Source organism: Nocardia sp. NBC_00565 (genome assembly GCF_036345915.1).
Lineage (GTDB): Bacteria > Actinomycetota > Actinomycetes > Mycobacteriales > Mycobacteriaceae > Nocardia.
In genome coordinates, this window is sequence record NZ_CP107785.1 from 8,792,269 (window position 1) to 8,907,611 (window position 115,343).

General features: G+C 66.5%; 91 protein-coding genes and 2 pseudogenes (2 of these 93 only partly in view). 64 read left to right on the forward strand and 29 right to left on the reverse strand.

Features of this window, described 5'->3' with window-relative positions:
- Nucleotides 1–1,188, forward strand: partial view of a hypothetical protein gene (locus OG874_RS40245; protein WP_330252260.1) — the 3' portion only. It extends 450 nt beyond the left edge of the window; only the last 1,188 of its 1,638 coding nucleotides appear in the window; its start codon lies off the left edge, out of view; its stop codon occupies nt 1,186–1,188.
- A 3-nt stretch (nt 1,189–1,191) separates the two neighbouring features.
- On the opposite strand, the gene OG874_RS40250 is transcribed toward OG874_RS40245, so the two are convergent.
- Nucleotides 1,192–1,863, reverse strand: a complete 672-nt coding sequence (locus OG874_RS40250; RefSeq protein WP_330252261.1) for a response regulator transcription factor — start codon at nt 1,861–1,863, stop codon at nt 1,192–1,194.
- A 91-nt stretch (nt 1,864–1,954) separates the two neighbouring features.
- Entirely contained in the window at nt 1,955–3,271 is a 1,317-nt protein-coding gene (locus OG874_RS40255) for an MFS transporter (protein ID WP_330252262.1), read from the reverse strand.
- A 347-nt stretch (nt 3,272–3,618) separates the two neighbouring features.
- Between OG874_RS40255 and OG874_RS40260 the strand changes: the two genes are divergently transcribed.
- From OG874_RS40260 to OG874_RS40330, 15 genes are all read left to right on the forward strand, one after another.
- Nucleotides 3,619–4,878, forward strand: coding sequence for a hypothetical protein (locus OG874_RS40260; RefSeq protein ID WP_330252263.1), 1,260 nt, complete (start codon nt 3,619–3,621; stop codon nt 4,876–4,878).
- Between the two features lie 26 nt (nt 4,879–4,904).
- Complete coding sequence (locus OG874_RS40265) at nt 4,905–5,225, forward strand: hypothetical protein (protein ID WP_330252264.1); 321 nt, start codon at nt 4,905–4,907, stop codon at nt 5,223–5,225.
- A 62-nt stretch (nt 5,226–5,287) separates the two neighbouring features.
- Nucleotides 5,288–5,809 carry a YbaB/EbfC family nucleoid-associated protein gene (locus tag OG874_RS40270; RefSeq protein WP_330252265.1) on the forward strand — a complete coding sequence of 174 codons (522 nt, stop codon included), beginning with the start codon at nt 5,288–5,290 and terminating at the stop codon, nt 5,807–5,809.
- Nucleotides 5,810–5,841: 32 nt separating this feature from the next.
- Nucleotides 5,842–15,570: a sigma-70 family RNA polymerase sigma factor gene (locus tag OG874_RS40275; RefSeq protein ID WP_330252266.1), complete on the forward strand. Its 9,729-nt coding sequence runs from the start codon at nt 5,842–5,844 to the stop codon at nt 15,568–15,570.
- Nucleotides 15,571–15,690: 120 nt separating this feature from the next.
- The gene (locus OG874_RS40280; RefSeq protein WP_330252267.1) at nt 15,691–17,538 is read left to right on the forward strand and encodes a WXG100 family type VII secretion target; all 1,848 of its coding nucleotides are present in this window, start codon (nt 15,691–15,693) and stop codon (nt 17,536–17,538) included.
- Nucleotides 17,535–18,320 (forward strand): ESX secretion-associated protein EspG, encoded by a 786-nt coding sequence (locus tag OG874_RS40285; protein WP_330252268.1) that lies wholly within the window; start codon nt 17,535–17,537, stop codon nt 18,318–18,320. Before OG874_RS40280 ends, OG874_RS40285 begins: the two co-directional genes overlap by 4 nt.
- A 12-nt stretch (nt 18,321–18,332) precedes the next feature.
- The gene (locus OG874_RS40290) at nt 18,333–18,674 is read left to right on the forward strand and encodes a hypothetical protein (RefSeq protein WP_330252269.1); all 342 of its coding nucleotides are present in this window, start codon (nt 18,333–18,335) and stop codon (nt 18,672–18,674) included.
- A gap of 25 nt (nt 18,675–18,699) precedes the next feature.
- The gene (locus OG874_RS40295) at nt 18,700–18,999 is read left to right on the forward strand and encodes a YbaB/EbfC family nucleoid-associated protein (RefSeq protein ID WP_330252270.1); all 300 of its coding nucleotides are present in this window, start codon (nt 18,700–18,702) and stop codon (nt 18,997–18,999) included.
- A gap of 133 nt (nt 19,000–19,132) precedes the next feature.
- Nucleotides 19,133–19,438 carry a type VII secretion target gene (locus OG874_RS40300; protein ID WP_330252271.1) on the forward strand — a complete coding sequence of 102 codons (306 nt, stop codon included), beginning with the start codon at nt 19,133–19,135 and terminating at the stop codon, nt 19,436–19,438.
- A gap of 2 nt (nt 19,439–19,440) precedes the next feature.
- A complete protein-coding gene (locus OG874_RS40305) occupies nt 19,441–20,727 on the forward strand; it encodes a hypothetical protein (protein ID WP_330252272.1) in 1,287 nt (428 codons plus the stop codon).
- Nucleotides 20,728–20,758: 31 nt separating this feature from the next.
- Nucleotides 20,759–21,091: a PE family protein gene (locus OG874_RS40310; protein ID WP_330252273.1), complete on the forward strand. Its 333-nt coding sequence runs from the start codon at nt 20,759–20,761 to the stop codon at nt 21,089–21,091.
- Nucleotides 21,092–21,126: 35 nt separating this feature from the next.
- On the forward strand, nt 21,127–22,110 hold the full coding sequence (locus tag OG874_RS40315) for a PPE domain-containing protein (RefSeq protein ID WP_330252274.1): 984 nt from the start codon (nt 21,127–21,129) through the stop codon (nt 22,108–22,110).
- Nucleotides 22,107–22,913, forward strand: a complete 807-nt coding sequence (locus tag OG874_RS40320; protein ID WP_330252275.1) for an ESX secretion-associated protein EspG — start codon at nt 22,107–22,109, stop codon at nt 22,911–22,913. The genes OG874_RS40315 and OG874_RS40320 overlap by 4 nt, the downstream gene beginning before the upstream one ends.
- Before the next feature lie 68 nt (nt 22,914–22,981).
- Nucleotides 22,982–23,284 (forward strand): WXG100 family type VII secretion target, encoded by a 303-nt coding sequence (locus OG874_RS40325; protein WP_330252276.1) that lies wholly within the window; start codon nt 22,982–22,984, stop codon nt 23,282–23,284.
- Between the two features lie 48 nt (nt 23,285–23,332).
- Nucleotides 23,333–23,623: a WXG100 family type VII secretion target gene (locus OG874_RS40330; protein ID WP_330252277.1), complete on the forward strand. Its 291-nt coding sequence runs from the start codon at nt 23,333–23,335 to the stop codon at nt 23,621–23,623.
- A gap of 301 nt (nt 23,624–23,924) precedes the next feature.
- Here OG874_RS40330 and eccE (OG874_RS40335) read toward each other — a convergent pair whose 3' ends face one another.
- Nucleotides 23,925–25,655 (reverse strand): type VII secretion protein EccE, encoded by a 1,731-nt coding sequence (gene eccE / locus OG874_RS40335; RefSeq protein WP_330252278.1) that lies wholly within the window; start codon nt 25,653–25,655, stop codon nt 23,925–23,927.
- 258 nt (nt 25,656–25,913) lie between these two features.
- Here eccE (OG874_RS40335) and eccB (OG874_RS40340) point away from each other — a divergent pair, with 258 nt between their 5' ends.
- Complete coding sequence (eccB, locus tag OG874_RS40340) at nt 25,914–27,419, forward strand: type VII secretion protein EccB (RefSeq protein ID WP_330252279.1); 1,506 nt, start codon at nt 25,914–25,916, stop codon at nt 27,417–27,419.
- 6 nt (nt 27,420–27,425) lie between these two features.
- Here eccB (OG874_RS40340) and eccA read toward each other — a convergent pair whose 3' ends face one another.
- Complete coding sequence (eccA, locus tag OG874_RS40345; RefSeq protein ID WP_330252280.1) at nt 27,426–29,246, reverse strand: type VII secretion AAA-ATPase EccA; 1,821 nt, start codon at nt 29,244–29,246, stop codon at nt 27,426–27,428.
- Nucleotides 29,247–29,510: 264 nt separating this feature from the next.
- On the opposite strand from eccA, the gene eccD (OG874_RS40350) reads away from it, so the two are divergent.
- The 3 genes from eccD (OG874_RS40350) to eccCa (OG874_RS40360) are packed head-to-tail and all read left to right on the forward strand — an operon-like array spanning nt 29,511 to nt 36,474.
- The gene (gene eccD / locus OG874_RS40350) at nt 29,511–30,983 is read left to right on the forward strand and encodes a type VII secretion integral membrane protein EccD (protein WP_330252281.1); all 1,473 of its coding nucleotides are present in this window, start codon (nt 29,511–29,513) and stop codon (nt 30,981–30,983) included.
- On the forward strand, nt 30,980–32,413 hold the full coding sequence (gene mycP, locus OG874_RS40355) for a type VII secretion-associated serine protease mycosin (RefSeq protein WP_330252282.1): 1,434 nt from the start codon (nt 30,980–30,982) through the stop codon (nt 32,411–32,413). Before eccD (OG874_RS40350) ends, mycP (OG874_RS40355) begins: the two co-directional genes overlap by 4 nt.
- 8 nt (nt 32,414–32,421) lie before the next feature.
- Nucleotides 32,422–36,474: a type VII secretion protein EccCa gene (gene eccCa, locus OG874_RS40360; RefSeq protein WP_330252283.1), complete on the forward strand. Its 4,053-nt coding sequence runs from the start codon at nt 32,422–32,424 to the stop codon at nt 36,472–36,474.
- Nucleotide 36,475: 1 nt separating this feature from the next.
- On the opposite strand, the gene OG874_RS40365 is transcribed toward eccCa (OG874_RS40360), so the two are convergent.
- Both OG874_RS40365 and OG874_RS40370 read right to left on the reverse strand, forming a co-directional pair.
- The gene (locus tag OG874_RS40365) at nt 36,476–37,075 is read right to left on the reverse strand and encodes a GNAT family N-acetyltransferase (RefSeq protein WP_330252284.1); all 600 of its coding nucleotides are present in this window, start codon (nt 37,073–37,075) and stop codon (nt 36,476–36,478) included.
- 30 nt (nt 37,076–37,105) lie between these two features.
- Nucleotides 37,106–37,915 (reverse strand): GntR family transcriptional regulator, encoded by an 810-nt coding sequence (locus OG874_RS40370; RefSeq protein WP_330252285.1) that lies wholly within the window; start codon nt 37,913–37,915, stop codon nt 37,106–37,108.
- A 213-nt stretch (nt 37,916–38,128) separates the two neighbouring features.
- Here OG874_RS40370 and OG874_RS40375 point away from each other — a divergent pair, with 213 nt between their 5' ends.
- The gene (locus OG874_RS40375) at nt 38,129–38,590 is read left to right on the forward strand and encodes a DUF4254 domain-containing protein (protein WP_330252286.1); all 462 of its coding nucleotides are present in this window, start codon (nt 38,129–38,131) and stop codon (nt 38,588–38,590) included.
- 76 nt (nt 38,591–38,666) lie between these two features.
- On the opposite strand, the gene OG874_RS40380 is transcribed toward OG874_RS40375, so the two are convergent.
- Both OG874_RS40380 and OG874_RS40385 read right to left on the reverse strand, forming a co-directional pair.
- Nucleotides 38,667–39,143 carry a hypothetical protein gene (locus OG874_RS40380; protein WP_330252287.1) on the reverse strand — a complete coding sequence of 159 codons (477 nt, stop codon included), beginning with the start codon at nt 39,141–39,143 and terminating at the stop codon, nt 38,667–38,669.
- The gene (locus tag OG874_RS40385; RefSeq protein ID WP_330252288.1) at nt 39,140–39,571 is read right to left on the reverse strand and encodes a VOC family protein; all 432 of its coding nucleotides are present in this window, start codon (nt 39,569–39,571) and stop codon (nt 39,140–39,142) included. The genes OG874_RS40380 and OG874_RS40385 overlap by 4 nt, the downstream gene beginning before the upstream one ends.
- A gap of 103 nt (nt 39,572–39,674) precedes the next feature.
- On the opposite strand from OG874_RS40385, the gene OG874_RS40390 reads away from it, so the two are divergent.
- On the forward strand, nt 39,675–40,649 hold the full coding sequence (locus tag OG874_RS40390) for a GlxA family transcriptional regulator (protein WP_330252289.1): 975 nt from the start codon (nt 39,675–39,677) through the stop codon (nt 40,647–40,649).
- Nucleotides 40,650–40,653: 4 nt separating this feature from the next.
- On the opposite strand, the gene OG874_RS40395 is transcribed toward OG874_RS40390, so the two are convergent.
- Nucleotides 40,654–45,501: a nucleotide-binding protein gene (locus OG874_RS40395; RefSeq protein ID WP_330252290.1), complete on the reverse strand. Its 4,848-nt coding sequence runs from the start codon at nt 45,499–45,501 to the stop codon at nt 40,654–40,656.
- A gap of 146 nt (nt 45,502–45,647) precedes the next feature.
- On the opposite strand from OG874_RS40395, the gene OG874_RS40400 reads away from it, so the two are divergent.
- The 10 genes from OG874_RS40400 (at nt 45,648) to OG874_RS40445 (ending at nt 53,191) form a co-directional block, all read left to right on the forward strand.
- A complete protein-coding gene (locus OG874_RS40400) occupies nt 45,648–46,907 on the forward strand; it encodes an MFS transporter (RefSeq protein WP_330252291.1) in 1,260 nt (419 codons plus the stop codon).
- A gap of 176 nt (nt 46,908–47,083) precedes the next feature.
- Nucleotides 47,084–47,305, forward strand: coding sequence for a translation initiation factor IF-1 (infA, locus tag OG874_RS40405; RefSeq protein ID WP_003418601.1), 222 nt, complete (start codon nt 47,084–47,086; stop codon nt 47,303–47,305).
- Nucleotides 47,306–47,427: 122 nt separating this feature from the next.
- Nucleotides 47,428–47,541 (forward strand): 50S ribosomal protein L36, encoded by a 114-nt coding sequence (rpmJ, locus tag OG874_RS40410; protein WP_040686659.1) that lies wholly within the window; start codon nt 47,428–47,430, stop codon nt 47,539–47,541.
- Between the two features lie 219 nt (nt 47,542–47,760).
- Nucleotides 47,761–48,132, forward strand: coding sequence for a 30S ribosomal protein S13 (gene rpsM, locus OG874_RS40415; protein ID WP_330252292.1), 372 nt, complete (start codon nt 47,761–47,763; stop codon nt 48,130–48,132).
- A 10-nt stretch (nt 48,133–48,142) separates the two neighbouring features.
- The gene (gene rpsK, locus OG874_RS40420) at nt 48,143–48,556 is read left to right on the forward strand and encodes a 30S ribosomal protein S11 (RefSeq protein WP_014349147.1); all 414 of its coding nucleotides are present in this window, start codon (nt 48,143–48,145) and stop codon (nt 48,554–48,556) included.
- A gap of 20 nt (nt 48,557–48,576) precedes the next feature.
- Nucleotides 48,577–49,182, forward strand: a complete 606-nt coding sequence (rpsD, locus tag OG874_RS40425; RefSeq protein ID WP_330252293.1) for a 30S ribosomal protein S4 — start codon at nt 48,577–48,579, stop codon at nt 49,180–49,182.
- Nucleotides 49,183–49,319: 137 nt separating this feature from the next.
- Nucleotides 49,320–50,378 (forward strand): DNA-directed RNA polymerase subunit alpha, encoded by a 1,059-nt coding sequence (locus tag OG874_RS40430; RefSeq protein ID WP_067785162.1) that lies wholly within the window; start codon nt 49,320–49,322, stop codon nt 50,376–50,378.
- Between the two features lie 49 nt (nt 50,379–50,427).
- On the forward strand, nt 50,428–50,961 hold the full coding sequence (rplQ, locus tag OG874_RS40435; protein ID WP_330252294.1) for a 50S ribosomal protein L17: 534 nt from the start codon (nt 50,428–50,430) through the stop codon (nt 50,959–50,961).
- Between the two features lie 140 nt (nt 50,962–51,101).
- Entirely contained in the window at nt 51,102–52,049 is a 948-nt protein-coding gene (gene truA / locus OG874_RS40440; RefSeq protein WP_330252295.1) for a tRNA pseudouridine(38-40) synthase TruA, read from the forward strand.
- Between the two features lie 314 nt (nt 52,050–52,363).
- A complete protein-coding gene (locus tag OG874_RS40445; RefSeq protein ID WP_330252296.1) occupies nt 52,364–53,191 on the forward strand; it encodes a cupin-like domain-containing protein in 828 nt (275 codons plus the stop codon).
- Between the two features lie 65 nt (nt 53,192–53,256).
- Here the strand turns inward: OG874_RS40445 and OG874_RS40450 are convergent, their stop codons facing one another.
- Nucleotides 53,257–53,697 (reverse strand): Hsp20/alpha crystallin family protein, encoded by a 441-nt coding sequence (locus tag OG874_RS40450; RefSeq protein ID WP_330252297.1) that lies wholly within the window; start codon nt 53,695–53,697, stop codon nt 53,257–53,259.
- Nucleotides 53,698–53,887: 190 nt separating this feature from the next.
- Here OG874_RS40450 and OG874_RS40455 point away from each other — a divergent pair, with 190 nt between their 5' ends.
- The 5 genes from OG874_RS40455 (at nt 53,888) to OG874_RS40475 (ending at nt 59,455) form a co-directional block, all read left to right on the forward strand.
- Nucleotides 53,888–54,721 (forward strand): LLM class F420-dependent oxidoreductase, encoded by an 834-nt coding sequence (locus OG874_RS40455; protein WP_330252298.1) that lies wholly within the window; start codon nt 53,888–53,890, stop codon nt 54,719–54,721.
- A 181-nt stretch (nt 54,722–54,902) separates the two neighbouring features.
- Nucleotides 54,903–56,324 carry an MFS transporter gene (locus OG874_RS40460; RefSeq protein WP_330252299.1) on the forward strand — a complete coding sequence of 474 codons (1,422 nt, stop codon included), beginning with the start codon at nt 54,903–54,905 and terminating at the stop codon, nt 56,322–56,324.
- A gap of 46 nt (nt 56,325–56,370) precedes the next feature.
- Entirely contained in the window at nt 56,371–57,030 is a 660-nt protein-coding gene (locus tag OG874_RS40465; RefSeq protein ID WP_330252300.1) for a response regulator transcription factor, read from the forward strand.
- A 41-nt stretch (nt 57,031–57,071) separates the two neighbouring features.
- Nucleotides 57,072–58,496, forward strand: a complete 1,425-nt coding sequence (locus OG874_RS40470; protein WP_330252301.1) for a sensor histidine kinase — start codon at nt 57,072–57,074, stop codon at nt 58,494–58,496.
- Nucleotides 58,497–58,546: 50 nt separating this feature from the next.
- Complete coding sequence (locus OG874_RS40475; RefSeq protein ID WP_442943475.1) at nt 58,547–59,455, forward strand: TAXI family TRAP transporter solute-binding subunit; 909 nt, start codon at nt 58,547–58,549, stop codon at nt 59,453–59,455.
- A gap of 3 nt (nt 59,456–59,458) precedes the next feature.
- Here the strand turns inward: OG874_RS40475 and OG874_RS40480 are convergent, their stop codons facing one another.
- Entirely contained in the window at nt 59,459–59,818 is a 360-nt protein-coding gene (locus OG874_RS40480; protein WP_330252303.1) for a metal-sensitive transcriptional regulator, read from the reverse strand.
- Between the two features lie 233 nt (nt 59,819–60,051).
- Between OG874_RS40480 and OG874_RS40485 the strand changes: the two genes are divergently transcribed.
- Both OG874_RS40485 and OG874_RS40490 read left to right on the forward strand, forming a co-directional pair.
- Complete coding sequence (locus tag OG874_RS40485; RefSeq protein WP_330252304.1) at nt 60,052–60,861, forward strand: S-methyl-5'-thioadenosine phosphorylase; 810 nt, start codon at nt 60,052–60,054, stop codon at nt 60,859–60,861.
- Between the two features lie 5 nt (nt 60,862–60,866).
- Nucleotides 60,867–61,850: pseudogene (locus OG874_RS40490) on the forward strand (NAD-dependent epimerase/dehydratase family protein); the annotation flags it as partial.
- A gap of 542 nt (nt 61,851–62,392) precedes the next feature.
- On the opposite strand, the gene OG874_RS40495 reads toward OG874_RS40490, so the two are convergent.
- Nucleotides 62,393–63,232, reverse strand: a complete 840-nt coding sequence (locus OG874_RS40495) for an NAD(P)H-binding protein (RefSeq protein WP_330252305.1) — start codon at nt 63,230–63,232, stop codon at nt 62,393–62,395.
- Nucleotides 63,233–63,407: 175 nt separating this feature from the next.
- Between OG874_RS40495 and OG874_RS40500 the strand changes: the two genes are divergently transcribed.
- Nucleotides 63,408–63,968: an NADPH-dependent FMN reductase gene (locus OG874_RS40500; RefSeq protein WP_330252306.1), complete on the forward strand. Its 561-nt coding sequence runs from the start codon at nt 63,408–63,410 to the stop codon at nt 63,966–63,968.
- Between the two features lie 89 nt (nt 63,969–64,057).
- Here OG874_RS40500 and eccE (OG874_RS40505) read toward each other — a convergent pair whose 3' ends face one another.
- Complete coding sequence (gene eccE / locus OG874_RS40505) at nt 64,058–65,707, reverse strand: type VII secretion protein EccE (RefSeq protein ID WP_330252307.1); 1,650 nt, start codon at nt 65,705–65,707, stop codon at nt 64,058–64,060.
- A gap of 112 nt (nt 65,708–65,819) precedes the next feature.
- Here eccE (OG874_RS40505) and eccB (OG874_RS40510) point away from each other — a divergent pair, with 112 nt between their 5' ends.
- The gene (gene eccB, locus OG874_RS40510) at nt 65,820–67,307 is read left to right on the forward strand and encodes a type VII secretion protein EccB (protein WP_330252308.1); all 1,488 of its coding nucleotides are present in this window, start codon (nt 65,820–65,822) and stop codon (nt 67,305–67,307) included.
- A gap of 56 nt (nt 67,308–67,363) precedes the next feature.
- Here eccB (OG874_RS40510) and OG874_RS40515 read toward each other — a convergent pair whose 3' ends face one another.
- The 3 genes from OG874_RS40515 to eccD (OG874_RS40525) form a co-directional block, all read right to left on the reverse strand.
- A complete protein-coding gene (locus OG874_RS40515; protein WP_330252309.1) occupies nt 67,364–68,143 on the reverse strand; it encodes a potassium channel family protein in 780 nt (259 codons plus the stop codon).
- A gap of 63 nt (nt 68,144–68,206) precedes the next feature.
- The gene (gene mycP / locus OG874_RS40520; protein WP_330252310.1) at nt 68,207–69,571 is read right to left on the reverse strand and encodes a type VII secretion-associated serine protease mycosin; all 1,365 of its coding nucleotides are present in this window, start codon (nt 69,569–69,571) and stop codon (nt 68,207–68,209) included.
- Between the two features lie 41 nt (nt 69,572–69,612).
- Nucleotides 69,613–71,079, reverse strand: coding sequence for a type VII secretion integral membrane protein EccD (gene eccD, locus OG874_RS40525; RefSeq protein WP_330252311.1), 1,467 nt, complete (start codon nt 71,077–71,079; stop codon nt 69,613–69,615).
- A 174-nt stretch (nt 71,080–71,253) separates the two neighbouring features.
- Here eccD (OG874_RS40525) and eccCa (OG874_RS40530) point away from each other — a divergent pair, with 174 nt between their 5' ends.
- Entirely contained in the window at nt 71,254–75,294 is a 4,041-nt protein-coding gene (eccCa, locus tag OG874_RS40530; RefSeq protein ID WP_330252312.1) for a type VII secretion protein EccCa, read from the forward strand.
- Complete coding sequence (locus tag OG874_RS40535; protein WP_330252313.1) at nt 75,294–76,742, forward strand: type VII secretion-associated protein; 1,449 nt, start codon at nt 75,294–75,296, stop codon at nt 76,740–76,742. Before eccCa (OG874_RS40530) ends, OG874_RS40535 begins: the two co-directional genes overlap by 1 nt.
- 124 nt (nt 76,743–76,866) lie before the next feature.
- On the opposite strand, the gene OG874_RS40540 is transcribed toward OG874_RS40535, so the two are convergent.
- The 7 genes from OG874_RS40540 to OG874_RS40570 all read right to left on the reverse strand — a co-directional run bounded on the left by OG874_RS40540 (nt 76,867) and on the right by OG874_RS40570 (nt 84,640).
- Nucleotides 76,867–77,172 carry a WXG100 family type VII secretion target gene (locus tag OG874_RS40540; RefSeq protein WP_330252314.1) on the reverse strand — a complete coding sequence of 102 codons (306 nt, stop codon included), beginning with the start codon at nt 77,170–77,172 and terminating at the stop codon, nt 76,867–76,869.
- 34 nt (nt 77,173–77,206) lie between these two features.
- Nucleotides 77,207–77,530, reverse strand: a complete 324-nt coding sequence (locus tag OG874_RS40545) for a WXG100 family type VII secretion target (protein WP_330252315.1) — start codon at nt 77,528–77,530, stop codon at nt 77,207–77,209.
- Nucleotides 77,531–77,903: 373 nt separating this feature from the next.
- A complete protein-coding gene (locus OG874_RS40550; protein WP_330252316.1) occupies nt 77,904–79,490 on the reverse strand; it encodes a serine/threonine-protein kinase in 1,587 nt (528 codons plus the stop codon).
- 119 nt (nt 79,491–79,609) lie between these two features.
- A complete protein-coding gene (locus OG874_RS40555; protein ID WP_330252317.1) occupies nt 79,610–80,830 on the reverse strand; it encodes a DUF7373 family lipoprotein in 1,221 nt (406 codons plus the stop codon).
- 8 nt (nt 80,831–80,838) lie between these two features.
- The gene (locus tag OG874_RS40560) at nt 80,839–82,056 is read right to left on the reverse strand and encodes a DUF7373 family lipoprotein (RefSeq protein ID WP_330252318.1); all 1,218 of its coding nucleotides are present in this window, start codon (nt 82,054–82,056) and stop codon (nt 80,839–80,841) included.
- A gap of 10 nt (nt 82,057–82,066) precedes the next feature.
- Nucleotides 82,067–83,251, reverse strand: coding sequence for a DUF7373 family lipoprotein (locus OG874_RS40565; RefSeq protein ID WP_330252319.1), 1,185 nt, complete (start codon nt 83,249–83,251; stop codon nt 82,067–82,069).
- A gap of 183 nt (nt 83,252–83,434) precedes the next feature.
- Nucleotides 83,435–84,640, reverse strand: a complete 1,206-nt coding sequence (locus tag OG874_RS40570) for a DUF7373 family lipoprotein (RefSeq protein WP_330252320.1) — start codon at nt 84,638–84,640, stop codon at nt 83,435–83,437.
- A 141-nt stretch (nt 84,641–84,781) separates the two neighbouring features.
- Here OG874_RS40570 and OG874_RS40575 point away from each other — a divergent pair, with 141 nt between their 5' ends.
- Nucleotides 84,782–86,071, forward strand: coding sequence for an FHA domain-containing protein (locus tag OG874_RS40575; protein WP_330252321.1), 1,290 nt, complete (start codon nt 84,782–84,784; stop codon nt 86,069–86,071).
- Here the strand turns inward: OG874_RS40575 and OG874_RS40580 are convergent.
- The gene (locus OG874_RS40580; RefSeq protein WP_330252322.1) at nt 86,068–87,513 is read right to left on the reverse strand and encodes a metallopeptidase; all 1,446 of its coding nucleotides are present in this window, start codon (nt 87,511–87,513) and stop codon (nt 86,068–86,070) included. The two genes, OG874_RS40575 and OG874_RS40580, sit on opposite strands and share 4 nt — an antisense overlap.
- A gap of 107 nt (nt 87,514–87,620) precedes the next feature.
- Here OG874_RS40580 and OG874_RS40585 point away from each other — a divergent pair, with 107 nt between their 5' ends.
- The 6 genes from OG874_RS40585 (at nt 87,621) to OG874_RS40610 (ending at nt 95,364) form a co-directional block, all read left to right on the forward strand.
- On the forward strand, nt 87,621–90,176 hold the full coding sequence (locus OG874_RS40585; RefSeq protein ID WP_330252323.1) for an FHA domain-containing protein: 2,556 nt from the start codon (nt 87,621–87,623) through the stop codon (nt 90,174–90,176).
- A gap of 58 nt (nt 90,177–90,234) precedes the next feature.
- Nucleotides 90,235–92,052, forward strand: a complete 1,818-nt coding sequence (locus OG874_RS40590) for a hypothetical protein (RefSeq protein WP_330252324.1) — start codon at nt 90,235–90,237, stop codon at nt 92,050–92,052.
- A 145-nt stretch (nt 92,053–92,197) separates the two neighbouring features.
- Complete coding sequence (gene rplM, locus OG874_RS40595) at nt 92,198–92,641, forward strand: 50S ribosomal protein L13 (RefSeq protein ID WP_330252325.1); 444 nt, start codon at nt 92,198–92,200, stop codon at nt 92,639–92,641.
- Nucleotides 92,638–93,153, forward strand: coding sequence for a 30S ribosomal protein S9 (gene rpsI / locus OG874_RS40600; protein ID WP_330252326.1), 516 nt, complete (start codon nt 92,638–92,640; stop codon nt 93,151–93,153). Before rplM ends, rpsI begins: the two co-directional genes overlap by 4 nt.
- A gap of 142 nt (nt 93,154–93,295) precedes the next feature.
- Nucleotides 93,296–94,672, forward strand: coding sequence for a phosphoglucosamine mutase (glmM, locus tag OG874_RS40605; protein WP_330252327.1), 1,377 nt, complete (start codon nt 93,296–93,298; stop codon nt 94,670–94,672).
- Between the two features lie 128 nt (nt 94,673–94,800).
- Nucleotides 94,801–95,364, forward strand: a complete 564-nt coding sequence (locus OG874_RS40610) for a hypothetical protein (protein ID WP_330252328.1) — start codon at nt 94,801–94,803, stop codon at nt 95,362–95,364.
- Between the two features lie 257 nt (nt 95,365–95,621).
- On the opposite strand, the gene OG874_RS40615 is transcribed toward OG874_RS40610, so the two are convergent.
- Together OG874_RS40615 and OG874_RS40620 are read right to left on the reverse strand one after the other, a co-directional pair.
- Entirely contained in the window at nt 95,622–98,072 is a 2,451-nt protein-coding gene (locus OG874_RS40615; protein WP_330252329.1) for a hypothetical protein, read from the reverse strand.
- 370 nt (nt 98,073–98,442) lie between these two features.
- Nucleotides 98,443–100,095, reverse strand: coding sequence for an ABC-F family ATP-binding cassette domain-containing protein (locus tag OG874_RS40620; RefSeq protein ID WP_330252330.1), 1,653 nt, complete (start codon nt 100,093–100,095; stop codon nt 98,443–98,445).
- A 147-nt stretch (nt 100,096–100,242) separates the two neighbouring features.
- On the opposite strand from OG874_RS40620, the gene OG874_RS40625 reads away from it, so the two are divergent.
- The 7 genes from OG874_RS40625 (at nt 100,243) to OG874_RS40655 (ending at nt 105,356) form a co-directional block, all read left to right on the forward strand.
- Nucleotides 100,243–100,440 carry a PspC domain-containing protein gene (locus tag OG874_RS40625; protein ID WP_330252331.1) on the forward strand — a complete coding sequence of 66 codons (198 nt, stop codon included), beginning with the start codon at nt 100,243–100,245 and terminating at the stop codon, nt 100,438–100,440.
- 115 nt (nt 100,441–100,555) lie between these two features.
- Nucleotides 100,556–100,864 (forward strand): DUF6802 family protein, encoded by a 309-nt coding sequence (locus tag OG874_RS40630; RefSeq protein WP_330252332.1) that lies wholly within the window; start codon nt 100,556–100,558, stop codon nt 100,862–100,864.
- 511 nt (nt 100,865–101,375) lie between these two features.
- Nucleotides 101,376–101,690 (forward strand): hypothetical protein, encoded by a 315-nt coding sequence (locus OG874_RS40635; RefSeq protein ID WP_330252333.1) that lies wholly within the window; start codon nt 101,376–101,378, stop codon nt 101,688–101,690.
- Nucleotides 101,691–101,747: 57 nt separating this feature from the next.
- Nucleotides 101,748–103,388 (forward strand): hypothetical protein, encoded by a 1,641-nt coding sequence (locus OG874_RS40640; protein ID WP_330252334.1) that lies wholly within the window; start codon nt 101,748–101,750, stop codon nt 103,386–103,388.
- A gap of 52 nt (nt 103,389–103,440) precedes the next feature.
- Nucleotides 103,441–103,824, forward strand: coding sequence for a hypothetical protein (locus OG874_RS40645; RefSeq protein ID WP_330252335.1), 384 nt, complete (start codon nt 103,441–103,443; stop codon nt 103,822–103,824).
- Between the two features lie 461 nt (nt 103,825–104,285).
- The gene (locus tag OG874_RS40650; protein WP_330252336.1) at nt 104,286–104,756 is read left to right on the forward strand and encodes a DUF6640 family protein; all 471 of its coding nucleotides are present in this window, start codon (nt 104,286–104,288) and stop codon (nt 104,754–104,756) included.
- 30 nt (nt 104,757–104,786) lie between these two features.
- Complete coding sequence (locus OG874_RS40655) at nt 104,787–105,356, forward strand: TetR/AcrR family transcriptional regulator (RefSeq protein ID WP_330252337.1); 570 nt, start codon at nt 104,787–104,789, stop codon at nt 105,354–105,356.
- A gap of 22 nt (nt 105,357–105,378) precedes the next feature.
- On the opposite strand, the gene OG874_RS40660 is transcribed toward OG874_RS40655, so the two are convergent.
- Nucleotides 105,379–106,236 (reverse strand): dienelactone hydrolase family protein, encoded by an 858-nt coding sequence (locus tag OG874_RS40660; protein WP_330252338.1) that lies wholly within the window; start codon nt 106,234–106,236, stop codon nt 105,379–105,381.
- A gap of 36 nt (nt 106,237–106,272) precedes the next feature.
- Here OG874_RS40660 and glmS point away from each other — a divergent pair, with 36 nt between their 5' ends.
- Entirely contained in the window at nt 106,273–108,153 is a 1,881-nt protein-coding gene (glmS, locus tag OG874_RS40665) for a glutamine--fructose-6-phosphate transaminase (isomerizing) (RefSeq protein WP_330252339.1), read from the forward strand.
- A 186-nt stretch (nt 108,154–108,339) separates the two neighbouring features.
- Here glmS and OG874_RS40670 read toward each other — a convergent pair whose 3' ends face one another.
- Entirely contained in the window at nt 108,340–109,524 is a 1,185-nt protein-coding gene (locus tag OG874_RS40670) for an MFS transporter (protein ID WP_330252340.1), read from the reverse strand.
- Between the two features lie 139 nt (nt 109,525–109,663).
- Between OG874_RS40670 and OG874_RS40675 the strand changes: the two genes are divergently transcribed.
- Nucleotides 109,664–110,146, forward strand: a complete 483-nt coding sequence (locus OG874_RS40675; protein ID WP_330252341.1) for a MarR family winged helix-turn-helix transcriptional regulator — start codon at nt 109,664–109,666, stop codon at nt 110,144–110,146.
- Here OG874_RS40675 and OG874_RS40680 read toward each other — a convergent pair.
- Complete coding sequence (locus OG874_RS40680; RefSeq protein ID WP_330252342.1) at nt 110,133–110,534, reverse strand: cupredoxin domain-containing protein; 402 nt, start codon at nt 110,532–110,534, stop codon at nt 110,133–110,135. The genes OG874_RS40675 and OG874_RS40680 overlap by 14 nt on opposite strands.
- 232 nt (nt 110,535–110,766) lie before the next feature.
- Between OG874_RS40680 and OG874_RS45000 the strand changes: the two are divergent.
- The 5 genes and pseudogenes from OG874_RS45000 to tsaE form a co-directional block, all read left to right on the forward strand.
- Nucleotides 110,767–110,970 (forward strand): annotated as a pseudogene (locus OG874_RS45000) (NAD(P)H-hydrate epimerase); the annotation flags it as partial.
- A 144-nt stretch (nt 110,971–111,114) separates the two neighbouring features.
- Nucleotides 111,115–112,542 carry an NAD(P)H-hydrate dehydratase gene (locus tag OG874_RS40685; protein WP_442943476.1) on the forward strand — a complete coding sequence of 476 codons (1,428 nt, stop codon included), beginning with the start codon at nt 111,115–111,117 and terminating at the stop codon, nt 112,540–112,542.
- A gap of 299 nt (nt 112,543–112,841) precedes the next feature.
- Entirely contained in the window at nt 112,842–113,981 is a 1,140-nt protein-coding gene (gene alr, locus OG874_RS40690) for an alanine racemase (RefSeq protein ID WP_330252344.1), read from the forward strand.
- Complete coding sequence (locus OG874_RS40695) at nt 113,978–115,060, forward strand: alpha/beta fold hydrolase (protein ID WP_330252345.1); 1,083 nt, start codon at nt 113,978–113,980, stop codon at nt 115,058–115,060. The genes alr and OG874_RS40695 overlap by 4 nt, the downstream gene beginning before the upstream one ends.
- Nucleotides 115,053–115,343: the 5' portion of a tRNA (adenosine(37)-N6)-threonylcarbamoyltransferase complex ATPase subunit type 1 TsaE gene (gene tsaE, locus OG874_RS40700; protein WP_330252346.1), read on the forward strand. Its footprint extends 162 nt past the window's final position; only the first 291 of its 453 coding nucleotides appear in the window; it begins with the start codon at nt 115,053–115,055; its stop codon lies off the right edge, out of view. Before OG874_RS40695 ends, tsaE begins: the two co-directional genes overlap by 8 nt.

The following is a 115,343-nucleotide window of genomic DNA, read 5'->3' on the forward strand; positions in this document are numbered from 1 at the left end:
CTGTCGGCCCAGTTCAGCGACGGCCCATGGTGGCGGCTGTTGATCACCTTGGCGAGCACCGGTGAAATCGAGGTCGACTACGACTACGGTGACGAGCCGTTCCCGGACGATCACCTGTTCCCGCCCGAGGTCTATCTCGCTGACCTGCAGGCGTATCCGCGGCATGCGTTGCCGGTGTGGCTGGCGGCCTATCTCGGCCATGGCGATCGACAATCGCGACCCGCGATGATCGCGGCCGCCCAGGCCCGGGCCGATCGGGAAGCGGGCGTGCGGCCGGTGCTGTCCGAACGAGATTTTCCGGCCTTCCCGGTGATGTCGGCTCGGTGGGCGGTCATCGCGGCCGCGTTCGTGGCGGCCGGATCGCAGTGGGGGCCGCGGGTGCTGCCCGCCCTCGGCTGGTTCGAAGGGGCGAAACGCAGCGGGTCCACGCTGTACGCCTTGCCCGGCGGTCGGGCCGTGCTGTCCGGCGGCGTGTGGAATGCGCCGGAACTCGACGCCGTCTACAACAACGGGGCACCGCTGCCGCGGCTGTATGCGGGCGCACCGGGGTGGATCGCGAATCCGGTGCTGAATCCTCGTGCGGCCAGCGGGTTGCTGACGTTCTGCTACTGGTGGGAGGGTGGCCGCTGGTATCGCGGCCACTCGCCGACCGCGGATCGGCTCAGCGAGGCGGTGCCCGGCATCTGGACCTCCGAAACGGTGGCCGGTGTGGTCGCGGGGTTGGTCGCCGACGAGCCGACCGATGGGCAGCGGGCCGCGGTGGCCAATCTGGTGTCGGCCGCGGAAATCGGCGTGGTCACCCGCGATACGCTCGTCGAGGTCTTCGGCGACGACGGCACCTTCGATATCGACAGCGCCCTCTATCAGCTCACCCTGGCCGGTGCGACGATCACCCTGCCGGAGCCGATCTCCCAAGAGACCGCGATCGCCCAGGTCCGGCAGTTCATCCTGGACCAGGACATGGACACCACCGGCTATCCGCTGGAGAATTTGCGCGCGGACCGGATCAGCGTCGGCTGGATGGTGTACGTGCCGACCGCACCCGGTGAGATCTCGATCGGCCGCGCGATCTTCTATGTCGCCGATGACGGTGTGCTGGAACAGTCTTCGTCATCGGTGGCGCCCTCGGTCTATGCCGTCGAATTCGAGCAGCGCTTCCAGCAGCGCAACGGATCCGTCCAGGCCTGACCGTTACGCACCATTGTCATCGGTGCTCCACCGATAGCCGAAGCCGCGAATGGTGGTGATCAGACCGGGCCGGTCGAGTTTCGAGCGCAGTCCCGCCATGTGCACATCCAGTGCGCGCGATACCGAGGGCGATGAGTCGCCCCAGATGCGGTCCATCAGCTCCTGCCGGCTGACGGCGGTGTCCGGTCGTTCCGCCAGGATCCGGACCAGCTGGAATTCCTTGTGGGTCAGCATGATCGGCACTCCGGCCACCTCGACCTGCCGAGCCATCAGATCCACGCGCACATCCTGGGATACGACCGCTTCCATCGGCGAGGTGTGGATCACCACGCGCCGACTGACCGTTTCGAGCCGCGCGACCAGCTCGGCGATGCGCGGCGGTTTCACCAGGTAGTCGTCCGCGCCGGAGCGCAGTGCGAACACGATGGTGCGTTCACCGGCACGGGCGGTCAGGATCAGCACGGGCACCGAGCTGACTTCACGCAGTTGCCGCAATACCTCCAACCCGTCCATATCCGGCAGTCCGAGATCGAGGATCACCGCGTCGTAGTCGCGGTGTGTGCGTAGTAGGTCCGCGCCGCGCCGCATGCGGTCGACGAGATAGCCGCGGGCGGTGAGCGCGGCCTGCAGCGCGTCACCCACCCCGTCATCGTCTTCCACCAGCACAAGCCGCACGCGCCGATCCTCGCAAAGCGAAGGTTCGGCGCGCAGGCGTTTGCGTATTGCCATAGTCAGCTGGGCGTTTCGAGCGACCTGTCGGTGGTTGCTAGCGAGCGGCCACCTCGGCCGCGGCGTCCGCCTCGGCCTCGATCGCGGAGTTCTTCGAGGTCTCGCGCATGAAGTAGTAAATGGTCAGGGAAATCGCGATACAGGCCGCGACGTACCAGAAATACAGCGACTCGTGGTTCGCCTTCTTCAATGCCAGCGCGATGGTCTCCGCGGTGCCGCCGAAGATCGCGACCGTCAAGGCATACGGCAGACCGACGCCGAGCGCCCGAATCCGGGTCGGGAAGAGTTCGGCCTTCACGATGGCGTTGATCGAGGTGTAGCCGGTAATGATGACCAATGCGAGCATCATCAGCGCGAATGCGCCGATCGGATTTCGGGTGTGCGCTAGCACGGTCATGATCGGTACCGTCAGCAATGTTCCGGCGATGCCGAAGAAGATGAGCAGTGTGCGGCGGCCGATGCGATCGGAGAGTGCTCCGGCCAGTGGTTGCAGCACCACGAATACCAGCAGTGCGATGAAATTGATCCAGGCCGCGGTCGGCTTGGAGATATGTGCGGTATTGATCATGAATTTCTGCATGTAGGTCGTGTAGGTGTAGAACGCGACAGTGCCGCCGAGGGTGAGCCCGCAAACGATCAGGCATTCGCGTGGGTATTGCATCAGTACGCGCAGTGAGCCGCGAGACGATTGCCCGGATTCGGCCTGGAACTGCTCGGATTCATCCATGCCTCGCCGCAGCCACATGATCAACAGTGCGCCGCCCGCGCCGATCAGGAACGGAATGCGCCAGCCCCAGTTGTTCATTTGGGCATCGCTGAGAATGTGCTGCAGGACGATTTGCACGCCGAGTGCGACCAATTGGCCGGCAACCAGCGTGACGTACTGGAAGCTCGAGTAGAACCCGCGCCGACCCGGTGAGGCCACCTCGGACAGATACGTTGCGCTGGTGGCGTATTCGCCGCCGAGCGAGAGTCCCTGCAGCAGGCGCGCCAATACCAGCAGTACCGGGGCGGCCAGGCCGATCGTCTGATATCCGGGCGTGCACGCGATCAACAGCGAACCCGCGGCCATCACGGTTACCGATAGCGTCAATGCGGCGCGGCGTCCGAATCGGTCGGCGTAGCGGCCGAGCATCCAGCCGCCGATCGGGCGCATCAGGAAGCCGACCGCGAAGACGGCCGCAGAATTCAGTAGCTGTGCGGTGGAGTCGCCCTTGGGGAAGAAACTGTGCGCGAAGTACACGCTGAACGCGGCGTAGACGTACCAGTCGTACCACTCGGCCAGATTACCGAGCGAGCCACGAAGTACGTTGGCGATGACCCTGCGCTCGCCGCCGAGTTGTGTCGTAGTCATTGTGAATCTCCTTCTGGCGCCGCGCTTACCGGCCTATAAGGCGACTGTGAGTGCAATCACACTGCATTGCCAGGGGTGCGCCGATCTTCTAACCGTCCCTTAGGAAAGAGAGTCGGGTCGCGTTTCACGGTTCGATAATTCGCTAATCGAAGTAGTAGATGCCCTGGTCGGCGGCCGGATCGAATTCTTAACAGTCTCTTTAGCTACTCGCTCTCGGGAACCGGATACGGGTGCCGCCGTGCGTGTCACTATCGAAAATGACACCGATGGCGACCACCTGCCGGTCGCTCGAAAACAACAGCGAGCGATCCGAATCGGTTGTGTTGGAACAGGAACGAGAGCATGCGATGAGCGACGGACAGATCGGCGGTATGGACACCGCCGTCGCCGACCCGGCCGAGCGGGACGCCGATGCGTTGTTCGCTCGCATCGCACACGAGTTGGGCGAACTGGGACCCGCCGGGTGGCGGCGGCTGAACGCGGTCTTCGCCCTGACGGTGACCGTCGAGGCGGCGCGCGTCGAGTTCACCGGTGCCCATCGCGTGGCACGCTTGGAGATACCGGAGCCGGTGCTGGCCCTGGTCCGGCGACACCGTGCCGAAGTCGCCGCGTCCGGTACCGAACCGTGGTGGCGACTGCTGTTGCGGGCCAACGTATCCGGTGACATCGAGGTCGACTACGACTACGGCGACGAGCCGTTCCCCGCGGATCAACTCTTCCGGCCGGAGGCGTATCGCGCCGATGTGGCCGTCTATCGGCGTCCGCGACTGCCGGTGTGGCTGGCGGCCTATATGAGGCATGGCGACCGGCAGTGTCGCCGTCCGCGCCGGGCCGTGGCCGCCGTGCTCGCCGATGTGGCGTACGGGGTGACCGCGCGGCGGGTGGATGCGGAACTTCCGCCGTTTCCGCGGTTGTGGGCCCGATGGGCGACGATTTCGGCTGCGCACGTCGCGGTCTCGTCCGACCGCGGGCCGCGCATGGTGGTCTCCAATGGCTGGTTCGAGAGCGCGGGGACCGGCAGCAGTGGCTCGACACTGTATGTCGCGCCGGGTGGCCGCGCCGTGCTGTCGGGCGGTGTGTGGGACGCGCCGGCATTGAACGCGGCCTACAACGGTGGCGTCGATCTTCCGAAACTCTATGCCGGAGCACCGGATTGGGTGACGAATTCGGTGCTGAGTCCGCGTGCGGCGGTCGGCTTGCTCTCGTTCTGCTTCTGGTGGGACGGCCTGCGGTGGTATTGCGGCGAGTCACCCTCGGTGCAGCAGTGCGGGGCGGCGATGCCGGAGATCTGGCAGGCGCACACCGTGATCGAGACGGTGGCTCGGCTGCTGTCGGCGGATGCGGGCACCCAGACGCGAACCGCGGTGGCGCGTTTGCTGACTGCCGCCGAGCGCGGCGAGGTCACCCGGGAGTTGGTGGCGGACACTTTCGGTCGCGATCGCGATATCGATGCGGCCATGCGTCAGTTGGCCGCCGCCGGGACGGTCGCGTGGCGGTCGAACGGGGTCCGTGCCGCGAGTCGCCTGCCGGAATCGACGTCCACGGATTCGCCGATACATCAGCTCTGGGACGGCAGATATCCCTGCGTTGATCGAATTGCGTTATAGCCGAACGGCGCGGAGGAGGACGCCAGATGAGTGAAGGCTTCAGGGCAACCCCGTCGGGATTGAACAAACCGTCGGCGGACCTCGCCGAGGTCGCCGCGAAAATTCAGGCCATAGTGTCACGGCTGGACGCGGTGAATACCCAGAACTGGGGTAGTTGGGGAACGAACGGGCGCGGGCCGAATTTCGCCGGCGGCGACAATGGTTACGAGGCGTCCCATGACAATCTCCTCGCCGTTTTGAACACGCAAATCGAGACGCTGCAGAACTATTCGCAGGGTGTGACCGATGCGGGCGTGGCGCTCACCGGTACCGATCATGCGGGCCGGGACGACTTCGAGAGCATCTGACGCGTAGTCCGCGCCGGAGTGGTGGGGGTTCGGGGTTTCGGGGTGACCTAGGAGGGATTTCGATGGCGGACGACATTTCGATCGGGCAATTCACCGATCTCATGGAGACGATGCGGGCGGGCGTCGAATCCATTGCGCGGGCGCAGGAGAAGCAGGCCTTGCTCACGGCGACCGGTTATGCCGCGGGTAAACGCGTCGCCGTGATCGTCAACGCCAATAATGTGGTCATTCAGACCCGATTCACCGATGACGTATCGGATTTGAGCTATGCGGAACTGGCCGCCGCCATCACCGCCGCCGGGCAGGACGCCGCGGCCCAGATCCTGCGCCATACCCGGGCGATGATCGAGGACTTGCACGCCCAGACCGCGCGGCTGCCGAAGCTGTCGGAGTTCGTCCCCGGACTTCCCGATGTGCGCGAGGTGCTGCCCGCCCGGCCCGAAGTGTCCACCGCGCCGCCATCGGCACGCCCCAGCGCCGCGGCCGAGGATGCGGATCCGCCCATGGTCTTCACCGATGTCACGCCGTGGGACCACATCCGTTCCGCCGGGACACAGCCGGGCGTGTCCGAGTCGAGCTGGTGAGCCGGCCCGTCGATGCGATGAGGTGCCGCTAGATGTTCATCGACATCACCCCGCTGTGGAGCTGGATTCCGGGCTGGATTCTCAGTGCCCTCAATTTCGGTATGACATATCCCAACGGCCACGTGACCCCCATGAACGATCTCAGCGAGGTCTGGCAATGGGGCGCGGGGGAAATGCGGAAGCTCGAGGCCGAGCTGAAGGCGGCCACCGAGGCCGCGCTGAAGCACTACGAGGGCGGCGAGGGTTCCGCCGAGATGAAGAAGGAGTTCGACAAGCAGTTCACCGGCGACAACTCGGTAATGAATGTCGCTGCGGCACTGGACAATCTCGGTGACTACACCCATGACGGTATGAAGGGCCTCTACCAGGATCAGATGTGGTCGGCGCTGTTCGCCGGAATGACGACGTACTCGGTCATCGCGTTGATCGCCGAGTTCTGGCCCTTCGGCATGGGGGCGGCCTCGGTGGAGCTGGTGCTCGCCCGCGAAGCCCTGGCCATTGCCGAGCGGGAAGCGGCCCAACTGGCCGCGGAGGAGGCGGCCAAGGCGGGGCTGCGGAATCTGCTGAAGCCCTATCTCAAGAAGATCGGCCTGCAGATGGACAAGTGGGCCGGGGACTCGCTCGCTCGCAAAGCCGCCGTCGGCGGCGTGCGCCTCGGCGGGGCGGGGCTGAAGGCGGGTGCGCACGGCGCGATGGCCGATATCGGGATCCAGTTCATCTCCGATCCCGGCGGCGATATCGACTGGGGCCAGGTCGGCACCACGGCGTTGACCTGGGGCGCGGGCGGAATGGCCGGTCGCGCCGCGGGTCTCGGTGTGTCCAAGGGCCTCGGCAAGGCCGTGTCATCGGATCTGGGGCAGCGGCTGGCGACGAGCGCCAATCCGGTGGCCCGGGCGGCGGTCTCGCCGAGAACGATGGGGCTGGCCACCGGTTTGGTCAGCGGTGCGGCCGGTGCGGGCGGGATGTACGGCGCCATGGTCGCCGTCGACCCCAATGCGAAATTCTCCCCGCAGATGCTCGCGGCCGGTTTCGGTATGGGTGCCCTCGGCGGCGCGCGAATGGGCCATGCGGAGGCGAGCGGCCCGACGACGCACAGTGCGGGATCGAGCGCGGCCGACGGTCATGCGAGCAAGCCCGCGGTGGTGACCCCCGAGACCAGCGCGGAAGGTAAGAAGCTCTTTCGCCAGGTGAGCCTGGCAACCCATCCCGACAAGTACCCACCCGGTGCGCAACGGGACGCCGCCGAGGCCATCACCAAGGAAGCCACCCAGATCAAGGCGCAGGCGAATACCGGTGAGCGCGGTGACCAGTACAGCGACCAGCAGGTCGCCCGGCTGCGGGAACTGCACCAGCAGGGCGTCGAACTGGCCGGTAGTACTGCCACCACTGGTCACGGCGGCAGTACCAGCGCGACACCGGCCGAGAGTGCACCGCGCACGGCCGGTTCGGGAACGTCCTCGACCGGGGCCAACCCGACGGGCGGCTCGGAAACCGGTGTCCGACCGTCGGATTCGGGTGCGCGGGTGGCGAGTTCGGCCGGTGACGGGAGCAGCGCTCGACCGGTGCCGCCGGAAAGGCCTGCCGGGCAGGGACAGTCGCAACGCGGTGGGAGCGATGCCGGCAGCCCGCAGCAGTCCCGCGCCGGTGTCGCCGCCGAGAGTCCGGGCGGCGACACGAATCTCGCTGCCGGACAACAGGACAAACCCGCAGCGTCGGTTCAGGCCGGTAGTGCGGCGCAGTCCGAAGCCCGGGTTCCGGAGCAGCGTGCGCCCGAAACGGCCGACGAACCTCCGCGCGCGCGGCCGGCGGAAGTAGATACGCACGGTGCCAATGGCCAGGCCGAACCGCGCGTACCCGAGCAGCGCCGACCCGATATGCCGGTCGACAATTCGTCCGCGCGGCCGGTCGCTGCTCCGGAGCCGGGTGCGTCCGAGGCCGAGTCCGGCGCCTCGGAGCGCGGCGGCAGTAATGCGGCCGTTGCTGATTCGGGGCCGCGTCCGCCCGACGTCCCGGCCGAACGTCAACCACAGGTCCAACACCCCGACAGCGCCGATGTCGGATCAGCCGTCGCCGCAACCGAATCGGCCCGCGCGGACGGCACCCACTCCTATGCCGAAGATCGTCCCGCGCCGGCGCAATCGCATCCGGCACCGGTCGGCGGCACGGAGTTCCGTGTGCCCGAACAGCGCACCGAGCCATCGGTCAACAGCTGTGTGCCGGAAGCCTTCCGGTATCTCGAACAGGCGCAGGGTCGCCTCGTGGCCGAGGGGCCGACGCCACAGCCGCGAACGCTGGCCGGGGTGCCCCTGCACGAAGTGCAGCGTGCGATCCGCGGCAAGTTCGAGGGATTCGGGCCCGACCGGACCGCGTCGGGCCATGCGCAGATCGTCGAGGCCACCGTGCGGGCGGGCAAGGGGGCGAGCGCGCTGGTCGCGGAGCAGCGCGCCCAGGTCAACGCCGGAGGTGCGCAGGGGCACGTCTATACGCTCACCTATAACGGGGGCAACCACTTCGAGGTCAACGGCAAGTCGGCGGTCCATGTCGAAACCGATGCGCAGGGCCGGGAGTGGTTCGTCGCGGCCGACGAGAACGGCGTGCCGATGCCGGGGCAGCAGCCGAAGTCGTTGGCGGAGTTGGCCGGCGGCGCTACCCGGGCGGATGCGGTTGCCGCCGATGCCATCATCATGCGTGCCGGTGAGGTCGTCAGCGGCCTCGGCGATCCGAATGCGGCTCGCCCGTCCCGGGAGCTGATGATGGGCGCCACCCCCGAACCCCGGGCCCAGGTCCGTTCGCTGCATGCCGAGTATCGCCACGCGACCACCGAGGAAGCCCGCGCACGTGCCGAATCGACGCGGCTGCGGACGCAGGCGCAGCAGGCGCGCGAGGCCGGCCTACATGATCGAGCCGCTGAACTCGACGACCACGTGCGGCGGCTGGACGAACGCGCGGACGCCGCGGGCGCACAGGCAGAGTTGCTGCGCGCCAGGGTCGTCGAATCCGAACACCTCGAGCTGGCCGAGAAACTGGAGGCGGTGCGAACCGAGATCGGCGAACTGGAGCAGCGGTTGACCGATGCCATCGGCGACCCGGCCCAGATCCAGCAGTTCCGTACCGATCTCGGATCCGTCGAGCGCGGCGAGGTCGCCGCACAGGAGCGGGACCGGCTGGACAGCGCCGAGCGGGAACTGCGCGAGCGCATGCAGCCCATCGCGGAGCAGCTCGACACCGGGCGAACAGCCGTGCGGGAGTTGGCGGCCGAGGTCAGGGCCGCCCAAGAGCCGTCGACGGGAACGGCATTGACCGAATCCGAACGCGGCGAACTCGTCCGCGCGACCGGACCCGCCCTCGCCCGTGCCCGAACCAGCATCGATTGGCTGCAGGGGATATATGCCGGATTAGCGCAGCAGCAAGGGGAATTGGCCCAGCCGCATGCCGTGCTGACCGATGAGATCGCGGCGGCGACGCAGGCGCGTGATCGGCTGGCCGCCGCATTCGAGGTGGCCGATCCGCAACAGCTGCATCCGTCCTATCGCGGTGTGCCCTCGCCCGGCACGGAACTGGTGCATTCGTTGCGGGATACGCTCGACCGATTGGAGCGGGCCCAGGACGAGGCGGCACGGTTGACCGAACGTCAGATCGGTCTGCGGGCACTCGACGAGCTGCGGCTGCTGCCGGTTTCGGAACGAGTCGGTGTGTCGCCCGCGGCCGAACCGTCCACCGCCTTCCCGAATCAGCGGATCGTCGTGGTCGGCACCGATACTTCGCCCGCCGGCTACCGGCAGGCATTGCAGGCGACATTGCGACCGGGCACGGATGTGGAGTTGGTACTGCGCCTGGCACAGTCGGACAAGCTGCCGGTGCAGGTGGAGTTCGTGCGGATCGAGGTGACGGAACAGACCGCGACCGGGCATGCGCTGGCCTCGACCGAACCGGCGGCACCGCAGCGGTCGGGCGCGTGGCCGGATCCGAGCAAGCATGCGCGGCCCTGGGAGAAGACGAAGTGGACCGAGCCGCAGCCGCCATTCCTGTTCAAGGTGTCGATGGTTCCGGTATTCGACGAAATCATGTCGCCCTTCCATGATTTCGCGCCGGGGGAGGTGCCCGAGTTCATCTTTGCGCCGAACCTGCCGTTCGCGAAGACGGTCTTCGATGTGCCGGCGGGTGTCGATGCCTTCCAGTCCGATGTCGGCATGTACGCCTTCCACGCCCGCATCCTCAGCCTCGGCATCCTCGATCGGATTCCGAACCATCCGTGGGTCCGTTCGTTCGTGCAGAATCGCCCGTGGATCGGCAAGGTGATACTGGGTCTGACCAAGTGGCTACCCGCCAATACCGCGCACGGTCGGTCGGTGCACGTGCCGCTATCAGTGGATTTCGTGAACAAGCATCCACGGATCGCCTTCGCGCTCGGTGGTGTCGAGCAGTGGATCCCGAGTGTCCGCAATGGTCGCTGGATTCAGTTGGTTCCGATGATCCGTGGCACGCGCACGCATGCGTGGTTCGACGACGCGCGCCCCGATCCGGCGCCGCTGCACCGCGGTGACCTGGCCACGCCGTCGTTCAACCGAGAGGCGCAACATCTCGACGGTGACGTCATCCGTCCGTACACCGGGGAGAGTGTGGAGATCCCCGCGTCGTTGGCGGCCCGCTGGCATGCGAATGAGCAAGTGCGCGAGCGGATTCAGGAGTGGACCGAAGGCGAGTACGAGCGCTACGAGCGTGATCGGGTCCATGCGGGCGATGGCCTCGTACATCGAATCGCAGATCAGGCTGCCCAGCATCCCGATCGGTACTCCGGCGGTGATCCGAAGCGGTGGATACGCGGCAAGAACAACGAGTGGGTGCGGGATCCGGATGGATCGCTGTTACCGCGTCATCCGGATGGTTCGACCTGGTTGCGTGATGCCGAGGGCAATGTTCGGCCGCGCGCGGAGATCGTCGATAACTTGCAGCGGGCGCGCGACCATCTGATGCGGAATTCGGAGCTGAACCGGATTCCCGATGTCCCCGAGCTGTGGAATCGGTTGATCGACGGGAAACCGTTGCGCGCGGACGTGATCGGTGTCGAGGCGGCATTGGTCGAGGCGGACTATCTCGCGACGCATCGCGAAGGGACCGGACAGCAGGCGCATCAGGCGGCCAAGCAGGCGGGATACGACTGGGACAGCAACCGTCCAGAGCTGACCGGTGATCGTGCCGAGCGCAGTCTGCTCGGCAAACTGACCGGCCGCAGACCACTCAGCGTCGGGGCCACCACCGAACTGGACCCGTCTGCACCGGATCCGGTGCGCACCCGCCGGTTCGGCACGACGCTGTACTACGGCAGGCACTTCGGCGATTTCGGGCAGGTGCGCGGGCAACTCGGTGACATCATGCGCGGTTGGCCCGCGGCCAAGATCGCCCGGGCACAGGCCGCGGTGGTCGAGCTCACCCACGAGGCCACCCGGTCGCATCGCGGTGACCTCAATCTGGCACGGGGTGGCGTCCATGTATCCGGGCGGGTAACCGGCGAGCCCGGCCGACAGCGGTTGGTGGTCAAGGTCGAAAGCGACGGCGACGGCAGGCAAACCGGCGTCCGGCGCTACACACTCGAGGAGTCCGACGGCAGCAGCCAGCGAGCCCTGCCCGCGATGCCGACCGGCGCGATAGCCGCGGGCCCGATGGCCCGAGGCGGTGAGGCGCGGCCCGCCCTACCCGAACCGCCCCAGCGCCCGCCACCGTCGACGCGCCCCACTCCGACCGCCGAGTTGCCCGATTCGCCGCCGGCCGCCGGATTGCCGGAGTCGCGTTCGGCTACACAGCCCGAATTGCCTTCGGCAGCGGCACCGCCGAGTGTGCCCGGGGGCGGACGTTCCACAACTCCGACACCACCGGACTGGGCGCAGGGTGCGACCCGGGAACATGTGCCGACGAGCGCGGATGTCGCCCGGCGCCTCGTCGACTACGGCCGCGAAATCGCGGCCGCCGCGCGGGAAACCGCGACCACACTCGCTCAGGTCTGCGAGCCGCTGCGACAACTCGGGATACCCGATCCCGAACGCCTGACGCCCACGCAGATGACCGACGCCGCCCTGCAGGAGCGGTACCGCCGGTTCGCGGTGGCCGATGCCGCCGTGAACCGCAATCCGACCACGCCGCAGGAGATGATCGAGTACTTCGACGAACGCGACCGAGCCCAGCAGCAGGTGACCGAGGCGGGGACCCTGTCGGCCGAACTCGGCCGGCGGATGCCCGATTACGAACAAGCGCTCGACAACGAAGCGCGGGTCCGGCAGGAGGCCGCGACCGCCGCGGCACATGATGTGCTCGATGTCTTCGGTGGGGACCGGCACGGGGATGCCGTCGCGGTGGTCTACGGCAATCCGACCCGGGTAGTCGTGGCCTCGCCGTCCGTCGCGCCGGACCACATCGTCGGCGCCGATCTGCGCAGCCGGTGGGCCGCGCAGGGCATCGACGTCCAGTTCCAGCACGTCGCCGTCGACGAGTCCGGCCGCGCCTGGGTGACCGATCTGACTGCACCGGAAGCCCCAGCAGCGCAGCAGCATTCGTCGAATCCGGCATCGACGGTGAACAATTGCGTGCCCGAATCGCTGGGACAGGTCAACGCGGACCAGCGGACCACCGTGGTGGGTGTGCCCGATCCGCAGCCGGGCAACCTCAGCGGCCGATCGATCGATGAGATCCGCCCGCATCTGAACGGTGCGGAACTAGCGGGATTCCACTTCGACGCGGCGGCCACCGGACACGGACGCATCGCCGAAGGCCTGATCCATGCCCCGGCCGCCGGCCCCGGCTCGACGGCCTGGATCGTGGAACGACGCGCGACCGTCGACGCACACGGCGTCGGCGCGCACGCGTACACCCTGACCTACGTCCGCGACAACGGCAACGGCACTTGGACTTTCACACTCGACGGTGTCGAGACCACCTATCACGGGCTCGACGGACAAGGGCGGGAATGGTTCACCGGCCCCGACGGCCGCCGAGTGTCGCTACCGGAGCTGACCGGCGGTTCACGCGCGGAAGCGGTCGAAACGTGGGCCGCGGTATGGCGTGACGGTCAGCTCGTCGAGAATGTCGGCGACCGCACCGCGACACCCCCGCAGGGCCGACTGCGCGTCGGTCAGACGCCGAGTGCGGAATCCGGCCGCACCCCGGATCGACCAACGGCACACGATCCCCCCGACGCACCGGGACGGCGCTCGGAACTGGTCCTCCGCGCCGCGGGCGAGACCGTCCCCGATGCCGCCGAACGAGCGGAAGCCACTGCCGGATCATGGGATTGGCTGGGCGAGCAGCTCCCAGACTGGCCCGCCGACAAGATCGACGACGCGGGCCTGGAACTGGCCGACCTGGTCGAGCGGGAGTTGGCGCACCCGTACGGCGAAGTTCGCATTGTGCTGGAACAGGCCGGTATCCCGGGTGATCGCGTACTGCACGCGACGGTCGGTGACGCGGGCTTCACGCTGACCGAATCGAACCGCATGCCGGACTGGCTCGCCGCTGCGATCGAGCCGATACGCCATGTGCGCGTGCATGTTCCCGGCGAGCTGGCCATCGCCGTCGAGTCGCGCAAGATTCCGCAACTCGCCAGGGCACTCGCCGCCTTCGACCACCTGAGTTCGCCGCCCGAGGTGGCGCAGGACAATATCGACCACGGCCTGCGCCACCGCGCCCGGATCAACCGCGGGCGATTGCACAGCTTCCACACCGATATCGAGGGTGAATTCATCGAATGCCGGTTCGGCGACGAAAGGGTCGAACTCACCGTCTACCCGCTGTGGGATCAGGATTTCCGAACCGGTTGGCGCGAGTTGGCGCGACTCGAACAGCACGACAGGACCGTGCCGATCGACGAACTCGCCACTGTCATCGTCACCGACTTGCACGAACGGCACGCCAATTGGGTTGAGGCGCAACCGGATACCCTCGGCAACGAAGTATCGGCGCAGTGGCCGGGTGCCGCCCAGACCGCCGCGAGCACCGAGTTGACCGACGCCTTGACCCGAACGGCGTCGCCGGATCCGACGGTGGAACGTGTCGTGCTCGGGGAACCCGGCGAACGCCGCGAGCGGGTCGAGGTGACCGATCGGAGCCGGGATCTGCCGGTGCGGGATGAGCCGGGTACCCCGACCGAATCGGGCCGGGCCACCGAGTTGCTCGACGAGAAGGCCGGGACGTGGGGCTTCCGGCTGCACAGCGACGGGACGCGGACACGGTGGTTCGAACTCTTCGAGTCCGACGGATCGCAACCCCGATCGCGGCCCGATCCGCTGGTCGACCTGAATCTCCCACAGGGTGCCGTCGAACAGCGAGTGTCCGAGGCGCGCAGTGCGGTCGTCGATGTGCTGACCGCCGCCGATTGGCCGGAGGAGATGCGTGCGGACGTGCGGCTCGTGGTGTCGGAGTTGGTCACCAATGTGGCCAGGTATGCGCCGGAAGGCGGCGCGCGCGTACGTGTTTGGCTCGATGACGGGCGGCTGCGGGTGGCGGTCGACGATACGAGCCGCGGGCTGCCGAAGCGACAGGCGGAGAGCGAGTTCGACACCTTCGACGTCGACGCCCTGGAGATCGATCTGGATGCGTGGGAATCGGGCGCGCTGGAGATGGGCACGCACGGCCGCGGCCTCGGCCTGTTGGCGGAGGCGGCCGAGGTGTGGGGTGTCGACCTGCACCGGGACGGGAAGAGCGTCTGGTTCGAGGTCGAGAAGCCATCCGACGGCACGCCCACCGCAGCGGTCGAGGTCGCCGAGCCGGAAACCGTTGCGGAAATACCGGACCCGAACCTCTTCGATGGATCCCAAGGCGACACTGACGGTCGAAAAGTTCCCGCGCAGCGCGGACCGACACCGGAGTCACCGGACACCGCACCGGACCCGAATCGTGGCGAAACGCGAGCCGAGCGACCGGATGGCAGGGTTCCGGAACAATTCACCCGAGGTGACACGGAGATCGCCGAGCCCGGCGTCCGTAGCGACGCCGAACTCATCGCGGCCGTGCGCGCCGGCGAAACTGCTGCGTACGGTGAGCTTTTCGAGCGCCACGCGGATGCCGCGCGAAACCAGGCGCGCCGTCTGGTCCGTTCCCGGGATGACGCCGACGACGTGGTATCCGAATCCTTCACCAGCGTGCTGGACGTGATACGCAAGGGCGGCGGCCCCGATGAGTCGTTCCGCGCCTATCTGCTGACCACGGTGCGCAACATGGTGTACAGCGGTCCGACCCACGCCGACCGCCGTCTGGTGTTCACCGACGATATGACCCACATCGATCCGGGCGTGCCCTTCGTCGACACCGCGGTGGAACACCTGGAGGAGTCGATGGCGGCCCAGGCCTTCGACACCCTGTCCGAGCGTTGGCGAGACGCCCTGTGGCAGACCGAAATCGAGGGCCGGAAGGGGGTCGAGGTGGCGCCGTCGTTCGGTCTGTCACCGAATGGCTTCAACCAGCTGTCGGCTCGCGCTCGCGAGGCGCTGCGGCAGGCATATCTGCAGATGCACGTGCGGGCGGCCACCAGCGAACCCTGTCGGCCGACGGTCGAGCGGCTCGGCGCCTGGGCGCGTAGTGGTCTCGGCAAACGGGCCGACGCACAGGTCGAAACCCATCTCGACGATTGCGCGGCATGTCGCGATATCGCCACACAGGTTGTCGAAGCGAATCGCATGCTCGGCGGCCGCGGCCGGAGCGTACCGACCGGACCGGCCGGAGACGGTTCGACCGACCATCGAATCCCTGCGCAACCGGAGGATGATTCACGATGAGGACACTGAGCGTTCACGCACGTCATGGGATGATCGGAAGCGTGTGTGCGGGTGCGGGGCGACGCGATCCGGGTGAGTACCGCGCGTCGAAGCAGGGCCGAGCAGGACAGGAGTTGACCGATGGCCGGCGAAGCTAGCAATCCGTGGTCGGGCCTGAAGAATCAGGCGAAGAGCGGCGTGTTCAAGATCGATCCCAAGGTGGCCCCGGACGCGGCGCAATTTGTCGCCGACGCGATGAGCGTGTTCGATATCGCCGCCGGGGATACGAAAGGGCCCTACCAGGCCGGTGACACCCAAGGCTTGAACCAGTACAAGGACATGCAGACCGTCGACCATTTCGGCAATCTCGGCTCCGGCAAGATCATCTCGCACGCCTTCTCCGAAGCCGCGACCGAACTGCTCACCAAGAAACTGCCCGCGTACAAGAAATCGCTGCAGGATCTCGGCGAGGCCTTCGTCATCGCCGGACATATGGTGACCAAGGCCGAACAGACCTCGGAATCGGTCTTCAACGAGCTCAAAAGTAAGACCGCGCCCAAATACCACGACGCCGCCGACCAGATCATGATGCGCAAGGCGCCGAACGGGGCGGGCGGGCGCTATACCTGGGTCGATGTCGATCCCGAGATGCCAACGACCGACGGCAAACAATTCGACGGCAAAGCGCTCGAACAAAAAGGTCCGGCAACCCGAGTCGTCGATCCCCAACTGGAGCCCGCCGAGTCGCTGACCTACTACAAGGCGACCGCGATGTATTGGTCGCTGGTGGACAAGCCCAATGGACTGCTGTCGATGGGCGGCGACTGGACCAGAATGGCGGCCCGCCTGGAGATGGGTTTCGCCGACCTGGGCAGCAATATCGATCTGCTCGTCAAGGATCGGTGGCAGGGTGACGGTTCCAAGGCGGCGAAGAGTGCCGTGGACAAGTACGTCACTGCGAGTAGGCAATTGACGGGCGATATGCGCCAGATCGGAACGCTGCTCGTGGACGGGGCGACGTGGACGATCAATTTCCGCCAGACCCTGCCGCAGCCGGACGCCAAAACCGGTAAGTACGAGGCCATTACGCCCGAGCAGGAAAACGCGGCGACCAAAGCGGCACAGGCCGGATTCCGGGCCTGGTACCGACGGGGCATCCAGGCCAGCACCGTGCTGCCCGTGCTCCCGCCGCCCACCGGCATCCCGGGGATGGACCAGCGGACCACCGGCGGCGGCACCCCCGGCGGCGGCACCCCCGGTGGCGGCACCGGCGGGAGCACGGCGGCGAATAACGCGGCCGCTCAGCAGCGGGCTGCCCAGACGGCGGCCGAGCAGCGCAAGGCGATCGAGCAGGCGCAGGAGCAGGCAAAACAGCAGCAGGCAGAGCTCGAGAAGCAGCGACAGCAGGCCCAGCAGGAAGCCGCACAGCAACAAGCCCAGCAGGCGCAGGAAGCCGCACAGCAGCAAGCCCAGCAAGCCGCGCAACAGGCGGCCGCCCAGGCGCAGGATGCCTTGAAGCAGGGCCTCGACGGCGCGAAGTCGGCGGCCGAACAGGCCGCCCAGCAGGCATCAGCCGCGGCGGCCAAGGATATGCAGTCCGCGGGCCTTGCCGGACTGCCCTCCGCGCTGTCGGCGTTGGGCAAGGATGCGCTCAAGGCGGGTGGCAGCGCGGGTGCGGGCAAGGGCGGTGGTGGCGCGGGTGCGGGCGGCAGCGGTGCCGGCGCGGGCCTTTCGCCGAATAGCCTGAGCTCCAAGCTGTTCCCGCGCGCGGGGCTCGGTGACGCGGCCGCGGCCGCGACCGCCGCACGCGCGGGCCTGGCGACGGCAGGTCAGCCGGGCACGCCCGGCGGCATGGGGCCCGCGGGCCACGGTGCCGGCCAGGGGCAGAACAAGGAACACAAGCGGGCCGGGTATCTGGATTCGGTCGAGCACATCGAGGAGGCGCTCGGCGATGCCCCCGTCGTCGTCAAACCTGTTGTGGAGCAATGAATCGGACCTGGAAGTTCACCGACCTCGAGTTCTACGCGCAGTGGTTCGCGGAGATCGGTGAAGCGCTGCCGTGGCCGTTCTTCTTCACCACCGACGTGCCGACGGAGGAGCAGTTCGAGGCACTGAGGTTCGAGGCGTTGGAGCGGCTGCGGCGCACACTGCACGGGTCGTTCGACGATGCCATGGCCGCGATCGTGAACCCCGACGTCTTGATCGCGGTCAACGGCTGGGACGGGTGCGAGCCGCGTAAACCGGAGACTCTGCTGCGGGTGCTCGCCGTCCGGCGCGCGACCCGTGGCTATGTGGTAGCCCAGCTGCCGGGCAAAACCTATTGGCATGCAGGAGGTTTCACTGTCGTCGAATGCGATGCCGTCGCATTGGGCGATGCCGTGGTCGCGCTGCTGCCCGAGACCGAGCCGGGTAAGCAGGCCGATATCGTGCTGGCCACCGCGGACCGCGACGACGAACGGGACTATTCGTTCGGCAAGTCGGCGGTGCACGACTCCTTCGACGATTCGGTCGCCGAGCGGGCCGAACGTTTCCTCGAAGCGCCGACGCCGAGCATCGGAACCATCGATATCGTCCAGGGCCGTTCGCTATTCGGCCCGCGCGGGGTCACTCGGCATCGGCTGGAATGGCGGGATCTGGCCGAAGACGGCCGCTACGTGATCGATGACCAGAACCCGCCGCTGGCCGTGGCCGCCGACAAGAAGCGCCTGACCACGATGGTCAACACCAGGATCGCCGCCATCGTGCGCGCGATCAAGGACGAGCGAGTCTGAAAGGTGGCAGCGATGGACGATACGCGACCGGGCCTGCGGGAGTGGGCCGCGACCTCGCGTAGCGGCGCGATCTCGGTGCGGACCACGGAACAGGGCCTACCGCTGGGGATTTCGATCGAGGCCGCCGAATTGCGGCGGGATCCGCAGGGTTTGGCGGCCGAGGTGTTGCGGCTGTGCAAGCAGGCGGCCAATCGGGCCGGGATGGCGCGCAGAGCCGAACTGGCGGCGGCGGGGGTGCCCGCCGACATGCTGGCGCTGACCGGGCTGCCGACCGCGGAAGATGTAGCGAGCCAAGAGTTTGTCGAGGAGCAGGAGTACGAGACCGAGCCGGATAGCTGGCTGCGCGAGGTGTAGTCGGCCGCACGAGAGGAGCTGAATCATGTACGAGACCATGGATGAATTGATGGCCAGCGTGCAGCGGCGGCTGTATCGAATTCGGGATCTGACCGACGATATGGCGGGGGTACGTGGCCGGGAGACGGCACCGGACGGCTCCATCACCGTCGAGGTCGACGGCAACGGTACGTTGCTGGATCTGCAATTCTCCCAGGCCGTTTCGACGATGACGCCGGCCGAATTCGAGTCGACGCTGGTGGCGACGGCGGCCGCGGCGGCGCGGCGGGCATTCGACCGGCGTAGCGAACTGGTCACCGCGTTCAACGAGGAAGTCGCCGAGTAGACACCCGACGTTCATTCCGTCCCCGTAGTACTTGTCAAGAACCTTAAGTTTGTGCAAATTTGCTTCCGGGCGTTGCAACACAATTGATAGGTTCTATGTGTCGGTCAATTGCATTACTGGATCGGGGAATACGATGAGTGAAGTCGTAGCAACGCCTGATGCGATTCGCGCGTACGGGGACGCGGCGGTGGCGATGGCGACCGGGGTGGCCTCAGCGGGTGCGTTCGACCAGGTGGCGACGGTCGCGGCGGCCGCGCCGGTATTCGGCTTGATCGGCCAGGACTTTCTGATGGCCTTCGCCTACGCACAATCCAATCACGTGAGTTCGGTGTTCGAACTCGCCGGTGTGCACGCGGGTACCGCGTTGACCGCGCATGAGGGCGCCGCCGCCTATGAGGCGGCCGAGGCGGCATCGGGCACCGAATTCGGCGCTGTGTAGCAATGAATGCGCCGCTGGACCCGTCGATCGTAGATCTACTGCGCGGCAGTGCCCTTGCGCCGCTGGTCGATCGCCCGGTCAACGACATTCTGCGGGACATGGGCCTCGGGCCCCTGCCCAACCTTTCCGGGTTGTCACCGCTGCCCGAACTGCCGCCGCTGCCGGTGATCGATCTGGCCGCGCTGGCCCGCCCGCTCACGGATATGGCGAGCGGTTTCGGCACCGGAAACCTCGGCGCGACCGCGGGCGGCGGACCCGATCCGACCAAGGTGCTCGCCGATACCGCCCAGGCCGCGCAGACCGCGATCCAACTCGGTACCCAGGCGCTGCAGACGGTGATGTCGCTGTGGCAGGGCTTGGCCGCGATGCAGGCGGCGAACAAGGCCGGCCAGGCCGCGGACAACGGCGCGGAACTGGCCACCCAGAGCGCGCAGGAGAAGGCGACGCTGGCCGGCGGCGCGACCTCGGTGGCGACCGGCGGTGCGATGCTGGCGGCCGTCATCGCCAAGTACACGGCCACCGTGACCGCGGCGTCGCCGTGGTTGGTAACCGGTGCGGGACAAGCGTTTATCGCGGCAGCGACGGTGGAGGCGATCACCGAGGGCGTCGCGGTGGTCACCAAGACCCGGATCGAAATGACCGGGCACTCGGCGAATATGACCGCGGCGGGCAAGAAGGTCAAGGTCACCAACGCGCCCACGGGCGTCGACTCGATGCAGCAGGTGATGCAGTTGCTCACCCCGCTGCTGACGATGGCGCAGACCGGCGCGCAGACGCTCACCCAGGTCGCCACCCAGAACGCCACGCTGGCGCAGAAATTGCAGGCCGACACCATCGCGAAGGAACAGCAGGAGCGCGCGGACAAGGAAGAGGCCGAGCGCACCGGATCCGGTGCGGCGGCGGGTGGTGGCGGTGGCGGCGGTGCTGGTGTCGGCGGCATCGGCGCCGCGCCGATATCGACACCGCTGAGCCCGTGGACCGGTCCGCGCACGGCCGGACTCAGCGGTATGCCCGGCTTCGGCGCATCCGGAACCGGTTCCACGGCAGTGGAACCCGCTGCCGTGCGCGGGACAACGGGCGCACCGGGCAGTCCGGGGATGATGCCCTACGGTGCGGCCGGCGCCGGTGCGCGCGGGGCCGGGGACGCGGGCGGTGATCTGCCGGGCTTCCTGGTCAATGCCGATCACGGCGAAGAGGTGGTCGGTCCGATCGAAGGGGTCTCGCTGCCGGTGGTCGGCGCGGCCGAACAGATCTCGGAGCCACCACCCGATAGGGAACTCACCCTCTGACGGTTACAGGGGTTCGACTCAGGAGGTTGCCATGGCAAGCGGCGGTAGGGATTTCGATGGTGTGCTGTTCGACCCGGCGGCGGCCCGTGACGCCGCCGCCCGGCTCGACGGACTGGCGGCACGGCTGGAAGCGGAACTGCGGGAGGGCTCGCCCGCGCTGACGGTGCCGCCCTCGGGTGCCGACGAGGTGTCGGTGCGGGCGTCGCAGACGATGAACGATGTCGCGGCGTCCTACGGCGACAGCGCGGCGGCCGGAATCGTGGAACTGCGGAAGTTGGCGGCGACGCTGCGGTCGCAGGCCGCGCAGTTCGGTCGCGCCGAGCACGACAGCGTCGCCGACTTCGGCGTCCCCGGCGCGGCCTGAAGTACGACACCGAGCGAATACGACACGGAGCGACAATGATCGAACCACCGCAGCCCGGTTTCACCGGTGTGGTCTGGGGCGCGCGCGAGCCGGATCGGCTGGCGCGCGAACTGGCCACCGGTCCCGGCGCGGTACCGATGGCTGAGGCCGGTGCCGCGTGGACCCGGCTGGCTGCCGGCTTCGGTACGGCGGTTGCCGAATACGAACTGATCGTCGCGGCGCTGCGCGGCGCATGGCAGTCGAGCACCAGCGGACCGGTGCTGGACCGGGTCTCGATGTTGCGCGACTGGCTCGCCGATGCCGCGACGGCGGCGGGCAATAACGCGTCGCGCGCCGAAACTCAGGCCGCCGCTTATGAATTGGCTCGGCTGACCATGCCGCACACCGCCGAGATCGCGGCCATCCAGGCCGTGCAGCGGATGCTCGAATCGATCGGCGGCGCGATCGGCGCACCGCTGAAAGCCGTTGCGGCGCAGACCGATACCGACGCCGATCTGGCGAAGGCGGCGGCCTCGCGGGTGATGCAGACCTACGAGGCGGCCACCGAGCCGTTGGCGACACCCTGGATTCAGCAGGAGCCGCCGGTGATCGCGTCGCCGGCGGCGTTGGCGGTCGAAGAGGCGAGCGCGACGGTGTCCGGACCGTCCATGACCATGCCCGCGCTGCCGGGGATCACGCCGGGGATGTTCATGCCGGGCGGCCTCGCTGCGGTCGCGACGCCCGCGAAACTGCGGCCCTATCGGGCGCCGGTCGTCACCGAGGCGCCCCAGCCTGTGGAAATGGCGACACCGCAACCGGTTTCGACCTCGAGCGCGAGTGCCAGTGCGCTGCCGATGGTTCCCGGCGCGATGGCGCCGGGCGCGACGGGACAGGACGAGGAGTACGCGCCGCGCGCGGCGGCGGTGACCGGTGACGCCATCGGCGCCGATCTCGGTATCGCCGCCGCCCCGGCCGTCCTCGGCGCACCGGAAGCGCCCGCGGCGCCCACCGGCCAGACGGCATCCGGCGGTGCCACATGACCACCATGACCAACGATGGACTGCTCGCGGTCGCCGAACGGCTCGGCGTGCAGACCCTGCCACTGGTGCTTTCAATTGGGCCGCAACAGGATTCGTTCGACGAATGGTGTGCGGCCCAGCAGCGCGCGGTGACCGAATTGCGCGGCGCCGGCGTGCTCGACGCCGAGGGCGAGGTCGAATCCGAACTGGCCGAGGCCATGTGCACGCTGGCTCAGCCCGATCGCGAGCTGGTCGCCCGCAGCTATGCCAGCACCCCCGACGAGCAGCCGGTGGTGACCCGAATCTGCCTGGCCCGTCGCGGCGAAAGCCATGCCGTCGCGGTGCGCACCGGCGACACCTTCGACGTGCGCACCGTGTGGGCGGACGGCTCGGGTGCGGCGCTGGTGCGGCCGCTGCTGGATGCGCTCGGCCCGTCCGCGCCCGCGGAGGTCGTCAATTTCAGCGCCCTGTCGACCGAGCTGAGCGAGCGGCTCGCGACGGCGCGGACCTCCGAGGATTACGCGGACGCGGTCTACGCCCTCGGCGTCGCCGATCGCGATGCCACCGCCTACGGGCTGGCCTTCGCCTCCTGCCATACCTTCGCCGAGATCGTGGCCTATGCCCATCTCGACGGCACGAGCACCCGGCCGCCCGGCGCGGTCGCGGTCTATGACACCGGACGCGGTCGCATTGTGGCCGCGCCCGGGATTGCTGCGGATCAGCAGATCTGGTCCACGGTGACACCGGGCACCGATCACCGGATCGCGCAAGCGATTTCGACACTGATCGAATCTTTGCCTGGGGGAAGGTGGCTTCCGCAGTAGACCCTTCCGGCGATGTCACCCGACATCGTTGCCGGGCATTGGAATCACTACAGGAGAGGGTGTCCACGATGAGTGGTGAAGGTGTACACGTAGAAGAAGCGACCGCGAAGAAGGCCGAGGAGTACATGGCTTCCGCGGTCGACAACATGCAGCGGACGCTGAAGAAGATCGACGACGAGGTCGCCGCGGCGACCCACTGGGAAGGCGATGCGAAGGCGGCGTTCGTCGCGGCCTCGACCAACTGGGCCCAGCACTCGCAGGAGCTGCACAAGAAGCTCGATGCCATAACCCAGCAGGTCGGTCACGGTACCCAGGAATACATCAAGATGGAGCAGGAAAACCAAGAGGGCTTCCAGCACATCAGTCTGTAATCGTTCGGGTCCAGAACACAATCAGTCTTTGATGCAAGGGGAAATATCATGACGATGGCATACGCCAAGGGCCCGATGCAGGCCCTGTACAACGACTTGGTCACGCTGCACGGTGACCTGATCAAGTACGGCAGTGACATGGAAGACGCGGGCGGCGTGCTCAAGGTGGCGTGGGAGGGCAACGTGGCCCACGCCAGCTTCAAGACGGTCTACGACGCGTGGCACACCGAGTACGGCGACACGCTCACCTCGCTGAACAATGTCGCGGCGGCCGTGGAGAACTCGCTGCACCGCGCGCTCGGCACCGACGGCAAGATCGGCGACGGCTTCGGCGCCTGAGCACGCGCGACAAGGGCCCGTGCGGTCGCTTGCGGGTCGCTCGAAAGGGCCGTAGTGATCGCTTGCGGGTCGCTCGAAAGGGCCGTAGTGATCGCTTGCGGGTCGCTCGAAAGGGCCGTAGTGATCGCTTGCGGGTCGCTCGAAAGGGCCGTAGTGATCGCTTGCGGGTCGCTCGAAAGGGCCGTAGTGATCGCTTGCGGGTCGCTCGAAAGGGCCGTAGCGGTCGCTTGCGGGTCGCTCGAAAGGGTCAGCCATACGGCCGGTCCGGAGCGTTGTGCTCCCGGACCGGCCGTATGCGTTATTACCGTGCCGCGGCGAGGGATTCGCCGATGTAGCGCATCTCGTCGGGGGTGGTGACCATATTGACCGTCGCGCTCGCTGTCGAGGTCCGCACCGTGATCAGGTTGGGAGCCGAAACATCCTGCACCAGAATGATATCGGCATCGAACCGACCCTCCGGCTGTTCCGGCGCGCGGACGTGCACGATGGTCGCGCCGCCGGTCAGCGCGGTGGGCGCGATGCCATCGAAGACCACGACGGTCGCCGTCGGGATGGGCACGCCGGGCCGCGGCGGTGTCGGAGCGACATTATGACCAGCCCCCGCGAACCGTGGCGCGAGCGAGAGCGAGTGCGGCGCATCGACATTCGCGACCATGGACTGCCAGGCCTCGGGCCGGTCGGTGTGCACGACGGTATGCGCGCCGAGTGCGATTGCGCGCAGGATCACCTGCTGGGCCAGGTCCAGCCTGCCGATGACCTCGAGATGCCGGGTGCCATCGCCGATCAGCGGCACCGCGATGCCCTGGCCGGCGTTATCGGCGCCGATCAGCTGACCGCAACCGGCGGTGGGCACCGCGATGTCGTCGAGTGCGGCGAGCGGGCCGCGGTAGTTACCCGCACTGTCGCCGTCGCGGCGGGCGGTGCGGGCGGGCAGGCAGTCCAGCAGGGCGCGGAACTGTTCACCCGGCAGCGTGCGCAGTCCGGGCACGGGCGGCTCGACCGGTTCGGCCGTGGTGTCGAAACGGACCAGCGCACCCAGGGTGATCGGCGGGGAAGCGGGCTCGTCACCCGGGCGACCGGTACCCCGCCGCAGTCGCACGGTCACGGTGGTTGCCAGGCTCGGGGTCGCCCAGATATCGGCGAAGCCGCGCGATCCGATCAGCTCCGGGCCGATCTCGTAGCTGGTGAGGTGAATGCCCGCGTGTACCAGCGACTTCGGGGTTTCGACGAAACCGTCCAATGCGATGCCGCGGGTGAGTTGGCGCACCGCGCTGTTCATTTCGGTCGCAGTCAGCACCGAGACCGAGATGTCGCGGGCGGCGAGTCGATTGGCCACCCGGCGGGTCGCGATGATCGCGGTCCGCAGCGCGCCGGCGCCACCCCCGCCGCGGTTGTCCACCGCCTCGGCATTGGCCAGCGGATCCAGCCGCAGCACCAGCCACACCGTGCGATACGCGATGGCGGGCAGCGGGCCGAGGATGCGGTCGTAGAGCTGGGCCACCGGACCGCCGCCCGCGGTCCGCGCGCCGGTGCTGATCACATCGATCGAGGCCAGGTTGATATCGAACTGGCTGAGGCAGCGACCGATCTCGGTGAGTGGCAGCACCTGGTCGGTGGACAGCGAGCCGCGCCGCAACAGCGTCAGCGCATCCGGTGGCGGGTCGATGCGCAACATGGTGAGCAGCAGATCGCCGTCCCAGCGCACGCCGTAGCTGCCGCCCTCGGGCAGCGGCACATCGAAGGCGGCCTGGCCGGTATCGGCGGGGCCGGGCCGGGTCCGCCGCCAGCGAAAGGCGATCGCGCGCGCCAGGATGCCGACGATATTGCGGGGCTCGCGTCGGCGCACCGGCACCGCGCCGCCGATGAGTACGACCGCGCCGATGGCGATGACGGCGGCGGTCGGCGCACCGAGCGCGGTGGCGATCCAGGCCGCCGTCGCAGCGATCAGCGCGAGCGGGATCATCAGTCGCAAAGGGATTTGGCGCAGCAGCCAGAATTCCGGATCACGTAACGATGTATTCGTCGAGTTCACGGAGTTTTCGTTTCCGGTTTCTTTTCGACTGTTCGCCCCGGAGTCGGTATCGCGTTTGTTCACAGCCCCATCCACGATAATCGGACCAGTATTGCGATAACAGTACCGCGCCGCAACGCTGTTGCGGCTGATCTTTTCGAGCGACCTGCAAGCAGTCGCTACGGCCTTAATTGTTTGCCCGATTGTCGCTGGATTGACATGGCGCACCGAACGATACTGTAATTATCCTGTTCCTTCCCGTAGTTCGATGGAGACCATGTGCCCGCTCAGCTGACGACCAAGGCCCAGGTCAACGGGTACCGTTTTCTGCTGCGCCGGCTCGATCACGCGCTGGTCCGGCGTGATGTCCGGATGCTGCACGACCCCATGCGATCTCAGGTGCGTTCGATGCTGGTCGGGGCGGTCCTCGGCCTGCTGGTGGTGGCCGGAGCGGCCATCTTGGCGTTTCTGCGCCCGCAGGGTTCGATCGGCGACGCGAACATCGTGATCGGCAAGGATAGCGGCGCTCTGTATGTCGTGGTGGCCGAGTCCGCGCAGGACAAGGACGATAAGCGCCTGCATCCGGTGCTCAACCTGGCCTCGGCCCGGCTGATCAGCGGCAGCAGCGAATCGCCGAAGTCGGTGAAGGACGCCAAACTTTCGTCGCTGCCGCGCGGTCCGATGCTCGGCATCCCCGGCGCACCGGCGGCGCTGCCCGGTTCGAAGCAGGGCGGCCGCTCGGACTGGTCGTTGTGCGAAACGGTGCAGCTCTCGGTCACCGGCAGCGCGGCCTCGGCCACGGGTGTGCAGACCTCGATCTTCGCGGGCAAACCCCAACTGGACGAACGCATTCGGACCATGGGCGCTTCGGACGCGCTGCTGGTGCGGCGCGGCGATAAGACCTACCTGATCTACGACGGCAAACGCGCCGAGGTCGACCCGGGCAACTCGGTCATGGCCCGTTCGCTGAACCTGGCCGGATACAAGCCGCGACCGGTCGGCACCGGCATGCTGGATGCCGCCATCGCCGTGCCGCCGCTGGCCGTGCCGGACATCCCGCGCGCCGGACAGCCCGGCCCAGCAAAGCTTTCCGATGTGCCGGTCGGCGGTGTCATCACCGTCGGCGGTATGGGCCGCACCGATCAGTCCCAGCTGTACGTAGTGCTCGCCGACGGTGTGCAGCCCGTCACCGATTTCGCCGCGCAGGTCATCCGCACCGCGAATTCCCAAGGTATGCGCGAGATCAAAGCGGAGCCGCCGGACGTGCTGACCAATATGCCGGTGCTGCACACGCTGTCCCTCGACCACTTCCCGGCGAACACCCCGAAGATCCTGTCCGCCGAGGACGCCCCGGTCACCTGTCTGACCTGGGCGAAGGGATGTGAACCGGATAACGACGCGACCGAAAGCCCCACCGACCGTGCCACCCTCGGCCTGCTCGCAGGCAACCGGCTGCCACTGCCCGGCTCGGCCCAACCGGTGCGCCTGGCCACCTCCGACGGCACCGGCGATCGGGTCGACACCGCCTACATTCCGCCGTCATCGGGTGAGTTCGTGCAGGTAACCGGAACGGAGCCGGGCAGTTTGCGCCGCGGTGGCCTGTTCTATGTGGCGGACAACGGCATTCGCTACGGCATCCCGGACGTCGCCACCGCCAAGGTGCTCGGCCTGACCGACGACCCGCGGTTGGCCCCGTGGTCGATCATCGGCCAATTGGTGCCGGGGCCAACGTTGTCCAAGAACGATGCGCTGGTCGAGCGCGATATCCTGCCCGTCGGAAACTGACGGGCACTAACCGCCCAGCGAGGCGAGCACACCGGTGAGCGCCGCCTGCATATCCGGCGCCTCGATCCGCATCAGCACCACCTCGTCCACCGCACTCAGATCCAGCGAATCGTCATTTGCCAGGCGGAATTCGCGTTCCTCCTCGGCCGATTCGATGATGTTGCGCACGAATCGACCGTTGCCTGCGAGATCGATACCACGGCGCGGCTGTCCGCTCTGATCGACGCGTTCGCTCTCGTACAGCCGCCCACACGCCTCGATCAGCAGTTCCATTGCCCCCTCGGACAACTCGGAATCCCGCGACTCGGCGATCAGACTGCCGATCTGGCCGAGTTCGGTCGGGGTGTAGGACGGGAACTGCAAGCGCTTGGCGAATCGTGAGGACAGACCGTCGTTGGCGGCCAGCAGCCGGTCGATCTCGCCGTCGTAACCGGCGATGATCACGACCAGCCGGTCGCGGTCATTCTCCATCCTGGCCAGCAGAGTGTCGACCGCCTCACGCCCGAACGCGTCACCGCCCTGCAGACCGGTCTGGATCAACGTGTACGCCTCGTCGATGAACAGCACGCCGTCCATCGCGGTATCGATCAGCTTGTCGGTCTTGATCGCGGTGCCGCCGAGATTCTGGCTGACGAAGTCGACGCGCTTGGCCTCGACGACCTTATCGGTCTTGAGAAGTCCGACGCCGCAATAGATTTTGGCTACCACCCGGGCGATGGTGGTCTTACCGGTACCGGGCGGACCGGTGAACGCCAGGTGGTTGCCGCGGGCCATACTCGCCATGCCCTTCTCGGCGCGGATCTTGGCCAGCTGTGCGGTTGCCTGCAGCTTCGCCACCTGCGTCTTCACCGATTCGAGGCCGATCTGCCTGTCCAACTCGGCGCGCGCGTCGGCCAGAATCTTCTTGGCGCGGTCCTCGGCGTCGGCGGTCTGCATCGCCTCGACCGAGGGCGCCGAGACCGGATCCCAGCGGTCGGTGCGCGCGTCGATCGACTCCTTCGTGGTGACCGTGAGCCGGTAGGTGCGGTCGCGCATGGCGGCGGTGTTCGCGGCGAAATCCGGTGCCTGCGAATACACCTTCTCGAAAAGTGCCTGTGCCTCGGTCTCTTTGCCGGTCTCGCGCAGGCACAGGCCGCGGCAGAACATCGCGGTGGTCCGCGCCGCCGGGATCGGGCCCGCCTCGGCCTGTTCCATGCGCCGGATGGCCTCGCCGAACAGGCCGAGCTGGGCACAGGCCGAGCCGACCATCACGTGCGCGCCCGCCGCCAGATACGGGTCGTCCCATTCGGCGGATCCGGTGAGTACGGCCATCACATCGGGCCAGCGCTGGGTGTTGAAGTGCAGTACGCCACGGATATACGCGCAGATGCGGTCGTCGATCTCGCGGTCGGTATCCGACAGCATCGAGGCGCGGTGCGTCGCGAGATCGTCGAGCACCCGCTCGGCCTCGTCGTATTCCTTCTCCGAGATCAGCTGTGCCGCTTGCGCCAGCCAGATCTCGGTGTAGCCGGCCAGGGGGTAATCGATGTACAGCCCGGCCAGGAAGCGCCCGGCCAGTGCCCGCTGCGGTAGTCCGAGCCTGCGCTGTTCGCGGAAAAGCGTTGTCGCGCTGGTCTTGTACAGGTTGTAGAGCACCTCGGTGCTGGCCTCGCCCGCCGCGGCCCGGCCCAGCCAGGCGTCGCACATGGTCGGGTCCCATTCGGTGGCACGCTGAAACGCCAGTTTCGCGTACTCGAGATCTCGGGCCGATTCTTGTCCGTCGATGGTCAGGCCCAGCGACAGGATTCCGGCGTCGAAGGCCCGTTGTGCTTGGCGATTGCCGGTCATTGCTGTCAAACCCCGAAGTGTTGGTTGGAGCTATCTATTTTGTTGCGTGATTGGCCGCGTTCATCTTCCAACCAGCTTAGCGATCGCGTCGGCTCGGCTCGTCCGATACATTAGGTTTGCTACCGGTAGGTTGCAAAGTGTGCGACAACCACATGCGGCACGGGGAGCGTTCGTGCGAGAGTGGAACCGAGAGTTGGTTCGACAAGTAGGGGACTGGGCGCAAGTGTTCGGATCGTTCGGTAAAGAGCGGGGGTCGGCGCGCAATTGACCGAGCCGTTGAGCGGCACCCGCGCCGCCGAACCCGAACTGTGCCGAGTCTCCGTTATCGGCGGAAATACCCAGCTCGATGTGGGCCTCCCGGCGACAGTGCCGATCGCCACCTTTATCGGTGATCTCGTCACCCTGATCGAATCCCGCAATCCCGATGTGGTGGACAGCGACGACGGTGGCACGCCGCTGCAAACCGAACACTGGACGCTGGCCCGGTTGGGCCGCGATGCCATCGCACCGAGCCGCAGCCTCACCGAGGCCGAGGTGTTCGACGGCGAACTGCTGGTGCTGCGCTCGGTCACCGCGAAGGAATCACCCGCGCTCTTCGACGATGTCATCGACGCGGTATCGCGGCTCACCACCGCCGATTTCCGCGGCTGGTCGCCGAATGCGGCGCGTTGGACCGGTCTGGTCGCCGCGGTATCGGCGGTGGTGTCGGCGGTGCTGCTGCTGGCCGCGGGACGTGCGCACGGCGGTGGCCTGGCCGCGCCGTTCCTCGCGACCGGCGTCGCCATCCTGGCCACGGTCGCCGCCGCGATCGCGGCCCGCAAGTACGCGGACCCGTTGACGGCCACCTGGCTGTCGTTGTGCGCACTGCTGTTGTTCTTCGGCGGGGCAGCGCTGTTCGTGCCCGGTGCGCTCGGCAGTCCGCAGCTGCTGCTCGGCTGTTCGGTGACGCTGGTGGCCGCCGCGGTCATCTACCGCGCCACCGCGACCGGTGCCGCGTTGAGCGCGGCCGCGGTGACCGTCGCACTGTTCGGTGGTGTCGCCGCGCTGGTGCGCATGATCTGGGACTTCGATGTGCCGAAGATCGCCGCCGCGCTGCTCGTCGTGGCGATTTCGCTGATCTCCGTGGTGCCGCGGCTGGCGGCGGCGCTGGCCCGGCTGCCGATCCCGCCGGTGCCGACCGCGGGTGGTGCGATCGATCCGGCCGATCACGAACCGCGCCCGACCATCGAGGGTATCGGCGCGATCGGCGCTACCGCGCTGCCCTCGGCCGCCGGACTCGGCGAGCGGGCCAGGGCCGCCAACCAGTATCAGACCGGCATGCTCATCGCCTGCGCCATCGCGAGCGCGGTCGGTGCGCTCGGCGCCGCCGAACCGCTGGGATCGGCACGCTGGCAAGGGATTACGCTCGCCGTGATCGCCGCGGTGATCGTGAGCCTGCGCGGGCGTTCGTTCGCCGACCTGGTGCAGGCCGGTGTGCTGATCGCGGGCGGCAGCGTCATCGTCATCGGTCTGATCACGGGGCTGGCCCTGGGTAATTCGGATCTGCTGTTGCTGGCGGGTGTGCTGTTGCTGGCCTTCGCCGCGGCGGTGCTGGTGTTCGGTGTGATCGGTCCGCACCTCGAGGTGACGCCGGTGACGAGGCGGGCCATGGAGATCACCGAATATCTGCTGATCGTCGCGGTGATCCCGCTGGTGCTGTGGATCATGGGCGTGTATTCGATGGCACGGAACCTATGACTGCTCGGGCGAGCCTGCCCGGCTGGCGGCGCAGAACCGGAATCGGCTGCGCCGCCGCTGTTCTCGGTGCGTTCGTCGGCGGCTGGTCGGCCCCGGTGGTGGCGGTGCCGCCGCCCACCATCGACATGGGGGCCCTCGGGCCCGCCCAGGCGCTCAGCGGTCGTCCCGCCCCGTTGGAGCCGACCGAGCAGAAGGTCGTGTGCGCCGAGCTGTCGCTGATCGGCGGCGCTCCGGCGGAGCCGCCGCTGCCGCAGCGTGTGCTCGATCTGCCCGAGGCGTGGCAGTTCAGTCGCGGTGCGGGACAGAAGGTCGCGGTCATCGATACCGGCGTGAGCCGGCATCCGCGACTGCCCGCACTGCAAGCCGGTGGTGACTATGTCTCGGACTCCGATGGCACCGTCGACTGCGACGGTCACGGCACCCTGGTCGCGGGCATCATCGCGGCCCGGCCCAGTTCCGACGACGCCTTCGTCGGCGTCGCGCCCGATGCCGAGATCCTCAGCATCCGCCAGCTGAGCACGCACTACGAACGCAAGGATCGGGCGGGCGGCGATAAGCCGCCGGATGCCATGGTCAGCTCCGGTTATGGCAGTGTGCTCGCCTTGGCCGCGTCGGTGGTGCGTGCCGTCGATATGGGCGCGACCGTCATCAATATCTCCGAAGTCTCGTGCAGCGCAGTCGGAACCGATACCGCTGACGTCCCGCTGGGCGCGGCGGTGAAGTACGCCTACGACCGCAATGTGGTGGTGGTCGCGGCGGCGGGCAATGTGGAGAACGGCGGCGTGTGCGAGAAGCAGAACGATAATGCGGGCTGGGACAGCGTGCAGACCATCGCGAGCCCGGCCTGGTTCCGGCCCTACGTCCTGACGGTGGCCTCCATCGATCCGAACGGTTCGCCCTCGGCGCTATCGCTGCACGGGCCGTGGGTCGGCGCCGCCGCCGTCGGGCGCAATATCGTCTCCCTGGACAACAAGCCGGGCGGCACCGGACTGGTCAACGGCGCGATCACCCAGGAGGGCACCGGATCCATCCAGGGCACCAGCTTCGCCGCGCCCTATGTCGCCGGACTGGCCGCGCTGGTCCGGTCCCGTTTCCCGGAACTTACTGCCGGACAAGTGATCGAGCGGATCACCCGCACCGCGCACGCACCCGGATCGGGCCGCGACGATCGGGTCGGGCACGGCCTGATCGATCCGCTGGCCGCGCTCACCGCGCAACTGCCGGATAAGCCGATCGGTACCGGCGCCGACACCCCGCGCGTCATGGCGGCCCCGGTACATCCGGCCGGACCCGATCCACTGCCGCGTCGGATCGCGATCATCGGCTCGGTCACCTGCCTGATCGTGCTGGGACTCGGTGCGGCGGTGTCGATTCCGTTCCGGCGGGCCCGCGGCTGGGCCGACCTCGATTCCGAAGTATCAGAGCTGTAGAGGGACCCATGGTTACCGAAGGTTTCGTGCGTCGCCCCCGCATCGCCCCGCCGCGCGCGCCGGGCGGGGAGGTGGCGTTGAATTCGCCGCCGGAGATCCAGCGGGCCATGCCGGGGCCGCTGATCATGAAGCTGATGCCGGTGATCATGGTGGTCGCCGTCGTCGGCATGATCGCGATGATGGTGATGATGGGTCGTAACCTGCTCGCCAACCCGTTCATGATGATGTTCCCGATGATGATGCTCATGTCGATGGGCGGCATGATGCTCGGCATGCGGGGCAGCGGCCCCAAGGGGGCGGGCGAACTCAACGAGGAGCGCAAGGACTACTTCCGGTATCTGGACCAGATGCGCAAGGACGTTCGGCGCACCGGCACCAAGCAGTTGGAGTCGCTGGCCTGGAGTCATCCCGAACCGATCGATTTGCCCTCGGTGGTCGGCACCCGCCGGATGTGGGAACGCCGCCCCAACGATCCGGACTTCGGACATGTGCGGGTCGGGGTGGGCAGTCATCGGCTCGCGACCAAGCTGGCACGCCCGGAGACCGGACCGCTCGAGGATCTGGAGCCGGTCTCCACGGTGGCGTTACGTCGTTTCGTGCGAACGCATTCGGTGGTGCACCAGCTGCCCACCGCGGTATCGCTGCGGGCCTTCCCAGCCATCAATCTCGGTGGTGACACCGAGGAGGCCAGAATGCTGGCGCGCGCGATGCTGATGGAGCTCACCGCCTTTCACGGACCCGACCACGTCGCGGTCGCCATCGTCTGCGCCGATCCCGACGGTTCGGCCTGGGCATGGGCGAAATGGCTACCGCACCTGCAACATCCGACAGTGCGCGACGGTATGGGTTCGGCCAGGATGATGTACGGATCGCTGGCCGAATTCGAGACCGCGCTCGCTTCGGAACTGCTCGAGCGCGGGCGGTTCATGCGCAATCCGCAACCGACGCAGGGCCGTTTGCATCTGGTGGTCATCATCGACGACGGCTACGTCAACGGCACCGAGCGGCTGATCAGCGAATCGGGTCTGGACTCGGTCACGGTGCTCGATCTGACCGCACCCGAGAACGGTCTGGCCGCGCGGCGCGGTCTGCAGCTGGTGGCCGGTGACGGCGAGGTGAGCGCGAAAAGCGCTGCGGGTACCGAGAAATTCGCCACCGCCGATGTGGTGAGCGCGGCCGAATCGGAGGCCTTCGCCCGCAGCCTGGCCCGGTTCCGGATCGCGACGGCCGCGCAGATCGTCAGCCTCGGCGACGATACGCGGACCGATCCGGGATTGATGGCGCTACTGAAGATTCCGGACGCCGCGCAGATCGAACCGTCGAGGGTCTGGCGTCCACGTACCGCGCGCGAACGCCTGCGCGTGCCGATCGGCGTCACGCCGGACGGCACCCCGGTCGAGATCGATATAAAGGAATCGGCCGAGAGCGGTATGGGACCGCACGGATTGTGTATCGGCGCAACCGGATCCGGTAAATCCGAGTTCCTGCGCACACTGGTGCTCTCGATGGTGACCACGCACTCACCGGACGCGTTGAACCTGGTGCTCGTCGACTTCAAGGGCGGCGCGACCTTCCTCGGTCTGGATTCGCTGCCGCATGTCGCGGCGGTCATCACCAACCTCGAGGAAGAACTCTCGATGGTGGACCGTATGAAGGACGCACTGGCCGGTGAGATGAACCGCCGCCAGGAGCTGCTGCGCGCCGCCGGAAACTTCGCCAATGTCACCGATTACGAGAAGGCTCGCGCGGCCGGTGTCGCGCTCGACCCACTGCCCGCGCTGTTCGTGATCGTCGACGAATTCTCCGAATTGCTCTCGCAGAAGCCGGATTTCGCGGATCTGTTCGTGATGATCGGCCGCCTCGGCCGCTCACTGCACGTGCATCTGCTGCTGGCTTCGCAGCGACTGGAGGAGAACAAGCTGCGCGGACTGGACTCGCACCTGTCCTACCGGATCGGTCTGCGCACCTTCTCGGCCAACGAATCCCGCGCGGTGCTCGGCATCACCGATGCCTACCACCTGCCCGGCATCCCCGGCTCCGGCTATCTCAAGAGCGATGCCGATGATCCGCTGCGGTTCAACGCGACCTATGTGTCCGGGCCCTACGTCTCACCGAGCGGCAACAGGCAGGTCGACGGCCGGGCGGTCGGCGGTCAGTCGCCGACGGTGTTCACCGCCGGGCTCGTCGAGATCCCGGAGCGCACGGAGCCGGTGCGCATGGAGCTGCCCGATCTGCCGCCACCGCCGGGAGCGGAGCCGGAGATGGAAGCGCACACCGGCGGCGTCCCCGAGACGCTGCTCGAGGTGGTCGTGAAACGCCTTACCGGCCACGGCCGTCCGGCGCACGAGGTGTGGTTGCCGCCGTTGGACGAGTCGCCGACGGTGGATATGCTGCTGCCCGACCCGGATTGGCGTTCCCCGGTCAACCGGCACGGTCAGCTGTGGATGCCGATCGGCATCATCGACAAGCCCTACGAGCAGCGTCGCGATGTGCTGACCATCCAATTGGCCGGTGCGCAGGGCAATGTCGCGGTCGTCGGCGGTCCGCAGTCCGGTAAGTCGACGACCATCCGCACCATCGTCATGGCCGCCGCGGCGACCCACAGCCCCGAACAGGTGCAGTTCTACTGCCTCGACTTCGGTGGCGGCAGTCTCGCGGGTCTGTCCGGTCTGCCGCACGTCGGTTCGGTGGCCGGCCGCTTGGACGGCGACCGGGTGCGGCGCACCGTCGCCGAGCTGACCACGCTGATGCGCCAGCGCGAGGAGCGCTTCGCCGCACTCGGCATCGAATCGATGGTGGCGTTCCGCCGCCGCAAGTACTCCCAGATGGAAGCCCGGCTCATCAACGGGACCGCGCCCGATCCGAACGATGCGCTGGCCGCGGACCAGTTCGGCGATGTCTTCCTGGTCATCGACGGCTGGCAGGCCATGCGCGAGGAGTTCGACACCGTCGAACCGCAGATCACCGCCATTGCGGCACAGGGTCTCTCGTACGGCATCCACCTGGTCGTCGGCGCCGCGCGCTGGGGCGAGATCCGACCCAATGTGAAGGACCAGATCGGCACTCGACTCGAGCTGCGCCTCGGCGATCCGACCGACTCCGAAATGGGCAGGCGCACCGCGGCTCTGGTGCCCGTCGGCCGACCCGGCCGCGGTCTCACACCCGATGAGCTGCATATGCTCGTCGCGCTGCCCCGGCTGGACTCCGATTCCGATCCGCAGACGCTGGCCGAGGGCGCGGCCCAGGCCAGGGATCAGATGCAGCAGCTCTACCCCGGCCGCCGCGCCCCCGAGGTGCGCATGCTGCCGCAGCAGATCAGCCGCGAGGATGTGCTGGCGATCGCGCGCAAGCACGAGGTCGAACTCGGACCGACCAAGATCCTGGTCGGCCTCGGCGAGAACGAATTGGACCCGTTCGTCCTGGATTTCGGCCAGGAGCCGCACTTCATGGCCTTCGCCGACGTCGAATGCGGCAAGACCACGCTGCTGCGCAATATCGCCATGGGCATCACCGAGAACGCGACACCCGAGCAGGCGAAGATCATCCTGATCGATTACCGCCGCAGCCTGCTCGGTGTGGTCGACGAGGCCCATCTCGGTGGTTACTCCACCTCGTCGCAGACCTGCGGACCGATGGTCAACGAACTCGCCAGGTACATGTCCAAGCGGATCCCCGGCTCTGATATCACTGCGCAGCAGCTGCGCGAGCGCAGCTGGTGGAGCGGGCCCGAGATCTACCTGCTGGTCGACGATTACGACATGATCACCGCGGGTATCAATCCGCTGCTGCCGCTGCTCGAGTACCTGCCGCAAGCCCGCGATATCGGCCTGCACGTGGTCGTCACCCGGCGCACCGGCGGCGTCTCCCGTGCGCTCTACGACAATGTGCTCGGCGGCATGAAGAACCTGTCGGTCGACGCGCTGATCATGAGCGGCCCCAAGGACGAGGGCAAGCTGATCGGCGATGTCCGCCCGATGAAGCTGCCGCCCGGACGCGGCATCCTGGTATCGCGCAACCGAGGTCAGGAGATGGTGCAGATCGCCTATCTGCCACCGCTGTGAGCTAGAACCTCGGTACCGGCTGCTGCTGCTGCCGCAGCTGCGGCGCGCGCGCCAGGATCGGGGTCAGCGGCTCGAAACCCCAGCTGTCCGAGCGCCGTTGGAACAGCGCACGAGAGGGGCCGGAGGACACCGGCCCAGCGATCCGGGCCATGTGGAAGCCTTCGCGGCGGTAATAGTCGTGCAGATCTGTGTTGGTGGTCCAGGCGTCGAGCCGGACCCAGTGGCGTTGTCGCTGGCGCGCGAGCGATCCGGCGTGTGCCAGCAGTCGGTGTCCGATGCGTTGTCCGGCGAAGCGGAGGTCGACGATCATGAAATGCGCGACCACCGCGTCGGCTAGTTCCCACGGCGACCATAGCCCCGGGTCCGCGTGCTCGTTGACGGTGATCGTCCCGGCCGGTTCCCCGGCCACCTCGGCGATCCAGCTCTCCCCGGCGTCCAGCGATTGGCCGACCGCTCTGGCGAAGATCTCGATCGGCAGGCCGCGACCGGCCACAGTCCATTGATCGGAGCCGCGGGCGGTGAGCCACGCGGTGCGCTGCACCCGCAGGCGGCAGATCGTGCCCAGATCGCCGAGGGTCGCCGGACGGATCACGGTAGTCATGGCAACACCGTATTCATGGTGAAACGTTTTTCATGGCAACGAGATACCCGGCCGGTAGGAGATGCCGAGTGTGTGTCGGATGACCGTGGTGCCCGCGTCGTCGCCGAGTTCGTAGGCGAGTCGGTTGCGGGTCGCGATCGACCGATGTCGGGTGGCGCGGGTGATGCGCTCGTGGTCGGCGCCGATGCGCAGGTGGTCCAGCAGGACGGTCCCGGTCGCGACGCCGAGCACGATCGCCTCCTCGGCACTGGCCGGGCGGGCGACGAGCGTGTCGCGGTGCGCGGTTTCGGCGTGTCCGCGGTCGGCGAGTCGGCGTGTCGTGCCTTCGGGAATGTCGTGCGGCGAGTCGATGCCGGTCGCCTCCGCCAAGTCCCGCGGATAGAAACTGACCTCCCACGACCACGGCTCGTTGTCGAGATGTTGGACGACCGTCCTGGCCAACACCCAGGAATCTTCCGGCACGCCGAGCCAGCGCGCTACCTCCGGGCTGGCCGGTTCCATCTTCGCGCTGAACTCCTTGCTGGGCTCGCGGTGCGCGGCGCGCGCGATCTCTTCGAAGATATCGTGGGGGGACTGCGGTCGGTCCGGACGAATATGGTCGGTGACAACCGATTCCAGCACTTCCTGGTTTCGCACGATGGTGCCGCGGGAAGTAGCTGTGTACACCAGATTTTCGGTGACGAGCACCTGTATAGCATTGCGCGCGGTCGTGATCGAAACCTGCATCTGGTCGGCCAGCTCGGTATGACTGGGCAACCGATCACCCGGATTCCACTTGCCTGCGCGGATCTCCTCGCGGAGGAGGTCTGCGATCCGGAGATACGTCGGACCGTCCGCCATCTTGCTCCTCGGTTGGTCGTGCAGGTAACGAAGTGTACTCTTCGTGACGCCCTACGGCCCGGTAACGCTTGACAGGTGCCTTCAGAGGTTTATTGTAATGAACGTCCTGATCCAGGTGGTGCGCGGCGATGACGGCGAGGCAACGTGGCAGGTTCGGATTCATCAACAGTTGTGATGGCTCTTCCCGGCACACCAAGGTGTGTCGATTCGACGGTGCAGTCCTTGACTACCGGACTACTTCCGTCTTCGGATCTACTTGTTCGTGCGTGTCGCGGGCACCGTGTCGTCGGTGGCCCGCTGCTCTGGTTCGCTCGTGACCTCGCGGTGCTGCACGAGCGACGCCTCGTCGGCCGCGGTGGTTCGGTGGCGACCGATTCTGCGACGATCTTCGAAATCGAGCGCCGCAGAATCGAATTGGTCATGGCCATCGACGACTGGGTGGCGCGCAGTGTGCCGCAGCATCGGCTCGGCGCGACCCTGCACACCGAGACGGTCGGCTCGGTCATCGACCGGATCGCGGAGTCCTCGGTGCGCGCGCATCACGCGTTGATGACCCTGGACGCGCATGACGAACAGCTACATTGCGCATGGCATCATCTCGCCGAACTGGCCGATGCCTACGACGATTTGGTGCGCGACGTACTCGCCGGAAGGCGCCGACTCCCGGAGTGGTGACGACCCGGGTTGACGAGTGGCCGTGGCTGCCCCGAACGGAGTAGCCACGGCCCCTTGCTGTTTCCCATCGGCTCGGTCACCGGCGTCGACTGTGCGGCGACAGGCACCAGCGTCCGTTCTCGGCCTGACGAACCAAATCGCCGTAGGCGAGGGATAGTTCGGCCAGTCGGGTCCAGGTCGCATGCATGTTTTCCCCGGTCAGGTCATCGGTCATCAGCAGGTGGAAGGCCCGGTCGGCGGTGGCGGCGATGCGGTCGATGGTGTCGCCGAGATTCTGCTGGGGTCGGCCGGGCAGGTGCTCGGTGGCCCAGGCGTTGATATTGGCGATCAATTCGGTTCGCAGACAATCGATAACGGCGGCATCGTGTGGACGTTCGCGCCGAATACGGTGCACGCGGACCAGCTCGTGCGACCACCGGCACACGTGCCCGCGGACCTGCTGCCCGCTCAGTGCGCACAGTAGTTCGCTGGTGCTCGGCAGTATCGAACCCGCGGTCGTCCGCGCCAGCGTCGGCGGTCTGCGCAACATCGGGTGCGCACAGTGCGTGGTCACAGCGGTGCGGTGAGTTCGAGATGGATACCGTCCGGATCGCTGAAGGACAGGATCGCGATGCCGAACGCCTCCAGCGGGGTGACTTCGCCGTGTTCGACGCCGGCCTCGGCCAACCGGGCGGCGGTGCGGGTCAGATCGTCCACCGAGGGCACGGTGAAACTGAGATGGTCGAGCCCGACGCGTTCGGAGTCGAACCGGTCGGTCGGCGCGGCCACCGGGCGTAATCCGAACAGCATCCCGTTGGTCTGGAATACGACGCCGCCGTACAACTGCGCGGGATCGGTGCGCACCTGCGGATCTTCGGGGCTGCCCGGCGATTCGGCGGCGATCGCGAAGCCGAGCACGTCCCGGTAGAACGCCTTGGAGCGATCGAGGTCGGTCACGGTCAGGCGGACGTGGTGGATACCGGTGGTTTCAACGATCGTCATGAGTACTCCGCAGGTGGCAGGCCGGGTTGATTAGTACGAACAGTAGGCGTCCTGTTACCCAGAACCGAGTGTCGGAAACGACATATTCGGTACTGTTTGCGACATGGATGTTGCGGTCTTCGTGCAGGACGGCGTTGCCGACCTCGGACTCACCGCGGTGCTGGAGGCCTTCGCCACCGCCAACGGGCTGCTCGATGAGCTCGAAGCGGCACCCGACCCTTGGCAGCTGCGCTTGGTGGGGCAGGGCGATCAAGTGCGCACCGCACACGGGTTTCTCGCGCCCACCATGCCGCTGGCCGAGTTACCGGACAGCATCGGTGTACTGGTGGTCCCGGCGGCGCGCGTCCTGGATGCCGACGCCCTGATCGACATGGTCTCCGCACCCGCGAATCGGTCTGTGCTGCAACTGATGACGCAGGCCTACGAATCCGGCGTGCACCTCGCCGCGGCCTGCACCGGCACGTTCTACCTGGCCGAGGCCGGAGTATTGGACGGCGCTGCCGCGACAACGAGTTGGTGGCTCGGCCCGGCCTTTCGGCGCAGATATCCGCGCATCGACCTGGACGAGGGCCGGATCCTGTGCCGCGCGGAACGACGCACGACCGCGGGGGCCTCGCTGTCGCATATCGACCTCGCGCTGTCGTTGATCGCCGCGACCAGTCCCACGCTGGCCGAATTGACCGGCCGATACCTGGTGGTCGGTGATCGACGACCGCAGCTCGACTCCTCGATACCCGAGGTGATCGCACGGCGTGACTCCCTGGTCGCGGCGTTCGAGCGCTGGGTGCGTGACCACGTCGCCGAACAGTTCCGCATCGGCGACGCCGCACACCAACTCGGCGTCACCGAACGCACACTGCAGCGCGCCACCCAAGCCGAAATCGGGATGTCGCCGATGGATTTCGTGCACGAGGTGCGGCTGGAACGCGCCACCCAACTACTGCGCACCACTGCACTGACCATCGACGCGATATCGGTCAAGGTCGGCTATCTGAACGCGGGCACACTGCGCGGCCTGTTCCGGCGACGCCGCGGCCGGTCCATCGCGGAGGTGCGCGCGTCCCGGTTGTCCTGGTGAGGACCTAGTGGCCGTACCTGCGGTGATCGATGCCGAACTCGTCGGCGACGGTCGCGGCGAGTTCGACGTAGGCGCGTTTGGTGGTCTTGTGCAGGCGGTGCAGATCGATCTCGGCGCCCTCGGACAGGTGCGAGTCGTACGGGATGATGTGCACGGCGCGGCAGCGCGACAGGAAGTATTCGCGCAGCTGCTGGATGCCGACATTCGGTGAGCCCTCGCGCGGCAGGTTGATCACCACGACCGCGTTGCGGACCAGGTGGTCATGGCCGTGCAGGGACAACCAGTCGAGCGTCGCCGCGGCACTGCGCGCGCCGTCGATCGCGGCCGAGGAGATCAGCACCAGCGAATGCGCCAGATCCAGTACGCCGCCCATCGCCGAATGCATCAGCCCGGTACCGCAGTCGGTCAGGATGATGTTGTAGAACCGCTGCAGGATGCGCGCGACCGCGCGGTACTCCTCGTCGTTGAACGCCTCCGACGCCGCCGGATCCCGTTCGCTGGCAAGCACTTCCAAGCGGCTGGTGCCCTGCGAAGTATGCCTGCGCACATCCGAGTAGCGCTGGATCGAGGGATCGAGCAACAGATCACGCACGGTGGAACGGGTCTGCAGCGGCACCCGCTGCGAGAGTGTGCCGAAGTCCGGATTGGCGTCGACCGCGATCACCCGGTCACCCCGGATGGAAGCGAAGATCGAGCCGAGACCCATTGTCGTGGTTGTCTTTCCGACACCACCCTTGAGCGAGAGCACCGCGATCCGGTAGTCGCCGCGCACCGGCTGCCTGATCCGCGCGACCAACTCCTGCAGGCGCAACTCCTCCGCGGACAACCCGGGATTGATCGCCCCGCCCGAGACATGGTGTACGGCCTTGCGCCAGCCGCTACCCGGCGACTTCTTGGCCCGCCGCAACGGCACATCGTCGAGTGAGGGGTGCGGCTGCTGGCCCTGCTGGGGGTGTGGCTGGTACTGCGCGCCCTGCTGATATCCGGGCGGCATCCCACCCGGCTGCCCGTAGCCCGGTCCCTGCGGGTACCCGGTATGCGGATCCTCAACGGGCGCTTGCTGTCCCATCGGCGCGGGCGCATACCCCGCCCCGTTCTGCCACTGGTCGGCAGGCTGCTCACCGGTCGGCGACTGCTGACCCGACGCGGCCCCTGCCGCCGGATTCTGCCACTGCTCACCCTCAGGAGCCCGCTGCCCCATCGGCGGCTGCGCGTACCCGGGGCCGCCCTGCCATGGTGCGCCTGTCTGATCGCCAAGGGGCGCTTGCTGTCCCGTGGGTGGTTGCGCGTACCCGGGCGCGCCCTGCCTTGGTGCGGCGGTCTGATCGCCAACCGGCGCCTGCTGCCCTGCGGGTGGCCGCGCATACCCGGTTCCGTTGTGCCACTGGTCATTCGGCTGGTCGCTGCCCAGCGTTTGCGAACCCGGCTGGCTGTACCCATGAGCATCGGGGTCGCCCGGCGTTTGCGCGCCTTGGGCGAATTGTCCCGCTGCCGCGCGATCGAGCCCTTGCTCGCCCGGCCCATGAGGCATCGGCAGCTCGCCGGTCGCAACCTGCTCGTCGGCGCCCTCAGAAGAACGCGCGGCTTCCTCGCCCGCGGATCGGGCCTGCTCCTCCGCTTCGATCTCCGATGGCAACCGATGCCGCCCACTGGCAGCCGCCGATTCGGCCGCTGTCCCGGGGCCGGGGTGCGCAGTCCAACCCGGTGCCGCCAACCCACGATCCCGTTGCACCGGACCGGATTCCGACTGCGCGGTGCCGGTCGCCCCCGCGACATCGGTCGCGGATCCCGAACGCCCGAAGTCGTCGACCGGTGCCCCGGGTCCCCGGAACTCGGAGCTCGGCCCCATCGCCGATCCGGTGTGCGCGGCCCAGCCAGATGCCGCCCCACCATCCTGTTGCGGTTGACCGGATTCCGGATGTACCGGTGCGCCACCGGTACCCGTCGGTCCCTGGAAATCGGTCGCAGGCGCGATGGGCGGATGCTGGAAGTCGCCGCCGGGTGCTTGTGGTGTGAAGGGTGGACGTTGGAAGTCGCTGCCAGGAGCTTGTGGCGCGATAGGGGGCCGCTGGAAGTCACCGCCAGGTGCCTGTGGCGCGAATGGGGGGTGGTGGAAGTCGCCGTCGGGTGCCTGCGGTGCGATGGGTGGGCGCTGGAAGTTTCCACCAGGCGCTTGCGGTGTAAAGGGCGGGCGCTGGAAGTCGCTACCGGGTGCTTGTGGAGCGGAGCCCGGTCCGTGGAAGTCGGCGGCGGGCGCCTGCGGTGCCGAGCCCTGGCGATCGCGCGGCGCCGGTCCGTACGCCGATGAGGCGGGCGCGCTGGGAACGGGCGCGGTGCGGCCGCCTACGCGGCTGGTCGGGTCGACCGTCGCGGGATCGAATATCGGTGTCGCACCACGCGATTCCGAGCCATCACGCGTCGCGGCCGGCATCGGCCCCGTCGCGGAATCCGCCGTGTCGTTCGCGTCCTCGCCGCCAGCGGCCTGCGCCAGCTCCTGATCCGCGGGCCCATCCTGTACCGACTCGTTCGCCATCGCGTCGACTGCCGACTCGGAACCACCCGTCGGAGCCACGGCCGCGGCGCCGGAGTCCGCCGCTGAATGCGTACCGAATTCACCTGGAGGCGGCGGCAATTCAGGGCGCGACCCACTCCGCGCGGCCGACCGCTCGGGAGCCTGCTGCTCCTCCGTCGCCCGCTGAGGCGCAAGCCACGGCGGCGGCCCATCGGTTCCACGCGGGATCGGCGAGTGTGATTCGTCGAGTCGCTGGGATGGCCCGTCGGTTTCGTGCGAAATCGGCGGGTGTGATTCGTCGAGTCGCGCGGGTGGTCCGTCGACACCGCCCGAAACCGGCGGATGCGGCTCATCGAACTGCGAGGGCGGCCCGTCGGTTGAGACCGGTGAATGCGGTTCGTCCAGATGTGCGGATGGGCCGTTGGCGTCGCGCGCGATCGGTGCGTGTGGTTCGTCGAGTCGTGCAGGCGGCCCGTCTGTTTCGCGCGTGACCGGCGGGTGTGGTTCGTCGAGTCGTGCGGGTGGTCCGTCGACACCGGGCGAAACCGGCGGATGCGGCTCATCGAACTGCGAGGGCGGCCCGTCGGTTGAGACCGGTGAATGCGGTTCGTCCAGATGTGCGGATGGGCCGTTGGCGTCGCGCGCGATCGGGGGCCGTGGTTCGTCGAGTCGCTGGGGTGGCCCGTCGGTTTCGTGCGCGATCGGTGCGTGTGGTTCGTCGAGTCGTGCAGGCGGCCCGTCTGTTTCGCGCGTGACCGGCGGGTGTGGTTCGTCGAGTCGTGCGGGTGGTCCGTCGACATCGGGCGAAACCGGCGGATGCGGCTCGTGGAACCCGGGGGGCGGTCCATCGGTTCTACGTGAGACCGGCGGATGCGGTTCGTCGAGACGTGCGGATGGGCCGTTGGCGTCACGCGTGATCGACGCGTGTGATTCGTCGAGTCGCTGGGGCGGCCCGTCGGTTCCGTGTGTGACCGGTGCGTGTGGTTCGTCGAGTCGTGCTGATGGGCCGTCGATTCCGTGCGCCGTAGGCGAGTGCGGGTCGTCGAGGCGTGGCGGGGGTGCGAGTTGGCCCCCCGAGTGTTGTTCGGGTGCCGGGGCGGCGGGGGTGCGCGGTCCCATGCTTGCCGCTTCGGAGCCGGGGCGGCCGTGTTCAGGGCTGGGGGTATCGAGCCATGGCGGCGGCCCGTCGAGGTCGCCGGTTGGCGGCATCGTGGGCTGCTCGCCGGTCGTCGGCTGCGGTGCGGCGGGCGAATGTGGTTGTGCGGCGGCCTGGTTCGGCGGTGGCGGCAGGTCGGGGCGCGGCGACTGGTAGCGGACTGTCTCCTCGACGGAGCCGGGCACCTGGGCGGCGGGGGATGGGTGGAGAACACCCGGCTGCTCGGCAGCGACATGCGGCTGGGCGACGTCCGGCTGGTAGGCACCCGGCGGTTGGGCGACGTCTGGCTGGTAGGCACCCGGCGGCTGGGCAACACCAGGCTGGTAGGCACCTGGCGGTTGGGCGACGTCTGGCTGGTAGGCACCTGGCGGTTGGGCGACGTCTGGCTGGTAGGCACCTGGCGGCTGGGCGACGTCCGGCTGGTAGGCACCCGGCAGCTGGGCAACACCAGGCTGGTAGGCACCTGGCGGTTGGGCGACATTCGGCTGGTAGGCACCCGGCGACTGGGCGACGCCAGGCTGGTAAGCATCCGGCGACTGATGGGCGGCGGGCGGCTGGGCACCAGGCTGATGGGCGGCGGGCGGCTGCGGCGACACCACCGGTTGCGACCGTGGTGTCGGCGGCCTGCTGCCGAGTGGCTCGAATGCTGGGGAGGGCTGGCGCGGGTTGCGGGTCGGCAGCGGGCTGCTGCCTTGCCATGTGTGGTCCGGGTACGGCGAACCCTGAGCGGGTCCATCCGGGCGAGCGTGCGGGCCGGAGTGGTCCGCGTCGGGCTGCGGCTGGCCTTGCCAGCGCGGGTCGGCGGGCTCTGGACCGCGCTGTGGTCCATGGGTGTTCGGTCCGTGCTGTTGTTCGGGTCCGCGGTAGCCGTCCGGTCCCTGCTGGGGCGCACGATGCAGTTCGAAACCCGGCCCGGCCAACTCGCGTGCCGAGGGCCCCGGAGCGGTCTGCTGCTCCTCGGGCTGCTCGTCCTTCTTACGCCGACCGAAGCGCCGCTTGTCCCGGCGCGCGGCTTCGGGGCGTTCGCTTTCGGGGGCGCGTTTGGAACGTCCGCGCCGAGCGGACGCGTCATCGATCAGGTCCTCGTGCGGGAGGTTCTGTACGGGCGCTTCGTAGCCGCCGGTGACATCGCTTTCTGATAGCCATGGAGGCAGCATGGGGAGGCCGTCGTTATTACGGCTCACACGTCCCCCTTTGGATCCGCTCGACCTGTTCCTGGGCTGTGGTCAGTTTACGCGACGACTCTGTCCCATCATGGGTGGGGAGTGCGCCGAATGACCAGTTCCTAGACTGCCACTCGGGGATCCGTTGCTTCTCAGGAGTACGACGAATGACGACATCGGTCGAGCACGGTCGCGAGGGTCTGCGGCTCGATGAGCTTCCGGTCCGGCCCATCCATCGCAAACTCGTCGCGCTGGTCGGCGCGGGGCTGTTCTTCGACCTCTACGAACTGTTCCTGGCCGGCACGATCACCGGCGTACTGAAGTCCGAAATGCAGCTGTCGACCTTTCAGCTCAGCGGCATCCTGGCCTCGGCCTTCGCCGGGCAATTCCTGGGCGCGCTGGTGATCGGTCGCCTCTCGGATGTCTTCGGCCGCCGCCGCATGTTCATGGTCAATATCGCGGTGTACTCCGGCTTCACCCTGCTCGGCGCGTTCAGCCCGAATGTCGCATTCCTGATGGCGACCAGATTCCTGGCCGGTCTCGGCATCGGCGCCGAGATGACGGTCTCCGATACCTACCTCTCCGAGGTGGTGCCGCCCTCGGTCCGCGGCCGCATGATCGCGATGGCCTACACCATCGGCTTCTGCGCCGTGCCCACCGTCGGCTTCCTCGCGAAATGGCTGGTTCCGCTGCGGCCCTTGGGGATCGACGGCTGGCGCTGGCTGTTCGTGCTCGGCGGTCTCGGCGCCGCGGTGGTGTTCGTGGCGCGCAGGCACATGCCGGAGTCGCCGCATTGGCTGGCCAGGCAGCAGGAGCAGAAGGACACCGTGCCGTTCCGCGCCATCGTCGGTCGCGAATACCGCGGCCGCACCGCACTGTTCGCCGCGGTGATGGTCCTGCAGGTCTTCGGCTACTACGGCTTCGGCACCCTGGCCGTTCTGGTCTTGCAGCACAAGGGTTTCGCGGTGGTCGCCTCGCTGGGCTATCTCGCCATCACCTATCTGGGCTATCCACTCGGTTCGCTGCTGGCCGTCCCGCTGATGGAGCGCGTCGAGCGCAAGTACCTGGTGCTGGCCACCGCCGGCCTGATGGCCGTCTTCGGCCTGACCTTCGGCTTCGCCACCAGCGTCGCGCTCATCCTTATCTCGGGCGGCCTCTATACCTTGGCCAGCAACGTCTTCTCCGACGCACTGCACACATATCTGCCCGAATCGTTCCCGACCACCGTGCGCGGCACCGCCTCGGGTGCGACGTACTCGCTGTCGAAGGTGAGCACGGCCCTACTACCGTTCTTACTGCTGCCACTGCTCGACGATCACGGCTCCGGCGCGGTCTTCACGGTGATCACCGCGGCTCTCCTCGGCATGATCATGCTGGTCGCGGTGTGGGGCCCGATCACCGGCAGACGGGCGCTGGATGCCGAGTGAGTACCCTGTGACCAGGGCGAATTGGCCTGCTCGCGGTTAAACCGGTAAGCTTGGTCGGCGGTGCACCTACGCGCCGACTGTCTGCGTGCCGCCGGTCCGGTCAACTGATCGGTTACATGCAATCAGATACAAGGCAAACAAACCAGGTTTGAGTGTAAACCGGGATCGCGGAGGACATGGCGAAGAAAGACGGGGCCATCGAGGTCGAGGGTCGAGTTGTCGAGCCGCTGCCCAATGCGATGTTCCGGATCGAGCTCGAGAACGGACACAAGGTTCTCGCGCACATCAGCGGAAAGATGCGGCAGCACTACATTCGTATCCTTCCCGAGGACCGTGTGGTCGTCGAGCTGTCGCCCTACGACCTGTCGCGCGGCCGCATCGTTTACCGCTACAAGTGATCGCGCGAGCCTTAGGGCCGCGTGACCATCGAGCCGCGAGGCTCACCACAGAGACTTCCCCAGTCGTCGGCTGGGGAAAAACTGTGTTCACACCCGTGTGAACCGAACAAGATTGGACGGACGTGAAGGTTCAGCCGAGCGTCAAGAAGATCTGCGAGAAGTGCAAGGTGATCCGCCGCCACGGTCGGGTCATGGTGATCTGCGAGAACCTGCGCCACAAGCAGCGCCAGGGCTGATTTTCGCAGCACCAGCCGGGCACCGATCACTGATCGGCTTGGCCATCTAAAAGAAGAACTCCCAGCTCCAGCCGCACACTGCGGAATTCGGATCGCGCGATTCCTCGGAATCGCAAGGTCCGAGGTGTGCGAGCCAACCACCGGTACGGAGGCCGGTGCCCCACCAGACGAGGGGACGGACAGGGAGCAGACCTCCGCAACGATTAAGGAACCTGCCACATGGCACGTCTCATGGGCGTTGATCTCCCGCGCGAAAAGCGCATGGAGATCGCGCTGACCTACATTTACGGCATCGGCCGTACCCGCTCCCAGGAGATCCTCGAGGCAACGGGCGTCAGCCCCGACCTGCGCTCGAAGGATCTCAGCGACGAGCAGGTCACGCAGCTGCGTGACTACATCGAGGGTTCGTCCCTCAAGGTCGAAGGTGACCTGCGCCGCGAGGTTCAGGCCGACATTCGTCGCAAGATCGAGATCGGCTGCTACCAGGGTCTGCGCCACCGTCGTGGCCTGCCCGTACGTGGCCAGCGCACCAAGACCAACGCGCGCACCCGCAAGGGCCCGAAGCGCACCGTCGCAGGCAAGAAGAAGTAGGGGATAAAGGATGCCTCCGAAGAGTCGGGCCTCCGGCCCCAAGAAGACCCAGAAGTCGCGTCGCCGGGAAAAGAAGAACGTCCCGCACGGCCACGCGCACATCAAGAGCACGTTCAACAACACCATCGTGTCGATCACCGACCCGTCCGGCAACGTCATCTCCTGGGCGTCCTCGGGCCACGTCGGCTTCAAGGGTTCGCGCAAGTCGACCCCGTTCGCCGCGCAGCTCGCCGCCGAGAACGCGGCCCGCAAGGCGCAGGAGAACGGCGTCAAGAAGGTCGACGTGTTCGTCAAGGGCCCGGGTTCGGGCCGCGAGACCGCGATCCGTTCGCTGCAGGCCGCCGGCCTGGAAGTGGGCACGATCTCCGATGTCACCCCGCAGCCGCACAACGGCTGCCGTCCGCCCAAGCGGCGTCGCGTCTAGCGGGAAAGGAATAACGAAAAATGGCTCGTTACACAGGCCCCATCACCCGCAAGTCGCGTCGTCTGCGTGTCGACCTCGTCGGAGGCGACCAGGCGTTCGAGCGTCGTCCGTACCCGCCCGGCCAGCACGGCCGCGCTCGGATCAAGGAGTCGGAGTACCTGCTCCAGCTGCAGGAGAAGCAGAAGGCGCGCTTCTCCTACGGCGTCATGGAGAAGCAGTTCCGCCGGTACTACGAAGAGGCCAACCGCCTCAAGGGCAAGACCGGTGACAACCTGCTCCGTCTGCTGGAGACTCGTCTCGACAACGTCGTGTACCGCGCCGGTCTGGCGCGCACCCGTCGGCAGGCTCGCCAGCTGGTTTCCCACGGTCACTTCCTGGTGAACAACCGGGCCGTGAACGTCCCCAGCTTCCAGGTGACCCAGTACGACATCATCGATGTCAAGGAGAAGTCGCTCGGCACGCTGCCGTTCCAGGTCGCGCGCGAGACCGTTGGCGACCGGCCGGTTCCCGGCTGGCTGCAGGTGATCCCGGGCCGGCTGCGGATCCTGGTGCACCAGGTTCCGGAGCGCGCCCAGATCGATGTGCCGCTGCAGGAACAGCTGATCGTCGAGTACTACTCGAAGTAATCACACGGCGAGCCGTCCTAGGGACACTTTGGGCGGCATACGCGCATGGTGGGTGATCGCCCGGAGACGGGCGATCACCCACAACCCCCAGAACGTGGGCGTCAAATAGTGGGCGCCCGTACAGGAGGATGATCCTAATGCTGATTTCACAGCGTCCGACGCTGACCGAAGAGGTCGTCGCCGAGAACCGCTCGAAGTTCACCATCGAACCGCTCGAGCCGGGCTTCGGTTACACCCTCGGCAACTCGCTGCGGCGTACCCTGCTGTCCTCGATCCCGGGGGCCGCGGTCACGAGCATCCGTATCGACGGCGTCCTGCACGAGTTCACCACCGTTCCCGGTGTGAAGGAAGATGTCACCGACATCATCCTGAACCTCAAGGGTCTGGTCGTGTCCTCGGAGGAGGACGAGCCGGTCACGATGTACGTGCGCAAGCAGGGCCCGGGCACCGTCACCGCCGGTGACATCGTGCCGCCTGCCGGAGTTGTCGTGCACAACCCGGATATGCACATCGCCACCCTGAACGACAAGGGCAAGCTGGAGATCGAGCTCGTCGTCGAGCGCGGTCGCGGTTACGTCCCGGCGGTGCAGAACAAGGCGTCAGGCGCGGAAATCGGCCGGATCCCGGTGGACTCGATCTACTCGCCGGTGCTCAAGGTGACCTACAAGGTCGAGGCCACCCGTGTCGAGCAGCGCACCGACTTCGACCGTCTGATCCTGGACGTGGAGACCAAGAACTCCATCAGCGCACGGGACGCGCTCGCCTCGGCGGGTAAGACCCTGGTCGAGCTCTTCGGCCTGGCCCGTGAGCTCAACGTCGAAGCCGAAGGTATCGAGATCGGCCCGTCCCCGGCCGAGGCGGATCACATCGCCTCGTTCGGTCTGCCGATCGAGGATCTGGACCTCACCGTCCGGTCCTACAACTGCCTCAAGCGCGAGGGTGTGCACACGGTGGGCGAGCTCGTCGCCCGCACCGAGTCGGACCTGCTGGACATCCGTAACTTCGGCCAGAAGTCCATCGACGAGGTCAAGGTCAAGCTGCACGCGCTCGGCCTCTCGCTCAAGGACAGCCCGGCGTCGTTCGATCCTTCGTCCGTGGTGGGTTACGACGCGAGCACTGGTACGTGGAGCGACAGCGGCACGTTCAGTGACACCGATGGCGGCGAGCAGGACTACGCCGAGACCGAACAGCTCTAGGCCGGTGGGGTAGGCACCCCGGCTCGGCCTCACACAAGGAGAACAAACAATGCCCAAGCCCAAGAAGGGTGCTCGCTTCGGCGGGTCGGCGTCGCACCAGAAGGCGATCTTCGCCAATCTGGCCACGGCGCTCTTCGAGCACGGTCGTATCACGACCACCGAGGCCAAGGCCAAGGCGCTGCGCCCCTACGCCGAGAAGCTGGTCACCAAGGCGAAGGGCGGCACTCTCGCCGACCGTCGCGAGGTGCTCAAGGTGATCCGGAACAAGGACGTCGTCCACGAACTCTTCGCCGAGATCGGGCCGTCGTTCGAGGGCCGCGAGGGTGGCTACACCCGCATCACCAAGACGCTGCCCCGCAAGGGCGACAACGCGCCGATGGCGGTCATCGAGTTGGTCCGGGAGAAGACCGTGACCAACGAGGCCGACCGCGCTCGCCGTGTTGCCGCGTCCAAGAAGGTCGAGGAGGCTCCGGCCGCCGAGACCGTCGTCGCTGAGGCTCCGGCCGAAGAGGTCGTCGCCGAGGTCGTCGAGGCCGAGGCCCCGGCTGCCGACGAGGCCACTGAGGACAAGAAGGACGCCTGACGTTCGCGTCGCAAGTCCGGGATGAGCCCGCCGCGCCCTGTGGGTCGGCGGGCTCATTCGTGTCCGACCGAGATCACCGCGCATCGGTTTCGCGTGCTGAGTGCGTCCGGTCGGCGTTCGTATCGACTAGGAGATCGCCTGTGACCGAGGAGGATTCGGTGGATTCGACCGCGCAGTCGATGGCGTTGAGCGAGTCCGCACCGGTGGATTCGCCTGGAGTCGTGCAGGCTGCGGACTTCGATCTGCGGACGGAGTCCGATGCCGATTCGGTTCGAGTGCGGCTCGACATCAGTTACGACGGAACCGATTTCATCGGCTGGGCGCGGCAGCCCGGTCTGCGTACCGTGCAGGGCGTGCTCGAGGAATCGCTGAGCAAGGTGTTGCGCGAGCCGATCCAGTTGACCGTCGCGGGGCGCACCGATGCCGGTGTGCACGCCGAGGGGCAGGTCGCGCATTTCGATATCGGCACCGAACCGGACGCGGCCAAGCTCATCCATCGCATGGCGCGGTTTCTGCCGAAAGACGTGCGGATCAAGAACATTCGTGTCGCACCACCCGAATTCGACGCCCGATTCTCGGCGATCCGCCGTCATTATGTGTACCGGCTGACTACCGCGACCTACGGTGCCGAACCACTCCAGGCCCGCAGCGTTGTCCCCTGCCGCCACGATGTGGATATCGAAGCCATGCGCGCGGCCTCGCGAAAGCTGTTGGGCCTGCACAACTTTGCCGCCTTCTGCCGCCGCCGCGATGGCGCGACCACCGTCCGCGAACTCCAGCGCTTCGATTGGGCGCGCGACGGCGATCTGCTGACCGCCTACGTCAGCGCGGATGCCTTCTGCTGGTCCATGGTTCGCAGTCTGGTCGGCGCGGTCCTCGCCGTGGGAGAGGGGCGCCGCACGCCCGATTGGGTCGGCAATCTGCTGGCGGAAACCGAACGCTCCAGCTCGGTCACCGTGGCCCCCGCCCACGGCCTCAGCCTCATCGCCGTCGACTATCCCGCCGATTCCGACCTGGCCGCCCGCAACGCCCAAACTCGCGAAATGCGTTCGGTACCAACCGAAGACGACAGCTGCTGCGGTAGCTGAGCCAAGGCCGCACGAGGCACGACAGCCGGTCTGTACTTCACCGGTGCGGGTGCCCATATTCTCACCGACGGTGAGAATATGGGCAGCGTCAACCGAGCTCTACTGGGTAGTCTGCCCCTGACGGGGGCGTTGCTGCCTCCGCCGAGATCGCGCCGATACCCCTGATATTCGGCCTGCCGACCAATGGAAGGCGTGCATCCAGATCAGCCGGAAGACTTGGAGATATGGCAAAAGGTTATGACGAGAGGCCGGTCACACTCGCTCCGATTCTTTGTGCAAGTTTCGCGATGTGGCTCGGACGAAATATTCGGGATGTGGTGAAGCCGCTCAGCGGCGGGCAGCACGGCCTGACCGTGCCTGTTCATGACAAACTCGAGCTGGAGGATGTCTTCGATCGGAAGCGTCCGGTCGTTTTCCGCGGCACTGCGACGTCTTGGCCGGTGTTCGAGGATTACCAGCCACAACAGTTGCGCGAAAAATACCGCGAACAGAAGGTGTATGCACTGGTCAGCGCGACGAATGTGTTCACCCAGGAGACCTCGCCGACCGAACTGCTCGAGTACGGCGACGTCGTGGACGCCATTTTCGACACTCCGCTGCCCGACAAGAAGTACTACTCGCGAGCGGCCGCGGACTCCGGCCCGCTCGCCGATCAGTTGCCCGCTCGTGTCGGGCGTCGCTCGCAGAGTTCGGCGGCCAGCAGCGTCTGGATGGGGCAGGAAGGCAATCTGACACCCCTGCACAACGATCCCTGGCATGGCCTGCTGATCCAGTTGCACGGCCGCAAGCGGGTCCGGCTGTTCGCGCCGAATGAATATCACAATGTGTACGGCCGTGTGCCACGGCATGTTTCGGATATGTATACGGGGCTCCCGGTCGAGGATTTCGACCCGGATGTGACCGACTATCCGCGCCTGCGGGACTCGTCGTACTACGACGTGGTGCTGGAGACCGGTGACATTCTCTACATTCCGATGTTCTGGTGGCACCAGGTCGAGTCGGTGGATGCGGCCATCTCCTATGTCGCGCGCTACAACCCGAGCTATTTCGAATTCATGCGAGCCGCGTTCTTCCCACAGGCCGTGCGCGGCGTGCTGCGCATCGTCGACAGCGTAAAGAGCCGATTCCGCAGTAAGAAATAAGAGGATGCGGACGCTCCCGCACCGCGATTCGGCGGGCGCACGGCAGTGCGGGAGCATGACACCGATCAGCTGGACGAGCCCGCCTCGATTGTCCGCTGCTGGGCGCCGGAGATTTCGATACGGCGCGGCTGGGCCTTCTCGGCGATCGGAATCGTCACCGAGAGCACGCCGTTGTTGTAGGTCGCGCTGATCTTGTCGGCATCGACATTGTCGCCGAGGCTGAGCTGGCGCATAAACGACCCGGCGAAGCGCTCGGACGCAATCCATTGCACGCCTTCGTCACTCGGCAGGCTGCGTTGCGCGCGCAAAGTGAGGGTGCCGTTGTCGACGCTCACATCTACCGAGCCGGGGTCGACGCCGGGTAAGTCGGCGTTGAGTACGTAATGGTCGCCTGCCTTGAACAGATCCATCGGCATGAATCGCGGCGCGCGTGCGGTCCCGGCGGTTTCGCCGAGCAGCTGGCGGGCAACGGTGTCGATGTCATGGAATGGGTCGAACCGGAGCACAGCAATCACCTCCAATTTCACTAGTGGCGACGCCGGCCACGGCGGCGGGCGCCGGAGGCTGTGCACCAACCAAATTAGCACTCTCGGATAGCGAGTGCTAATAGGTTCGCTGAGATTTTCGCCGATCTGGTGTCGAATTTCGCCCGATCTCGTTGGAATAGGAACGGCGGCAGAGTCGTTGGCTGGAAACATGGCGATCGAAGGTCTCGGACGGTTCGGCGTATGGCGGCGTTATCCGGAGTTCACCCCGGCGGACGCGAGTGAGTTGGAGGGGCTCGGCTACGGTGCGCTGTGGCTGGGCGGGTCTCCACCCGCGGATCTACCCGTGGTCGAGTCGCTGCTGGAGGCGACTGAGTCGATCACCGTGGCGACCAGCATCGTGAACATCTGGACGGCGCCCGCGAAACAGGTCGCGGAGTCGTTCCACCGGATCGATGCACGGTTTCCCGGGCGGTTCCTGCTCGGCCTGGGTGCGGGCCATCCCGAAGCCGTCAGCGAATACCGCAAGCCCTATGACGCGTTGGTCGAATACTTCGACGAATTGGATGCCGAAGGGGTACCGAAGCAGCGGCGCGCACTCGCCGCGCTCGGTTCACGGGTGCTGAAGCTGGCGGCGGAACGGTCGGCGGGCGCGCTGCCCTACCTCGTCACCACCGAGCACACCGCGCGCGCTCGCGCCGTGCTCGGCGACGGCGCACTGCTGGCCACCGAACACAAGGTCGTCCTGGACGAAGATCCGGTACGGGCCCGCGCCACCGCGATCCCGCGCGTCGAGTTCTACCTGGACCTGCAGAACTACGTCGCGAACCTGCGCAGGCTCGGCTTCACCGACGACGACCTGACCAAGCCCGGCAGCGACCGCCTCTACCGCGGAATCGTGGCACATGGCGGACTCGAGTCGGTCGTCGACCAGCTCTCCGCGCATCTGGCCGCGGGCGCCGATCACGTCGCGATCCAGGTCCTCGACGGTGACCCGTCGTCCACCCTGCGCGCCCTGGCCCCGCTGCTGGCGAAACAGTCCTGAGCCGAATCTCGACTCGGCGATCGGCCGAAGTTACCGGCCGATCGCCCTAAGGGAACGTTAGAAACCGTCTGCGACGGTTCCGTGCGCGCTGTGACTGCGCACACACTGGTCTCCGACCGACGCAAGGTTGCGTCGTAGCGACTGCTTGCAGGTCGCTCGAAGGGTCGAAGAAGGAGATCTTGTGACTACGACACAGCCTGTCGGCGAGCGCCGGGTGGTCGCGAACGTATTGCGCGGTTCGATCGGCAATCTGGTCGAGTGGTACGACTGGTATGTCTACGCCGCGTTCAGCGTGTACTTCGCGAAGTCGTTCTTCCCGAAGGGCGATTCGACCGCGCAATTGCTGTCCACCGCCGCGGTTTTCGCGGTCGGCTTCCTGATGCGGCCACTCGGCGGTTGGGCGCTGGGACGCTACGCCGACAAGTTCGGTCGCCGCTCGGCGCTGACCCTGTCGGTGACGGTGATGGCCGCGGGATCGCTGCTGATCGCGTTGACGCCGGGGTACCAGACGATCGGCATCGCCGCGCCGGTGTTGCTGTTGCTGGCCCGGTTGCTGCAGGGTCTCTCGGTGGGCGGCGAATACGCAACCAGCGCAACGTATCTGTCCGAGGTGGCCTCGACAGGTAAGCGTGGATTCTATTCGAGCTTCCAGTACGTGACGCTGGTCGCGGGACAGCTGGTCGCACTCGGCGTGCAGATCGTCCTGCAGCAGTTCCTGAACAACGACCAGATGAACAACTGGGGTTGGCGGATTCCGTTCGTCATCGGTGCGGGGGCCGCGTTCATCGTGATGTGGTTGCGGCGCAGCATGGATGAATCCGAACACTTCCAGGCCGAAGTCGAGGCCGAGCGCGTTCCGTCGGTCAACAGCACCTCGGCGGCGGCCGGCACACAGCAGCCCGCGCGCGGATCGCTGCGGATGCTGCTGCAGTATCCGCGGGAATGCCTGCTGGTCATCGGGTTGACGCTCGGCGGCACCGTGGCGTTCTACACGTACACGACCTATATGCAGAAGTTCATGATCAACACCTCGGGCATCTCCAAGTCGACCGTCTCGTGGATCAATTTCATTGCGCTGCTGGTCTTCGTATTGCTGCAGCCGCTGGCCGGAGCGCTCTCCGACCGGATCGGACGGCGTAAGCTGCTGATCTTCTTCGGTGTCGCAGGCACCCTGCTGACCGTGCCGATCATGACCGTGCTCGCGCACACCAAGAACCCGATCGCGGCGTGGGCGCTGATGATGGGCGCGCTGGTCATCATCACCGGCTACACCTCGATCAACGCGATCGTGAAGGCCGAGCTGTTCCCGACCAAGATCCGCGCGCTCGGCGTCGGCCTGCCCTACGCGCTGACCGTCGCGATCTTCGGTGGCACCGCGGAGACCATCGCGCTGTCGCTGAAGCAGGCACACCATGAGTCGCTGTACTTCTGGTACGTCGCCGGCTGCATCGGCATCTCGCTGCTGACCTACTGGTTCATGCGGGAGACCTCGCGCGGATCCACCATCGACGCCGATGCGGCTGCAGCGGACGATGTCTCGCTCACCAAGGTGGATGCGCCATCGGCCGAGTCGGACCGTGATCTCGCCCCCGCCCGACCCTGACCGCCTATCCGCACACGCCGATCACCCGCTGTGGGAGGATCGGTGTGTGCGGCTGGCGGTGGTCGAGGACGATGACGGTGTAGGCGACGCGCTGGTAGAGGCGCTCAACGCCCGCGGCTATCATGCCGATCGCAAGCGCCGCGGCGCCGATCTGCTCACCGCCCACCGCGGTTACGACGCGGTCATTCTGGACCTCGGACTGCCCGACGGCGACGGCCTGCACGTACTGCGCCAGTTGCGTGAGGTGAGTTCGGTGCCGGTGCTGATCCTGACCGCACGCAGCGACGAACGCTCGATCGTGCGCGGATTGCGCGGCGGCGCCGACGACTATCTGGTGAAGCCGCCGCGGATCGCCGAATTGATGGCCCGGCTGGAGAATGTCGTGCGGCGCGCGGCCGCCGGGTCGCAACCGGAGCGGGCCGAGGTCGTCACCGGGGATGTGCGGGTGGATCTCGCGGCCCGGGTAGTCGAGGTGGCCGGGCAGCCGATCGCGTTGACTCAGAAGGAATTCGAGTTGGTGGAGGCGTTGGTGGAGCGGCCCGGTGCCGCGGTCAGCCGCCAGCAGCTGATGGATCGGATCTGGGGCGATGCGTTCGTCGCGGTATCGCGCTCGCTGGATGTGCATATGACCGGTCTGCGCGCGAAATTGGACCGACCTGGGCTGATCACCACGATTCGCGGCTACGGTTACCGCTGGGGTCAGTGATCATATTGGCCCGGCAGTGCGAGTAGAGGAGCGGAGCCAGCATGCGCAGACGGCTACTCGTCGCGCTGACGGTATTCGCGGCGATCGCGGTATTCGCCTTCGCCGTACCGCTGTCGCTGACCTTCGCGACCAGCCGGACCCAGGAGTTCGTCGCCGATCGCTCCGGTGACGCGGACCGGTTCGCCAGCCTCGCCGATGCCGCGGTGGCCGAGGGCGACAGCCGGTCGCTGGCCGACGAGGTCGGCCGCTACCACGATCTGTACGCGGAGAACGTGCTCGTCGTCGATGCCCGCGGTGCCAGGACGGTGAACGCGGGGGTTGATGTGGCCGCCGCGCCGGTCGAGGCCGCGGTCGCCGCCGCCCGCCGCAACCAGCGGCCACAGCCGGTCAACCGACTGACGCCGTGGAGCGGGCCGACGGTGCTGATCGCCCGACCCGTCGGCACTGGGGTGCAGGTCAACGGCGCGGTGGTGATCGAGGCCTCCACCGCGCGTGCCCGTCGCGATATCGCCCGCGCGTGGGCGGTGATCGCGGTCGGTGCGGTGCTGGCGATGGTGGTGTTCACCATGCTGGCGCTGAGTCTCAGTCGCTGGGTGCTGCGCCCGCTGGCGGCGTTGTCGCAGGCGGTCGCGGAATTGACCGCGACACTGCCGAAGCCGCGCGCCGAGGCCGCCGCACACGTCTCGATCGCCCGTCACCACGGCGGGCCGCCGGAGATGCGGGCGGTCGCGGAATCGTTCGACGCGATGGCGCTCGCCGTGGCCGATTCGGCGGATGCGCAACGGCAGCTCGTCGCCGACACCGCCCATGCGATGCGGAATCCGCTCGCCGCCTTGACGATTCGGCTCGATTCCCTGGAGACCGCGATCCCGGAGAGCGCGGCGGCCACCTTCCACAGTGCGGGAGCCGAGGTCGACCGGCTGACCGCGCTACTGGATGGCCTGTTGAATTTGGCGGTCGCCGAGACGCCCGCCGCCTTCGAGGCCGCACGCACTCCGACCGATACCGAAAACCATTGCGACGCTGTACAGGTGGTCGCTGATCGGGTCGACGCCTGGTACTCCGCCTTCGAGAACGCCGGACAGGAATTGCGTGCCGCGCCCATGGTGCGCGAGGCCGACACCGCGGTTTCCGCCGATGTGCTTGCCCAGATTCTCGATGTGCCGCTGAGCAATTCGTGTCGCTACGCCGGAACCGGCACGCAGACCGTCATCGTGGTCGATACCGAGCCGGACTGGGTAACGGTGACCGTGCGCGATAATGGCGCGGGTGTCGAACCCGTGGAGATCGACAAGCTGACCACCCGTTTCTTCCGCGGTTCCGGGGCGTCCTCGGGCGGTTCCGGCCTCGGGCTGCCGATCGCCGCGGCGTTGGCCCAAGCACGTGGCGGCGCACTCACGGTGCGGCCCGTCGAGCCGCGCGGGCTCGCGATCGTGGTTCGCCTGCCGCAGGTGGTGCCGCGATGAGGCTGCGGGGCGGCTTCGATGCCGCACAGTGCCGTGGAGGCGGGGTGTCGATGATCGAGCGGCGGAAGTTCTTGGCGCTGACTGTCTTCGGTATCGCGGCCGGTGCCGCGGGATGTGGTCGCGACGCGGATCGGGTGCGGTTGGCTTCGGGCGAGGTCGGCGGCTTCTATCATGCCTTCGCGCAGCTGCTCGCGGCCGTCGCCGCGGAGGCGGGGACGGTGCGGATCGAACCGGTGCCGACAGCCGGGTCGCAGGAGAATCTGGCGATGTTGGCCAGTGGAGAGGTGAATGCCGCTCTGGCGCTTGCGGATTCGGTGCGGGACGAGCGGGAGCCGATGCTGGCGCTCGGACGGGTCTACGAGAACTATCTGCAGCTGGCTGTGCAAAAGGATGGGCCGATCCAGCAGGTCACCGATCTGCGCGGGGCCCGAGTCAACCTCGGCGCCGCCGGATCCGGTGCGGCGGTGACCGGTGAGCGGCTGCTGTGGGCAGCGGGCTTGAATCCGGATGTGGACGTGGACATCTCGCATCGACCGTTGCGAGATGCGGTGGCGGGCGTGGAATCCGGTGAGCTGGACGCGCTGCTATGGGCCGGGGGCGTACCCACCGGCGTGCTCGACGTTCCGCAGCAGCTTCGACTCGTCGAACTCGGCGACCTGGCAGCGCCGATGCGCGAACGCTTCGGACACCTCTACGACCTGGTCGTGATTCCCGCCGACGCCTACGAGGGTGGTCGGGCGGTGCACACGGTCGGCGTGGCGAACCTGCTGCTCGCGGCACCGAGTATGTCGGATGCCGCGGCCGGGGCGATCGTCAATCTCCTGGTCTCCCGCGCGGACCGGCTGGTCCCCGCGGAGGCGGCGGGCACACAGTTCCTGGACACCCGCCAGCTCATCGGCACCGATTCGGTCCCCTTGCATCCGGGTGCGGCGGCCGTCTACCGGCGACGACACGGCTGACGGTCAGGAACGGACCAGGCGGGCGATGGCGTCGGTGGCCTCTTTGATCTTGGCGTCGGCTTCGGGACCACCGGTGACCGCCGCGTCGACGACGCAGTGGCTGATGTGGTCTTCCAGCAGGCCCATCGCCACGGCCTGCAGCGCCTTGGTCATCGCGGAGACCTGGGTGAGGATGTCGATGCAGTACTTCTCTTCCTCGACCATGCGCTGCAGGCCGCGGGCCTGGCCCTCGATCCGGCGCAGGCGCTTGAGGTAGTCGTCCTTGGCGGTGATGTAGCCATGACTGGCATGATCGGGCGCGGCGTGGTCGTGGGTGGTCGTGCCCTCGGCCGCGGTGTCGTTGTGCGACGGGGTGGATGTCACCGACTGTCTCCTCGCTGCTTGCCGGATGCTCCGGCCTGGTCTAATACCCCCCTAGGGTACAGTTCTAGGCGAGAATTGTCAGGTCGGCGTGCTCTCGGCCACGTCGGCTGTCCGCGTGCGGGTCCGATGTTCGGCGCCGCTGCGACCCGACTCAGGCCATGATGACCGCAGGTCCAGTTGGTCAGATGTGGACCGGCCTGGCGGGAATCAGGGGCGGACGAGAGAATCTATGCATGAGTGTGGATATTCGGCCCGCGCTGGCCGTGATCGGCGGTAGTGGCTTTTACGACTTCTTCGATAACGAGGCGACGTCCGTCGAGGTCGACACGCCCTATGGCAAGCCGAGCGCGCCGATCGCGATCGGCGAGGTGGAGGGTCGCTCGGTAGCCTTCCTGCCCCGGCACGGCAAACAGCACGAGTACGCACCGCATTCGCTGCCGTATCAGGCCAACATGTGGGCGCTGCGCTCGATCGGGGTGCGGCGGATCTTCGCGCCGTGCGCGGTCGGCAGCCTGCGCGCGGACTGGGGGCCGGGCACCGTCGCGGTGCCGGATCAGCTGGTCGACCGGACCTCCGGCCGTCCACAGACCTACTTCGAGGGCAGCGGCGTGCACGTCTCCTTCGCCGACCCGTACTGCGACGAACTGCGTGCCGCGGCAGCGAAATCCGCGACCGACGTGCTGCCGATGAAGCCCGCGGGCACCATGGTCGTCGTGCAGGGCCCGCGCTTCTCCACCCGGGCCGAGAGCCGCTGGTTCGCCGCACAGGGCTGGGAACTGGTCAATATGACCGGGCATCCCGAGGCAGTGCTCGCCCGCGAACTCGAAATGTGCTATGCCGCAGTCGCGCTGGTGACCGATCTGGACGCGGGCCTGGAGGAGGGCGCCGGCGTGCACGCGGTCGACGTCTTCGCCGAGTTCAAGAAGAACCTCGGCCCGTTCAAGGAACTGATCCGCCGCTCGGTCTCGGCGGTCACCGGAACCGAAACTTGCGATCGCTGCCGTGTCCACGCGGGAGTGTCGCTGCCGTTCGAACTACCCTGATTGCTATGCGTGTGCTGGTCACCGGCGCGGCCGGGCTCATCGGGTCGAGGCTGCGGCGGGCGTTGGCCGCTGCCGGGCATGAGGTTGTCGGTATCGATGTACTGGTCGACAGGGTGCATGGGCCGAATGCGAAAGTGCCGGACGGTGTTTCGCAGGTGGACGTGCGCGATGCCGATGCCATCGAGCCGCTGCTGCGCGGTATCGATACCGTCTGCCATCTCGCTGCCGTGACCTCCGGGCCCGAATCGGCGGTGTTCGCCACGCACAACGATCTGGGGACGGCGGTGCTGCTCGATGCGATGGGGCGGGCGAAGGTTCGGCATCTGGTGCTCGCCTCGTCGATCGTGGTGTACGGCGAGGGGCGCTATCGCGGGATGAACAGCGGGCCGTTCTTCCCGGGCCTGCGGCGGCGCGCCGACCTGGACCGGGGCATGTTCGACCACCTGGCGCCGCGCACCGGTGAACTGCTCACCTGGGAGCCGGTCACCGAGGATGCGCCGCTGCGTCCGCGCGGCTTCTACGCGGCGAGCAAGTTGGCGCAGGAAAATTATGCGTTAGCTTGGGGTTTGGCCACCGGCGCGGCGGTCACGGCACTGCGATGCCACAACGGGTACGGCCCGGGCACCCGCTCGGGATTCATCGGAAAGTTCCTCGCCGCACTGGAACAGGGCCGCCCACCCCTGGTGGACGAGGACGGCGGGCAGGTTCGCGATGTCGTACATGTGGACGACATCGTGACCGCCACCGTAGCCGCGGTCGACCGACGCCTCCCCGGTTTCGTCCCCTTGAACATCGCCTCCGGCCACCCGATCACCATGTGGGAGGTCGCCTCCATCATGGCCAAGTCCCGCGGCGGCGCAGACCCCGTGGTAACCGGCCGCTACCTACTGGCCGACGCCCGTCACATCGTCGCCGACCCCGAACGAGCAAGGCACGCACTGGGTTTCACGGCTCAAATCCCACCCGCACAGGGTTTGGCCCAACTCGCGGCCCCCACAGTGGAGGCAACCACACCCGAACGCCGCCCGGAATCCGCTCCACTACATGTGCGGGTTGCCCCGAAGGCAGCCGCGAACACACCGGGCCCACATCGGCTGGACGCTCCCACGCGCGGCGAGCAAACTGTTGCGCCACACCCTAAGTCTCCAGCGGAATCCCCCGGATCGAGACCTGCGGCGGGAGCCGGTGCGCCACTGGCGGCGGCCGGACCGGGGGCGGGTGTTACGCCGCTGCTTGAAACCGGATTCCGGGGAGCTGAGGCCGCTGGGCAGCCCGAGGTGCGAGCGTCGCAGGATGAAGTGGGTCCGCCCAGGTCGGAATCCCCTGCGCCGTAGGCCGAGACGGCTGGGTGAGGTTCGTATCGGAGCGAGACCTTGGGCGCGAGCCGCTGCGCCAGTGGAAGCACTGGAGAAGTCCTCCGGCGGCGACTCATCGATTACCTGACGCCCGGCACGCGGTGCTGGGCTGGGTGACCCGGCTCGAGCAGGAGTTCGATCGGGTGTCGGGCCAGGACTACGATGTCGCGTTCGGGCTACTGACCAGGTGCGAAGGCGTCGGCATGTGCGCGCGCCCACTGTTCGAAGGTATGCGGCTCGCGGCCGGTCACCTCGTGCACGGTGGGGTAGACCTGGGTTTCGTCCAACGTGCCGTCGACGAAGAAGCTCCAGAACGCATCGACATAGTGCTGCGGCATGGTCGCCTCGAGTTCGGCGCGCGTCTGCGCATTCGTCAGCCCCTGGCAGACCAGTGGCCGGTCGAGCACCTCGGCGAGCACCGCGACCTGATCCGCGGGTACCAGTGCCCGCGGTCCGGTCAGTTCGAGGATCCGACCTGCCAGTCCGCCCGCGGTCAGGGCAACCGCCGCGACTGCCGCGATGTCGGCGGGATCGATGGCGGCGACGGGTACGTCGGGGAACTGGGCGCGGATCACATCACCCTGCGCGAGCTGCGGCAACCAGCGCAGCGCATTCGACATGAACGAGCGCGGGCGCAGGAACGTCCACGCGAGACCGGATTCCCGCACGTCCCGCTCGGCCTGGGTCATATACGCCGAGACCGCGTTGTTCATGTCCGCCAGCGCGGCGGACCCGCCCGAGAGCAGGACAACGTGCTGTACGCCTGCCTTTTTCGCGCGGGCGAGCAGGTCCGGTGTGTCCGCGTAGCCCGGCAGCAGGAACATTCCGGTGACCCCGTCCAGGGCCTCGGTCATGCTCTCCGGCTGATTCAGATCGCCGATCACACCCTCGACACCGGCGGGTAGCTGTGCGCGGGCGGGATCGCGGACCAGCGCGCGCACTGCGTCGCCGGAATTGCTCAGTGCCGCAACCAGTTCGGTGCCGATATTGCCCGTCGCGCCGGTTATCAGGATCATGTTCGCTCCTCCAGGTTGCACTCTGTTCGGTCGACTCGTCCATCATGCGAAATCGTCGCAGCGGCGTCTCCCCATCTCAGGTAAACATGCCGGAATGGTCGGCGGATATCGACCGAATCGAGATCGCCGCGCCTGCTTCGACCGTACCGGCGCTGCACAGCGTTAGGCTCGCGCAGTGGATACCCCGCTACGGCTAGAGGTCATCGTGGCCAGTACGCGCCCGGAGCGATTCGCTCCGGTGGTCGCCGATTGGTTCCTGCGCACGGTCCGGGCGCGCCCCGAATTCGATACCGGCGTCATCGATCTCATCACCACCCCGCTGCCGACGGACCTCGCCTTCACTACCGACGTAGCCGCCTACCGCCAGCGTCTGGCCGCCGCCGATGCCTTCGTCGCGATCACCTCGGAATACAACCACGGCTACCCGGCCTCGCTGAAAACCGCCTTCGACAACGCGAAACACGAATGGCGCGCCAAGCCCATCGGTTTCGTCTCCTACGGCGGACTCTCCGGCGGCCTGCGCGCCGTCGAACAACTGCGCCAGGTGGTCGCCGAAATCCACATGGTCTCCATCCGCGAAACCGTCAGTTTCCACCAGGCCAAGAAACAATTCGACGAAGCAGGCAATACCCAGGACGGCGCCGCCATCGACGCCGCCGAACGCCTGATCCGCCAACTAGCCTGGTGGGCAAGAACTCTGCGCGAAGCCCGCACCACCAACCCCTACCCGGGCTGATCGGGACTGTCTGAAAAATCTGACACCCCCGGCTGATACCGCCCTCTTTGCACCAGGTGCGACGTTGTCCAGCCGGCAGGCGGGAAAGGCTACTGCGGGCTCCCTGCCATTGCGCGGCGGCCGCGCGGGTGGCCGATGTAGGTGGCCTCGCGCGGAATGGAGACCAGGGTCAGGTCGACTTGCGCTGTGCCGGTGCGCAGTACGACGTGGTTGCCGATGGCGCTGGGCTGATGGATCGACAGGTCCGGCCGGGTTGCGGGCCAACCCATCGGATCACCGGTCACATAGATCGTTGTGACACCGGCGTGCGGCGCGGGGGCGAGTACTCCGTCGACCACGGTCGCGGTGAATCCGGCGTCGGATTGATGCGTTTCCACCGCGATCTGCAGCCGTTCCGGGTTGCTGATGGTGGTCACCAGGGTTTCCCAGGCGTGCGCGCGATCGGTGCGGATCAGGATCCGCTCGCCGACCGCCAGCGCGCGGAATACCAACTGCTGGGCCAGATACAGCTCACCGGCCACGTACACCGTCGAGATACCGGTGCCGACGATGCGGACCGCGACACCCTGGCCCTCGTCGTCCGAGCCGATCAGCTGACCACAGCCCGAGGACGGCAGGTGCAGTGCCGCGATCACATCGATCGGATATTCGGTCACCGGGACCGCGTCGTCGAGTTCGGGTATGGCGAGCGGCAGATGCGCGAGCAGTCCGTCGCGGTGTCGTCCGTTCATCGAGATCAGACCCTTGAGCTTGGTGCGCTCGGGCAGCTCCCGCGCGGTCAGCCGCCAGGCGGCGCCGATGCTCACCGCTTCGGCCGAACTGCCGGGGCGCAGCCGCACCGCGACCGTGGTGCCGCGCGATGGCGCGACCCACAGTTGCGAGAGCAGATCCGAGCCGAGCCGCTTCGGGTCGACGGCGCTGCCGATGTTCACGCTGTTGCCGATTTCGGCGTAGCGCCAGCGGTGGGTCAGCGTGCGTGGGTCGTAGCCCTGCGTGATCTGCAGGACGGCCTTGCGAATCTCGGGCGCGGTGAGGATGCGGGCGCTGCAGTCGGCGTCCTCGAGGGTACGCATGATGCGTTGTGTCGCAATGGTTACCGCGCGTGAGGCGCCCTCGCTGCCGCCGCCGCGCCGGGCCGCCGCCTCGGGGCAGGCGATCGCGTCGAAGCTGATGGCGAGCCAGACATTGCGGTGCGCGGTGGCGGGCAGCGGGCCGAGCAGCGATTCGTAGATCTTGCCAGCGGGCGTGCCGGAGCGGCTGCGGTGTCCGTGGCTGATGATGTCGATGCCGCTGAGCAGGATGTCGTGCTGGTTCAGGCATTTGGCCAGTTCCGGCAGCGGCAGCAGATGCGAGGCGTGCACGGTGGTGCGGGCGATCCGGGTCAGCCCGCCCTTGGGGGCGAGCACCTCGACGACCGTGACGACTCGGGTGCCGTCCCAATACAGGCCGAGCGAACGGCCGTCGGAGCCACGGAAGTCGACGGTGTCGCCGATCTCGTAGTCACTGCGGGTCAGATAGCGCCACCAGGTAGCGATCCAGTCCAGGATGGTGCGCTTGGCGATCGGGATCAACGGCAGCAGTCCGGCGATCACCGCGACGCCGAGCGCGGGCCACGCACCCAATCCGGCGAACAATGCGAGCAGTCCGGCCGCGAGCCCGATCACCTGCGCGATCAGCAGATTTCGCAGCGAGATGCGCCCCAGCAACGGGCGTGGTCCCGCACCGGCTTGTTCGGCCATCGTCGTCCCCCAAGTACCCGGTAACGGCCGTTTCATATCGGCCGAGCTGAACATTAGTCCTCGGGAACTGTACTGTGTTCCGCGAACGCGAGCATTGTTCGGGGAGGGAAACATGCCTTCAAAACCCACTACACGCTGGCAGGTGAGCGGCTACCGCTTTCTGGTCCGGCGGATGGAACACGCCCTGGTCCGCCGGGATGTGCGCATGCTGCACGATCCGATGCGCTCCCAGTCCCGCGCCTACGCGGCCGGGCTGATCATGGCCATCGTGGTGTTGGCGGGCTGCGGCGTGCTCGCACTGCTGCGCCCACAGGACAAGATCGGCAGCAGCAAGATTCTGATCGGCAAGGAATCCGGCGCCGTCTACGTGGTGATCAACGACGTGGTGCATCCGACGCTGAACCTGGCCTCGGCCCGGCTGGCCGCGGGGTCGCCGGAAAAGGCAAGCATCGTCAAGGAATCCGAGATCGGCAAGAAGTCGCGCGGGCAGCTGATCGGCATCCCGGGCGCGCCCTCCTCGTTGCGTTTCGACAAGGACGGCAAGGGCCGGATCTGGACGGTCTGCGATCAGTTGAAGGTCGACGGCAGCAAGGACCTGACCACCTCGGTGCTGGCCGGTCCGCTCTCGCTCGGCGAGAAAGCCTCGGTCATGGGCAAGGACCGGGCGCTGCTGGTCCAGGGCAAGGACTCGGCGTATCTGATCTACGACGGCAAGCGCGCCCGCATCGACCTCAAGGAACGCGCCGTCACCGACGCACTGAAGATCACCGGCGCGACCGCCCGGCCGATCGGCGAGGGCCTGCTCAATACGATTCCCGAAGTACTGCGGATCATTCCGCCCCACATCGATAATCCGGGTGGCTCGGTGGCCTACTCGATCAGCGGTCACCGCATCGGTGATGTGGTGCAGGTGCCCACCGAGCCCGACGTGAACTATGTGGTGCTGCGAGACGGTCTACAGCCGATCTCTCGGGTGACCGCCGAAATCATCCGCAATAGCAACCCGACCACGGCAACCAGCAGCTGGATCGAACACATCGAGCGCACCCACGCGGACATCTCGCAGGCGCTGCCGGTCGGTGACTACCCGCAGTCCGCTCCCTCGCTCATCCAGACCAAGGATGACCCCGTCAGCTGCCTGTCCTGGAAACCGCTCGCAGCGGCGGCCGAGAACAAGGACGGCGGCAGCCGCGCCGAGCTGACGGTACTCACCGGTGTGGCACTGCCGATTCCGGATAAGGCCAAGCTGGTGCCGCTAGCCCAAGCGGACGGCTCCGGCGCCAACGCCGATGCGGTCTACATCCCGCCCGGCACGGGCGCATTCGTCCAGACCACCGGCATCGAACCCGACAGTCGCCGCAAGGACAGCAAGTTCTACATCGCCGACACCGGCGTCCGCTACGGCATCAAGGACGCCGATGCCGAGAAGGCGCTCGGTATGGACACCGATTCGGGGACGAAACCCGAACCCGCGCCGTGGCCGATCATCGGCCTGCTCGCGGCGGGTCCGAGCCTGGCCCGCGCCGACGCGATGGTCGCCCACGACGGCGTCGCCGCAGACCCCTCACCGTCGAAATCGCCTGTCGCCTCGCAGAACTGAGGAACGCGGGGACACCTCATCTCGGCCGCAACCGTCGACAAGACGTGCGGCGGTGTTCACCTCGGCTGGTGATCCGGATCGGACGATGTGACATCTGCGGTGCGCAGAGCGGCGACTTCCACGCGCAGCGCACGGATCTCGTCGATCAGGACACTGACTTCGCGGTCGGTCGCCTCGGTGACGGCCTCTACATTCTTCAGCTGATCCATCACCCAACTGGTCGTGGTGCCGATGGCGAAGCTGATCAGGCCGATGCCGAGAGTCATCAGGATCAGCGCGATCAGGCGGCCGTGCACGGTTACCGGATATACGTCGCCGTAGCCGACCGTGGTCACCGACACCATCGACCACCACAGCGCATCGCCGAAGTTGTGGATCTTACTGTCCGGAGCGCCGTATTCGGCGTCGAAGAACGCCAGACTGCACAGCACCAGCGTGAGCGCCGAACTGGTACCGACGAAGATCGCCAGCCGGGCGCGGGTGACCCGGTTGCGGTTGAGGGTGTCGAGCACCAGCAGCGCCGCCCGCAGCAGCCGCACCGGCCGGAACGGCGGCAACAGCACGATCAGCAATTCCAGCGGGTGGGTGCGCACGAACCGCCAGCGATCGGTGGACAGCCAGGTTCGCACGCCGAAGTCCGCCGCGAACGCCACCCAGATGGCGATGTCGACCCGTTCGAGCCAGGCATCGAGTCGCGGTGACGCCCCGGTATCGAGCACGTGCCAGGCGTAGACGCCGATGAAGAGTACGGCCAGCGCCAGCATCGGGATACCGGTCGCGCGTTCCCAGGCTTGTCTACGGCTCGGTGGTGTTTGGGTTGTGCTCGTTTGAACCACGGGAACTACCTGCTGTATCGATCGGGTGCGACACCCTATGTACCGCCGTTTGCCCCGACGACGCTACATATCGTCCGAGTGGACGCCGAACCGGCGGCGGATCGGGAACGAGGCGAGGTAGCCGAGAATCAGTAGGGCGCCGATGATCCCGGTGCCGATCAGCGCGACATTGCGGGCCCGATTGTCCGGCGGCGGTGTCGGCGCGGGCACCGCGAGCTGGGCGCTCTTGGCGGGGCTCGGTCGCTTGGGCGGCAGCGGTGGGCTGCTGCTCACCTCATCGGTCAACGCCGCGACCGGGTCGACCGCGCCGTAACCGATATACGGACTCCACCCCTCGGCGGGCGCGTGCGCGGTGGCCTGCATGCGCTTGACCACATCCAGCGCGCTCATCTCGGGAAAGCGGGCCCGCACGAGCGCGACCACGCCGGAGACCAGCGGCGTCGCGAAGCTGGTTCCGCTCATCGCCTGTTGCTGCCCTTGCTGATTCACGGTTCCGGTGGCGGTGCCGGTGCCGCGCGGGTCCAGCGAGACCATGTTCTCGCCCGGCGCGGCCACACTCACCCACGGGCCGGGCACGGTGAACTTCGACGGCGCGCCGTTCGAATCGATCGAACCGACCGAGAGCACATAGTCGTCCCAGCGCGCCGGGCTCACATTGACCCTGACGTTGCTCCACGGATCGGCGGACGGACGCAGCGGATCGATGATCTGCTGCTCGGTCTTGCAGGAGCCGTCCTGGTTGCCCGCGGCGACGACCACGACCACGTTCTTCTCCAGGGTCGCGTATCGCACTGCCGCACCGATGGATCCGTCCACATCATTGGATGAGCCGCACCACACCTCGGAGATATTGATGACGTTGACACCCGCGTCGGCCGCGCGCCGGATCGCCGATGCCATGGTGGCCAGATTGCCGTAGCCCTCGGGCAGGTCGTCGGGATTGCGTTCCCTGGCCCGGCCTTCCTTCTGATACATCTTGCTGGTCTGGCGGATGGTCATGATGCGCGCTTCCGGCGCGACGCCGGAGAAGCCCTGACCGTCCACCTTCGACGCGGCGATCAGGCCGGCGACGAAGGTGCCGTGCCCGTCGCAGTCCTCGGTGCCGTCGCCCGAGTTCGCCACGAAATCTCCACCGGCGATCAGACCGGGCAATCGAGGATGCCGCGCGACACCGGTGTCGATGACCGCGATCGTCTGGCCTTCGCCCTTCGAGAACCGCCAGGCGCTGTCCAGATCGAGCGAGCGCTGCGCGGTCGGGATGGTCGCGCCCGCACCGCCGGAGACGGTATTCGAGCAGTCGGAATTCGCTGGCCGCTCGGTCTTTTCGGGCGGTGCCGCCGGATCGCCCGCGGGCAGTAGACCCGGATTCACCGCGGGCGGGTGATCCGCCGAAGCGGCACCCGCGCCCAATCCCAACGATGCGCTCATGCCCAACGCCACGGCCGCCGCCGCGACGCGCAGGTGCGGCTTCACAGCCCGCGAACGAGGGAGTAGAGCGAGGCCACCCAGAACACCAGCGGCAGCACGGCGGCCACGAACGCGTACTCGAGCAGTTCCACGCCGCGGCGCATCGGCGGCGTCGCGGACTGGTTCGGAATGATGATGCCGAGGATCAGTGCCGCGATCAGCACGACCATCGCCGCCCCGAATACCGCCAGCGGCTGCTCCATACCGATGGCCACGCCGACCATCATGATCAGCACGATCGACGCGCCGCCCGCGATCAACACCACGGCCTGCTCCGCGCCCGCGTAGGTGCGGCTGCGGAACATCAGCACCGCGGCGGTGACCAGCGCCAGCGCGATGCCGGGCCAGTACGGATCGTCCGCGCCCGGATCGGTGCCCGCCAGCGCGCCCGCGACCGAGAGCAGCGTTGTCGCCGAGACCAGTCCGGCCAGGTACATGCGGGCCCGCTCCGACCTCACCCGCAGCGCGTCCATGGTCGGCAGCGCGCGGTGATCGTCCGGATCGTCCTCGGTCGGATCGATCGGGGTGCCGGGGGAGGGCACCGGCGGCAGCGGCAGCGCCGCCAGCAGCATCGAAACCCGCGGTGCGAGTGACAGACCCGCGAGGCCGAGCGCGGCGACGACGGCACCGATGGCCTTCTCCGGCTGTGCGGTGAGCGTCCCGACCAGTGCGGCCGGGACGGCATACACCGCGAGTGTGGCCGCGCCGATGAACAGCGCAAGCCCGACCCCGGTGACGCGCCACGCGAGAATCGCTGTCGCGCCGACCAATACCGAACCGAGCAGCAGGTGCGCCCAGCCGTAATCGTCTGGCACATAGAGCATTCCGGCGGTGAACGCGGCGGGCAGCGCACAGCCGCCGAGCACCAGCGCGGTCGAGGTGTCGCTGTACATCCGGCTGAGCACCATGCCCGCGACCACCAGCAGGATCGCCACGGTCAGCGCGAGCGAACCGCTCACCCACCCCGGCAGCGCGTCCTTGGACAGCAGCAGACCCAGGCAGCCGACGACCATGGTGAGCGCGGCGAGCACCGAGCCGGTGATCCGCGCGACCTTCGGGGTCCAGCTGCGGTAGTGATCGGCGTCGGCGATCGCGACGTTGTACATGATGTCGTCGAACAGCGGCGTCGGCGCGGTGTGCGAGGCGCTCTCGAGCATGAGCAGCTCGCCATCGCGCACACCGTGCTCGCCGAGGCTCAGTGAATTGGAGAACGGCGGATGGCCGATGCGGGCCAGCACCCATTCAGCTGGCTCGTAACGCTCGCCCTCGTTGTCGAAGTCGTTGGTGCGGCTGTGTTGAGCGACCATATCGACGACACTCGGGATCACCAGCGCGACCGGCACATCCACCGGAATCGCCATATCCACCTGAGTGTGCTTGGCAAGAATCGTGACCCGCGCAAGGTCGGGCGCACGGACGATGCCGCGCGAGGATTCTTCGTCGATATGGTCAAGTCGCGCGTGCGTCAAGCTTCCCCCAACTCGGTCTCTACCTCGTATTTCCGCGTTCCGGGAACCAGGGGGCCGAGCTTGCGAACCCACCGTTCGGGCAGCAGAATGCTGGTCGAACTGTACGACATGTCAGCTGTGCCCTCTACACTGAGGCCGAAAAAGTGCAGCTTGTGAAGAGGGGGATCTCGTTCCATGAGTACTGTCCGGTTCCAGCGCCGTGCGCGTCGCGAGATGCCACGCTCGCCTGGTGGCGAGGTCACCCTGCAGCCGCCGCCCGAGATCCCACGCGTCACACCGGGCAGTCTCGTTTCGAAGTTGATGCCGGTCGTGATGGTCGTCGGCATGGTCGGCATGATGGCGCTGCTGTTCACCCAGGGCGGCAGTATCGCGTCGAACCCGATGAGCATGATGTTCCCGATGATGATGGTCGTTTCCATGGTCGGCATGTTCGCCGGTCAGGGCGGCGGCAAGGGACAGAAGGCGGCCGAGGCGAACGAGGATCGCAAGGACTACCTGCGCTACCTCGATCAGGTCCGCAAGGACGTGGACCAGACGGCCACGCAGCAGCGCGCCTCCGTCGAATGGAGCCACCCGGAGCCGGCGCTGATCTGGATGCTGGCCGGAACTTCCCGTATGTGGGAACGTCGCGCCGGGGACAAGGATTTCTGCCACGCCCGCATCGGTATCGGCGGGCAGCGCTTGGCAACCCGCTTGGTCGCGCCGGAGACCGGTCCGGTCGAGGAGTTGGAGCCGATCGCGGCAGTCTCGCTGCGCCGCTTCGTGCGCGCGCATTCGACCGTGCCGGATCTGCCGACCGCCATCGCGGTCAAGGGCTTCGCGACCATCGCGCTGGACGGCGATCGCGTCGAGGCCCGGGATATGACGCGCGCAATGCTGTTGCAGCTGTGCATGTTCCAGGCGCCGGACCAGGTCCTGATCGCCGTCGTCTGCGGTCCGGACACCGCGCGCGAGTGGGAGTGGACCAAATGGCTGCCGCACACCCAGCATCCGGACGCGCAGGACGGCATCGGCACCCAGCGCATGTTCTACGGCTCGATCCGGGAGGCCAGCGCGGGCCTGCATCCATTGCTGGCCAACCGCGTTCGCTACTCCCGTAACCAGCCCGCCAACGCGAATCTGGTGCATATCGTCATCGTCGTCGACGGTGGCCTGCTCGAGGCCGAAGAAGACCAACTGCGCGAATCCGGCTACGAGGGCGTCACCATCATCGACTTGTGCGGTTACGCACCGCGTTTGGCCGTTTCGCGCGGTATCAAGATGGTTGTCGAAAACGGTGAATGCGTCGGCCGAGGCGCCACCGGCAACCAGGAACGCTTCGCCCTCATCGACCGGATCAGCCCGCAGCAGGCCCAGCAGGTCGCGCGCCGACTCGCGCCGTATCGCGCCGCGACCCAGCGCAGCAGCGACGTCGAGAACGACGACTCCGAAGTGATCTCGACCTGGACCCAGCTGATGAAGCTCGGCGATATCGGTACCTTCAACCCCGAACACGCCTGGCGTCCGCGCTACGGCCGCGAGCGTCTGCGCGTGCCATTCGGTGTCGGCGCCGACGGTGCGCCCATCGAACTCGACATCAAGGAAGCCGCCGAGAGCGGTATGGGCCCGCACGGATTGTGCATCGGCGCAACCGGTTCCGGTAAGTCGGAATTCCTGCGCACCCTGGTGCTCAGCCTGCTGGCCACGCACTCCCCGGACCAGCTGAACCTGGTCCTGGTCGACTTCAAGGGTGGCGCGACCTTCCTCGGTCTGGACGGTGTGCCGCACGTCGCGGCCGTCATCACCAACCTGGAAGAGGAAGCCGACCTCGTCGACCGTATGCGCGACGCCCTGGCCGGTGAGATGAACCGCCGCCAGGAAGTGCTGCGCCAGGCGGGCAACTTCGCCAACGTGTCCGAATACGAGAAGGCCCGCGCCGCAGGCGCCGATCTCGATCCGCTGCCCGCGCTGTTCGTGGTGCTCGACGAGTTCTCCGAATTGCTCACCCAGCACCCGGATTTCGCCGAACTGTTCGTGATGATCGGCCGCCTCGGCCGCTCGCTGCACGTGCACCTGCTGCTGGCCTCGCAGCGCCTCGAAGAGGGCAAGCTGAAGGGCCTGGAGAGCCACCTGTCCTACCGCATCGGCCTGAAGACCTTCTCCGCCAACGAATCCCGCCAGGTCCTCGGCGTCCCCGACGCCTACAACCTGCCCGGCACCCCCGGCGGCGGTTACCTCAAGTCCGACTCCGGTGAGATCCAGCGCTTCCAGGCCGCCTACGTCTCCGGCCCCTACGTCGGCGGCGGCTCCCAGCGCGAGGTCACCCAGGCCGGTGTCGCCGGCGGCGAAATCGACGTCAAGGCACGCGCTTTCACCGCGACCCACGTCGACTTCCGCCCCGTCGACCGGATCCCGCTTCCGTCCGAGCCGTCGCACGATCCGGAGCCGCAGTCCGAAGACGGCGAACAGATCTCCAACCTCAATATGCTGGCCTCGCGCATTCGCAGTCACGGTCGCCCGGCCCACGAGATCTGGCTCCCGCCGCTGGAGGAGGCCCCCACCCTCGACCAGCTCATCCCGCGCAGCGTGCTCACCGGCGAATACTCCGCCGTCGCCACCCTGCGCGCCCCCATGGGCATCGTCGACCGCCCCTACGACCAGCGCCGCGACCCGTTCGTCGTCGACCTGTCGGGCTCGCGCGGCAATGTCGCGATCGTCGGCGGCCCGCAGTCGGGCAAGTCGACCGCACTGCGCACGATGATCATGGCGCTCTCGCTCACCCACACCGCCGAACAGGTGCAGTTCTACTGCCTCGACTTCGGTGGCGGCACCATGGCCAGCCTGGAAGGTCTGCCCCATGTGGGCTCGGTGGCCAGCCGTCTGGACGAGGACAAGGTCCGCCGCACGGTCGCCGAGATGACCACCATCGTCCGTCAGCGCGAGGCCCGCTTCCGTCAACTCGGCATCGAATCGATGACCGAGTTCCGCCGCCTGCGTGCCATGGACCCGGCCAGCAGCCCCGGCGCCGCTGGCGCACATGAGGATCCGTTCGGCGATGTCTTCCTGGTGATCGATGGATTCAGCTCGATCCGCCAGGACTTCGAGACACTCGAGCAGCCCATCATGAACCTTGGTGTGCAAGGCCTTTCTTACGGTGTGCACGTCGTTATCGCTCTCAACCGCTGGGCTGAGGCGCGACCCGCCCTCAAGGACCAGGTCGGCACCCGCATCGAGCTCAGGCTCGGTGACCCGATGGATTCGGATCTGGGCCGCAAGTTTGCCCAGTTGGTTCCGCAGGGGCGTCCGGGGCGCGGTATGACACCCGAATGCCTGCATATGCTGACCGGCCTGCCGCGGATCGATGGCAGTGCCGATCAGGCGACCCTGGGTCGGTCGGTTTCCGAAGCGGTCGCGACAATCGCCCGCTTGACACCGGGACGGTCTGCACCGGCGGCCCGTATGCTTCCGGAGTTGCTGCCGCGCGAGCAGTTGCTGCAGGCTGCCGACAATTGGCCATCGCAGCTTCCGCGGGGCGTCAAGTGCATGCGAATCCCGGTTGGTATCAACGAATCCGAGCTGGCACCGGTCTATCTAGACTTCGCCGAGAGCCCGCACTTCATAATCATCGGTGATAGCGAGACCGGTAAGACAACCTTGCTGCGGTCGATCATCGAGGGGATCGCCGCGTCGAATACCCCGAACGAGGCACGATTCATTCTGGGTGACTACCGGCGAACGATGCTCGGACTGGTGCCAGACGGTTACCTCGCCGGATATGGTTCCACCGCACCGCAATTCACTCAGAACATGGCGGATCTTGCCGCCTATGTCGCCCAGCGGACGCCGGGGCCCGATGTGACGCCGCAGCAACTGCGGAACCGCTCATGGTGGAGTGGCCCGGAGCTCTATGTCATCGTCGATGACTACGACCTGGTCGCCTCATCCTCTGGCAACCCGGTTTCCGCCCTTGTGGATCATCTGCCCCACGCCAGGGATCTCGGGTTCCACGTAATTATCGCGCGGCGGTCAGGCGGCGCGAGCCGTGCGATGTACGAGGCAACGGTCGCTCGAATGAAGGACCTTGGATCGGCAGGTTTGATTCTGAGCTGCAGTAGGGACGAAGGTGTGCTGATGGGTACCACCCGCCCCGGCCCGAAGCCGCCCGGGCGTGGCACCTACGTCACACGAAACAGCGAAGGCCTGATTCAGCTCGCGTGGATGCCTCCGGCGGAGTGATGCCGACAGTCGTTTTGGTGTTGACCGACGCCCGCGTCTGGGCGCGTAGCTCTGCCACACATTGGGATGCGCCGCCGTCGGTGGTCTTGGGCAGTAATGGGGATCTTGTTGTCGGAGAACCGCTTACGCCGCCGACGCAGGTCATCTCCGCAGTGCAGTTTGTCGGCGCCGACCGGATCGCGCTACTGCCGCGTGTGCCGAGCATCGCCGAGGCAACCGTCGCGGTCGTCGGCACCGCGTTACAAAACCTCGGTATCCCTCTCCCATGCGGCCAGGTCACCGTGGTTTGCCCGACGGAATGGGGCAGTCGGCGCCGAGCCGTAATCGACAATGCGGTGCGCCGCTTCGCCGCTGATGTCGTATTCGAGGACATGGCGATTCGCGCGGTGGTCGCCGATGCCGGGGCCGGCCGTAGCAGGCGCACGGTCGTCCTGGAGTTCGGCCCACTCTCGACCACCGCTACCGCGGTGGTCCGGAGCCACCAGGGCATCCACATCGAATCCTGCGAGCACGAACCGAATCTCGCGGTAGCCGACTTCGAGCCGGACTCGAACGGTCCCGCGGAATTGTCCGCGCTCGTGGATCGGCTGCTCGCGGGCCAACCCGCCGATGTCGTGCAGGCAGTGGGTATTGCCGATCCCGCGAAACTGGATGTGATCAGATCGGTGGCGCTGCAGCTCTGCGGACCCGACGTCGAACTCCGTCCGATGGCCGGCGCCGATCTGGTGCGGGGACCGCAGCAGGAACCGGTGTACCAGCCCGAAGTCGCGCCACTGCCGACCATGGAATGGATGCAGCCGCTGCGTCAACGAGCAGCGGCGATGCAGCCGCCCGGCCGTAATACGAAGGCCTACGTCCTCGCTGGCGTTGCGACGGGCGTGGTTGTCGCGGCGGCCGTCGTCGGCGCGGTATTCGGATTCGGTGGCTCGGAGGAGAGTCCTGCCGTCTCATCAACGGGCACAACTGTGGTCGCCGGCACCACACCGCCGCCGGTAAGCGCGTCGCCGTCGTCAGCGCCCACTTCGTCAATGGAAACCTTTGGGCGCCTGCGGTTTCAGATTCTCGCTGGGTGGCGTCTCGCGCAGACACCCGATCCGAGCAAGCCGCGGGTCGACGTGGTCCCATCGGACGGAACTCGCATGCGCATTACCGTGATTCAGACTTCGGTCGCGCCCGGTACCGGATACGAACAAGTCGCGGCCAATCTGGAAGCCCAGATGAAGCAGCGACCGAATGGAACCGTGAGTGAGCTGAAGCGCGACGTTGTGTTCGGGGGCAAGTCCGGTCTGTCGTACACCGAGCAGCCTGGAGATGGGTCAACCGTGCGCTGGCATGTGCTGGTGGAGCACGGGCTTCAGGTCAGCACTGGATGTCAGTACTTCGGCGGCTGGGAATCGATCGCGCAGGCCTGCGAGCAGTTCGCGGCATCCGTGCAGGTGACGGCATAGACAATCGCCGCAGCGGGGCTCAGCGCGTCCGGTGCAGATGGTTCCCGGGGTTACCTCCTACCGAACAGAAACCATTCGTGCCCCTGGCGGATCCGCCAGGGGCACGAATGGTCTGAAACGAATCTCAGAAGAGGCCTGCGAGCGCCGTGTCGGTACCCTGCAGCTCGGAGTTACCAGTGCTGACCAGCTGGGCCGCGCCATTAAGGGTCTCGTTCAGCTGGGCCGCATGCTGATTCCACATCTTCTGCAGCTCCTGGAATGCTTCGGAAGCCGCACCATCTTCCCAGTTGTCCTGCACGAACTTCAAGACATCGCTCTTGAAGTCGTCGAGCATGGTCATGATGCCCTGGGCCTGGTTCTTGATGTCCATGGCGCCGGCTTCGACGGCATGGAAGTCCGCGGAAATCTTACTGACGGAGTTTGCTACCATTTCAGCTCCTTGAGTCCTGATCGCAATTACGGAATTACACCGGAGGAAGATCGAGGCTGGAGGCGTGCGACTGCACGCTCTGCTGGAATGCAGAGTCTTGCGCGCTGAACTTCCCACTCGACTGCACCAGGTTCTCTACCGTCTGGAGCAGCTTGTCGTTCAGCTTGTCGGCTTGGAAGTAGTAGCGCTCCATGAAGGAATCAAAGGCTCCGCGAGCCTCACCGCTCCAGGTGGCAGTGGTGGCGTCCTCATGAGCCTTCACCCGCTGGATTTCCTGAACCAACCGGGAGTGCTTGTCTTCGCATTGTTGTGCGAAGGTCTTGAGCGCTCCCGCGTCTACGCTTGCCTTTGGTGCCACTGTGGCTCCCTTCGGTTCGGGCCGACGATCCCAGTCAGCCTCTTCATCTGATTGGACGCGAGTAAGGATGGATCGGTTCCATCAATCTCGGAGAAGTTCGGTTGATTCAAGCGTGCGGCCCCGAACTCGTCGAAGGGGCACCTCGGACCTGGACACCCCCAGCAATCCGGTCGTCGTGATCTACCATGTTTACACGTCCCTCCCTCCGCGTACTCACTGTCGCCGACGAGCAAGCCCCCCGGCGGTGTGCCAACGGTACCGTACCTCGAGGTGCGACGCTAGCTTTGTGCCGCAGGTGAACTCGCCGATGGTCGAGCGCCAGTGCCGCGTTCCGGAGCCGGAAACGGTCCTCGGCTGGGGCCCGCGCTGGACGCTACTTTGTGACGACCTTGGTGATGGTGGGGACCATCTTGTCGACAAGCGTATTGGTCGACTGATCCGTCCACACCTGGAACGCCTGGACAGTCGACGGGTCGTCCACGATCACGATCTTGGCCTGGGTGTTCAACAGTCCGCTCGGCAGACCGCCCAAGCCCCCGTTACCAGCCTTGCTATCTGACCTCAGCACGATGATGACCTCGGTATCGATATCCAAGGAATAGGTGTTGACGGACAACTGGCGCGGAGACTTCTCGTCACCGACTGCTTTGTATTTCGAGCTATACCTGAAACCAATATCCTGCAGGAACTTGGACTGGGTGCTGGGATTCAGTGTTACCGATAGCGTCGCATTGCCGAAGTTGAACGCAGTAACGGACTTTCCATCGAGTTCCGGATGGGCCTTACGCACTTCGGCCAGTCGGTCACCGCTCCCGGCGCTGGTGGAGTCGGGCTCGCGATTGATGAAGATGAAGGTTCCCGCCGCGACGGCAGCCGCGACCACCAAGATGCTGAGGGTCGGCACCAGGAAACGGCGGACACGGGCACGCTGGGTGCTGGCATTCCGCAGTGTTGCTACCCGACTCTGGTCGGTGTCCTCGCGCTGCGGCACCGACATCGAGAGAGGTGACTGGGCAGCGGTCGTATGGGGCGGAGATGGTGCGGTGGTCGAGTGCGTCGCGAGGGTGTGTCTCGGGTCGGTCGCATAGGCCGGCCCGGGTGCCATGAACTGGGATGTGCCATACAGCGCGGCCTCCGCATCCTGGATGAACTCTCGACAAGTGCTGTATCGATAAGCCGGATCTTTGGCCATGACCTTCTCGATCACGGCGTCGAGCGCGGCGGGTAGGCCAGGGCGCGCAGCGCTCAACTTGGGTGGTGGCTCGTGGAGGTGGCCCATCATGACGACTGCGGGCATCGTCGACGGATACGGATTCTGGCCCGTCAGAAGTTTGAAGAACGAGCAGCCGAGACTGTATATGTCGGCACGGTGATCCAAACTTGTGCCGACCAACTGCTCCGGTGGCGCATAGGCCACCGTGGCCATGAAATTGCCTGTCGCCGTGAGATCTTGGCCGTCCTCGGCCGACTTCGCAACGCCGAAGTCGGTCAGTAGCACCCGTTCTTCGTCACCCTGCTCGGCTGCGGAGAGCAAAAAGTTTGCGGGTTTCACATCGCGATGCAGCAGGCCACGCCGATGGGCGTAATCGAGCCCCTTACCCACTTCGGAGATTATGCGCAGCGCTCGCTGCGGTGTCATGACCGAGGGCCCCTTCCGGGCCTCGTCTGCGGCGTCTACCCCGTCGATGTATTGCATGGCAATCCAGAGTTGGCCGTTCTCCTCGCCGCGGTTGTACACCGCGACGATGTTCGGATGATCCAGTCCAGCTGCCAGATTGGCTTCCCGCTCGAATCGCGCTCGGAACTCATCGTCGGTCGACAGATCTGCGCTGAGGACCTTCAGTGCGTCGCGGCGCGGCAGGATGGGGTTCTGCGCCAGGTAGACAGTCCCCATCCCGCCGCTACCGAGAACCTGAATCACCCGGTATCCGCCAACGATTGCGCCGGGCCGCAACGCCATTCGGTCCTCCCTCAATGATGTCGAAGGCCCGAAACGCGAGCCTTCCGAAGAAATCTAGCAAGCCGCAGTAACGGATTCGACTCGCATCGGCCGTCGATGCAGGGCACGGCGAGCACGTATCAGCGCCCGCTCGCCAGTAGTTTGTACTGCGCCGCAGTTCGCTGGTGCAGGTCCTGGACATTGCGGCCGTTCACCTTTGCGACGTACCGATCGAACGCTATCCAACACACGGGTGGGTAGTTCGACGCTGATGAGATGCCGGGCTTGGCGTTGTAGCAGTGCGCGGTGGCCAGGTTGGTGGGACTGTCGACCTTGGCGTAGTTCTCCTCATCGATGACCGGCGCCTCGAGGGCCGCGATGAGCCGGGTCGTACTGGATATGTCACGCGTGCGATAGATGGCGGTGGCCGATACGGCGATATTGTCGACTCCCGCATCGTCGAAGGCGGCCATGGCCAGGTTGGGATGCCGCTCGAAGTGCATCGCCGCGCGCTTGGGGTAGACCGCTGATGGGTCGGATCCACCCGGCCTGTTGTCCTTGTCGAAGGGCAGCGTGCGGCTGAGTAGCCCATCCACGTCGAGAGGAAGCGATTTGATTTGATCGATTGGAGTGGGCGAGTATCCCTTCAACCCGTCGACCAGCTTGTCGAAGGCGCGCTTCACAAAGTCGGCTTGTTCGGCCGGATTGAACGGAATACTGACCGGGTCGTCGACCCGAACGTATAAAAGCATGTCGTCGTGAGCGAGCCAGGAAGCCATCCGGGGCGAGCCGTACGGCACCTTCGGAACGTATGTGGTGCGAGCGGCCGGATACTCCGCGATGCGATAGCCCTCCCCCAGTGTGCGATCAGCCAAGGCTTGCGCGGCGGCGTTGGCCCGGTCGGAACTCGAAAAGCGGATGGCGTCCATTTCGATCTCTCGCCCGAGCCCCGATTCTTCCCGTCGCTGACCCAAGGTATACCAACCGGCCACAAGTCCGGGCGCGATAGTGTTGAACTCCTCGGACTCCAATTTTGTGCCAGTAAAGTTAGGTTTGGATCGAGGAGTGAGCATTCGACTGATGTACGTGTGGTAATCGAATATGAATCGGTTGTCGACATCCATGACGAGTGGAATCGCGGCGCCGATTCGGATTGCCTCACGGACTGCACCGGAGTCGTCGGTTCTGGTCTTCTCGACATCGCTCGGGGTGGTCGGGTAGTTGCCCGAATCCAGCTTCGATATGTCGACTGCGGTACTGCTCAGAGCGGCGTCGTTGTTGGTGTCGTTTCCGCATGCGCCGACGGTCAGCGCCAAGGTAGATGCGAGTGCGGTGGCACATATTCGAAGACGTCGTCCCATGATTTCGATCACCCACTCTTCACTAGAATCGAGTACTGCCCCGCAGTGCGTTCCTCTAGACGACGATCAACCCTCGCCAGCTCGGGAAATGAAGATATGACGACCGCCACGTAGCGGTCGTAGACGATTGCGCAGAAGCTGCTGTACTGCCGATTCAGATCTTTTAAGTCGAGCCGCAGACACTGTGCATCACCGAGGCCAGGAGGTGGATCCAGGACCGTGTCGTTCTTGCCGGGTTTGGTGAGTGCGGTTTGTAGCCGAATTGCGGCAGCGAGGTCGCGTGCTCTATAGACGGTGCCTGCCCGGCGTCCGATCAGATCCACCCCACCCTCTTCAAATGCCTTCCTGACATCGATCGGATTGCGCTCGAAATGCAATATCCCGGCTGGTTCGAACGGGCCGAAATCTTCGTCGTAAAGGCTGAAGCCCGGATCGGAATAGTCCTTCGCTTTCGGTGCCGCTCGACGCATGATGCCATCGGGGTCCAGGGGAAGGTCCAGCAGGTCGTCGACCGGAACGGGCTGCTGCCGGTCAATTTGGGGGATCTGCAAATCTATTGTCTTCTTGATGGTTCCAGCGAGCTTATCCTGGTTTGCCTCCGGCATTCCCGCGCTGATTGCGATGACATAGGGGCCGTGTGGCTGAAATGCGTTCGCGGAGAGGTTGTCAGCTGATGTCGCACGTGCATCAGGGTAGCTGTCGATGGGGATCGGATGACGCTCACGCTGTTCGGCAGTTATTCTGGCGAAATCGTCTGCCGCATTCTTGCTGTCGGCGTCCGATGCGAAGCGCAGAACTGATATGATCAATCTTTTTTGACTGCGCAGGTTCCCGTTGCTCCGAGAAACGTACGCGCCCGCGACGAGATTATTGTTGTCGCCGACTTGTTTGTAAATTTCCGGGAGCGCTCCGTCGGCAGTCATCGACGTAGAATCGGCGATCAACTTGACGAAGCCGACGCTCGTCAGATCACTATCCACGTCGAAGGGCTGTACAACGTAGTTCAGCATGCGGCGCGCTTCTATGAACCGCACCGACTGTGCAGTATCGGAGCTGGTTCGCAGTTTGAACGGCGAGGGGTCGGTGGCTGCGGCTCCGGTCTTGAGGGTGGACAGATCAACCGGCGCCAGACCCGGCAGAGGCTGTCCATCGATCGAGCTCGCACAGCTGGTGCCAATAAGAAGCGCAACCGCTAGTGCCGCCGCAGCAGACAATTGTCTCTTCACGGGATCGTCCTCATCGTGCGGTCAGGAGAGCGTACTGAGCGGAGATCTTCTGATGAAGATCTTGCAACTGCTTCGCTGCCGCTTGGATAACATATCGGTCGACCTGTAAGAAGCAGAAATTCGCTATTATGAGCTCTTTGTCGAGAGACTGCGTCGTTTTTGCGTAGCACTCGATATTCTGGCCAAGTCCAGTAGGAGCGTCGACGGTTTTATCGCCAGGTCGCGAATGTGTCGATGGTCGCCATTCTTGCCAAAGGGCTTCGGAGCCCGTATTCGACTTGCTCCGGAAAACCACCGCGTCGCCAAAGGATACGAGATCGACTTCGGTTCGTTCGAATAATGACAGCTCGTCCTGCCCGGGACTCGACAACAGCGAAAGCGATCCGCGCCCGGTGTACAAGCCGTCGGGCTCGGCGCGAACCGGCGCGTCCGGATTGCTGGGGAGGGTGCGCCCGAGGAGCCCCGGCGGATCGAGGGGGATGCGTTGCAGATCCGCGGCGGGGGTCGGCTGGAACTTGTCGAGCAGCGGGAGTTGCACGCCGAGCATCTTCTCGACCTGTGCAGTCAACGCGGGAAGGTCTGGCGCGGACGTATCGTCGACGATCTTCATGAAGATGACGTATCGGTCGTGCACCGTCCATGCGCCGATGGAGGAGACGCTCGGCCGCCAATGTGCTGTAGTGCTCGGATAATTGGCGATCTGGATCGGCTCGTTGCCGTTGTTATACGTGAAGTCGTCGTGTTCTAGCGTCGGGCCGACGGTCTGCGCGGTCTGCGCGTCGGGGAACATCAGCACCGCGACGTTCAAAGTGCGCTGTTTGTGGTCTGGGTTATCGGCTGTCGCCCATGCATTGACCCATCCCGCCACCAAGTCTTTGGCGACATCATCGAACGTGTCATTGATGATCAGCGGTCCCAGGGTCTTACGGTTGAGCACGATATGTGGCCGGACGCCCCACGCGTCCTCGACATAGGATGGATCCGCCTCATACGGCAGAGTCACATAGTCCGCCAGCCGCTGTGCCTCCCGCGCCCGGGCCTGCTTATCGTTCTTGGCATTGCCGATTTCGCGCGGCTTCGTCTGGTAGTTCCCGACATTCAGTTCGGAGACATCGGTCTCTACACGTCCGGGATTCCCGGATACCTCGGAGCCGCAGGCGCCGACGACTGCCGCTAGCACGCCTGCCGTCACCATGGCACACGCGGTCCGAAGCCCGATTGATCTCACGGCGAGCTTCAACGCCCTCCCCCTTTGTTCGCGTACTTGTCGCGGGATCCTACTTCACGCCCGCCCTCAGCGCCGGGCCCTATTTCACCTGTGCCTCCAGCATCGGGACCAGTGTTTGGGCCGCCGATGCGTACCGCTGGGTCTGTCGGTTCACAAGCTGTTGGCGAACAGCGCGAACTGCGCGGTCACCTTCTGCCGCACATCCGGCTCCTTGTCGCTGGTGACCACACCGACATACCGCTTGTACGCGACGTAACAGCGGTACTTGTATTGCCGTTCCGGATCGCCTTTGCTGTTGAGCTGCAAGCATTTCGCGCCGGGAACGTCCCTGGGCGCGTCGATGGCGTCGAAGGTGTCGCGCACCTCGTCGATGAGTCCGTCGATGAACTTCTGTGCGGCGGGATAGTCGCGGACCCGGGTGACCGAGCCGTTGTCGACGATGCCGAATTTCTCGACCCCGACCTCGTCCACCAGCTTCTGGGTCTTGGACTCGTCCTCGGCCGATTGGACGAAGTAGCCCGGCCCGTAGACCGCGAAGTTATCGGCGTTCGGCGTGTGACCGCGGCGATCGGCGACCACCACGCGCGCGAGCATGCCCTCGGGATCGACCTTCAGACCGCTGATCTTGTCCTGCGGGGTGGCCTGGAATTTGTCCAGCGCAGGCACCTGCGCGTCGAGCGTCTTCTCGACCCAGCTGAGCAGGTCCGGACCGTCCGCCTTGGGGCGCCCGACGAACAGCGAGATGACGAATTCCTTGTGCGCCATGAATGTGCCGATATTGGCGACGCCCGGACGCCAATGGATGTAGGCGTCCGGATACTTGCTCGACGGCAGTTTGCGGTTGTCGGGGGAGATATTGATATCGGCGTCTTCGAGTTCGCGGGCGGCGATCTTCGCGGTGGCCTCGTCCGGGAACCGGAATACCACGTTGGTGACCGCGGTGGTGTCGGCCGAGGGCCGGGTCTGGCCGGGGGGATCGGGTTTGTCCGAGCCGCTGGAGGCATATCCGGTCAGGTACTTGCGGTTCTCCAGCACCGGCTTGGACGCGGCGGCGACGTGCTCGACGGCATCGTCGATGGTGGTGAGCACCTTGCCCTCCCGTCCGTAGGTGAGCGACGGGTCGATCCTGGAGGACGCGACCACGGCGTCCGACATGCGCATGCCCTCGAGTAGCGCGCCGTTCGTGCCCGCGTCCTGGTTGTATTCGTGCCGATCGACCGGATACGTGCCGACCTCCAGTTTGCGCACGTCCTGTTCGGCAGGCAGCGCCGTGCCCGGCACGCCGCTACAGCCGACCAGCATCCCTGCCGTCGCGATACAAGCCACGGCGAGCGCGACGCGCGAAGTCCTAACCATGACAGGCCCCTCGTTCCTCCCGATGTGCATTTGAAGTTACCGGACGGACGCCGGGCAGGGGGACCCTTGGTGGCCGGATTGCAATACCCTGGTCGGTGTGGCGACGACCCTGCAATGCCTGCCCCCAGGAGGCCGATACCGTTGAAGGATCGGCAGGTCGAGGTCGTCATCGGAGGTCACGCCGTCGCCCGGGTCGCGGGTGCGGTCGTGGTCGTCGCGCATCGTGGGCGCGCCCGCCTGACTGCGGACGCACCGGCCGTCGTCGCGCTGGAATCGCTGGCCGAAATCGCGCGCGAGGCCGCTGAACAGCATCCGGAAGGCCCTGGCGCGCTGGTCGCGCGGCAGGCGACCCGCTGGTTGATGAAGGATGCCGAGCAGATCAGCCCCGGCGAGCCGATCGACTTCGGCATCCTGTCCGCGGCCGAGACCGGCGGAGTGGCGATCTTCCTGCACGGCGCGGTCACCGCGGTACTGGCCGGTGACGGGACCCTCGAGCACTACCGCGGCAGCGATGCGGCGTTCACGGTCGATCGGGTCGCGACGGTGCCGGCGCGGGCCGTCGCGCTGCTCGTCGACGATCCCAATGGCCGCATTCCCGAGCTGCCCACGAAACGCGGGATCGGCTGGTTGGTGGAGGGGATCGCGCAGGCGGGCGGTGCGATCGTCTGGTCCGACGCGGTGCGCGCCAGTTCCGTGCCCGCGCCGCCCGAGGCCGCGCATCAACCGCCGCCACCACCGACCGCACGCATCGACACCGGACCGACCCAGCGGCCCGCACCGGTACCGCACCCGACCGAGACCAGGGCATCGACCGCGATGCTCGATTCGGTCCAGGAACAGGAACCGGCCGACCTGCATCAGGCATCGACCCAAACCGGCGGCACCAACCCGGCCCCGCGCGCGGATCCAGATCTGCAGCGTCGGCTGGAGGCCACCGCGAAGGCCACCGCGCTGACGGTCAGGGTGATGGGATTCAAGTGTGCGCGAGCGCATCCCAGTGATCCGCGCTCGGCGTTCTGCACGGTCTGCGGTATGCCGGTCGATCAGACACAGCAGCTGATCGAGGTGGTGCGTCCGCCGCTCGGCATGCTGGTCCTCGACGACGGCATGACCTACATGCTGGCCGCCGACGCGGTCCTCGGCCGCGATCCGGAGCATTCCGAACAGGCGCGCCGCGGCTTGGTGCCGCTGAAGGTCGAGGATTCCTCGGGCGGCATGTCCCGCGCGCATGCCGAGGTGCTGCTGGTGAATTGGGATGTGTCCCTGGTGGATCGGGGTTCCACCAACGGCACCCGCACCCGGCTGCCCGGCTATCGCGACTGGATCCGCATACCACCGAACCAGCCGATGGTGCTGGTGCCGGGGACCGAGGTGATGATCGGCAATCGGGTGCTGCGCTTCGAACCCGCCGCGCCGCCGCCGTTCGGTTAGGAGTACCGCGACGTGCAGGTGTGCTCGCCGCTGAGCACCCCGGCGCGGAACGCGTCGACCCGGGAGAACCCACTCGGCACGGTCTTGCCCTCGACGTCGCTGGCCGCGAGTCCGTCGGCGAGCAGACCGGAGACCGCCTCGTCGAGATCGCCTGCGGCCAAGACGATATCGCCCTGTGCTTGCGTGCGCCCGGGTTGGGCGAGCTTGCCGGTGACCACGCCGGACAGGCAGGCCGCGCGTAGTCCGGTCTTCGCGCCGACGAGCTTCTGGCCGTTGCTCTGTTGTACGGCAAGGGTGTAGCGCGAGATGAAAACGACGTAGCCGTTGTAATCGCCGGTCACCTTGAGCGGTAAGGGATCATTGTCGTCGGCATTGGACGTACCGCGCTGGGCCAGCGCTGATACATCGGTGGCGATGGTGTTCTCGGCCGGACAGTACGAAACCGGAGGTGTGGCAACGCCGTTGCGGCAATCGATTTTCGCGCCGGAGTAGTCGTAGGTCGGCGTCTGCTTCAGCGGCAGGATCGCGGCCAGGGCCTTGCTGAGCTCGATCAGACTGTCCTTGTCGATCGGATTCTCGCCGTGGCCCGGATCATCCTTGAAGCTCTGCGGCAAATTGCCACGGCGGCTGTTGATCTCGTTCATATTGATGGCCTTGCAGGCCTTCGGGCCGTCGGTGAAGCCGATCTGCACGGCCGTGACCCGCTCGAATGCCGAACCGTGCACGCTCTCGGGATCATCGGGATTGGAGTCGCGAATGGCGACCGTCGCGGCCAGCACCGAGTTCAGGCCGTCGGCGGTGTTGATGGTGAAGTGCTTCGACTTGCCCTCGGCCACATGGCGAATGAAGGCACCCGAGAAACAGTCGGCCTGCTGCTCCTTGACGATCACCGGATCCTTGGTCGCCACGATTTTGGCCAGCGTCTGAATGGCGTGCCCGTATTCATGGGCGAGCACCATGATTACCGCCATCTTGCCGAAGGTGTCCTCGATCGTCGGCAACAGCACCGAGCGGTCCCAGCCGATGGAGTTGTCCAAGCGGCAGTAGGCGGCGTTCACCAGGTGATAGGTGGATTCCTTGCAGAATTCGAGCGCCTGACTGCGCGGGGCCTTCGCGCTCCAGGAGATCAGCTTGTCGACCGGCTTGAATTCGCCCTCGAAGTCCTTGTGGTACTCGGCGCTCCAGTAGGTCTGGATATCGTCGATCGCGTTGAGCGCGAGGGCGTCCACCTCGCCGCTGTCCCCGTTTATCGCGGTGAGCGAGCTGTCGGAGACGCCGGAGCGCGGTCCGCTCGGTCCGCTCGTGGTGGGCAGTCCGGCGACCTTGAACGGATCGTCATAGACCGAAACCGCCCGACCGGATACCGACCGCGTACATCCCGCGAACAGCGCGACAATGCATAGTGCTGCGGTAATGACGGCGGTCGCACGGAGTTTCGGCAAGGCTCCCCCTAGTCGGCCGGTCGCACATTCATAACGGTCTCCGGATCGGGGTAAAAGGCGCATCGGGGGCACCGCCGATGTCCGGGTGATGGAATAGTATCCGCTGCATGTCTTCACCGGGGGCGCAGACCATCACCGTGCGCCATGATGGAACCGAACGGGTCTTCGATTCGAATCAACAGATCACCATGGGCCGCGCACCCGAAGTGACGCTGTTCGTGGACAGCCCGCTGGTCTCGCGGGTGCACGCGACGCTCGCCTGGCAGGGCAACAACTGGGTACTCACCGACAATGGCAGCACCAACGGCGTTTTCGTGGATGCGCGCCGGTTGAGTCAACCGGTTCCGATCAATCGGCCGACGCAGGTTCGTCTGGGGGATGCGATCAGCGGGCCGCTCCTGCATCTGCTGCCCGCGACACCGGCCCGCACTCCGGCAGCGCAGCAGCCGCCCGCAGCGCAGCCGCAGTCGTCGGTGCCGCCGGGTTATCAGCATCCGCGACGGACCCAGCCGCAGCCGCAGCAGTGGCCGCAGCAACCGCCCTCCCAGCCGCAGCAGCAACAACCCCCGCAGCAGCGGCCGCAGCTCCCGCCGCAACCGCCCTCCCAGCCGCAGCAGCCGAACGTCGACATGACCTTCAAGGCCGACACCTCGATGCTGCCGCCGGTCCGATCGCGCACGTCCACCGCGCCGATCGCCAGGGCCGACCGGGTGCCGCCCGGCGGGCTCAATATCGGTCGTACCTCCGATAATCAGATCGTCGTCAACGATCCGCTGGCCTCGCGTAAGCACGCGCGCCTGGTCGCTGCGGGCGAAGGCCTGACCATCGAGGACCTCGGCTCGGCCAACGGCACCTTCGTCAACGGCCGTCGCGAGCAACGTACGGTGCTGCGCGAGCGCGACATCATCACCATCGGCAATATCGACTTCGTCGTCCAGCAGGGCGCTCTGGTGCATCGGCAGAAGCCGGTCGCGGAGCAGGGGCTGCACGTGCACGGCGTCGGGTTCACCGTCGAGGGCAACAAGCAGTTGCTGGTCGATGTCAACATGCAGGCCGGGCGGGGCACGCTCACCGCAATGATCGGTCCGTCCGGCGCGGGCAAGTCGACGCTGTCGAAGTTGATCGCGGGCAGCACGCAGCCCTCCGGCGGTGTGGTCACCTTCGAGGGCCGCAACCTGCACGCCGAATACGAGGCGTTGCGTTCCCGCATCGGCATGGTGCCGCAGGACGATGTGCTGCACCGGCAGCTGACCGTGCGCCAGGCTCTCGGCTACGCCGCCGAGCTGCGGCTGCCACCCGACAACTCGAAGGCCGACCGGCAGCAGGTGATCGACGGTGTGCTGAAAGAACTTTCGCTCACCGAACACGCCGACACCAGGGTCGACCGGCTCTCCGGCGGTCAGCGCAAGCGCGCGTCGGTGGCGTTGGAACTGCTGACCGGCCCATCGCTGCTGATCCTGGACGAGCCGACCTCGGGTCTGGACCCGGCGCTGGATCGTCAGGTGATGGTGATGCTGCGCGAGCTGGCCGATGCCGGGCGCACGGTCATCGTGGTCACCCACTCGGTGGCCTGCTTGGACATGTGCGATCAGGTGCTGTTGCTCGCGCCCGGCGGCAAGACGGCCTTCTGCGGTCATCCGGCCAGCGTCGGCGCGGCCATGGGCACCAGCGACTGGGCGGAGATCTTCGGCCGGGTGGCCGCGAATCCGGATCAGGCGTTCGCCGCGTATCGGTCCAGACTGGCGTTCGCGACACCGCCACCACCACCCGCGCCGCGACAGCAGGGGTCGGCGGGCAGCCCGCCGCAATCTGGTCGCGGCAAACAGTTCTCCACGTTGGCGCGGCGGCAGGTCCGGTTGATCTTCGCCGACCGCGGTTACCTCGCGTTCCTGGTGGTGCTGCCGTTCATTCTCGGCGCGCTGTCACTGGTGGTGCCCGGCAAGAACGGCTTCCAATCCGGTGCGCTCGAGCAGGTGCAGAGTGGGAACGAGACGCTGTTCGTCCCCTCCGGCGGCGGCGAGACCCAGCAGTTGCTGGTGGTGTTGATTCTGGGTGCCTGCTTCATGGGATCCACGTTGACTGTGCGCGATCTGGTCGGGGAGCGCACCATCTTCTATCGCGAGCGTGCGGTCGGGCTGCTGCCCTCGGCCTATCTGCTCGCCAAGATCGCGGTGTTCAGCCTCACCGCGTTCCTGCAGGCGGCGGTGCTGGTGGGGATCACGCTGGTCGGTAAGAAGCCGCCGCTGGAAGGTTCGGTGATCCCGAACGGACCCACCGAGCTGTATCTCGATATCGCGTTGACCGCGGTCTGCTGCGTGGTCTTCGGCCTGCTGCTGTCGGCCCTGGCGAAGTCGAACGAGCAGGTGATGCCCATGCTCGTGGTGATGATCATGGTCCAGTTGGTGATGGCGGGCGGTCTGATTCCGGTGACCGATCGGGTCGTGCTCGAGCAGATCTCGTGGCTGTTCCCGTCGCGCTGGGGCTATGCGGCCGGTGCGTCGACGGTAGATATTCGGACACTGTTCGCCAACGCGCAACCCGACGCGTTGTGGAAGCACGAGCCGAACATCTGGTACCTCGATATCGGCCTGCTCGTCGCGATTACCGTGGTGCTGGCGATTATCACCTGGCGTCGGTTGCGGCTGCGGAAGTCCAACGCGTGACGGGCTGCTTATCAGATGCGGTGAGCATGTCGCTGGCGCAGCAGGCACACTTATGCCTGTGACGGTGCGAGTTGGGGCAGTACATCTCGGGTGGGATGTGGTGTCCGTTGCCGCAGGCGGCGGTGGGACGCCGATCCGCCCGGTGCAGGTAGAAGGAACGTATACGCCGCCGGCATATCTGCTGGCGGATTCGTCGGGACGGTTGCATACCGCCGGGGTGGAGCGGCAACGGCCGGATCTGGGGATGGCGATCGCCGACGTGCGCGACATCCTCGGGCATCCACAGATCGTGGTGGCCGGTGCGACGTGGCCCGCGGAACTGGTGTTCCGGGCCCGCATGTACAACCCGCTCGCGGCCATCGGCGAATATCTGCGCGGGAAGCCGGATCTGGTGGCGCTGCCCTTCCCGGACGGCTGGCCCGACGAGAAGGTGGATGTGTACGTCGAGCTGGTCGAACGGCTGGACGTGACGGTCGAGCCGCTGCCGGAGAGCGTCGCGCTGTCGGGATATGTGCGTGCGTTGGGGCTGGTGCGGTCGCCGGATGAGCGCAACCCGCGCGGGATCGGCGCGACCGGGGTGTACTCCGATGGCCGGACCATGCTGGTGGTCGCGGTGCACGGCGACGATGAGCAGCCGACCGAATCCGTGGACGTGCCGGTCAGCGCCGAGGCGATGCGCGATGCGCGCTCCGCCGACAATGTGGTGATCGAGGTGATGGCCGCGGCCCGCTCGATCGGCGCGGACACCTCGACGGTGCTGCTGTCGGGCAATGTGTGTTTCAACGACGCGCTGCGGCTGGCCTTCCAGAACCATCTCGGGCACCGGTTGCACGTGGCCGATCATCCGATGCACGCGCTGGTGCTCGGCGCTTCACATCTGCTGGTGACCGATAACGAGAACGGGGAGCCGGAGTCGGCGGGGCGGCATGCCGAGCCTGCGTCGCAGCCGGTGTCGCGGGAGCGGCCGGTGGAGTCGGCGCGGCATCAGGTCGAATCGGCTCAGGCTCAGGCGCTTTCGGCACAGCGACAGGTGGAGGCCGCGCAGGCGTTGTCGGCGCAGCGGCAGGCGGAGGTGTCGCAGGGGGCGGATGTGCCGCAGGTGCCCGGCCGTCCCGAGCAGGTTCGTCCCGAGCAGGAGCAGGGGCGTTCCGAAGCCGCGCAATCGCATTCGCCCGTGGTTCAGTACGGGCCCGGGTATCCGACTGTGCAGCCGTCGGCCGAGCCGACGGGCGAGGAGCCGACGACCCGAGTCGGTCGGGAATCGCTGCCGCCGAACCTCGCGGAGTTGGGGAGTAGGTTCACCCGGCCGCCGGGCCAGTATCCGCAGGACCAGCGGACCACGGTTATCGGTCGCCAACCAGGGGCCGCGCCGCAGAGTCAGCCCCCGCCGCAGGGACCGCCGAACCAGCAGGGGCCCGGTCCGCAGGGGCCAGTGCCGCCGCTCGGGCCGCGTGGTCCCTATCAACCGCCGAGCGGTTCCGAGGGACAGTGGCGCGAGGGTCCACGCGAATCCGATGAGGACGAGGACAAGCCGCGCAAGGGCAAGCGCTGGGGCAAGTTGTTCGGGGCCCAGGCGGTGGCCGGTGCCGCGGCGATGGCGGCGATGGCCATGCCCGCCGGTGGCGACCGGGTCGAACTGGCCGCCTCGATCGGCGTGACCCCGGTTTCGTGCCCGCTGACCCCGTACGTCACCAACGAGCAGCGCGCGGGCATCGCCGCCGCACGCGGATACGACTCGGTCCTGGCAGGCATCACGGAGGATTTCGGATACGACGCCTCCGGCGCGGAGTGCGCGCAGCCGAGCATCGACGTCCCCCGCTACGTGGTGCCCGGTCCGCCCGGTGCCATCGATCACGGTCCGCCGATCGAGATCTGACCGGTTTCATATCGCTCGGGCCCGACTGGTATCGTTGCCCGTTGGCGTGTGGAACGTACGTCGAGCCCCGGGTCTCCACCGGCCGCCGGGGATCAGCTCGACCGCACGCCTGGCCGGCAACACCGACTACAGACAGGGAAGCACTGTGCCTACGTACAGCCCCAAGGCGGGTGACGTGACCCGTCAGTGGTACGTCATCGACGCCACTGACGTAGTGCTCGGCCGTCTCGCCGTCCAGGCAGCGAATCTGCTGCGCGGCAAGACCAAGCCGACCTACGCGCCGAACTTCGATGGTGGCGACTTCGTCATCATCATCAACGCCGACAAGGTTGCCATCTCCGGCAACAAGAAGGCGGACAAGCTGATCCACCACCACAGTGGCCACCCGGGCGGCCTCAAGTCGCGCACTGTCGGTCAGGTGTTGGAGTCGCGCCCCGATCGTCTCGTGGAGAAGGCCGTCAAGGGCATGATCCCGAAGAACAAGCTCGGCAACGCCATCGCGGGCAAGCTGAAGGTCTACGCGGGCCCGACGCATCCGCACGCCGCTCAGCAGCCCATTCCGTTCGAGATCAAGCAGGTGGCCCAGTGACCGCTCCCGAGGAATTCAACGAGGACTTCTCCGACGACGCGGTCGTCGAGGACGCCACCGCGGAGGTCGTCGAGGAGGAGTACGGCTACGAGGCCGAGCCCGCCGCCTTCGTCCCCGTCGTGATCGACCGCCCGGTGCAGACTGTCGGTCGCCGCAAGGAGGCCGTCGTTCGCGTGCGCCTGGTGCCGGGTTCCGGCAACTTCGTGCTGAACGGTCGCACCATCGAGGATTACTTCCCGAACAAGGTGCACCAGCAGTTGGTCAAGTCGCCGCTGGTGACCGTTGAGCGTGCGGAGTCCTTCGACATCTACGCTCGCCTCGTCGGCGGTGGCCCCTCGGGCCAGGCCGGTGCACTGCGACTGGCGATCGCCCGGGCGCTGATCGAGGTCACCCCGGATGACCGTCCCGCCCTCAAGCGGGCCGGCTTCCTCACGCGTGACCCGCGTGCCGTCGAGCGTAAGAAGTACGGCCTCAAGAAGGCCCGCAAGGCGCCGCAGTACTCGAAGCGCTGATTTTGGCTACGTCGGCCACCGTCATCCGGCACCCAGGGGGTGTCGGAGACGGTACGGTCGGCGGGGCACCTGTGCGAGAGCAGGCTCCCAGTACGGCTGGGCGCCTGCTCTCGTGCTGTATCTACGATGAGGGGCGAGGGTAGTGGGACGTTTGTTCGGCACCGACGGAGTCCGTGGGCTTGCCAATGCATCACTGAGTCCAGAACTGGCGCTGCAGGTTTCCGGTGCTGCCGCGCAGATCCTGAGCCGCGGCAAAAAGCGCGCGCTCGCCGTGGTCGGTCGCGATCCGCGCGCCAGCGGCGAGATGCTCGAGGCCGCGGTCACCGCGGGCCTCACCGCCGCGGGCGTGAATGTGCTTTCGGTAGGCGTACTTCCGACCCCCGCCGTCGCCTACCTCACCGGCCTCTACGACGCGTGTCTCGGCGTGATGATCTCCGCCTCGCACAATCCCATGCCGGACAACGGAATCAAGATCTTCGCCGCCGGCGGGCACAAGCTCGACGACGCGATCGAGGACCGCATCGAAGCGCTGATCGCCGAAGCCGCGCCGCTGCGGCCGGTCGGTGCCGCGATCGGCCGGGTGCTGAACGCTTCCGGCGCACGGGATCACGGGCTGGTCATCCCCGATCAGTACAGCGTGGCCGGAACGCACGAACGGTACGTCGAGCATCTGGTGGAGGCCTCCGGACGGGACCTGTCCGGGTTGACCGTCGTCGTCGACTGCGCGCACGGTGCGGCCGCCGAAGTGGGGCCCGCCGCCTACCGTGAGGCCGGAGCCACGGTGATCGCGATCAATGCCGAGCCCGACGGCCTGAACATCAATGATGGTTGCGGCTCAACGCATCTCGATCAGATTCAGCGCGCGGTGCGCGAGCACGGTGCCGACCTCGGAATCGCGCACGACGGCGATGCCGACCGCACCTTGGCGGTCGACGCCGACGGTGCTGTCGTCGACGGCGACGCGATCCTGGCAATCCTCGCATTGGCCATGCACGAGATCGGCTCACTCGCCCAGAACACTCTGGTCGCAACGGTCATGAGCAACCTCGGCCTGCACATCGCGATGCGCGAAGCCGGAATCATCTTGCGCACCACCGCCGTTGGTGACCGGTACGTGCTCGAGGAGTTGCGCCGCGGCGGTTACAACCTCGGTGGCGAGCAGTCCGGGCATGTGGTGTTCCCCGACTACGGCACCACCGGTGACGGCATCCTCACCGGTTTGAAACTGATGGCCCGCATGGCGGAAACCAAGCGCTCGCTGGCCGATTTGGCGAGCGTGCTGCAGACGGTGCCGCAGGTTCTGGTGAACGTACCGGTCGCCGACAAGGCGCTCGTCGCCGCCGCCCCCGAGATCCGTGACGCCGTGCTGGAAGCCGAACGAGCGCTGGGTGATTCCGGCCGAATCCTGTTGCGGCCCAGTGGAACCGAACAGTTGGTCCGGGTCATGGTCGAAGCGACGGATCCGGTTCAGGCGCAGCAGTTGGCCGACGATCTCGCCAAGCGCGTCGCCGCGGTATAGCCGCGACGAGCCGTCGGCCATCCACCGCGCCACGGCGAGTTGTCCACAGGAAACCGGTTATCCACAGACTTTCTGTTTGCGCTGGTCGTCGCCGAAAGGTGCACCGCGGTATCGCCGATGGTGGATACATGCGATCCGGACTCGAACAAGCAAGGGATAAGCAATTCGGCGTATTCACCTCATGGCAAGTCCTCTGCGAATACACCCGCGTAGAAATGCGCACCCTCATCGACCAGGGCGAATGGGTCCGAGTCTTCCGCGGTGTTTTCCGTGAGGCGACCACTCCACCCACAGCCCAACTCCGCGTCGAGGCCGCGCGCCTGTCGATCGGCATCCCCTCCCTGGCCGCAGGCTACGGTACCGCCGCCGAACTACACGGCTTCGCACTCCCGACCACCCACACCACCCACGTCTTCGGCCCCCAAGAATCCCGCACCGGCCGCCTCGTAGTCCACCGCGACCGAGTCGACCCAACCGACCTGGAACTGATCCAAGGCACAGTAACCACAAACGCCGTCCGCACCGCAGTAGACGTAGCCCGCACATCCCCCCGCCCAGACGCATTGGCCACCCTCAACACCGCCCTATGCCACGGCATCTCCCGCACCGCCCTCATCGCCGAGGTCAACCGCCACCGCCGCCGCCGAGGCTTCCAACAAGCCGCCGAACTGATCGAACTGGCCGACAGCTGAACCGAGCCCCGCACAACCCTGGACCAGATTGCATTGCATCGACCCTGTCGAACTTCCGGTGAACTGCTGCTCCAGCTCCGACTCGACTCGTTCCAGATAGGCGCGACCGAGCTCCGGTGGTCGGAAACCATGAGTACGCACATGCTTGTTCGCGAGGCACCGGCCGCCCATTGATCGGTGTCGGTCGTGCGCACGAAAGCGCGCCGGGCAGTCCGGAGCAGCTCTCCGTCGGCCCGGCTTCCACCAACGTCCGCTAGCTAGTTCAGCTGAGCACCGACTCTTTGGTGCGCGGTCGCCCAGCCGGGCCGCTCCTGACTGTTCTGCGCCGGGGGCGTCACCGTGTTCGTCGTTGTCCGCCTGGCTCCGCTCAATGCCTGGTCGGTGATGGTCGTGTCGGAGATGTGGCCACGGGCCACGCGGAGCAACTGTTGGTTTGTCGGATCACGCAATACTGGGTTGACGCTGTTCAAGATACGGTCCGCTTGCATGCTTCCGATCGCCCCCATCATGCGTTGGGCGGCGAGCTGGTCGTCTTCGAATTGAGTACCGCGCAACGGGCCTGTGGGAGTATCGCCGACGGCCACTCGTTGGAGATCCAAGATCGCCTCAGCCGTAGGGTCGTTCAGGTAGGCATCGACCCATCGTGCCTCCCGCCCGTTGGCTACGCCGCCGTCGAGGGTGACGCCGGCGGGGACGGAGCGCCGATACCGGAATGCGGCGGCCTGCAAAGTAGCGAGATCCGCCGCGACTTCTCCGGGACTACTGTTGCCGTTGATGAGGCGAATCGACGAGTCCTGGACGCGTTGGACCCCGGCGACCACGTGGCCGAGATGTTGGTTGGACAGCGTCCAGTCCTTGGTGTTGCCATCGACGATCGACCACGAGCGAATGGCATTGAACACGATGTCCTCGTCGGTGAATCCGGCGGCGAGCAGCGCGGCCGGTGCATCGGTGATCTTTCCGCCGATATCGTCCAAACCCTGCAGCGCCGCGGCCGCGCCGCGGACGGTGTTGATGCCGCCCCCTGGCGCGGCAATCGCGGCCTCCCGGGCGGCCCTCGCGAATACCGGACGGTGCACATACGCCTGGGCGTAGGAGCCTCTGGGACCACCCATTCCCGCCGCGCTCCAGAAGCCCCATTGGCCCAGCTGTGCCGCTCGTTCCGTTCTGGCGAAGGGCCGCAACGGGGATCGTGTTCTGCCCCACAGCCATTCGGTCGCCGGTGAATTGCTGACGGTGCTGACCGCGCCGAGCGCCGCCAGCATACTTGCGGCCGGCATGGCATGCTTCGCACCGACGGCACCCATACCCAGTGCTGTCCCGCTACTGCTGCCCGATCCGCGCCCGGCGCCGCTGCCTTGAATGGCCAGGGCGAACCTGTTGGCGACCCATTCGTTGCCCTTGTCGAGGCTGGCGCTGAGCTTTCTGAGCTGGAGGATTGCGATGATCATCACGATCGCTCCGACGATGAACACCACCATGACCTGATCCCCGGCCAGCCGGAACAGGTCTCCCAGGATCAGGACATACACGCCCAGAAATATGGTGAAGGCCGTCATTCGCGCGGCCGCGATGACGCCATCGACCATATTGCGCACCAGGAACGTCTGCGTCGGCCCGTACACGAAGCCACCCGCCGCGAAACCGAAGATCGACATCAAGCCGTGGTAGATGGTGTCGAGCGCCGCCCGGATGACCTTGATCGCGAGCACGGCCCCGAAAGCGAGTAGCACCATGCCGGCCAGCAGCAGCAACAGGCCGGTCGCGATCTGCTCGAAGTTCGGATTGTCGATGGACTCTTTGGCCACACGGTCCCCGCAACTGCCGATACCGCTCTTTACGCGGTCCTCGCTGCCTGCCGAAGTACCCACCGACCACGCCGACTTGCACGCGGCCTGATCGTCGACGATATGCCCGAAGTTCCACACCTGCAGCGGGCGCCGGGCGAAATTGTCCGTCAGGGTGCCCTGCATGGTCGCCACCGTCCGGGACGGGTCGACGTTGTTATTTCCGTTCAACCCCGCCGCCACCGTGATGCCCAGATCCCGCCCCTCCGCCAGCAATCCGTGCGAGGACAACACATCCGCCAACGGCTCGGCCAGGAATACCGGACCGATCACCGCGACCCCCACCATCGTCACCACCTGCATGGTCGCCTTGGCGTAGAAGCCGCGGGTAACGAACCACGCGACAAAGAACGCGCCGATCGCCGCAGCGGTCAGCAACATCATCGGTGTCGCGATCTGCCCGGTCAGGTTTTCCGCCACACCGGTCAGCACCTTCGAGAAGATGTTCAGCCACTCGAAGCTCAATGCGTACCCGATCAACCAGATCGCCGTTGTCACAAGGATTTTCCAGCCCGCGAACTCCAGGCCGAGGACAAGGGAGAGCGCGCTGTTTCCGGGATGTAGCACACTGCCGTGGTCGGTGGCGAACATGTAATTCGAGAGCGGCACCCCCGATGAATCCGCGACATGTGTCCAGCCGAGTGCGCTGCCCACCGATGATCCGGCAGTCCTGGCGCCGGTATCAGCGGTGGCCACCGCACCCAGTAGCGCGGGGACGACGAACAGCGCGAAGAAACCGAACAGTATCCGGATAGCCCAGCGCCGAGGTCGTGTCGCGAGAAGCCGGTCACGCCAGCGCCGCATCGCCATGAGCATCCGCCATTGGACCGGATCCCCGTATTCCGCTGTCCAGTTGTACACTGCCACAACCTGATTCGTTCGCCGCGTGCCACTCGTGTACCGGCACGACATGGAGGATGAGCATCCGATCGGGTAGATCCTCGGGGCTGCTCGACAGTCCCCGGCTATGACACCTGACGTTAACGATGCGGCGTGAACGACCGCCATCCGGTTCGTAAACAACGGGCCGCGAAATCCCAAGAACGCGTTGACAATTCGTCGTGATCGCGACTGCCGATGTTCACCTCGCGTTCGCCATCATCCGCCGCTGATCCGCTAGCGCGATGACGTTGACGACCGTCGACCGTGCAGTACACAATCGGCCGCGCCGCGACGGGCATATTTCGTCATCCAGCCCCCGGTGCGCCCATCGGTATTCACCTCGTATCAACTAACTTTCGGTGAGTCGACCGTTGTCCATGTGCCAGCGGCGGGTGGCGGTGACCGAGTCCAGCATGCGGCGATCGTGGGTGACGAGAAGCATTGTGCCCTCGAAGGTTTCGATGGCCTGCTCGAGTTGTTCGATGGCGGGGAGGTCGAGGTGGTTGGTCGGTTCGTCGAGCACCAGCAGGTTGACCCCGCGGGCTTGGAGCAGGGCGAGCGCGGCGCGGGTGCGTTCGCCGGGGGAGAGAGTTTCGCAGGGGCGCAGGACATGTGGGCCGCGGAGGCCGAACTTGGCCAGCAGGGTGCGGACTTCGGCGTCGGGCCAGGTCGGCATTTCGGCGCTGAAAGTGTCTGCGAGGGGCGAACTTCCGCGGAACAGTCCGCGCGCCTGGTCCACCTCGCCGATTTCGACACCGGAGCCGACGGTGGCGGTTCCGGTGTCCGGCCCGATCTTGCCGAGTAGCAGTGCGAGCAGCGTGGATTTGCCCGAACCGTTGGCGCCGGTCAGCACGATGCGGTCGGCCCAGTCGACCTGGGTGGTGACCGGTCCGAGTGTGAAGTCCCCTCGGGTGAGGGTCGCATTCGACAAGGTGGCGACCACCGAACCGCTGCGCGGGGCAGCGGCGATGGTCATGCGCAGCTCCCATTCCTTGCGAGGCTCTTCGACCGCATCCAGACGCTCGATGCGGCGCTGCGTCTGGCGGGCCTTGGCAGCCTGCTTCTCGGTGGATTCGGCGCGCATCTTGCGGCCCGCCTTGTCGGAGTCGACCTTCTTGGGATCGCGCGCTTTTCGGCGGGCATTGCGGACGCCGTGCTCGAGCCAGTTGCGCTGCATCTGGGCGCGGGCCTCGAGCCCGGCCTTGGTGTCGGCGTACTCGTCGTAGGTCTCGCGGGCATGCTGGCGGGCGATCTCGCGCTCCATCAGATACGAGTCGTAGCCGCCGTCGAAGATTCCGACCTGCTGTTGCGCGAGATCGAGCTCGACGATGCGATTCACTGTGCGCGCCAGGAATTCTCGGTCGTGACTGATCACCATCAATGGCACCCGCACGTCGGTCACGAACTGTTCGAGCCGAGCGAGACCGTCCAGATCCAGGTCGTTGGTCGGCTCGTCGAGCAGCAGAATATCGAAGCGGGACAACAGTACCGACGCCAGTCCGGCTCGGGCCGCCTGGCCGCCGGAGAGCCCGGTCATCGGGGTGTCCAAACCGTTCGGAAGGCTATCCGCCAGGCCGAGATCGGCGGCCACTTCCCCCGCACGCTGGTCGAGATCGGCGCCGCCGAGCGCAAGCCAACGCTCCAGGGCGGGCGAGTACTCATCCTCGCCGCCGTCGGCCAAACGTTCTGCGGCCGAGTCCATTTCCTGCTGTGCCACAGTGACACCCGTTCGGCGGCCCAGGAATTCGAGCACCGTCTCGCCCGCGACGCGCTCGGGTTCCTGTGCGAGATAGCCGACGGTCGCGTCCGGCGGGCTCAGCGTGATACTGCCCGTTGGCGTCCGCCGATCCGCGAGCATGCGCAGCAGGGTGGACTTGCCCGCGCCGTTCATACCGACCAAGCCGATCACATCACCCGGTGCGAGGGTGAAATCGAGGTCGTCGAACAGGGTGCGTTCGCCGTGACCGGCGGAGAGTCCGCGCGCATGCAGAGTGGTGCTCACCCGCCCGAGTCTGCCGTGTTCAGGGTTTCACCCTGAGCCCGGGGCCTGCGGAAATCAGGGTCGGGATAGGTCGTGCGACCGATGTGCGGCGCGGTTTTCCCCGGCAGAGTCGATGTTGTACAGCTCATCATCAGAGAGGGAACACCAATGACCGCCCCCGCACCTACCCGTCGCCTGACCCGCTCCAGCAATGACACGTGGATCGCCGGAGTCTGCGGTGGCATCGCCGAGTACTTCGGCTGGAACGCCAACGTCGTCCGTTTGCTGTTCGTCCTGTCCTGCCTGCTCCCCGGCCCGCAGTTCATCATCTACCTGGTGCTCTGGCTGATCATTCCGAAAAAGTGATTGTCCCCAACAAATAGGACGGGGAGCTGCGCCCGGGACTCGCGGATGACACTATGGACCGGTACCCACCGATCGACCGCAGTGTCACGCACGCGAGTCCCGACCAGGAGGAGTCATGATCACCTCAGGTGAATTCCCGGGCATGGATCTCCCCGGCATCGACACATCCTCCGCCCTGGACGGTCTCGGCGAAGTCGAGCTGCACCATCCGACCCAGGACATCGACGGCGACGGCACCCTCGACACCGTCACCACCACCGGCCCCGAGGCCATGCAGGTGTGGACCGACTGGGACCACGACGGCATCGCCGACCAGGTGACCGTGGTCGAAAAGGACGGCGATTACTCCGCATGGGAGTTCCATCGGCATCCGGATGGGACGTCGGAATGGGTCCGTACCGATCAGGGGAAGATCGGTAAGTAGTCGCTGAGCGGCCCGCTGCTTCGGACTCCGTGTCGGGGCAGGCCATTGCTCGCTCCAGCGACTCCGCCCCAGTTCATCGAGCAGTCGGGTTCATCGAGCCGTCGGGCCGACCGGCCGGCGGCCCGCGCCTCGACAAACCCCGTCGCCCCGCCTGAACCCCAATTACACTGTCCGACAACGGCCCCCACAACCTGACCCGCCGTGGGTCCACCCGGCCGCATCGTATGTTCGATTGTGGCCGCAGGGTTCGCCGACTGCGAGTTTGCGTTCGCGCGGGCTAGGTTTTCGCTGATCAGAGTATGTGCGGCAGGGTCTGTTCCCGTCCCGGGTGACGGGGTGGTTAGACGTATGTGGGCAGTTGTCGCCTAGGGATCCAACCAGTAGATTTTCCGGGATGGCGTTGGACTGGATCCGATGGAACCGAACGCGGACCAGGTGCGTCGAAGGAAGTATGGCGGCTTCACGGGTGTGGGTCGGATGATCGGTTACTCGCAGAAGGAGGGGCTGGATCGTGAGCGATTCGAGCATGCTCGGTGTCAAGACTGGGGACCTTGGGCGGTTCGCGAACGATCTGGGGTCATCCGGGCAAGTTGTACGAAACCGTGCCAAGGATGTGGGGGACAACTTATTCGGGCCCGCAGATGCCGGTGAGAACTATCGCGATCGGGGTAAGAAGATCCAAGACGGGTTGGAGAAGATCTACACCTGGTTGGGTAACTGGTCGGAGGCGACGTTGGCTACGTCGGATGTGGTGGGGGCGTCGGTGGTGAAGTATTCGAACACTGACGACGAAAACTCGCATGACATAGCAAAGCTTGGCAAATGAGAAGAATTCTTAGCTGTCGTCCGAGAATCAAAATAGCGGCCCGAGGGGGTGGGGGTTATGGTGTTTAGTGTTCCTGCGAATACATCGGTAAAGGAATATCTTGATATTGGTTCTCGAGGTTTGCTGTACTTCGAATACTTCGAGCCGCGATATCGGCGAGCGTTCGGCGGGGACCTGTCGGCCGGATTCCCTGCATATGCTCAGTTGCACAAACGGTACTATGAGCAGAACGGGCTAAATGAAGACAAGCTGCTGAACACGTCCTCGAAACTGCAGACGGTCCTGCAAGAAGTCGGAGCTCAATTGGACGTTCAGCGGGGGTACGCAACGACTCTTCCGTCGCTGTGGACGGGGCAAGCGGGCAGTGCGGCGCACGACATGCTGAACAAGCAGATCAATCAGGCGGACACCAATTGGAGGGCGGCAGGGGATGCATGGAAGTCCATTGCGGGCTCCTTTGCTGGACTGCGTGCGGCTGCGAAAATCAAGTCCGAGGCGGTTCGCTATATCCTGGAGAACGGTGAAGGCATCAAGATTGCGGAAAAGACGCCTGAGGATGTCGACGACATAATCTCCGGAAAGAGTATTGCTTGGAGCAACGTCACTGAGAATAGCTTGCTAAGTAAGTTGTGGCGAATCTTTCCGGACCTGACTGGCGGAGTTGATGCTTGGGAAATTAGGCAGGCAGGATACGTCATGCCGGGATCTGATTACAACCATCGAATTCAGGATCGTTGCCGACACTGGCTCGATAATGTGTTCAAGCCGGATTATGCGGCCAAGATAAAGGCCTTTACCGACGCTTGTGATTCAGCCGATCGGGGCGTCAAAGAGGTATACGACAAGATAATCCAAGACTTGGATAAAGTCTCGGACACACGGTACGACCGCCCCGCGGGCGTTGCGACTCCCGACAAGACCACGTCGCCCACGAATACCTCGCCCACCAATACTTCACCTACCTCGCCCACGACTACGTCGCCGACAAACACAACGACTTCCGCGCCGACAACTACGACGACGCCGACGACCACAACCACTAACACCACGCCCACGACCACCACGACGACCAGCAGTGCTCTCCAGGGGCTGGCCTCTCTCACCCAGTCGGCTTCGCAATTGAGCTCTCTGGCTCAAACTGTGAGTCAGGGCCTCACCTCGCTCGGCACATCGATCAAATCGGGTGTCGACAGCGCGGTTGAGCAATTGACTAAGTCGCTCGAAACAACGACGGGCGGGGACAAAGACGGTGACAAGGACCAAGACGGTAACAAAAAGGACAATTCGGTCGCCGAGTTCGATCTCGGCGGGAAACATCTGAAGATCGAGATCGGCGCGGACGGACAGCCGAAGTTCGTGGTGGTAGACGGGGACGGTAAGACGCACAAGTACGGCGTAAAGCTGGACGACAAGGGCAATCCGACCATCTCGACCGACGAGCCGAAGCTCGACGACGGCAATCACGCCACACCCGGTGACAAGTCCACGACGGAGACCCCCGAAAAGTCCGAGGAGAGCACATCAGGGACCGAGCAGAACCCGACCGCGGGCAGCCCGGGTTCTGTTCCTAGCGTTCCATCGCCGGGCAAGCGTGAAGAGGATGGGGAACACACTCCACAGCCGATGCCGGAAGGCAACTCACAACAGGAGGAGCCTGCTGATAGTGGTGCCAAACTCGCAGAGGCGGGCCCACTGTGAAAACGGTTTTCTGCACCAACGTGATTGGTGACTGTCGAGGAGGGGTGAAATCGTGAACTACTCGGACGACATGGACCACATCGTCGAGGAGATCCGACGCCGTTCGGCGATGCTCCTGGACGAATTCGAGGAGATCAACAGGCAGACTGTGGACAAGGACCGCGAACTCGCCGAGCAGTCTGCAATTGAAATGCGCCAGTTCTGGGAGGACCACGCCGAGGAAATCGCGAAGGTGCGGGCCGAGGCGGAAGAGCGGGAGCGCCTCGAGGCCGAAGCGCGTGCGCAGCGGGAGCGTCTGGACACTGAAGCACGCGAGCAGCGCGAAGCGATCGCCCGTTCAATCGCCACGCGTAAGGCCAATGACGTCGTCACCCCGGTTGACGAGGATGACGATCCCGAGTCGGAGTACTACCGCCGCAAGAGTTGGCTGGTCTGAGGAAGGTCAACGCACGGGTCATAGCCACTCGGCACATCAGCAGCCAGCGACGGCCCCGCACTCGCGCTTGACGTAGCAGGCTCTGCTTTCCCCGTCGGTCGACGACCCGCACCCGGAGACCAAAACAACAACACCAACCGCGGACACGGAAGCCATGTGGTCCTCCCGGTCGCCGGTGTGTCGATGACATCGATCAGGGCAGGACCGGCTCCCCGCCCCCTGATCGGCGGGGTCGACCGTACCGAGCGGTCGACCAGCGTGCAAGTGGCCCACAAGTCAGCTCACCCCAGAAGTCAGCTCACGCTGGTCGTCCCTGGTCGAAGTCGGCGCGGCCCGCGCTGTGAATCGGACCGGTGAGTATGGAACGCGCACGCTCCGTTGACAGTTCGTGAACCGCCGACCTACCGTTAATCGGAATCGGAATCGGAATCCGGTTCACCTGATTGAACGATAGGACCGCAATGACCACCACCCGCAACCACTGGACACTCCCGCGAATCCTCGTCGGCGTCGTCTTGCTCAACACCCTGGTCGGCCCCCTGCTCGCCGACCTCGTCATCCCCGACGTCGCCGACCTCCACCTGCACAACCCCGCCTGGCCGCCACACGCGAAATTCCATGACGCCCAATACATCGGCATGGGCGCGCTGATCGGCGCGATCGGGTTGGTCGTCCTGTGGCAGCGAACGGGGAACCTGCGCGCTCAGTTCTTCTTGGCCGCATCGCTCGGCTCGGTCACCTGGCTGGGGATGTTCGGGGCGCTGCTCTTTCCCGGGACCGCCGCGCAGGACCCCGAGCACGCGGCCGACGCCACCAAGGTCATCGGCCTGGATCCGCAGTTGTTCATCGCGTTGGTGATGCTCGTCGGCCTAGCGGTCGCGATCGTGGTGGAGCGCACGCGCGCCCCGATCGCGAGCCCGGTCGCCGGGTAACCTGCGACCGGCACGCAGACAGGGAGATCGATGACCGACCCGAGCACCCGCAAGCTCCGCACCGACGCCGCCCGCAATCGCGACCAGGTTCTCGCGACCGCGACGGCGCTGTTCGCCGAACATGGTGACGAGGTGCAGATGGCCGATGTGGCGCGCGCCGCCGGGGTTGGGGTCGGCACCGTCTACCGTCACTTCCCGACCCGCCGCGCGTTGATCGAGGCGGCCGCCGAACAGCGGTTCGCCGGGATTCTGGAGCATGTGCGCCGCACCTGCCTCCCGAACCCGGACACTCGGCAGGCAATGACCGGTTTCCTCAGTCACGTCGCCGAAGTGCACGAGCAGGGGCGTGTGCTGTCGGGCACCATCGAGTCGGTACTCGGTGACACCGAACCCCGCGGCGCGGTCCGCCACGATTTGGCCGACCTCGGCGCGGAACTGCTGGCCCGAGGCCGTGCCGACGGCAGCATTCGCGCGGACGCCACCGTGGAGGACCTCTACATGCTCGTCGGCGCGGTCGCCACGATCAGCCGTGACGGATTCGGCGATTGGCGACGGTTCATCGAACTGGCACTGGACGGACTACGACCACCTGCCGCCTGACCGCGCGGTTACGCCATCCGTCCTACCGACGCAGCAACTGCGCGATCTGACCCGCCGAAAGCTTCGGCTTCTCCTGCTCCCGCGGCGCGTCCGGATCGACCACCGTGGTGTGCGGGATCAGTGCTTCCGGATCGGAGAACGCCGCATATGTCTTGTCCCGCAACAGTTTGTGCAGCAGAAACCCGGTGAGCACCGCCCGCGTCGTCCGCGCGGTCTTCGCCTCGTGCTTCCCCGCACCCAATGCGGCCAGCGCGCGCCGCCCTTCGACGATGCCGTTATGCGAGGCCCCGTCGACCTCACGCAACACCACCGGCCCGGCCCAAGCGGCGGCGAGCGGGATCGCATTGGAGCTGACCGATTCGATATCGGTCGCACCCGCCAACACCAGCGCGGGCGTGTCGATGTCCGGCGCGATGGTTTCGGCGGAGGGCGCGGTCGGCGCCGGATAGAGGGCGGCGACCGCGGCGACCTTGCGTTGTCCGGCGGCGATGACCGCCGCACCGGCACCCATGGCGTGTCCGGCCAGGGCCAGGCGATCGGGATGCACACTGATCTTGCCGTCACCCAGTCGGACGCTGGTGCAGATATCCAGGGTGGTGAGCAGGTCGGTGGCCAGTCCGAGGTGTGACGGGATCGGCCCGCGCTCGGTATCGGGGGCCGCCGCCACAAAACCCCACGACGCTAGGTGTTCGAGGATGGCGCGATAGTTGGCGGCGCCGGTCAGCCAGCCGTGGCCGAATACGACGGCGGGCAGACTCAGTCCGGACTCGGGAGTGAACACCACGCCGGGCTGACCCGCGATGGCGAGATTGCCGCGCAGTACGCGGTGGGGCCCCCGGCTGGTCAGGGTGCTCAGGAGTGATTTCGCAGACGCCGACACGACGTGAACGTTATCCGATAAGTACTCTGGTGAGCCATGTGCGGAATCGTGGGGTACGTCGGATACCGGGACGCCCTCGGCGTTGTAGTTGACGCGTTGCGCCGCATGGAATATCGAGGATACGACTCTGCGGGCGTCGCGATCCTGGATGGCGTGGGCGTGTTGGCAGTGGAACGCAAGGCGGGCAAGCTGGCCAATCTCGAGGCCGAGCTCGCCGAAATCGGGACCGCTCACTTCGCCGGTACCACCGGCATGGGGCACACCCGCTGGGCCACTCACGGCGCGCCGACCGACCGCAACGCGCATCCGCACCGCGACAGCACCAGCAAGGTGGCCGTGGTGCACAACGGCATCATCGAGAACTTCGCCCCGCTGCGCCGGGAACTCGAGGAGGCCGGGGTCGAGCTGAGCAGCGATACCGACACCGAGGTCGCCGTGCACCTGGTGGCGCGCGCCTACGCCGATGGCCCGACCGCAGGTAATTTTGCGGCGAGCGCGCTGGCCGTGCTGCGTCGGCTGGAAGGTGCGTTCACGCTGGTCTTCACCCATGCCGACCATCCGGACGTCATTGTCGCCGCGCGGCGCTCGACCCCGCTGGTCATCGGTGTCGGCAAGGGCGAGATGTTCATCGCCTCCGATGTCACCGCGTTCATCGAGCACACCCGCGAGGCCGTCGAACTCGGCCAGGACCAGGCTGTCGTGATCACCGCCGACAGTTACCAGGTCACCGACTTCGCGGGTGACGATGCCCTGGCGCGCACCCGTCCGTTCACCATCGACTGGGATCTGGCCGCCGCCGAGAAGGGCGGCCACGACTTCTTCATGCTGAAGGAGATCGAGGAACAGCCCGCCGGCGTCGCCGACACGCTGATCGGGCACTTCACCCACGACGAGGCCGGCGGCCGGATCGTGCTGGACGAACAGCGCCTCGCCGATCAGGAACTGCGCGATTTCGACAAGGTCTTCGTCGTCGCCTGCGGCAGTTCGTATCACGCCGGGCTGCTGGCCAAGTACGCGATCGAGCATTGGACCCGCCTGCCCGTCGAGGTGGAGCTGGCCAGCGAATTCCGTTACCGCGACCCGGTTTTGGACCGTTCGACGCTGGTGGTGGCGATTTCGCAGTCGGGGGAGACCGCCGACACGCTCGAAGCCGTGCGGCATGCGAAGGAACAGAAGGCGCGCGTGCTCGCCATCTGCAATACCAATGGCGCACAGATTCCGCGCGAGTCCGACGCGGTGCTCTACACCAGGACCGGGCCGGAGATCGGTGTCGCGTCCACCAAGGCGTTCCTGGCCCAGGTGGCGGCGAACTACCTGGTCGGGTTGGCCTTGGCGCAGGCCAGAGGTACCAAGTACCCCGACGAGGTGGCGCGCGAGTTCGCCGAACTCGAGGCGATGCCGCAGTTGGTGCAGCGGGTGCTCGAGACCGCGCCGCAGGTCCGCGCGATCGCCAGGGAATTGGCGCATGTGCCGACGGTGCTGTTCCTCGGCCGTCACGTCGGCTACCCGGTGGCGTTGGAGGGCGCGCTCAAGCTCAAGGAACTGGCGTACATGCATGCCGAGGGGTTCGCGGCGGGCGAACTCAAGCACGGCCCGATCGCACTGATCGAGGACGGCCTGCCGGTGATCGTGGTCATGCCTTCGCCCAAGGGCCGCGCGGTGCTGCACTCCAAGCTGCTCAGCAATATCCGCGAGGTCCAGGCCCGCGGCGCCCGCACCATCGTGATTGCCGAGGAAGGCGACGATACTGTGCGCCCGTTCGCCGACGACCTCATCGAAATTCCTTCAGCGCCAACACTGTTCCAGCCACTGCTGTCGACCGTCCCGCTGCAGATCTTCGCCGCCGAGGTGGCCCAGGCCCGCGGCTACGACATAGACAAGCCCCGCAACCTGGCGAAGTCCGTGACGGTCGAATAGTGGTTCGCCCGTTTGGTGCAGCTCGTGGCGGCTCGCCGCATCGGGGTTCATCCGAAGCGCTGACCCTGTAGCGCGCAGAACCCGTGCCGCATCGTCGCACCAGGTGCTGAGGATGATCTGACCTGAGCCACTGTGCATTCGCTCGGCCGAATCCGGCGGCGATCCTGGATCGCCGCCGGTCGGGACTCAGAAGTGTGCGGCAACCAGCGATTCGCTCGGCTGTTCGACAGTCCCGCGCTCCAGCCTGCCGGACAGCACCGCGAGTCCGAGTGCGGTGACGACCAAGCCGACGCCGACCCAGTTCGGCGCGGTGTACCCGTACCCCGCGGCGATCACCACGCCGCCGAGCCACGCCGATACCGCGTTGCCAAGGTTGAACGCGCCGATATTCAGCGCCGAGGCCAGGGTGGGTGCGGATTCGGCCTGGTCGAGCACTCGTTTCTGCAGCGGCGGGACCGTCGCGAAGCCGAGGGCGCCGATGAGCACCACGGTGATCGCGGCCGCGACCTTGTTGTGCGCGGTGATCGTGAACAGTCCGAGCACCAGCGCGAGACCGCCGAGGGCGGTGTAGAGCATCGGCATCAGATGCCGGTCGGCGAACTTACCGCCGATCAGATTGCCGAGGAAGAAGCCGATGCCGAAAAGCACCAGCAGCCAGGTGACCGAACTCGCCGCATATCCGGTGACCTCGGTCATCATCGGCGCGAGATAGGTGATCGCCGCGAAGACGCCGCCGAAGCCGAGCACCGTCATGGCCATCGCGAGCAGCACCTGCGGGTTGGCGAGTACGGCGAGTTCGTGACGCAGCCGGGCATCGTGCGGCGCGGGCTGCTCGGGCACCAGCGCGGCTACGCCGATGAGGCCGGCCAGTCCGACCAGTGCGACGAGCAGGAACGTGAGCCGCCAGCCGAACTGCTGGCCGAGCATGGTGCCCAGGGGCACGCCGACGATGGTCGCGACAGTGAGTCCAGTGAACATCATCGCGATCGCACCGGCCTTGCGGTCCGGGCGTACCAGGCTTCCGGCGACCACCGAGCCGATGCCGAAGAAGGCGCCGTGCGCGAGCGAGGCGACGATGCGTCCGGTCACCATGATGCCGAAAGTCGGTGCGAGCGCGGACAGTACGTTGCCCGCGATCAGTAGCAGCAGGCTGACGAGCAGCATGCGTTTGCGCGACACCCTGGTCCCGAGCCCGGTCATGATCGGTGCGCCGACCAGCACGCCGAGCGCGTACCCGGTGACCAGCAGACCCGCAGTGGGGATCGACACCGTGTAGGTGTCGGCGATGTCGGGGAGTAGTCCAACGACGACGAATTCGGTGGTGCCGATTCCGAAGGCCCCGAGTGTCAGGGCGAGTAGTGCGAGCGGCATGTGCGCGAGCCTCCACTTGATATTGCATCGGAGCTTTACAGGCGTCAACAATAGTTGCATGCGCCTGCTAATTGCAAGCGCGGGCTATTGCGAAGGTCATCTATCCTGAAGTGACAAGCCCCGACGCAGAAGGAACGCCATGACCGCGGATGCCGCCCTGACCGGCCTGGCCGATGGTTGGTACGCACTGTCACTGCTGCACGATCGGATCGAGGCGCATATCGAACGCGCCCTGCAATCCGGTCACGAGCTGAGCGTGCGCGAGTACTCATTGCTGGTCGTGCTCAGCCGCCAGCACGACGGACCCGGTGGCCACCTGCGCATGAACCAGGTCGCCGAAGCCGTCGTGCTGAGTCAGAGCGCGACGACCCGCCTGGTCACACGGTTGGAAGATCGCGGCCTACTCCAGCGCTACCTCTGCCCCGACGACCGTCGCGGTATCTACACCGACGTAACCCCCGCAGGCCTGCAACTCCTGGCCGAAGCCCGCCCCACCCACGACGCCGCACTCTCAACCGCACTCGGCCAAGCCGCCGCCGATCCAGCCTTGGCCCCGCTCGTCGCCGCAGTCGAAGCAATGAACCGCAACTCCGCCCGCGGCTGGGCGACTACTCGACGGTGACGGTGCCGCGCATCTGCGGGTGCAGCGAGCAGAGGTAGCGGTAGGTGCCGGGGGCGAAGAAGGTGTAGCTCCATTCGCCCTTGTCGAAGATCGGGCTGTTGATGCCCATCGCCTTGTCGCCGATGCCCTGCACGGTGTGCGGGACGCTGTCCTTGAACTTCCAGGTGACGGTGTCACCGACCTTGACGGTGACCTCGGCGGGGGAGAACTTCATGTCCTGGACACCGACGGTGACAGCGGCGGTCTTCTTTTCGCCGGGCGTGCTGCTCGCCGCCTGACTGGTTGTTTTCGCCGTGGTCGAGGCGGCCTTGTTCGGCTCGCCGGAGCCACAACCCGACAGCAACAGCGTCGCTGCGAGGACGAACCCGGCGGCGATCTGAGGGGACATCGCGCGGCGCACCATCGGCATGACGGCCAAGCGTAGTCTGCTGACGGTGCGGGCTTGCGCGCGACGGCGACCGCACCGCTCGCGACCGATCGCGGGTCGCCGGAAACCGAACAGAGCCCGATCGACACAGTGGAGGCGAGCGCTCATGTCGACCCAGCGGGGCTATTTCACCGCAGATGAAGTGCGCGCGGCCGAGGCCGAACTGTTCACCCGCGTGCCGGAGGGCATGCCCATGCACCGGGCGGCCTACGGGTTGGCCACCGTGGTCGCGGCCGAGCTGCGGGCGCGGACCGGAGGTATCGCGGGCCGGTCGGTGCTGCTGCTCGTCGGCTCCGGCGACAACGGTGGCGACGTGCTCTGGGCGGGTTCGATGCTGCGCCGCCGCGGCGTTGCGGTAACGGCAATTCTGCTGAATCCCGAACGCGCCCACGCGAAAGGACTCGCCGCGCTAAGGAAAGCCGGTGGCCGGATCCGAAGCGCACTGGACGAATCGAGCGCTGCGGGATCCAGTTCGGTCGTGCCGAGTCCTGCGGTGGAGGGTGCGTCCGGGTCGAGTTCGGCTGCTTCGGGTCCTGCTGGGTTGGGTGCGGCCGGATCCGGTTCGGTTGCGTCGAGTCCTGCCGCATCGGGCTCGGCCGCATCTAGTTCGGTCGTGTCGAGTTTTGTCCGGGAGGGGTCGTCCGGGTCGAGTTCGGCTGCTTCGGGTCCTGCCGGGTTGGGTGCGGCCGGATCCGGTTCGGTTGCGTCGAGTCCTGCCGCATCGGGCTCGGCCGCATCTAGTTCGGTCGTGTCGAGTTTTGTCCGGGAGGGGTCGTCCGGGTCGAGTTCGGCTGCTTCGGGTCCCGCTGGATTGAGCTCGGTCGGGTCCGGTCTCTGGGCTTCGGTCCTGGGCGAAACAGGTTCGGGCGCACCGGATCTGGTGATCGATGGCATTGTCGGTATTTCCGGCCGGGGTCCGCTGCGTCCGAAGGCGGCGGAACTTGTTGCCGCCCTCGATGTTCCGATCATCGCAGCTGATCTGCCCAGTGGAGTGGATCCGGATACCGGCGCGGTCACTGGGCCTGCTGTGCGTGCCGACGTGACAGTTACATTCGGGGCTTACAAACCCGTGCACGTGTTGGCCGCACCGCAATGCGGGCGAATCGAGCTGGTGCCCATCGGTTTACGACTGCCGGAACCCGATCTCGTATCTTTGGAACCCGCATCGATCGGTGCGCAGTGGCCGGTCCCGGGGGCTGCCGACGACAAATACACCCAGGGCGTCACCGGTATATGCGCAGGCAGCGCTACCTATCCTGGTGCCGCGGTGCTGTGCGTCGGAGCCGCCGTCGCGGCCACCTCCGGCATGGTCCGCTACGCCGGAACCGGCGCGGCCGACGTGCTCGCCCACTTCCCCGAAGTCATTGCCGCCCCGACTATCTCGTCCACCGGCCGAGTCCAATCCTGGGTATTCGGACCCGGCGCGGGCACCGACGCCGACGCCCATAAACGGCTCGCCGAAATCCTGTCCACCGACCTACCCGTTGTCATCGACGCCGACGGCCTGACCCTGCTCGCCGCCGATCCGGACCTGGTCCGCGGCCGCACCGCCCCAACCGTATTGACCCCGCACGCAGGCGAATTCGCCCGCCTGACCGGACATGAGGTCGGCCAGGACCGCGTCGCCGCCGTCCGCGACCTCGCCGAATCCTGGCAGCTCACCGTCCTGCTCAAGGGCCGTGCCACTCTCGTCGCCTCCTCGGGCCACCCGGTCCTGGTCAACGAGGCGGGCGGCTCCTGGGCCGCTACCGCGGGCGCGGGCGATGTGCTCTCCGGCATCATCGGCGCCCTCCTCGCCGCGGGCCGCGACCCCGCATGGTCTGCTGCCGCCGCCGCCCGCACCCACTCGCTGGCCGCCAACCTCGCCGCCCACGAAGACCACCTATCCGCCGCCCCAACCTCGGCGCTCCCCCTCCTCGAGCACGTCCGCCCCGCTATCCGCATCCTGCGAGCACTCGCCGCGCCCTGACTGGTGATCGCGCCGCAACGCCTCGTTAGACCGATGTCTGCGGTGAGCGTGTTTGCTTTGCCATTCGTATCCCGCGAGCTCTTGCCGCGCACTGATGGGCGCCTGTGGCGAGCGACACATACAGGTGCGGTGACGGGGAGAGCGGCCCGCCGCTACGACGAGCTGCTGGGCGCGCTCACGTGAGTGACCTTGCTGCGCGAGCGGTAATCGCAACCCACAGGCGCCGCACCGCGAGAAACCTCTGTCCGCCTCCCGTCACCCTCCCCGCAACCGACGCCCTCGCACGGGCCAGACGTCGAATGGCAGGATCAGTAGGCGTGAAGGCGCAAGTGGAGACGGTTGTCGATTTGGGTGCCATTGCCCACAACGTGCGAATCCTGGGTGAATACGCTGGGGACGCGGCGGTGATGGCGGTGGTCAAGGCCGACGGCTACAACCACGGCGCCGTTGAGGTCGGACGGGCCGCACTGGGTGCGGGGGCCACGGAACTCGGTGTCACTTCGGTGGCCGAGGCGGTGCAGTTGCGGGCGGGCGGGATCACCGCGCCGATTCTGTGTTGGCTCAACAATTCCGATGCCGACTTTGCCGCCGCGATCGAGCACGATATCGAGATCGGCGTCTCTTCTCTCGCGCACCTGCGCGCGGTCGAGGCGGCGGCGCGCGGCACCGGCCGGACCGCAATCGTCACGCTCAAGGTCGATACCGGTCTCAATCGCAACGGCATCGCATCGCTCGAGTACCCGGCGGTACTCGCGGCACTGCGCGACCTGGTGGATGAGCGGGTGGTGCGGTTGCGCGCGATCTTCTCCCACCTCGCCCATGCCGACGAGCCGGAACATCCCTTCCTCGATATCCAGCGCGACCGCTTCATCGAGGCCATCGCCGCCGCCAAGGAGTACGGCCTCGAACCGGAGCTGGTCCACCTCGCGAACTCCGCCGCCACCCTCACCCGCCCGGATCTGGCGTTCGACCTGGTCCGCCCCGGCATCGCGGTTTACGGCCTGACCCCGATCCCGGAGCTCGGCGATTTCGGCCTGCGCCCCGCGATGACCTTCCAAGCCCGAGTCGCCTTGGTCAAGCAGGTCGCCGCCGGCGAGGGCGTCTCGTACGGGCACCAATGGGTCGCACCGCACGACACCACCGTCGCCCTGATTCCGGCCGGATACGCCGACGGCGTGTTCCGCCCGTTGAGCAACCGTTTCTCGGTGTGGCTCGGCGGTGCGCTGCGGCCCAATGTCGGTCGCATCTGTATGGACCAGTTCGTTGTCGACCTGGGCGACAATGCCGCGAGCGTCGCCGAGGGCGACACCGCGATCCTGTTCGGTGCGGACCAACCACGGGCCCAGGACTGGGCGGATCTGCTCGGCACCATCCATTACGAGGTCGTGTGCGCCCCACACGGCCGGGTTGCACGGCGCCACACCGGGGGTATCAGATGAGAAACCGCACCACCGTCGTCCGCGGCGGGCTGGCCTCCGCCGGTGTGGTCGGTGTGCTCGCGAGCGCACACGCCTTGCGCCGTATCGGTGCGCGGGTGCTCTGGCCCGCGCGCACCGACGAATACCGCGACGAGAACTTCGACCTGCTCGACGAGGATCGCTCCGGCGCCGTACTCACCGAAGACGGTGTGCGCCTTGCCACTCGGGAATGCGGTCCGCCCGACGCGCCGGTCACCGTGATCTTCGTACACGGCTTCTGTAACACCATGGAGTCCTTCCACTTCCAGCGCCGAGACCTGGAAAGGCGTTGGGGCCCAGGGGTTCGCCTGGTCTTCTTCGATCTGCGCGGTCATGGCCGCTCCGGCACCCCGACCACCGAGAGCTGTACCGTCGCCCAACTCGGCCGCGATCTGGCGGCGGTCATCGAGTCGAGTGCGCCGACCGGTCCGGTGGCCCTGGTCGGTCATTCGCTCGGCGGGATGGCGGTGCTGGCCGCGGCCGCGCAGTTCCCGGAGTTGTTCGCGGCGCGGGTGATCGGGGTCGGCCTGCTCTCGACGGCGGCCGCGGAGGTCACCGCGGCGGGCATCACGCAGCTGCTGCGCAATCCGGCGGTCGACGGCTTCCGGTTGGCGGTGCACACCGCACCCGCGCTGGTACAGGCCGGGCGCAGTACCGTCCGGCACGTGATCGCGCCGATACTGCACGTCAGCTCGTATCACGGGCATGTGAGCCCGACCCTGTCCCGATTCAGCACGCTGATGATCGACCGCACGCCTGTCGAGACGATCGTGAAATTCCTGAAGGCGATCGAACTGCACGACGAATCGGCCGCGCTGCCCGCGCTGGCGCACCTGCCCGTGCTCGTGCTCGGCGGCGCGCACGATGTCGTCATTCCCTTCCGCAATTCCCGGGCGCTGGCGCGCGAATTGCCCAATAGCGAACTCATCCGCCTCAATGACGCCGCGCATATGGCGCACCTGCAATTTCCCGATATCGTCAACGACGCGCTCGACCGGCTGCTCGCGCGCGCCGGTGTCATCGAGCAAACCGCATCAACCTCGGAGGTCGCCGGTGGCTGAACGGCAGCAACGCATCCTGCACACGGTCGCCGATACCGAGGCCTTCGGTCGGGAACTCGCCGCCGGACTGGTCGCGGGTGACCTGGTGGTGTTGGACGGACCGCTCGGCGCGGGCAAGACGGCACTCACCCGCGGTATCGCGGAAGGTCTCGGCGTGCAGGGCCGGGTCAGCTCACCGACATTTATCATCGCCCGCCAGCACCGAGCGGGCGAACGCGTCGGCGCCGAGCCGGTGCCGCTGGTGCACGTGGACGCCTACCGCCTCGGTGGCGACCTGGACGAG

Coding starts and splice junctions, on each gene's coding strand:
- OG874_RS40365 (WP_330252284.1), bottom strand. CDS start 37,075: ATGACTACCGTGATCCGTCCGGCGACCCTCGGCGATCTGGGCACGATC.
- OG874_RS40650 (WP_330252336.1), top strand. CDS start 104,286: ATGACCACCACCCGCAACCACTGGACACTCCCGCGAATCCTCGTCGGC.
- OG874_RS40625 (WP_330252331.1), top strand. CDS start 100,243: ATGACCGCCCCCGCACCTACCCGTCGCCTGACCCGCTCCAGCAATGAC.
- OG874_RS40370 (WP_330252285.1), bottom strand. CDS start 37,915: ATGGCGGACGGTCCGACGTATCTCCGGATCGCAGACCTCCTCCGCGAG.
- OG874_RS40285 (WP_330252268.1), top strand. CDS start 17,535: ATGAATCGGACCTGGAAGTTCACCGACCTCGAGTTCTACGCGCAGTGG.
- OG874_RS40260 (WP_330252263.1), top strand. CDS start 3,619: ATGAGCGACGGACAGATCGGCGGTATGGACACCGCCGTCGCCGACCCG.
- eccB (WP_330252308.1), top strand. CDS start 65,820: ATGCCTTCAAAACCCACTACACGCTGGCAGGTGAGCGGCTACCGCTTT.
- alr (WP_330252344.1), top strand. CDS start 112,842: ATGGCAGGATCAGTAGGCGTGAAGGCGCAAGTGGAGACGGTTGTCGAT.
- OG874_RS40610 (WP_330252328.1), top strand. CDS start 94,801: ATGCGATCCGGACTCGAACAAGCAAGGGATAAGCAATTCGGCGTATTC.
- OG874_RS40300 (WP_330252271.1), top strand. CDS start 19,133: ATGAGTGAAGTCGTAGCAACGCCTGATGCGATTCGCGCGTACGGGGAC.
- OG874_RS40455 (WP_330252298.1), top strand. CDS start 53,888: ATGGCGATCGAAGGTCTCGGACGGTTCGGCGTATGGCGGCGTTATCCG.
- OG874_RS40680 (WP_330252342.1), bottom strand. CDS start 110,534: ATGTCCCCTCAGATCGCCGCCGGGTTCGTCCTCGCAGCGACGCTGTTG.
- glmS (WP_330252339.1), top strand. CDS start 106,273: ATGTGCGGAATCGTGGGGTACGTCGGATACCGGGACGCCCTCGGCGTT.
- OG874_RS40485 (WP_330252304.1), top strand. CDS start 60,052: ATGAGTGTGGATATTCGGCCCGCGCTGGCCGTGATCGGCGGTAGTGGC.
- OG874_RS40550 (WP_330252316.1), bottom strand. CDS start 79,490: ATGGCGTTGCGGCCCGGCGCAATCGTTGGCGGATACCGGGTGATTCAG.
- OG874_RS40390 (WP_330252289.1), top strand. CDS start 39,675: ATGGATGTTGCGGTCTTCGTGCAGGACGGCGTTGCCGACCTCGGACTC.
- OG874_RS40275 (WP_330252266.1), top strand. CDS start 5,842: ATGTTCATCGACATCACCCCGCTGTGGAGCTGGATTCCGGGCTGGATT.
- eccA (WP_330252280.1), bottom strand. CDS start 29,246: ATGACCGGCAATCGCCAAGCACAACGGGCCTTCGACGCCGGAATCCTG.
- OG874_RS40400 (WP_330252291.1), top strand. CDS start 45,648: ATGACGACATCGGTCGAGCACGGTCGCGAGGGTCTGCGGCTCGATGAG.
- OG874_RS40255 (WP_330252262.1), bottom strand. CDS start 3,271: ATGACTACGACACAACTCGGCGGCGAGCGCAGGGTCATCGCCAACGTA.
- OG874_RS40695 (WP_330252345.1), top strand. CDS start 113,978: ATGAGAAACCGCACCACCGTCGTCCGCGGCGGGCTGGCCTCCGCCGGT.
- OG874_RS40570 (WP_330252320.1), bottom strand. CDS start 84,640: ATGGTTAGGACTTCGCGCGTCGCGCTCGCCGTGGCTTGTATCGCGACG.
- OG874_RS40585 (WP_330252323.1), top strand. CDS start 87,621: ATGTCTTCACCGGGGGCGCAGACCATCACCGTGCGCCATGATGGAACC.
- OG874_RS40305 (WP_330252272.1), top strand. CDS start 19,441: ATGAATGCGCCGCTGGACCCGTCGATCGTAGATCTACTGCGCGGCAGT.
- OG874_RS40325 (WP_330252276.1), top strand. CDS start 22,982: ATGAGTGGTGAAGGTGTACACGTAGAAGAAGCGACCGCGAAGAAGGCC.
- OG874_RS40290 (WP_330252269.1), top strand. CDS start 18,333: ATGGACGATACGCGACCGGGCCTGCGGGAGTGGGCCGCGACCTCGCGT.
- OG874_RS40385 (WP_330252288.1), bottom strand. CDS start 39,571: ATGACGATCGTTGAAACCACCGGTATCCACCACGTCCGCCTGACCGTG.
- OG874_RS40320 (WP_330252275.1), top strand. CDS start 22,107: ATGACCACCATGACCAACGATGGACTGCTCGCGGTCGCCGAACGGCTC.
- OG874_RS40475 (WP_442943475.1), top strand. CDS start 58,547: ATGATCGAGCGGCGGAAGTTCTTGGCGCTGACTGTCTTCGGTATCGCG.
- OG874_RS40655 (WP_330252337.1), top strand. CDS start 104,787: ATGACCGACCCGAGCACCCGCAAGCTCCGCACCGACGCCGCCCGCAAT.
- mycP (WP_330252310.1), bottom strand. CDS start 69,571: ATGAGCGCATCGTTGGGATTGGGCGCGGGTGCCGCTTCGGCGGATCAC.
- OG874_RS40630 (WP_330252332.1), top strand. CDS start 100,556: ATGATCACCTCAGGTGAATTCCCGGGCATGGATCTCCCCGGCATCGAC.
- eccE (WP_330252307.1), bottom strand. CDS start 65,707: ATGGCCGAACAAGCCGGTGCGGGACCACGCCCGTTGCTGGGGCGCATC.
- infA (WP_003418601.1), top strand. CDS start 47,084: ATGGCGAAGAAAGACGGGGCCATCGAGGTCGAGGGTCGAGTTGTCGAG.
- OG874_RS40280 (WP_330252267.1), top strand. CDS start 15,691: ATGGCCGGCGAAGCTAGCAATCCGTGGTCGGGCCTGAAGAATCAGGCG.
- OG874_RS40265 (WP_330252264.1), top strand. CDS start 4,905: ATGAGTGAAGGCTTCAGGGCAACCCCGTCGGGATTGAACAAACCGTCG.
- mycP (WP_330252282.1), top strand. CDS start 30,980: ATGACTGCTCGGGCGAGCCTGCCCGGCTGGCGGCGCAGAACCGGAATC.
- rplQ (WP_330252294.1), top strand. CDS start 50,428: ATGCCCAAGCCCAAGAAGGGTGCTCGCTTCGGCGGGTCGGCGTCGCAC.
- OG874_RS40470 (WP_330252301.1), top strand. CDS start 57,072: ATGCGCAGACGGCTACTCGTCGCGCTGACGGTATTCGCGGCGATCGCG.
- OG874_RS40565 (WP_330252319.1), bottom strand. CDS start 83,251: ATGGTGACGGCAGGCGTGCTAGCGGCAGTCGTCGGCGCCTGCGGCTCC.
- OG874_RS40640 (WP_330252334.1), top strand. CDS start 101,748: ATGGTGTTTAGTGTTCCTGCGAATACATCGGTAAAGGAATATCTTGAT.
- OG874_RS40555 (WP_330252317.1), bottom strand. CDS start 80,830: ATGGGACGACGTCTTCGAATATGTGCCACCGCACTCGCATCTACCTTG.
- rpsM (WP_330252292.1), top strand. CDS start 47,761: ATGGCACGTCTCATGGGCGTTGATCTCCCGCGCGAAAAGCGCATGGAG.
- OG874_RS40315 (WP_330252274.1), top strand. CDS start 21,127: ATGATCGAACCACCGCAGCCCGGTTTCACCGGTGTGGTCTGGGGCGCG.
- eccCa (WP_330252312.1), top strand. CDS start 71,254: ATGAGTACTGTCCGGTTCCAGCGCCGTGCGCGTCGCGAGATGCCACGC.
- rpsK (WP_014349147.1), top strand. CDS start 48,143: ATGCCTCCGAAGAGTCGGGCCTCCGGCCCCAAGAAGACCCAGAAGTCG.
- OG874_RS40495 (WP_330252305.1), bottom strand. CDS start 63,232: ATGATCCTGATAACCGGCGCGACGGGCAATATCGGCACCGAACTGGTT.
- OG874_RS40430 (WP_067785162.1), top strand. CDS start 49,320: ATGCTGATTTCACAGCGTCCGACGCTGACCGAAGAGGTCGTCGCCGAG.
- OG874_RS40330 (WP_330252277.1), top strand. CDS start 23,333: ATGACGATGGCATACGCCAAGGGCCCGATGCAGGCCCTGTACAACGAC.
- OG874_RS40310 (WP_330252273.1), top strand. CDS start 20,759: ATGGCAAGCGGCGGTAGGGATTTCGATGGTGTGCTGTTCGACCCGGCG.
- OG874_RS40295 (WP_330252270.1), top strand. CDS start 18,700: ATGTACGAGACCATGGATGAATTGATGGCCAGCGTGCAGCGGCGGCTG.
- OG874_RS40670 (WP_330252340.1), bottom strand. CDS start 109,524: ATGCCGCTCGCACTACTCGCCCTGACACTCGGGGCCTTCGGAATCGGC.
- OG874_RS40270 (WP_330252265.1), top strand. CDS start 5,288: ATGGCGGACGACATTTCGATCGGGCAATTCACCGATCTCATGGAGACG.
- OG874_RS40535 (WP_330252313.1), top strand. CDS start 75,294: ATGCCGACAGTCGTTTTGGTGTTGACCGACGCCCGCGTCTGGGCGCGT.
- OG874_RS40540 (WP_330252314.1), bottom strand. CDS start 77,172: ATGGTAGCAAACTCCGTCAGTAAGATTTCCGCGGACTTCCATGCCGTC.
- rpsD (WP_330252293.1), top strand. CDS start 48,577: ATGGCTCGTTACACAGGCCCCATCACCCGCAAGTCGCGTCGTCTGCGT.
- eccCa (WP_330252283.1), top strand. CDS start 32,422: ATGGTTACCGAAGGTTTCGTGCGTCGCCCCCGCATCGCCCCGCCGCGC.
- OG874_RS40675 (WP_330252341.1), top strand. CDS start 109,664: ATGACCGCGGATGCCGCCCTGACCGGCCTGGCCGATGGTTGGTACGCA.